109 protein-coding genes and 3 pseudogenes are annotated in these 115,343 nt (G+C 30.0%); 18 read left to right on the forward strand and 94 right to left on the reverse strand.

Features of this window, described 5'->3' with window-relative positions:
- Positions 1-540, forward strand: a pseudogene (locus BR66_RS26905) (Ig-like domain-containing protein); the annotation flags it as partial.
- A 30-nt stretch (positions 541-570) separates the two neighbouring features.
- A pseudogene (locus BR66_RS26910) lies at positions 571-1,353 on the forward strand (Ig-like domain-containing protein); the annotation flags it as partial.
- An 82-nt stretch (positions 1,354-1,435) separates the two neighbouring features.
- On the opposite strand, the gene gabT reads toward BR66_RS26910, so the two are convergent.
- The 9 genes and pseudogenes from gabT to BR66_RS0108375 all read right to left on the reverse strand — a co-directional run bounded on the left by gabT (position 1,436) and on the right by BR66_RS0108375 (position 12,615).
- Positions 1,436-2,791: a 4-aminobutyrate--2-oxoglutarate transaminase gene (gene gabT, locus BR66_RS0108335; protein ID WP_026882511.1), complete on the reverse strand. Its 1,356-nt coding sequence runs from the start codon at positions 2,789-2,791 to the stop codon at positions 1,436-1,438.
- Between the two features lie 31 nt (positions 2,792-2,822).
- The gene (locus BR66_RS0108340; protein ID WP_026882512.1) at positions 2,823-4,205 is read right to left on the reverse strand and encodes an APC family permease; all 1,383 of its coding nucleotides are present in this window, start codon (positions 4,203-4,205) and stop codon (positions 2,823-2,825) included.
- Between the two features lie 353 nt (positions 4,206-4,558).
- On the reverse strand, positions 4,559-5,773 hold the full coding sequence (locus tag BR66_RS0108345; protein WP_051624149.1) for a PucR family transcriptional regulator: 1,215 nt from the start codon (positions 5,771-5,773) through the stop codon (positions 4,559-4,561).
- A complete protein-coding gene (locus BR66_RS0108350) occupies positions 5,770-7,191 on the reverse strand; it encodes a putrescine aminotransferase (protein ID WP_084156415.1) in 1,422 nt (473 codons plus the stop codon). The genes BR66_RS0108345 and BR66_RS0108350 overlap by 4 nt, the downstream gene beginning before the upstream one ends.
- Positions 7,192-7,207: 16 nt before the next feature.
- Positions 7,208-7,996: pseudogene (locus BR66_RS0108355) on the reverse strand (ABC transporter permease); the annotation flags it as partial.
- A gap of 1 nt (position 7,997) precedes the next feature.
- On the reverse strand, positions 7,998-8,873 hold the full coding sequence (locus BR66_RS0108360; RefSeq protein WP_051624150.1) for an ABC transporter permease: 876 nt from the start codon (positions 8,871-8,873) through the stop codon (positions 7,998-8,000).
- Positions 8,873-9,958, reverse strand: a complete 1,086-nt coding sequence (locus tag BR66_RS0108365; RefSeq protein ID WP_026882517.1) for an ABC transporter ATP-binding protein — start codon at positions 9,956-9,958, stop codon at positions 8,873-8,875. The genes BR66_RS0108360 and BR66_RS0108365 overlap by 1 nt, the downstream gene beginning before the upstream one ends.
- A 19-nt stretch (positions 9,959-9,977) precedes the next feature.
- Positions 9,978-11,042 carry a polyamine ABC transporter substrate-binding protein gene (locus tag BR66_RS23440; protein ID WP_051624151.1) on the reverse strand — a complete coding sequence of 355 codons (1,065 nt, stop codon included), beginning with the start codon at positions 11,040-11,042 and terminating at the stop codon, positions 9,978-9,980.
- Positions 11,043-11,139: 97 nt separating this feature from the next.
- Positions 11,140-12,615: an aldehyde dehydrogenase family protein gene (locus tag BR66_RS0108375; protein ID WP_035795822.1), complete on the reverse strand. Its 1,476-nt coding sequence runs from the start codon at positions 12,613-12,615 to the stop codon at positions 11,140-11,142.
- A 579-nt stretch (positions 12,616-13,194) separates the two neighbouring features.
- Between BR66_RS0108375 and BR66_RS0108380 the strand changes: the two genes are divergently transcribed.
- The gene (locus BR66_RS0108380; RefSeq protein WP_026882519.1) at positions 13,195-15,747 is read left to right on the forward strand and encodes an FprA family A-type flavoprotein; all 2,553 of its coding nucleotides are present in this window, start codon (positions 13,195-13,197) and stop codon (positions 15,745-15,747) included.
- Between the two features lie 87 nt (positions 15,748-15,834).
- Here BR66_RS0108380 and BR66_RS0108385 read toward each other — a convergent pair whose 3' ends face one another.
- From BR66_RS0108385 to BR66_RS0108425, 9 genes are all read right to left on the reverse strand, one after another.
- On the reverse strand, positions 15,835-16,443 hold the full coding sequence (locus tag BR66_RS0108385) for a hypothetical protein (RefSeq protein WP_026882520.1): 609 nt from the start codon (positions 16,441-16,443) through the stop codon (positions 15,835-15,837).
- 193 nt (positions 16,444-16,636) lie between these two features.
- The gene (locus BR66_RS0108390; protein ID WP_026882521.1) at positions 16,637-17,917 is read right to left on the reverse strand and encodes a tetratricopeptide repeat protein; all 1,281 of its coding nucleotides are present in this window, start codon (positions 17,915-17,917) and stop codon (positions 16,637-16,639) included.
- 122 nt (positions 17,918-18,039) lie between these two features.
- Complete coding sequence (locus BR66_RS0108395; RefSeq protein ID WP_026882522.1) at positions 18,040-18,858, reverse strand: YihY/virulence factor BrkB family protein; 819 nt, start codon at positions 18,856-18,858, stop codon at positions 18,040-18,042.
- Between the two features lie 88 nt (positions 18,859-18,946).
- Positions 18,947-20,599 carry an ABC transporter ATP-binding protein gene (locus tag BR66_RS0108400; protein ID WP_084156417.1) on the reverse strand — a complete coding sequence of 551 codons (1,653 nt, stop codon included), beginning with the start codon at positions 20,597-20,599 and terminating at the stop codon, positions 18,947-18,949.
- Positions 20,574-21,530 carry a phosphoenolpyruvate carboxykinase (ATP) gene (locus BR66_RS0108405; RefSeq protein ID WP_051624152.1) on the reverse strand — a complete coding sequence of 319 codons (957 nt, stop codon included), beginning with the start codon at positions 21,528-21,530 and terminating at the stop codon, positions 20,574-20,576. The genes BR66_RS0108400 and BR66_RS0108405 overlap by 26 nt, the downstream gene beginning before the upstream one ends.
- A gap of 105 nt (positions 21,531-21,635) precedes the next feature.
- On the reverse strand, positions 21,636-21,770 hold the full coding sequence (locus BR66_RS26615; RefSeq protein ID WP_278246805.1) for a hypothetical protein: 135 nt from the start codon (positions 21,768-21,770) through the stop codon (positions 21,636-21,638).
- Positions 21,771-21,775: 5 nt separating this feature from the next.
- Positions 21,776-23,728, reverse strand: a complete 1,953-nt coding sequence (locus BR66_RS0108415) for an asparagine synthase-related protein (protein ID WP_026882525.1) — start codon at positions 23,726-23,728, stop codon at positions 21,776-21,778.
- A complete protein-coding gene (locus tag BR66_RS0108420; protein WP_026882526.1) occupies positions 23,728-24,201 on the reverse strand; it encodes a lasso peptide biosynthesis B2 protein in 474 nt (157 codons plus the stop codon). The genes BR66_RS0108415 and BR66_RS0108420 overlap by 1 nt, the downstream gene beginning before the upstream one ends.
- Positions 24,179-24,469, reverse strand: coding sequence for a lasso peptide biosynthesis PqqD family chaperone (locus BR66_RS0108425; RefSeq protein ID WP_026882527.1), 291 nt, complete (start codon positions 24,467-24,469; stop codon positions 24,179-24,181). The genes BR66_RS0108420 and BR66_RS0108425 overlap by 23 nt, the downstream gene beginning before the upstream one ends.
- 411 nt (positions 24,470-24,880) lie before the next feature.
- On the opposite strand from BR66_RS0108425, the gene BR66_RS0108430 reads away from it, so the two are divergent.
- A complete protein-coding gene (locus BR66_RS0108430) occupies positions 24,881-26,527 on the forward strand; it encodes a discoidin domain-containing protein (RefSeq protein WP_156946260.1) in 1,647 nt (548 codons plus the stop codon).
- 11 nt (positions 26,528-26,538) lie between these two features.
- On the opposite strand, the gene BR66_RS0108435 is transcribed toward BR66_RS0108430, so the two are convergent.
- The 44 genes from BR66_RS0108435 to BR66_RS0108650 form a co-directional block, all read right to left on the reverse strand.
- A complete protein-coding gene (locus BR66_RS0108435; RefSeq protein WP_026882529.1) occupies positions 26,539-27,879 on the reverse strand; it encodes a phenylacetate--CoA ligase family protein in 1,341 nt (446 codons plus the stop codon).
- Positions 27,880-27,962: 83 nt separating this feature from the next.
- The gene (locus BR66_RS0108440) at positions 27,963-29,015 is read right to left on the reverse strand and encodes a glycosyltransferase family 4 protein (RefSeq protein WP_026882530.1); all 1,053 of its coding nucleotides are present in this window, start codon (positions 29,013-29,015) and stop codon (positions 27,963-27,965) included.
- A 40-nt stretch (positions 29,016-29,055) separates the two neighbouring features.
- A complete protein-coding gene (locus tag BR66_RS0108445; RefSeq protein WP_026882531.1) occupies positions 29,056-30,288 on the reverse strand; it encodes a nucleotidyltransferase domain-containing protein in 1,233 nt (410 codons plus the stop codon).
- On the reverse strand, positions 30,275-31,750 hold the full coding sequence (locus BR66_RS0108450; RefSeq protein WP_026882532.1) for a flippase: 1,476 nt from the start codon (positions 31,748-31,750) through the stop codon (positions 30,275-30,277). The genes BR66_RS0108445 and BR66_RS0108450 overlap by 14 nt, the downstream gene beginning before the upstream one ends.
- 21 nt (positions 31,751-31,771) lie before the next feature.
- Positions 31,772-32,983, reverse strand: a complete 1,212-nt coding sequence (locus BR66_RS0108455; protein WP_026882533.1) for a glycosyltransferase — start codon at positions 32,981-32,983, stop codon at positions 31,772-31,774.
- A gap of 1 nt (position 32,984) precedes the next feature.
- On the reverse strand, positions 32,985-33,617 hold the full coding sequence (locus tag BR66_RS26620) for a CatB-related O-acetyltransferase (RefSeq protein WP_026882534.1): 633 nt from the start codon (positions 33,615-33,617) through the stop codon (positions 32,985-32,987).
- Positions 33,618-33,651: 34 nt separating this feature from the next.
- Complete coding sequence (locus BR66_RS23445; protein WP_035795830.1) at positions 33,652-34,347, reverse strand: CpsD/CapB family tyrosine-protein kinase; 696 nt, start codon at positions 34,345-34,347, stop codon at positions 33,652-33,654.
- 9 nt (positions 34,348-34,356) lie between these two features.
- Complete coding sequence (locus tag BR66_RS0108470) at positions 34,357-36,267, reverse strand: YveK family protein (protein WP_026882535.1); 1,911 nt, start codon at positions 36,265-36,267, stop codon at positions 34,357-34,359.
- A gap of 32 nt (positions 36,268-36,299) precedes the next feature.
- Positions 36,300-37,217 (reverse strand): glycosyltransferase family 2 protein, encoded by a 918-nt coding sequence (locus BR66_RS0108475; protein WP_035795832.1) that lies wholly within the window; start codon positions 37,215-37,217, stop codon positions 36,300-36,302.
- Between the two features lie 15 nt (positions 37,218-37,232).
- Positions 37,233-38,330, reverse strand: coding sequence for a glycosyltransferase (locus tag BR66_RS0108480; RefSeq protein WP_026882537.1), 1,098 nt, complete (start codon positions 38,328-38,330; stop codon positions 37,233-37,235).
- Between the two features lie 41 nt (positions 38,331-38,371).
- Positions 38,372-39,496, reverse strand: coding sequence for a glycosyltransferase (locus tag BR66_RS0108485; RefSeq protein ID WP_026882538.1), 1,125 nt, complete (start codon positions 39,494-39,496; stop codon positions 38,372-38,374).
- 62 nt (positions 39,497-39,558) lie between these two features.
- The gene (locus BR66_RS0108490) at positions 39,559-40,749 is read right to left on the reverse strand and encodes a glycosyltransferase family 4 protein (protein WP_026882539.1); all 1,191 of its coding nucleotides are present in this window, start codon (positions 40,747-40,749) and stop codon (positions 39,559-39,561) included.
- A 4-nt stretch (positions 40,750-40,753) separates the two neighbouring features.
- Entirely contained in the window at positions 40,754-41,224 is a 471-nt protein-coding gene (locus tag BR66_RS23450) for a serine O-acetyltransferase (protein ID WP_156946261.1), read from the reverse strand.
- Positions 41,225-41,236: 12 nt separating this feature from the next.
- Complete coding sequence (locus BR66_RS0108500) at positions 41,237-42,613, reverse strand: nucleotide sugar dehydrogenase (protein ID WP_026882540.1); 1,377 nt, start codon at positions 42,611-42,613, stop codon at positions 41,237-41,239.
- Position 42,614: 1 nt separating this feature from the next.
- Positions 42,615-44,636, reverse strand: a complete 2,022-nt coding sequence (locus BR66_RS0108505; protein WP_156946262.1) for an alginate lyase family protein — start codon at positions 44,634-44,636, stop codon at positions 42,615-42,617.
- A gap of 56 nt (positions 44,637-44,692) precedes the next feature.
- On the reverse strand, positions 44,693-45,334 hold the full coding sequence (locus BR66_RS0108510; RefSeq protein WP_156946268.1) for a sugar transferase: 642 nt from the start codon (positions 45,332-45,334) through the stop codon (positions 44,693-44,695).
- 219 nt (positions 45,335-45,553) lie between these two features.
- Positions 45,554-46,039, reverse strand: a complete 486-nt coding sequence (locus tag BR66_RS0108515; protein WP_026882543.1) for a VanZ family protein — start codon at positions 46,037-46,039, stop codon at positions 45,554-45,556.
- 24 nt (positions 46,040-46,063) lie between these two features.
- Positions 46,064-46,834, reverse strand: coding sequence for a tyrosine-protein phosphatase (locus tag BR66_RS0108520; RefSeq protein WP_026882544.1), 771 nt, complete (start codon positions 46,832-46,834; stop codon positions 46,064-46,066).
- On the reverse strand, positions 46,834-47,526 hold the full coding sequence (locus tag BR66_RS0108525; protein WP_026882545.1) for a CpsD/CapB family tyrosine-protein kinase: 693 nt from the start codon (positions 47,524-47,526) through the stop codon (positions 46,834-46,836). Before BR66_RS0108525 ends, BR66_RS0108520 begins: the two co-directional genes overlap by 1 nt.
- An 11-nt stretch (positions 47,527-47,537) precedes the next feature.
- Entirely contained in the window at positions 47,538-48,224 is a 687-nt protein-coding gene (locus BR66_RS0108530; protein ID WP_026882546.1) for a YveK family protein, read from the reverse strand.
- A gap of 198 nt (positions 48,225-48,422) precedes the next feature.
- Positions 48,423-49,646 carry a glycosyltransferase family 4 protein gene (locus tag BR66_RS0108535; RefSeq protein ID WP_026882547.1) on the reverse strand — a complete coding sequence of 408 codons (1,224 nt, stop codon included), beginning with the start codon at positions 49,644-49,646 and terminating at the stop codon, positions 48,423-48,425.
- 15 nt (positions 49,647-49,661) lie between these two features.
- Complete coding sequence (locus tag BR66_RS0108540) at positions 49,662-50,861, reverse strand: glycosyltransferase (RefSeq protein ID WP_026882548.1); 1,200 nt, start codon at positions 50,859-50,861, stop codon at positions 49,662-49,664.
- Complete coding sequence (locus BR66_RS23455; protein ID WP_051624153.1) at positions 50,858-51,838, reverse strand: glycosyltransferase family 2 protein; 981 nt, start codon at positions 51,836-51,838, stop codon at positions 50,858-50,860. Before BR66_RS23455 ends, BR66_RS0108540 begins: the two co-directional genes overlap by 4 nt.
- A 1-nt stretch (position 51,839) precedes the next feature.
- Positions 51,840-52,598 carry a glycosyltransferase family 2 protein gene (locus BR66_RS0108550; RefSeq protein WP_051624154.1) on the reverse strand — a complete coding sequence of 253 codons (759 nt, stop codon included), beginning with the start codon at positions 52,596-52,598 and terminating at the stop codon, positions 51,840-51,842.
- Positions 52,561-53,811 carry a hypothetical protein gene (locus BR66_RS0108555; protein ID WP_026882550.1) on the reverse strand — a complete coding sequence of 417 codons (1,251 nt, stop codon included), beginning with the start codon at positions 53,809-53,811 and terminating at the stop codon, positions 52,561-52,563. Before BR66_RS0108555 ends, BR66_RS0108550 begins: the two co-directional genes overlap by 38 nt.
- 15 nt (positions 53,812-53,826) lie before the next feature.
- Positions 53,827-54,321: an acyltransferase gene (locus BR66_RS23460; protein ID WP_035795835.1), complete on the reverse strand. Its 495-nt coding sequence runs from the start codon at positions 54,319-54,321 to the stop codon at positions 53,827-53,829.
- A complete protein-coding gene (locus BR66_RS0108565) occupies positions 54,305-55,336 on the reverse strand; it encodes a polysialyltransferase family glycosyltransferase (RefSeq protein WP_026882551.1) in 1,032 nt (343 codons plus the stop codon). Before BR66_RS0108565 ends, BR66_RS23460 begins: the two co-directional genes overlap by 17 nt.
- 2 nt (positions 55,337-55,338) lie before the next feature.
- Entirely contained in the window at positions 55,339-56,790 is a 1,452-nt protein-coding gene (locus BR66_RS0108570; RefSeq protein WP_026882552.1) for a lipopolysaccharide biosynthesis protein, read from the reverse strand.
- A gap of 1 nt (position 56,791) precedes the next feature.
- The gene (locus tag BR66_RS0108575; RefSeq protein ID WP_026882553.1) at positions 56,792-57,886 is read right to left on the reverse strand and encodes a LegC family aminotransferase; all 1,095 of its coding nucleotides are present in this window, start codon (positions 57,884-57,886) and stop codon (positions 56,792-56,794) included.
- A 21-nt stretch (positions 57,887-57,907) separates the two neighbouring features.
- Positions 57,908-58,900 (reverse strand): NAD-dependent 4,6-dehydratase LegB, encoded by a 993-nt coding sequence (locus tag BR66_RS0108580; RefSeq protein ID WP_026882554.1) that lies wholly within the window; start codon positions 58,898-58,900, stop codon positions 57,908-57,910.
- A 33-nt stretch (positions 58,901-58,933) separates the two neighbouring features.
- The gene (locus tag BR66_RS0108585; protein ID WP_026882555.1) at positions 58,934-59,965 is read right to left on the reverse strand and encodes a lipid II:glycine glycyltransferase FemX; all 1,032 of its coding nucleotides are present in this window, start codon (positions 59,963-59,965) and stop codon (positions 58,934-58,936) included.
- Positions 59,966-59,967: 2 nt separating this feature from the next.
- Entirely contained in the window at positions 59,968-60,471 is a 504-nt protein-coding gene (locus BR66_RS0108590; RefSeq protein ID WP_026882556.1) for a GNAT family N-acetyltransferase, read from the reverse strand.
- 15 nt (positions 60,472-60,486) lie between these two features.
- Positions 60,487-61,155: a class I SAM-dependent methyltransferase gene (locus BR66_RS0108595; protein ID WP_026882557.1), complete on the reverse strand. Its 669-nt coding sequence runs from the start codon at positions 61,153-61,155 to the stop codon at positions 60,487-60,489.
- A complete protein-coding gene (locus tag BR66_RS0108600) occupies positions 61,152-62,231 on the reverse strand; it encodes a hypothetical protein (protein ID WP_026882558.1) in 1,080 nt (359 codons plus the stop codon). The genes BR66_RS0108595 and BR66_RS0108600 overlap by 4 nt, the downstream gene beginning before the upstream one ends.
- On the reverse strand, positions 62,216-63,220 hold the full coding sequence (gene neuB, locus BR66_RS0108605) for an N-acetylneuraminate synthase (protein WP_026882559.1): 1,005 nt from the start codon (positions 63,218-63,220) through the stop codon (positions 62,216-62,218). Before neuB ends, BR66_RS0108600 begins: the two co-directional genes overlap by 16 nt.
- Positions 63,221-63,224: 4 nt before the next feature.
- Positions 63,225-64,376 carry a UDP-N-acetylglucosamine 2-epimerase gene (neuC, locus tag BR66_RS0108610; RefSeq protein WP_026882560.1) on the reverse strand — a complete coding sequence of 384 codons (1,152 nt, stop codon included), beginning with the start codon at positions 64,374-64,376 and terminating at the stop codon, positions 63,225-63,227.
- A complete protein-coding gene (locus BR66_RS0108615; protein WP_026882561.1) occupies positions 64,369-65,073 on the reverse strand; it encodes an acylneuraminate cytidylyltransferase family protein in 705 nt (234 codons plus the stop codon). Before BR66_RS0108615 ends, neuC begins: the two co-directional genes overlap by 8 nt.
- Positions 65,074-65,089: 16 nt before the next feature.
- The gene (locus BR66_RS0108620) at positions 65,090-66,145 is read right to left on the reverse strand and encodes a nucleotidyltransferase family protein (RefSeq protein ID WP_026882562.1); all 1,056 of its coding nucleotides are present in this window, start codon (positions 66,143-66,145) and stop codon (positions 65,090-65,092) included.
- A 37-nt stretch (positions 66,146-66,182) separates the two neighbouring features.
- On the reverse strand, positions 66,183-67,112 hold the full coding sequence (locus tag BR66_RS0108625; protein WP_026882563.1) for a GDP-L-fucose synthase family protein: 930 nt from the start codon (positions 67,110-67,112) through the stop codon (positions 66,183-66,185).
- Positions 67,113-67,139: 27 nt separating this feature from the next.
- Positions 67,140-68,216, reverse strand: coding sequence for a GDP-mannose 4,6-dehydratase (gene gmd, locus BR66_RS0108630; RefSeq protein WP_026882564.1), 1,077 nt, complete (start codon positions 68,214-68,216; stop codon positions 67,140-67,142).
- Positions 68,217-68,240: 24 nt separating this feature from the next.
- Positions 68,241-69,290: a mannose-1-phosphate guanylyltransferase gene (locus BR66_RS0108635; protein ID WP_026882565.1), complete on the reverse strand. Its 1,050-nt coding sequence runs from the start codon at positions 69,288-69,290 to the stop codon at positions 68,241-68,243.
- 13 nt (positions 69,291-69,303) lie between these two features.
- Entirely contained in the window at positions 69,304-69,972 is a 669-nt protein-coding gene (locus tag BR66_RS0108640) for a sugar transferase (protein WP_026882566.1), read from the reverse strand.
- Between the two features lie 235 nt (positions 69,973-70,207).
- Positions 70,208-71,452 (reverse strand): glycosyltransferase family 39 protein, encoded by a 1,245-nt coding sequence (locus BR66_RS0108645; RefSeq protein ID WP_026882567.1) that lies wholly within the window; start codon positions 71,450-71,452, stop codon positions 70,208-70,210.
- Positions 71,453-71,664: 212 nt separating this feature from the next.
- Positions 71,665-72,966, reverse strand: coding sequence for a bifunctional diguanylate cyclase/phosphodiesterase (locus tag BR66_RS0108650; protein WP_026882568.1), 1,302 nt, complete (start codon positions 72,964-72,966; stop codon positions 71,665-71,667).
- A 287-nt stretch (positions 72,967-73,253) separates the two neighbouring features.
- Here BR66_RS0108650 and BR66_RS0108655 point away from each other — a divergent pair, with 287 nt between their 5' ends.
- Both BR66_RS0108655 and BR66_RS25655 read left to right on the forward strand, forming a co-directional pair.
- Positions 73,254-73,853: a tyrosine-type recombinase/integrase gene (locus BR66_RS0108655; RefSeq protein ID WP_026882569.1), complete on the forward strand. Its 600-nt coding sequence runs from the start codon at positions 73,254-73,256 to the stop codon at positions 73,851-73,853.
- A 141-nt stretch (positions 73,854-73,994) separates the two neighbouring features.
- The gene (locus BR66_RS25655) at positions 73,995-74,153 is read left to right on the forward strand and encodes a hypothetical protein (RefSeq protein ID WP_156946264.1); all 159 of its coding nucleotides are present in this window, start codon (positions 73,995-73,997) and stop codon (positions 74,151-74,153) included.
- 73 nt (positions 74,154-74,226) lie between these two features.
- Here BR66_RS25655 and lacB read toward each other — a convergent pair whose 3' ends face one another.
- The 11 genes from lacB to BR66_RS0108715 all read right to left on the reverse strand — a co-directional run bounded on the left by lacB (position 74,227) and on the right by BR66_RS0108715 (position 82,811).
- Entirely contained in the window at positions 74,227-74,748 is a 522-nt protein-coding gene (gene lacB / locus BR66_RS0108665; RefSeq protein ID WP_026882570.1) for a galactose-6-phosphate isomerase subunit LacB, read from the reverse strand.
- Between the two features lie 21 nt (positions 74,749-74,769).
- Positions 74,770-75,198, reverse strand: a complete 429-nt coding sequence (lacA, locus tag BR66_RS0108670) for a galactose-6-phosphate isomerase subunit LacA (protein ID WP_026882571.1) — start codon at positions 75,196-75,198, stop codon at positions 74,770-74,772.
- Between the two features lie 28 nt (positions 75,199-75,226).
- Positions 75,227-75,982 (reverse strand): DeoR/GlpR family DNA-binding transcription regulator, encoded by a 756-nt coding sequence (locus tag BR66_RS0108675; protein WP_026882572.1) that lies wholly within the window; start codon positions 75,980-75,982, stop codon positions 75,227-75,229.
- 87 nt (positions 75,983-76,069) lie between these two features.
- Complete coding sequence (locus BR66_RS0108680) at positions 76,070-77,491, reverse strand: PTS galactitol transporter subunit IIC (RefSeq protein WP_026882573.1); 1,422 nt, start codon at positions 77,489-77,491, stop codon at positions 76,070-76,072.
- A gap of 75 nt (positions 77,492-77,566) precedes the next feature.
- Complete coding sequence (locus BR66_RS0108685; RefSeq protein ID WP_035795843.1) at positions 77,567-77,872, reverse strand: PTS sugar transporter subunit IIB; 306 nt, start codon at positions 77,870-77,872, stop codon at positions 77,567-77,569.
- An 86-nt stretch (positions 77,873-77,958) separates the two neighbouring features.
- Positions 77,959-78,465, reverse strand: a complete 507-nt coding sequence (locus tag BR66_RS0108690) for a PTS sugar transporter subunit IIA (protein ID WP_026882575.1) — start codon at positions 78,463-78,465, stop codon at positions 77,959-77,961.
- Between the two features lie 305 nt (positions 78,466-78,770).
- Entirely contained in the window at positions 78,771-79,502 is a 732-nt protein-coding gene (locus BR66_RS0108695; RefSeq protein WP_026882576.1) for an amino acid ABC transporter ATP-binding protein, read from the reverse strand.
- 12 nt (positions 79,503-79,514) lie between these two features.
- Positions 79,515-80,162 (reverse strand): amino acid ABC transporter permease, encoded by a 648-nt coding sequence (locus BR66_RS0108700; protein WP_026882577.1) that lies wholly within the window; start codon positions 80,160-80,162, stop codon positions 79,515-79,517.
- Positions 80,163-80,192: 30 nt separating this feature from the next.
- Positions 80,193-80,981, reverse strand: coding sequence for an ABC transporter substrate-binding protein (locus BR66_RS0108705; RefSeq protein WP_026882578.1), 789 nt, complete (start codon positions 80,979-80,981; stop codon positions 80,193-80,195).
- Positions 80,982-81,105: 124 nt separating this feature from the next.
- Complete coding sequence (locus BR66_RS0108710) at positions 81,106-81,897, reverse strand: ABC transporter substrate-binding protein (protein WP_026882579.1); 792 nt, start codon at positions 81,895-81,897, stop codon at positions 81,106-81,108.
- A 116-nt stretch (positions 81,898-82,013) separates the two neighbouring features.
- On the reverse strand, positions 82,014-82,811 hold the full coding sequence (locus BR66_RS0108715) for an ABC transporter substrate-binding protein (RefSeq protein ID WP_026882580.1): 798 nt from the start codon (positions 82,809-82,811) through the stop codon (positions 82,014-82,016).
- A gap of 236 nt (positions 82,812-83,047) precedes the next feature.
- Between BR66_RS0108715 and BR66_RS0108720 the strand changes: the two genes are divergently transcribed.
- Together BR66_RS0108720 and BR66_RS0108725 are read left to right on the forward strand one after the other, a co-directional pair.
- Positions 83,048-83,326, forward strand: coding sequence for an ArsR/SmtB family transcription factor (locus BR66_RS0108720; RefSeq protein ID WP_026882581.1), 279 nt, complete (start codon positions 83,048-83,050; stop codon positions 83,324-83,326).
- Between the two features lie 11 nt (positions 83,327-83,337).
- Positions 83,338-85,794: a DsrE/DsrF/DrsH-like family protein gene (locus BR66_RS0108725; protein ID WP_026882582.1), complete on the forward strand. Its 2,457-nt coding sequence runs from the start codon at positions 83,338-83,340 to the stop codon at positions 85,792-85,794.
- 113 nt (positions 85,795-85,907) lie between these two features.
- Here BR66_RS0108725 and BR66_RS23465 read toward each other — a convergent pair whose 3' ends face one another.
- The 8 genes from BR66_RS23465 to BR66_RS0108765 all read right to left on the reverse strand — a co-directional run bounded on the left by BR66_RS23465 (position 85,908) and on the right by BR66_RS0108765 (position 91,578).
- Positions 85,908-86,687 (reverse strand): urease accessory protein UreD, encoded by a 780-nt coding sequence (locus BR66_RS23465; protein WP_051624155.1) that lies wholly within the window; start codon positions 86,685-86,687, stop codon positions 85,908-85,910.
- On the reverse strand, positions 86,688-87,296 hold the full coding sequence (gene ureG, locus BR66_RS0108735) for an urease accessory protein UreG (protein WP_026882583.1): 609 nt from the start codon (positions 87,294-87,296) through the stop codon (positions 86,688-86,690).
- Between the two features lie 11 nt (positions 87,297-87,307).
- A complete protein-coding gene (locus BR66_RS0108740) occupies positions 87,308-88,000 on the reverse strand; it encodes an urease accessory protein UreF (protein ID WP_051624156.1) in 693 nt (230 codons plus the stop codon).
- On the reverse strand, positions 87,990-88,433 hold the full coding sequence (gene ureE / locus BR66_RS0108745) for an urease accessory protein UreE (protein ID WP_026882585.1): 444 nt from the start codon (positions 88,431-88,433) through the stop codon (positions 87,990-87,992). Before ureE ends, BR66_RS0108740 begins: the two co-directional genes overlap by 11 nt.
- A 62-nt stretch (positions 88,434-88,495) precedes the next feature.
- Entirely contained in the window at positions 88,496-90,214 is a 1,719-nt protein-coding gene (gene ureC, locus BR66_RS0108750) for an urease subunit alpha (RefSeq protein WP_026882586.1), read from the reverse strand.
- Complete coding sequence (gene ureB / locus BR66_RS25660; RefSeq protein WP_026882587.1) at positions 90,215-90,586, reverse strand: urease subunit beta; 372 nt, start codon at positions 90,584-90,586, stop codon at positions 90,215-90,217.
- Between the two features lie 29 nt (positions 90,587-90,615).
- Positions 90,616-90,918: an urease subunit gamma gene (gene ureA / locus BR66_RS0108760; RefSeq protein WP_026882588.1), complete on the reverse strand. Its 303-nt coding sequence runs from the start codon at positions 90,916-90,918 to the stop codon at positions 90,616-90,618.
- A gap of 237 nt (positions 90,919-91,155) precedes the next feature.
- Positions 91,156-91,578 (reverse strand): CBS domain-containing protein, encoded by a 423-nt coding sequence (locus BR66_RS0108765; protein ID WP_026882589.1) that lies wholly within the window; start codon positions 91,576-91,578, stop codon positions 91,156-91,158.
- A gap of 346 nt (positions 91,579-91,924) precedes the next feature.
- Here BR66_RS0108765 and BR66_RS0108770 point away from each other — a divergent pair, with 346 nt between their 5' ends.
- From BR66_RS0108770 to BR66_RS0108780, 3 genes are all read left to right on the forward strand, one after another.
- A complete protein-coding gene (locus tag BR66_RS0108770; protein ID WP_026882590.1) occupies positions 91,925-92,410 on the forward strand; it encodes a glutathione peroxidase in 486 nt (161 codons plus the stop codon).
- Between the two features lie 45 nt (positions 92,411-92,455).
- The gene (locus BR66_RS0108775) at positions 92,456-93,001 is read left to right on the forward strand and encodes a glutathione peroxidase (RefSeq protein WP_026882591.1); all 546 of its coding nucleotides are present in this window, start codon (positions 92,456-92,458) and stop codon (positions 92,999-93,001) included.
- Between the two features lie 108 nt (positions 93,002-93,109).
- Complete coding sequence (locus BR66_RS0108780) at positions 93,110-93,547, forward strand: MarR family winged helix-turn-helix transcriptional regulator (protein WP_026882592.1); 438 nt, start codon at positions 93,110-93,112, stop codon at positions 93,545-93,547.
- 97 nt (positions 93,548-93,644) lie between these two features.
- Here the strand turns inward: BR66_RS0108780 and BR66_RS0108785 are convergent, their stop codons facing one another.
- Both BR66_RS0108785 and BR66_RS25145 read right to left on the reverse strand, forming a co-directional pair.
- Positions 93,645-94,895 carry an Nramp family divalent metal transporter gene (locus BR66_RS0108785; RefSeq protein ID WP_026882593.1) on the reverse strand — a complete coding sequence of 417 codons (1,251 nt, stop codon included), beginning with the start codon at positions 94,893-94,895 and terminating at the stop codon, positions 93,645-93,647.
- A gap of 211 nt (positions 94,896-95,106) precedes the next feature.
- Entirely contained in the window at positions 95,107-95,265 is a 159-nt protein-coding gene (locus tag BR66_RS25145) for an aspartyl-phosphate phosphatase Spo0E family protein (RefSeq protein WP_084156431.1), read from the reverse strand.
- Positions 95,266-95,550: 285 nt separating this feature from the next.
- Here BR66_RS25145 and hisJ point away from each other — a divergent pair, with 285 nt between their 5' ends.
- Positions 95,551-96,387: a histidinol-phosphatase HisJ gene (hisJ, locus tag BR66_RS0108795; RefSeq protein ID WP_026882594.1), complete on the forward strand. Its 837-nt coding sequence runs from the start codon at positions 95,551-95,553 to the stop codon at positions 96,385-96,387.
- A gap of 52 nt (positions 96,388-96,439) precedes the next feature.
- Here the strand turns inward: hisJ and BR66_RS0108800 are convergent, their stop codons facing one another.
- Positions 96,440-96,748, reverse strand: a complete 309-nt coding sequence (locus tag BR66_RS0108800) for a winged helix-turn-helix transcriptional regulator (RefSeq protein ID WP_026882595.1) — start codon at positions 96,746-96,748, stop codon at positions 96,440-96,442.
- A 139-nt stretch (positions 96,749-96,887) separates the two neighbouring features.
- Here BR66_RS0108800 and BR66_RS0108805 point away from each other — a divergent pair, with 139 nt between their 5' ends.
- The 4 genes from BR66_RS0108805 to BR66_RS0108820 all read left to right on the forward strand — a co-directional run bounded on the left by BR66_RS0108805 (position 96,888) and on the right by BR66_RS0108820 (position 102,747).
- On the forward strand, positions 96,888-98,423 hold the full coding sequence (locus tag BR66_RS0108805; protein ID WP_051624157.1) for a spore germination protein: 1,536 nt from the start codon (positions 96,888-96,890) through the stop codon (positions 98,421-98,423).
- Between the two features lie 21 nt (positions 98,424-98,444).
- Entirely contained in the window at positions 98,445-99,611 is a 1,167-nt protein-coding gene (locus BR66_RS0108810) for a Ger(x)C family spore germination protein (RefSeq protein WP_026882597.1), read from the forward strand.
- Between the two features lie 20 nt (positions 99,612-99,631).
- Positions 99,632-100,741: a GerAB/ArcD/ProY family transporter gene (locus BR66_RS0108815; protein WP_026882598.1), complete on the forward strand. Its 1,110-nt coding sequence runs from the start codon at positions 99,632-99,634 to the stop codon at positions 100,739-100,741.
- A gap of 125 nt (positions 100,742-100,866) precedes the next feature.
- The gene (locus BR66_RS0108820) at positions 100,867-102,747 is read left to right on the forward strand and encodes an ABC-F family ATP-binding cassette domain-containing protein (RefSeq protein ID WP_026882599.1); all 1,881 of its coding nucleotides are present in this window, start codon (positions 100,867-100,869) and stop codon (positions 102,745-102,747) included.
- Between the two features lie 149 nt (positions 102,748-102,896).
- On the opposite strand, the gene BR66_RS0108825 is transcribed toward BR66_RS0108820, so the two are convergent.
- Positions 102,897-103,487 (reverse strand): TetR/AcrR family transcriptional regulator, encoded by a 591-nt coding sequence (locus BR66_RS0108825; RefSeq protein WP_026882600.1) that lies wholly within the window; start codon positions 103,485-103,487, stop codon positions 102,897-102,899.
- Positions 103,488-103,702: 215 nt separating this feature from the next.
- Here BR66_RS0108825 and BR66_RS0108830 point away from each other — a divergent pair, with 215 nt between their 5' ends.
- Positions 103,703-104,887, forward strand: coding sequence for an MFS transporter (locus tag BR66_RS0108830; RefSeq protein ID WP_026882601.1), 1,185 nt, complete (start codon positions 103,703-103,705; stop codon positions 104,885-104,887).
- A 75-nt stretch (positions 104,888-104,962) separates the two neighbouring features.
- On the opposite strand, the gene BR66_RS0108835 is transcribed toward BR66_RS0108830, so the two are convergent.
- From BR66_RS0108835 to BR66_RS0108875, 9 genes are all read right to left on the reverse strand, one after another.
- Entirely contained in the window at positions 104,963-106,363 is a 1,401-nt protein-coding gene (locus tag BR66_RS0108835; RefSeq protein ID WP_026882602.1) for an MFS transporter, read from the reverse strand.
- 173 nt (positions 106,364-106,536) lie between these two features.
- The gene (locus BR66_RS0108840; protein ID WP_026882603.1) at positions 106,537-108,264 is read right to left on the reverse strand and encodes an oleate hydratase; all 1,728 of its coding nucleotides are present in this window, start codon (positions 108,262-108,264) and stop codon (positions 106,537-106,539) included.
- Positions 108,265-108,416: 152 nt separating this feature from the next.
- Positions 108,417-109,835, reverse strand: a complete 1,419-nt coding sequence (locus tag BR66_RS0108845; protein ID WP_035795853.1) for a PH domain-containing protein — start codon at positions 109,833-109,835, stop codon at positions 108,417-108,419.
- Complete coding sequence (locus tag BR66_RS0108850; protein ID WP_026882605.1) at positions 109,828-110,322, reverse strand: PH domain-containing protein; 495 nt, start codon at positions 110,320-110,322, stop codon at positions 109,828-109,830. The genes BR66_RS0108845 and BR66_RS0108850 overlap by 8 nt, the downstream gene beginning before the upstream one ends.
- A 129-nt stretch (positions 110,323-110,451) precedes the next feature.
- A complete protein-coding gene (locus BR66_RS0108855; RefSeq protein ID WP_026882606.1) occupies positions 110,452-111,156 on the reverse strand; it encodes a ferric reductase-like transmembrane domain-containing protein in 705 nt (234 codons plus the stop codon).
- Between the two features lie 104 nt (positions 111,157-111,260).
- A complete protein-coding gene (locus BR66_RS0108860) occupies positions 111,261-111,731 on the reverse strand; it encodes a MarR family transcriptional regulator (protein ID WP_156946265.1) in 471 nt (156 codons plus the stop codon).
- Positions 111,732-112,041: 310 nt separating this feature from the next.
- Positions 112,042-112,581, reverse strand: coding sequence for a PH domain-containing protein (locus BR66_RS0108865; RefSeq protein ID WP_026882608.1), 540 nt, complete (start codon positions 112,579-112,581; stop codon positions 112,042-112,044).
- 85 nt (positions 112,582-112,666) lie between these two features.
- A complete protein-coding gene (locus BR66_RS0108870; protein ID WP_026882609.1) occupies positions 112,667-112,885 on the reverse strand; it encodes a hypothetical protein in 219 nt (72 codons plus the stop codon).
- Complete coding sequence (locus BR66_RS0108875; protein WP_026882610.1) at positions 112,882-113,505, reverse strand: class I SAM-dependent methyltransferase; 624 nt, start codon at positions 113,503-113,505, stop codon at positions 112,882-112,884. The genes BR66_RS0108870 and BR66_RS0108875 overlap by 4 nt, the downstream gene beginning before the upstream one ends.
- Positions 113,506-113,742: 237 nt before the next feature.
- On the opposite strand from BR66_RS0108875, the gene clcA reads away from it, so the two are divergent.
- Positions 113,743-115,326, forward strand: coding sequence for a H(+)/Cl(-) exchange transporter ClcA (clcA, locus tag BR66_RS0108880; RefSeq protein ID WP_035795856.1), 1,584 nt, complete (start codon positions 113,743-113,745; stop codon positions 115,324-115,326).
- Positions 115,327-115,343: the final 17 nt, after the last annotated feature.

Below are 115,343 nucleotides of genomic sequence, written 5' to 3' on the forward strand. Positions count from 1 at the left end.
CAAACACATGTAGAAAATATTGGTTGGCAAACACCTGTTTCTGATAATGCAGAAGCTGGTACAGATGGTAAGTCTTTAAGAGTTGAAGCAATAAAAATAGCTTTAGAAAACCTCCCCGGTTATTCTGTCCAGTATAGATCTCAAGTAGAAAACATTGGATGGCAACCATGGGTCAGTGATGGACAAGAAGCTGGTACAGATGGTAAAGCTCTTAGAGTTGAAGCCATTGAAGTTAGAATAGTAAAAACAGCAGATGGTAGTACCCCAACACCAGTACCATTTATAAATAACATAACAAACGTAGCATCAGTAGCATTAAATAAACCCACAGATACTTTAACAGTAGGAAGCACCGATACATTAACAGCAACAGTATCTCCAAGTAATGCAACAAACAAGGCAGTAACTTGGACAACTTCAGATTCTAAAGTAGTATCAGTAGATACTACTGGGAAAATAACTGCTGTTAGTGCAGGAGCAGCAACAATCACAGCAACTACAGCTGATGGAAATAAGACCGGTACTTGTACAGTAACTGTAAATAATATTGTAGTAGTACCAGTAACATCGGTAGTATTAAATAAAACAACAGATGCATTAATAATAGGAAACTCAGATTTATTAGTTGCAACTGTAGTTCCAAGTAATGCAACTAATCAAGCTGTAGCTTGGTCATCTTCTAATCCTGCAGTGGCAGAAGTAGATGCTACTGGAAAAGTAACAGCAGTGAGTGCAGGCACATCTAATATCACTGCAACTACAGTAGATGGAGCAAAAACATCCACTTGTGCTATTACCGTTGTAAATCCTAGCATTGTCTCAATAGATGATATTACCACTAATTTAGTACAAAATGATACTTATACTTTGCCTCAAACCGTAGTTGCTAATATGGATAACGGCAAAACCAGCACGGTTAATGTTTCATGGCAACCAAGTGTTGCAGATACAAGCAAAATAGGAACCTTTACATTTCAGGGTCTGGTAGATGGATATTCTAAGAATGTTAAGTTAACTTTAAATATACAAGAATATGTGCCAAATCTTAGTATATCTAGTTATTCAGCTCTTACTATAAATGGCATTTGTAAATCACTATCATTAAACTTAGAAAATGATGGCAGCAAACCTGTTACAATAAACAAGATAGAAGTATACCAGAATGGTATTCTTGTAACCACATATACTAGTTCTGATTTAACTGCTGCTGGCATTTCAACCACCGTAGAGTCTAAACAAAATTGGCAATCAGGTATTGATTATGCCTTAGGTATAACACTTAATAATAGTTATGTTATGTATTACACTGAAAGCAATGGAAGTCCATATCAATACAAAAGTGTTATAAATTAGACTCCTCTTCTAATCTGCTAAAGTCAAAGGTAAAGACCATAGATTTGATCCGCTCAAATCTATGGTCTTTATTTTTTTAACTTTACCCTTTAGCATTAGAAGCTACTTCTTCAATTGCTTCTTCAAGAATATCCACTCCATAAGCAAGCTGATCCTTGGTGATAACAAGGGGTGGTAAAAATCTTACTACATTACCAAATAATCCAGCATTAAGAAATATCACTCCATGCTTAAAGCAATAATCAGTAATTTTTTTAACTAGTTCCGGATATGGCTCTTTTGTCTCTCTGTCCTTAACAAACTCAACACCAATCATAGCTCCAAGTCCACGTACGTCACCTATTACATCATACTTTTCTTTGAACTCATTTAATCTTCCTGTTATATAATCACCAACTTTATTTGCAGTGCTACATAAATCTTCTTTTTCGATTTTTTCTATTACTTTAAGTGCTGCTACGCAACCTAGAGGACTTCCACCATAAGTTCCACCAATACCACCTACACAAGCAGCATCCATTATTTCTGCTTTACCTACTACTGCACTTAGAGGAATACCATTAGCGATAGATTTTGACATTGTTATTATGTCTGCTTCCACATCAAAATGTTCATGTGCAAACATCTTTCCAGTTCTTGCAAAGCCTGCTTGTACTTCATCAACAATAAATATAATGTCATTTTCAGTGCATATATCTCTAAGCATCTTGAAATATTCTTTTGGAGGTACAACAAAACCACCTTCGCCCTGTACTGGTTCTGCTATAAGACAGGCAATCATATCTTTAGAAATAACGGTTTTAAGCATAATCTTAAGTTTTTCACCACAAGCAATATTACATTCAGGATATGTGCATCCAACTGGGCATCTGTAACAATACGCTACATCAGTTTTATAAGTTTCTGTAGCAAATGGTCCAAACCCATTTTTATAAGGCTTGTATTTACTTGTTATAGACATAGTCATATTCGTTCTTCCATGAAAAGATCCTTGAAGTGAAATCACACCGTCTTTTTTAGTGTAAGCTCTTGCTATTTTTATAGCATTTTCCACAGCTTCAGCTCCACTGTTAGCAAACATTGCTTTTTTAGGTGAATTCCCTGGTGCAATAGTTGAAAGTTTTTCTGCCAGTTCCACATAGGATTCATACATATTTACATGAAAACTTGGGTGGATAAATTTATCAAGTTGCGCTTTTACAGCTTCCACAACACCATCATCAGTGTGCCCAATATTTTGAACGCCAATGGCCCCTGCAAAATCCACAAATACATTTCCATCAATATCTTTAATAAGTGCTCCTTTAGCTTCCTCAACAAATATTGGTGAAGAAGTGCTAACCCCTTTAGCTACATATTTATTTCTCTTTTCTGTAAGATTCAAAGATTTTGGTCCAGGTATTGCTGTTACAATTTTTGCATTTGATTCTTCTATCATTTTTAACCCCTCCGATATAATTATTAATTATCTAACCTAAATTTTCATTTACAGAATCTTCTTCTGCTTCTTTTCCAGTTCTAAATATATTAATGAGAACAAATCCTATTGCAATCCAGCCTAATACTATATACGGAAATATGTTATTTGGAAATTCAGGAATAGGATATATGTTTGAAATTAGTACATATAGTAATGCTACAATTGATAATACTGGTATTATTAAATGTACAGCATTCCAAACTTTAATTTTAGTGAAATACACCATACCACCAATGCATGTAAATATATATGAAACAAGTATTGCTAATGCCCCTATAGTGCCATAATAACCAAAGACCTCAATACCATTTTTTCCATATAATGCTGCTTGTATTATGGCAGAAATAGCTACTACAAATATAAGTGAGATATATGGTGTTTTATACTTAGAATGAACATTTGACATAATCCTTGGCATAATCCCATCCTTACTCATTGCAAATAACATTCTTGCACCAGCACAGGCTGATCCAAGGGCACAGGAGAAGAAGGACAATGAAGCTGAAAGTAACAAGAGTGTACCAAAACCCTTAGACATATATTTATCTGCTAGATCTGTAAGTGGAAGCGCTGACGTTGAAACAGCTTTAAGTCCCGCTGCATCTAAGCCAAAACCTACAACCTGAGCATAACTACATAGTAGGTAAAACAAACCAGTTACAAATACCGCACTTCCTATTGCTATGGGAATATACTTTTTAGGATTTTTTGTTTCTTCTCCCAAACTTGAAGCACTTTCAAAACCAATAAAGGATAAAAATGCAAAAACTGAAGTACTTGCCAGTGCCGAAGGTTTAACTCCATTTGTCTTAAATGGTTTAAGACTTAAACCCGTAGTAGTTGCTACTTTAAATATAATTACTATTGACAATATAAGTATAAGGAAGATTGATACTCCTTCCATAGCAAGCATTAAAGATGTACTTACTTTAGCATCAGTAGTTCCAACTAATATCATGACTATGGAAAATATTAGTGAAAGAGGAAGCCAAGCAACATGAATTCCAAAAGCTCCTAGGAACTGAGAGAAAAATGCGCCAAAGCCTGCACAAGTACCTGCTCCAAGAGTTATATATGCAAGTAAAAGTGCCCATCCCGAAGTGAATCCCATCTTTTCACCTAATGCAACTTTAGTGAAAGAATAAAGTGACCCTGCTGAAGAAATATAATGATTAAATTTAATAACTGTATATGCCACAAGTCCAACCACTATTGTTGCTACCAAAAATATAAGCGGTGAAGAATATCCAGCAGTTTCTGACATTAATGATATGTTTAGTGCCATAGCAGCTGTTGGCGCTATAATAGCTACGGATAATGCAATTGTTTCAAACATGTTTAAGTTATCTTTTTTCAAACCTGAATTTTTCATATAAGACCCCCTGATTTTATCGAATTTTAATATTTTTTTATGCAAATACTTGTTTTTTTATTATGCACCTATTTAATTAATATATTAATATTGTTTAAGCTTTGTTATTATTAATTGAATAATTATGTTATATATAATTTAACACATTATCAATTGTATTCATATATATTTTTCATACAATAATCAATTTATCTATTTGTCCAAAAAGCACAAGTAGCTTATTAAATTGATTTATTATAATAATTTTCGGTTCATAATAACTAAAAAAAGCCACCTCAAAATGATAAACTCATTTTGAAATAGCTTTTTTCTATAATTATAATAATCATAATAAAAATATAATATTGTTAATTTTATGAAAGAAATTTTCCTATTTTAAAGGCAATACTAAAGTTTAATATTTGCTCTAAGTTTTTAAGATTACAACTTAGAATAGCCTCTATTCTTTTTATTCTATACTTTAAAGTGTTTTTGTGAATAAAAAGTTCTTCTGATGACCTTATCAAATTACAGTCCTCATTAATATAAACTTCGAGGGTATTAACTAAATCCGTAGAATTCTTTTTGTCATACTTTATTAATCTTCCTAAAATTTCTTCATAGAGAGATTTCATTTCATCCACTTTTTCAAGCTCAAACAGTAGCCTGTATATCCCTATATCACTATACTTACATATTTTATTTTTACTTCCATTAATCTTTAAAATCTTCAAAGCCTTTTGCGCCTTATAAACACTCTTTTTAAAATCATTAAGTTCTTTCCAATAGCTCCCTATACCAATGCTAATTTCCAGTTCTTTTAACCTTATGTGAACTTCTTTAATTATATCTTCAATAATTAAATCCACATTATTTTTTTTATCCTTTTCCTGCACAGGTAGCATAATTATAATAGAATTGCTCTGAGTTATATGGATTGTATTTTTATTATACCTACTCATTATCTTTATTATTATCTGCTCCACCTGCTGCTTAATTCTAAGTGCTATTTCCTCATCCCAAATACCATTAAGACTTGCAACGCTAGTAAAGTTATCAATATATACCACAAGAGAACAATATTCTTTACCTGGATCATATCCATAAAACATAGCTCTACTTAATATTTCTTCATTATAAGTTAAATCCCCAAAAATTATGTCCCTCATAAAACTATCCATAGAATCTTTTTCAATTTTGCTTGTAAAAATTGCTTTACATATATTTTGACTAAAGTCTATTAGTTTAACCTCAAAAGGCAATTCAAATATGGGAAAGCCCAAAGAGTCCGAAAGTTCTTTGGCCTCTTTAGGGGTTTCCTGAATATATGGTCCCACATTAATAACAAGCCCAGCTACATTCTTATTGTTCAATTTTGTTATAAGGTCTAAAAGTGCTTCCACATTTTTGCCTAAAAGTATCCCAGTGATTAAAATGAGTTCTCCACCCTTTAACCAATCTATATAACCTGGATTTTCCATGAAATGTACCCATTTGATAATTCTATCGCTTCCACCTTTTCCTGATACAAACTTTAGATTTTCCATGGATGGTAGATTTTTAATATTTCCACAGTTTATAATTATCATCTTGCATCTTTAATGCTTTTTAGAGCATCATCTAATGCAATACAAACAATGTCACATTGTTTTTCTTCAATAGTTAATGGTGGCTCAATTCTTATAGTCTGAGCATTAATTAAAGTACCAGCAACAAGAACTCCCTTGTTAAACAATTCTTTAGATGCGGCGTAACCAATGTTATTATCTGTAAATTCAAGACCAATCATAAGTCCCATTCCACGTACTTCCTTAACAAGACTTGGATACTTAGAAATCACCTTTTTAATATTACCAATAAAATAATCACCTACTCTTGCTGCTCTTTCAGGAATCTTATCTTCAATCAGAGTATTTATTGTAGCAATTGCCGCTGCACATGATAGAGGATTTCCTCCAAATGTGGTGGTGTGTATAAAAGGATTGGGAAAGAAATCTTGAAAAACTTCTTCTGTTGCAATAACTGCCCCTACAGGCATTATTCCACCTCCTAATGCTTTTGCTAGACACATAATATCTGGTTTAACATCATAATAATCAACATTGAACATCTTACCTGTACGTCCCATACCAGTCTGTACTTCATCTACAATCATTATAATATCAAACTCATCGCATAATTCTCTCACTTGTGCTAGGTAATTCTTAGGTGGTATAATAACGCCCCCCTCACCCTGTATAGGTTCAAGCAAAATGGCTGCTATATCTTCTCCAACCATTTTTGATGCTTCTACTGTCTTACGCAGCATATCTATATCTCCATATAAAACATGTTTGAAACCTGAAACTAAAGGCATAAATGGTTTTCTGAAAAGTCCCTTTGAAGTGGCCGATAGCGCTCCAAGACTTTTGCCATGAAAAGCTCCTGTTGCAGCAATGAAATGAAATTTACCTTTCTTTTGTTGATGCAATTTTGCAAGTTTGATTGCTCCCTCCACAGCCTCAGTACCACTGTTACAAAGAAATGAATACTTAAGATCTCCTGGAGTTATTTCTGCTAAAAGTTTAGCCAGAGCTGCTCTTAATGGATCAAGAAGTTCTTGACTGTGAAGTGCTTGATGCTTAAGCTGATCTGTTACTGCTTTGAGTACCTTTGGATTTCTATGTCCGACATTATATATACCATAACCACCTAAACAATCGATATATTCTTTACCATTAACATCTACAAAACTATTGAGCCCTGAATCTTTCCATTCCACTGCGGCAAACTCTCCATTAGATGTTACAGACTTTCTGTATTCGAGAAATCCAGGATTAACATAATCTCTAAAATTATTTACTGTTTCCGTGCTTATCCATTCAACATCATCTTTGGATAAATCTTCTTTAGCTATAAAATTCAAAACCTCTTTACTATACTTTAAAACCTCTCGATAATCCTTCACCTCCTTATTGATACTTACTAAGTTTTCGTCGATTTTCAAACTACTGCTCGTGCTCCTCATTCTACCACACTCCTTATATTTTTTTGGACTTTTTAAGTTGTATTAATTCAGATATTATAGCAATGCTAAGTGTTACTGCTAACATAATTGTTGAAAGTGCATTAATTTCCGGTGTTACTCCTGTCCTCACCATAGAATAAATCCTAAGTGGTAAAGTTTCAAATCCGGCTCCTGACACGAAAAAGCTTATAATTACGTCATCTAATGACAATGTAAATGCCATTAATGCACCAGCAATTATGCCTGGCAGTATAATTGGCAGTGTTACCTTAGTAAAAGTTTGGAGACCATTTGCTCCAAGATCCATAGCAGCTTCCTCCAAGGATTTATCAAAACTTTTCATCCTTGCCCTTACCACTATTACTACATAAGAAATACTAAATGTTACATGGGCAAGTATTAGTGTAAATAAACCAAGAGTAATCTTTGTTTGGGTAAAAAAAACTAATAGAGAGATACCCATAACAATTTCAGGTATTATAATAGGAACATATAACAACCCATCCAAGGCTGTTTTACCTTTAAATTTGTACTTATACATTCCAACTGCTGCAAGTGTTCCTATAAAAGTGGAGATTACCGTGCTAAAAAAAGCAATTGTCAAACTATTTTGAAGTGCTTGCAAAACATCCCCATCATTTGCAAGTACTGAATACCAATTTAATGTGAAACCGGTCCAAACTGCATTTAGCTTGGATTTATTAAAAGAATACACAACAAGAATTATTATTGGTGCATATAAAATAAAATATATCAAAAATGAATATGTTCCTAAAATACCTTTAGTAAGTTTTCTTTTTTTCATCTTATAGCACCTCTATCTCTTGGCCATTACTATGCTTAAAGTAAATAACTATAAATATTACTGTTATTGCAATTAAAAGTATGGACATAGCTGAACCAAATGGCCAGTTTCTTGCTGTTAAAAATTCATTTTGTATAAGATTACCTATAAGCATAGTCTTACTTCCACCAAGTAAATCAGAAATATAAAACAAGCCTAGGGTTGGTATAAATACAAGTATAATTCCGGCAGATATTCCTGGCATGGTAAGTGGCAGTGTCACTCTTAAAAAAGTTTGAACTGGTGATGCTCCTAGATCACTTGCTGCCTCTAAATAAGTCTTATCTAAAGCTTCAATAGATGAATAAAGTGATAAAACCATGAATGGAAACAATGCATAGGTAAGTCCTAAAATTACAGCTCCATTTGTATATAATAGTTGAAGTGGCTGGTGAATGATACCAATTTGCATTAGATATGAATTTAATACCCCTGTAGTTCTAAGAATTACAATCCAGGCATAGGTTCTTACTAAGGAATTTGTCCAGAATGGAATCATTATTAGCATAAACAAAATCACCTTATATTTTGCAGAAACATTTGCCACAAAATATGCAAAGGGATATCCAAGGATAAGACAAAAGAAAGTAGTTAAAAATGCAATTCCAAGTGAATCTAGCAATATTTTTAAGTAAATAGGTTGTGCTAGCATTTTATAATTGTCCAGAGTGAACTTATATTCAACCTGTCCATAAGTCCCCCTGGTCATAAACCCCATACCAGCAACTATTAATAATGGCACTGCAACTAAAATTATCATCCAAAGCATAACTGGAGATATGGTTACGATATGTCCGTATTGCCTTTTCTTTTTATATTTTCCTTTGGAAGTATCCATTATATTATCACCACCCCATCTTGCTGATCCCAATACACATATAAATCATCAATATCTTCATTTATGCCTAAAGTATCCACTGCTGGTTCATTGATTACTACTTCTCTTCCATTACTTAGTAATACCACCGTTTTATTTATGGAGCCAACAAATATTCGCTCCTTAAACTTTCCCTTAAGGGTATTCCTATTAGCCACCTTTTCATAGCTCACTTTCATTCTCTCAGGTCTTACTGCAAAAACAACAACTTCTCCTATCTTTATTTCATCAATTTTTTCCTTGTCATCTACAACATTTATCACTTGCCCATCTTCAATTTCTGTAATAGCTTTTGATCCTTCCTTCTCTTTTAATCTTCCTTCAAATATATTGGTTTCACCTATAAAATCCGCAACAAATTTAGTTCTTGGTCTTTCATAGATTTCATCTGGAACCCCTATTTGTTCAATTCTACCTTTATTCATAACTGCGATTCTATCTGACATTGTAAGAGCCTCTTCTTGATCATGAGTAACATAAATAAATGTAATACCAAGCTTTCTCTGCAGATGTTTAAGTTCAAACTGCATCTGCTTTCTTAGTTTTAAATCTAAAGCTCCAAGAGGCTCATCAAGAAGTAATACCTTAGGACTATTTACTATTGCTCTTGCTATGGCTATTCTCTGTTTTTGCCCACCACTTAGTTGTGATGGGAATCTATCTTCATAACCCTCAAGTTGCACAAGACTTAATGCCCTAGTTACCTTTTCCTGTATTTCTTTTTTATTCATCTTTTTAATTTTTAAACCAAAAGCTATATTATTAAAAATATTCATATGTGGAAACAGCGCATAATTCTGAAAAACTGTATTAACATCTCTTTCATGGGGGCTTTTACTAGATACATCCACCCCATCAAGAAGTATTTCTCCTGAAGTAGGTTCCTCAAAACCTGCTATCATCCTAAGAGTTGTAGTCTTTCCACACCCGCTTGGTCCAAGGAGCGTCAAAAATTCACCTTTTCTAACCTTTGCACTAATATGATCCACAGCAGACTGGTCTTTAAAAGATTTTACTATATCTACAAGTTCAACCATAGACTCCATTGTCGACACCTTCCTTCAATTATTGTTTAAATTTAGTCCAAATATCATCGTAAAGTTTTGAAGCGTCTCCAACGTCTTTTAAATGCTCACCAATTTTTTGATCTTCTTCTGTAGGATAAACCGTTGTATTTCCTAATGTGGCTTGATTTATAAGCTTTTGTGCTGCTACATTTGGATTTGCATATGGATAAGCCTTTGATATCTCAGCACTAACCTTTGGATCCAAAATGAAATTAATAAACAACTGTGCATTCTTCTTATCTTTAGCGTCTTTTGGAATAACAAAATTATCTTGCCATAAATACATGCCCTCTTTTGGGAAAAAAGTTTTTAAATCTTTATTCTGCTGCTCTGCTAAATATGCCTCAGCTCCCCATACATAACCAATGGAAGCTTCGCCATTTATAAGGGAAGTCTTTGGACTATCACTATCAAAGATTTTAATATTTGGTCTTAGTTTTGTAAGCTCATCCTGTGCCTTATTAAGTTTAGCAGGATCTTTTTCATTCATGGAATAACCAAGTTTTTTAAGTGCAATACCAATCAAAGCTCTTTCGTCATTTAGTGCAACAATGGAATTTTTGTATTTACTATCCCAAATGTCGTTATAACTTGTTATATTTGCATCAGGGAATTTTTTAGTATTAACTACGATTACTGCATCTCCCCAAAGATATGGCACAGTATATTTATTACCTGGATCAAAACTAAGGTTTTTAAATTGACTACCTATATTTTTAATATTAGGAATACTACTCATATCTAATGTTTCAAGAAGATTTTGTTTTTTCATAATGTCTACCATATAATCGCTGGCTACAGCTATATCATATTGACCTCCGCCTGCCTGAATTTTAGCAAGCATTTCTTCATTTGAAGAATAAGTAGTGTAATTAACCTTTATGTCATACTTTTTTTCAAATTCTGAAATAACTGTCTTTGGAAGATACTCCGTCCAATTAAACAAATTTAATGTTCCCCCAGTATTTGAAGATGTTGTACTTGAAGATCCGCACCCTGCAAGTATGCTTCCTGTAACTACTAATGATAAAGCCACTGTTAATATTGTTCTTATTTTTTTCACTTTATTCCCCCCATTACTTTTATCTTATACATGTACGCCTAAAACTTAATAAGTTTAACTTGTCACTTGCCACCTAGCACTTGCCTGTCGTGCATCTTTATTTTGCGAACCATCCTGTGGGTTTCACATCAAGATTAATATTAATCTGCTTAACCTCTGTGTATTCTTCGTATCCATAGGTGCCCAGTTCTCTTCCAATACCACTTTGTTTGTATCCGCCCCAAGGTGCCTCATTATAAGTGGGGTGATAAGTATTTATCCAAGTTATTCCTGCTCTTAGTTTTCTAATAACTCTATGTGCCTTAGCTATATCATTAGAAAATACTCCTGCTGCAAGTCCATAACAACTGTCATTAGCAAGTTTAATTGCTTCCTTTTCATCCTTAAACTTTTGTACTACTAGAACTGGTCCAAATATCTCCTCTTGAACTATTCTCATGTCAGGCAAAGTATCAACAAAAATTGTTGGTTCTACAAAATATCCCTTACCAAAAGTTCCTTCTGTTATTCTGTTACCTCCGCAAACAAGTTTTGCTCCTTCTTTTTTGCCAATTTCAATATAGCTTAAAACCTTATTCATATGATTTTGTGAAATTAAAGGTCCCATTTCAGTAGATTCATCAAATCCACTTCCAACTTTAATCTTCTTTGCCCTTTCAACCAGTCTTTCAATAAATTTATCATATATACTTTCCTGCAAAAGTAATCTAGAACCCGCTGAACAAACTTGACCCTGATTACAAAATATAGCAAATAGTGCGTAGTCAACGGCAGTTTCAAAATCAGCATCTTCAAAAACTATATTAGGTGACTTTCCACCAAGTTCTAAAGATATCTTCTTTATATTAGATGTAGCTGCTTTCATAATTGACCTGCCTGTGGAAGTTCCACCAGTAAAAGCTATTTTTTCTACGTCCCTATTTCTTGCAAGTTCATCACCAACATTTGGTCCATCTCCAAGTACAAGATTTATAACTCCTTTAGGAAACCCTATTTCGTCAATAATTTCAAATAATTTAATAGCGGTTAGCGGTGTGATTTCTGATGGTTTAAACACAACAGTATTCCCTGCAGCTATAGCAGGTGCTATTTTCCAAATTGCCATAAGAAGTGGATAATTCCATGGAACTATCATTCCGCAAACTCCAATTGGTTCACGTACAACCAAGGACTGCATATCATCTGGAACATCGTAAGTAACTCCATGAGGTTTTGTAGTAAAACCTGCGTAATATCTTAAACATGCACAAGCATCAGAAACATCAACAGAAGATTCTCTTATAGGTTTACCATTGTTAGTTGTCTCTAATTTATAAAACTCTTCTGCTCTACTCTCTAAGACATCTGCAAGTTTAAATAACAATCTAGCTCTTTCCACAGCCGAAGTGTCCATCCATCCATTTTCATAAAAAGCAGCTTTTGCCCCAGCCACTGCATTAATTACGTCGGCTCTTATGCCTTCAGTTACTTCAGCTATTACCTCACCTGTAGCTGGATTTAATATTTCTCTAGTATTTCCTGATTCAGATAGTTTCCATTCACCATTTATATATTGCTTTAATACATCTCCCATAATGTTCCCCCTAAATAAAATTTATTTATATATGCATTAGTGCAAATATTTTTCTTGTTTGATTATTGTTTTCAATTTTATTACAATATGAATTTGAAATAAGTTTTTACTGTGAAATGCAATGTTTTATTGATAATTTATAATGTATATTTTGTTTTTATTAACGATATGTTAAATATATTATATATAATTTATCATATTCATAACATAAAAGGTATATCCAGAAAGGACAATTATAGAACCTTTTATTTGTATAAAATACACATAAAATATAACTTGTATTGTTGCCATATTATTATAATTATCCCATAATGTCAATGATTATTTTGATAATTCGTTTATGATATTGATAATTATTTATTGATTTATCATTTGAAAACAATATCATCAATAATTTATATAAAATATATTTAGTTAACTAGGATAATTAAAATATGGATACAAATAATTTTATAGCAAAATCTATAAATATATTGCATTCAAGAGGAAAAAACACTATAATATAAGTAATAATTATTATTAATTAATAATTATATTGCAGAATACATAAGCTACATTTAATTAATGAGGAGTGATACTATGAAAGCCATAGAAGTAAAAAAAGATTTATATTGGGTAGGTGCTCTTGACCCAGGCCTTAGAATATTCGATATTATAATGTACACACCTTTCGGTACAACTTACAACTCATATGTAATAAAAGGATCAAAAAAAACCGCTGTATTCGAAACCGTTAAAGAAAGATTTTTTGATGAATATTTGGAAAGATTAGAATCCTTAGATATAGACGTAACAAAAATTGATTACATTGTAGTTAACCATACAGAACCAGACCATGCAGGATCTGTGGCAAAACTTCTTGATGTATCAAAAAATGCAAAAGTAGTGGGATCTGCAGTTGCAATAAGATTTCTTAAAGCCATTGCTAACAGAGAGTTTGAGTATATTGAAGTTAAAGACAAAGACTCCATTGACCTTGGCGGCAAAACTTTAGAATTTATAGCTGCTCCATTTCTCCATTGGCCTGACTCAATGTACACTTACATTCCAGAGGATAAAACATTAATCACTTGTGATTCTTTTGGATGTCATTACTCTACGGAATCCATGTTTGATGATAAAATAGAAAATTATAATGACTACTCCTCAGCTTTAAAATATTATTTTGATGGAATTATGGGTCCCTTCAAACCCTTTGTACTTAGAGCTTATGATAAAATAAAAGATTTAGAAATTGACTTAGTCTGCCCAGGTCACGGACCAATTCTTAGAGATGATCCTTGGAAAGTCATAAATCAATATAAAGAATGGAGTACTCCAATTAAAAATGATGATAAAAATGTAGTTATTTGTTATGTATCTGCCTATGGATACACCAAATCCTTGGCTGAAAAGATAAGTGAAGGCATTAAAAACACTGGTGATTACACTGTGGAACTACTAGATGTTATTTATAACAAACAAGAGGATGTTATGGCTAAGATAGATTCATCTGTAGGCGTACTATTTGGTTCACCAACAATAAATAGTGATGCACTAAAGCCAATACTAGACCTCCTAAATATAATGAACCCAATAGTTCATAATGCAAAACCTTCTGGTGCATTTGGTTCTTATGGTTGGAGTGGTGAGGCTGTTCCAAATATAGAAAGGCGTCTAGCAGAGCTTAGACTTGATGTTATGACTCCGGGTCTAAAGGTAAACTTTAAACCATCTGAAGAAGAATTTGTTTCTGCCTATAAATTCGGTGAAAATTTTGGTAAAAAAATAGCTGAACATTTAAGTAATGTGGTTAAACCAAAAAGGAAAAGCGGAACAAAAAAATGGAAATGCCTTGTATGTGGAGTAGTATTTGAAGGTTCTAAACCTCCAGAGACTTGCCCTGTATGTGGTGCTGGAAAAGAACAATTTATAGAAATAACAGAAGAAGAAATAACCTTTGCCTCAGAAAAAGAAGAAAACTTTGTAATAATCGGAAATGGCGCTGCTGGTTTTTATGCTGCTGATGCTATAAGAAAAAGAAATAAAGTAGCTAAGATAACTATTCTTTCCTCTGAAAAATATAGAACCTACTTTAGACCAGAACTTTCTGACTATATAAGTACAAATCTTCCTGATAAAACACTTTATGTAGCCGATGAAAAATGGTACACCGATAACAATATAAATGTTATTTTAGGCGTAACTGTTAAGAAAATAGAACCAACAACCAAAGAATTGATTCTTGAAGATAAATCAATAATAGGTTATGACAAACTAATAATTGCAACTGGAAGTAGAAATTTTCTTCCTCCAATTAAAGGTGTGCATTTAGATGGCGTTTATACTTTAAAATCTATGGAAGATGCAGAAAACATAAAGAAAAAAATCCCTGAAATTAAAAATGCAGTAGTTATTGGGGGTGGTCTTTTAGGCCTCGAAGCTGCCTGGGAGATGAAAAAAGCTGGAGTTAATGTTACTGTAATTGAATTTTTGCCAAGACTTCTACCAAGACAACTAGATGAAGTTGGTGGAAAAACTTTTGCTTCTTTAGCTGAAAAATCAGGTATAAATATAATTCTTGGAGATTCTGCAGATAAAATTATTGGAACTAGCAAAGTAGAAGGTGTAGCCTTTAAAATTGGAAAGCCAATACCAGCTGACTTAGTTTTATTCTCTGTAGGAATTCGCTCAAACAAAGAGCTTGCTGAAGCTTCTGGAATAGAGGTTCATAATGGAATACTTGTAAACAACAAAATGCAGACAAGTGAAAAAGATATTTTTGCTGCTGGTGATGCAGCTGAATATGATCATATTGTGTTTGGAAACTGGACTGCTGCTGTTGAAATGGCGAAAATCGCAGGTGCTAGTGCTGCTGGTGATGATGTTCATTTTGAAGGCTTCGTATCCTCTGTTATGTTTAATGCATTAAATACTTCCGTGCTATCCCTTGGTGAAATATCACCTGAATGCGGGAAAAAACTTGAGATAGCCGATGAAAGCACAAAAACCTTAAAAACCCTATTCTTTAAAAATGATATTTTAAAGGGTGGCTATCTTATAGGTGATACATCAAGTGGTGGGAAACTTATACTTGCTATGCAGGAAGGTAAGACTTTGAATGAGTCACTTGCAGAGGGAATTATAATATAGCTCCCAGGACAGATAAATAAAAACAAAATCAACAAATATAAATTAGTATAGGGCTTGTTCCTATACTAATTTCTTTTTCATCAATTACTAATTGATTGATTGATTTTTCATGGCATTTGCCAAATAAGTACTATTTGCCATATCAAAGGTACTACTTTGCTTTAAAAGTGCTATTATGGTTTTATTTTGGGCAATAACATTTTTTTGTTCAGTGGCCATTTGATTTATCCATATCATATCAGAGTCCGCAATTTTACTGTAATCATTTAAAAAATACCATTCACCTGATTTTTTTACAAGGGTTACAACTTCTACATCCGGTCTCGGATAAGCTATACCATTAAAAAAAGTATTATAGGTACAAACCATGGTTATATAATCTCCATGTCTTTTTTCATTATATACATTAATAAGTTCCAATTTTTTCACTTTGAAAGATGACAATTGTTTTTTTACAGCTACACTTTGTGACATCTTAGAATTCAAAAAAAACCCACTTAAAAATGTAGAATCTTTTGATACCTCGCTACTATAATATTCTTTAACTGTTGCCTCTGGATTTTGCCTAGTATATATTGAAGCCGCCTTTTTCTCAGCGGCTATATTTGTCTTAGTATTAGAACTTTCACTACATCCGGTAAAAATCAATGTGGTTACTGCTACTGTAAAAATTACTTTTAAAATTATTTTTTTCACTTTTGAGCACTTCCATTCTAAATATATAATTCTACTAACAAGTGAATTTTACATCAAAAATATATGTATGTAAATGGATAATTTATTATGAATATATTAAATTATCAAACTTTGGATATACATAGTGATTTTAGGCTCATATTACTTAATATAAATGCTGCATTATAAAAAATAGCTTGTTTCACCTAAAATATCACTGCTGTTTTAGCAAGTTTTCTGATAACAACAAATATTTTTCACATAAAGCAGTTTTATCTTGTTTTAAATAAATCAAAGCTAATTTATTATAAATTATATTTAAATCTTTTTTGTTTTCATGTTCTATCAATAAATCTGCCATCTCAATATACACATTTACTAATTTATCAATATTTTTTAGACTACCATATATATCAGCTAAAATATAATTACCTTTTATTAAATATTGTATATCATTATATTGTTTAGCATATTTTAAACCTAATTCTACACTTTTAATTGCATCTACAAATATATTCTGCTTTAAAAATACAATTGATTTTTCAATAAGGGTATGACTTAATAGTGATTTATCTATTTTGCTTATTATTTCTTCTGCCATCTCAAAATATTTTATACTCTCCGTAAAATCATTTTTATAACAATAGTTCAAGCCAAGATTGTTATACACATAACTAATAAAAACATTATCCTTATCCAAACTTTTTTCAAGTAATGTCTTATAAATATCTATTGCCTTATCGTAATTTCCTTTAGATTCATAACAGTTTGCCTGAATGTTATAAGCATGATTGTAGTAATAATCATCCACATTAGCAACAACCAAGTATTTTTCAATAGTTTCTAAAGCTAAATCTATTCTATTTAAATATCTATAGCAATTTGCCAAACCGTATAAACACAATTTCTGAGTTTTTACATCATCATATACAAAAGAGTAATATTGGCTAAGATTATAATACACAATCGCAGTATCATACTTAAAATCATTGGTCTTACATAAACCCATTTTCAGATAAATTTCTGCTAATTTTTCATTTCTCTGCATACTTTTATATATTTTTATAGCTTGTTCATAACCTGCACAAGCCTCTTCAAAATTTCTTTTTTTAGAAAAAATTTGCCCGATTTTTATATAAGTCTCAGCTTTAACCCTTAATAGATCAAATTCTTCTGCTAACTTAAAAACCTCTCTAATTGAAGCTTCGGTTATATCATCATTTTTAAGTTTATTTAAGCAGTATAATTCCGCATCTTCATTAGGTGTGCGCATTAAATAGTCTTCATCAATGTTTAAAATTGTATTAAGCTCATCAGCTTTTTGGTTAAATTTTTCAGATAGTTTTGAAGCCATATCATAGGTTATGTCTCGCCTATCAGCTTCTATCATGCTTATAAGACCTTTGGTGATCTTTTCACTTTGCAAATCTTCTTGAGTCAAGCTAAGCTGGTTTCTTAGTGTTCTTATTTTCTCACCAGACGATAAAAATTTCATCACATCACCTTAATTCATTATATTTTATGTCATCAGTATACAATAAATTGCAAATACTAGCAACTTATTTTTACAAATTATTCAATAGAATCTAAAATATATAGAATCTTTAGGCACAATAATTATGACAGGAGTACTGAATTTAGTTCTCCACCAAGTATTATTACAAAAGAACTTACTAATAGCCAAAGCATTAGTATTATTACTGCTCCAAGTCCTCCATATATTTTTGAATAATTAGAAAAATTATTTATGTAAAAAGAAAAAGCTAAAGAAGATACTATCCAACCCAAAGACGAGAGAATAGCTCCTGGAAGAACAGATTTTAGACTATGTTTTTTGCAGGGACCATAAATATAAAGAAATGAAAAAACTACTGTAGTAATCAGCACCATAAAAATATATCTCACCACATACCATAATATTTTAAATTTAGTTCCGATGCCAAGCCAAGTTAATAAAATATGCCCACTAGCTTCTCCAAATACAAGAAAAATCACTACTATAACTATAATTATTGCCAGGGTAATAGTTAAAATTACAGCTGTAATTTGAGAAACTATAAAATTTCTACATTCCTTTTCATTATAAGCCTTATTTAAACCCTTTATAACAGCATTTAAACCAGTGGAAGCTGACCACATGGTGAATAGAATACTAAAAGATAAAATGCCGCTATTTCTAGTAAATTTAACCTCTGAGATAGTTTTGCTTAAAAGCCCATATACTTCTATGGGTACAAAACTCCTAAGATTGTTCATAATATCACTAACTTTAATATTACTATAACCTACTAAAGTAATTATAAATATTAGGAATGGAAAAACTGCCAATAGAAGACTATATGCAAGCTGAGAGGAAATAGCTAAAATATCATCCTCAACCGATTTTTTTATAAGTCTATAAATAATACTTTTTATTTTTATTAAGGAAACCAACATATTGTTCACCCTTTTATTTTTTAGATGCTTTATGGTTATTTTGCTTGAAAATCAACTTAATATACTTAACCCAAACTAGAAAATATATTTATTTTTCTTTAAGTTCGCCCTTATCAATGATAAAAACTCTATGGCAAATATCTAGTGCTGTAGTTCTATGAGTAATAATTATACAGGTAGGTGCTGGTTTTAAATTTTTAATAGTTTCTAAAACCTGTATTTCAGTGTTAGCGTCTAAAGCTGAAGTACACTCGTCCAGTAACAATATTGGTGTTTTATGTAGTAGTGCTCTAGCTATTGCTAATCTCTGTGCTTGTCCCTCTGATAAGCCCATGCCCCTTTCTCCTAATACTGCATTAAAACCAGCAGGATTGCTTTTTATAAAGTCAAAGGCACAAACCGATTTTGTAGCCATTTCCAATTCTTCTTCCGTGGCACTAAGGTTTCCAAATAGAAGATTCTCTCTTATGGTTCCTGAAAACAAAGTGTTCCCTTGTGGAACATAAGAAATAAGTTTTCTTGTTGCTACGCTTACAGGGATATTCTTATTACCATGTTTAATGTATATATTTCCTTTTTCAGCATCTACTAATGCTAATAAAAGATTAATAAATGTAGTTTTTCCTTCTCCTGAAGGTCCTACTAATGCTACGGTTTCTCCTTGCTTAATATTTACTGAAATATTTTTTAAAATCGGCTTATTCTTTTTATATGAAAACCATACATTTTCATATATTATTCCTGCCTCTTGAACTTTATCACATTTAATGTCTGTATCTTCAGCATCTAAATTCTCAAATTGTTGTAATCTTTCAGCAGAACCAATTGCCGCTATAACTTGAGGCAATAGCATTGCCATGCCAGAGATGGGTCCCTGAATATTTCCTATAAGACTAATCATTGCAGTAAGGGAACCAAAGGTTGTAGCTTTATTATAAAGTTTAAATGTTCCCCAACCAAAAACCAAAAAATAATTTATCCAAAACCCTGATATCATAATACTATTAGCAAAAGCAGCAATTTTAGCCCTGGCAATAGTTAAATCTAATCTTTCCTTTTGCAAGTTTTTTACGGCTTTTATATTTGTTTCTTCTAAACAAAAAGTTTTTACTATAATCATGTTTTGTATAGATTCGTTTAAAAAAGATCTGTATCTTGACTCAATTTCTTGGAATTTAAGATACATTTTTTTTAATCTAGATGAAAGGTATTTACTCACTATTATAGTTATTGGTGAAACAATAATTAAAATTACTCCCAGTACTGGTTCTAAAAATAAAAAGGCAATGAATGAACCTATAAGTAACACGACTAAAGATATTAAAGTAGGAATAGTGTTAGTTATAATGTTGGTTATTGCATCAACATCACTAGTCATTCTAGTTAATACATCACCACTATGATATTTAGTAAACTCTAACCATTTTATCCCCATTATTTTTTTATAGAAACTTTGCTGTAAACTATTTGTTAATTGAATATTGAATCTTGCAGTTATTATTGAAACTACTGCTCTCATTAATAATTCTAAAATTATTGTCATTGCAAAAATACCCATAAGCTCAAACATCATCTGTAAATTTCTAGATGTAGCTGAATCAATTAGTTGTTTTGAAAGAAGCGCACGGAGAATATCTATAAGCGAAGTTACTACCCCTAAGACAATAATAATAACTAAATATTTTATAAAAGGCTTTACATTAACAAATATCCACTTAATACTTTTCCATAAATTTTTCACTACAATATCGCCCCTTTACTGTAGTTTCAATAATTTCTATTTGTTCCACTATAGTGTAGCCTTCCTTTGGTCTCATAATTTTATATACGTCAACATTTTTTGCTATTTGAATGCATTTTTTTAAATAGGACGGATCCATTCCAATGTAATTAATAAGACCAAACCTAAATATATTTTTGAATATAATATTCAGCCTTTCCATTCCAGTAATATTTATAACTTTCACTTCTTCTATATCATTAGCACTTAATTCATATATTGCTTTTAATTTGCATGGTTCTTTTCTAAATTTTTTTGTGATTGGTATAGCATACTTATTTCTATCTTCATCAATTTTTCTAATATTATGTTCATCACTATATTGGAATTTTTCAACAGCGTCGGAGCAAAGTTTTTGTTGAGGATACCCTGGCATAATCATCAAATTATTTTGATGATCTTCACCTATAACAGAAACATCATCAGCTAAAAAATCATACCCCTTTTCTCTAAGTGCTGCAGTTAATGTTGATTTACCCGACCCACTGCACCCTGTTAATATTATGCCTTTTTCATTTATTACTACAGAACCTCCATGAATAGCTATACTATTTCTTTTAATTAATAGCATACCTAGCGCACTACCTAATAGAAATGTTTTAACATATTGTTCCTCTGCTCCTTTAAAAAGTTCAACTTGAATTGTATTAACATCTTTAACATAGTAAGTTGCTACTTTTTTTATTGAAAACCAAATTTGCTCTTTTTCAAAACAATGATCTTTTCCCTCTTTAATAGCATTTTTAATATTTGCTCGTAATTTAACACAAGAAATTATTACATCTGGAACTTCTTCTTTATCATAAACCACAAGTTCCGGTAATGAAATTTGCGATTGTACTATAAGTCCATATACTAAATATGTATGTTTTAAAATAAAATTGTTATCCATAATAGTTTCTCCAATAATTTTTATTGTTTTATTAGGCATCATCAATGAAACATGTCCCAAAAATACGTTTATTCTTGGGACATGTTTTTTTGATAAATTATCTAATTATGAGAATGAATAAAACGTAAATTTACCCTGTTGATAAGTTGCGTCTGATTTCGATGTAACTTTTGTACCATATTCAGTATTTTCTACTCCTAATTCATTAATTTTTGGCTCTACCCATTGCTGTTTTTGCATTTAAATCACCTCCTTTCATAGCCTTTTAAAAATCTTGCAAAAACTAATATAATAAACAATCTTCTTAAACTTTCTTCATTTTCCTCTACTAAATCTTCACCTATTTGCTCTAATTCTTTTTTTGCTTTTTCTAAGTCAACATATTTTGTGATTAACCCTTCTGGTTTAAATAGCTTATTCAATTCAATCTTAATATCCTTCCAATAAGGCTTAAGTCTTTCTATCCAATCGGCACTTTGAACACCATGCTTTGATGTATTAAGTCTTATTTTATCTGGCAAAATACCTTTTAAGGCTCGTCTAATTAAAAGTCTCTCTTTTCCATCTTTCACAAACTCCTGACTTGGCACACTTAAACAAAATTCAATTACTCTTTTATCCCTGGAGGGATCTCTTATAGTGACTCTATTTGCTAGTGTAAGTTTTGTTTCTATAGTAGCTATATGAGAAAACGCTAAAGGATCAACCATGTATTTATGGTTTTGCTGCAAATCGTAATATCTTTCTACTGGATCATTATAGCCTTCTTTACTAAATCTCTCTTTAACCTTCCATTTTTCCAAAAGCTCCTTACTAATCATTACGGAAGAAAACTTATCATAATTTGGGTTAGTAATATTACTACTCACTATTTTTCTTATTCTATAAGGGGTTAATACCCTAAGAATAATGTTCCAGATTTTCTTTTTGGGCATCCTTACTTCTTTACTTAATGCATCTACTTCTCTTATTAATGTTATGATTTTTCCTTTTTTAAATAAAGTTTTAGCATGTATAGTAAACTCTCCATAAGAAATGGTGCTGTTACCAGATTGGCCATTGAGCAAAATGTTACATCCTTCTTCATATGCTTTTTTAACAAAATTATTGTACCAAAATATATTTTGAAATATTTTATATGGTTGTTCCAATATATTTACAAAGTCGTCAATACCTAAAAATGAATTATAATTTTCACTTTTACAATACTCTATGCTTATATTGTCATAAGCATCACTAATGGTTTTTATATATTCGCTTTCATTTGTCAAAAAACATTTTTGCAATTTACTCTTGTATTCATCAATGGGAATAGAACTAAATGCTTTTAATTTTTCACCAGTTTTAGCTAATTTTTTTGCTGCAATGCAAGCAATTGAACTTGAATCTAGTCCTCCACTAAGCATTATAGCAACTTTTCCAGCACTTCTAACTCTACAATTTACTGCTTCAAAAAATACTTTTCTAAAAGCTTCATCATATTGCTCCGAAGACGAAAATTTTAATTGTTTAATGTTCTCAAGTGGTTTCCAATAACATTTTTCAGTTAACCCATTCTCAGTAACTGTAATAGTACTTGCAGGCTGAAGTTGAAAAACGTCCTCATATACAGTTTCTTTACTTTCAATTGCATGTAGTATTCCATCTAATGCTAAATAATCTGTAATCCATCTTTCATTTAATTGCAATTTCTTAAAGGCAAAAAGTGGATTTATTATTGTGCTAAAAGCAAAGATGTTATCCTTTTTATAATAATATAAAGTTCTTTTACCCACATGATCTCTAGCACAAAATAATTTGTTTTTATCTTTGTCCCAAATTATAAATGCGAAATCACCAATGAGATGCTTCGGGCTATCCTCCTGCCATTTTTCATAGGCTGAAAGTATAAGTTCACTATCTGTGGTCTTGTCCCAAATTTCCGGCACAATGTTAAATATCTCTAAAAGTTGTTGTCTGTTATCAATAATAGCATCTGCGGTAATTAATAATTTATAATTATTATCATACCTTGGTAATTCCTCTAAATAGGACTCTGGTGTGTTATATTGCGTGCCACAACCAAAATACAAATGACTTAGCTTAATACATTTTAATTTATCAAAGGAATAAATTTTAATATTATCTACCATTTTAGAACTATATTCATTTTCAACTTCTTTTGAATCAATATTATATATTCCAAATATTGCTGCCACTACTTATTCCTCCTAGGGTAGTTTGCAAATCTTGCCACCTCTTTAAATGCCACCATTTCCCTTTCTCCAGTGATTATTTTTTGTCCGCTACGAATCCATGCATGTGCAAGCAATGTTTTGTTTTCATTTTTTGCCAGTCCTAAATATACAGTGCTACTTATTTTGCGTTTTACTAGCATTCTTTGTGCTGTGAGTGCTTTAACTAGGCACTTACTTTCCCATGGAGTTCTAGTGCTTGCTTCTCCAACTGCCCATGCAACTTTAGAAACAACTTGTTTTTCAATATCCGTTATTTCCATTGTTGTTTCTTCTTTATATTTACCACAAATTGAAGCTAATTTTTTAAATGGTACAAATAAAATAGCAAACCTAACCAAACCAGAAATAAAAAATGCTTCAAACAAATATGCTTTATCATTCCAAGATAACTTTACAATTTTTTTTATTTTCCTAGGTAGATGTAATAAGTTCATCCTCTAGCAACCTTTCCAAAAATTTAAATACTGAATTTTCACAACTTTTTTCATCTACATCAAATTGTTTTAAAAGTTCCAATATTATTTCTCCCGCAGAAATTGGATTTTCAGCTAATTTCCATATCTGACTTCCCACAGGATTAAAATTATAATATTTCCCTTTGTCTATATCCATCATAACTACTTCACCATCTAAATCAGTTGTATCTAATCCTTTTTTCTGAACAATAATTGTTGAACAATATATTGAATTTTCTTTTGACATACACATGCTCACATCCTTAAAGATAACTTTTATTTATCATTTATCATTTATTATTTATACATATTATCCCATGTATTGTTTAATTTGTCACTACGGTTATTGAAAAATATTGTTATGTTTTACATTATTTTCATATGAGTATAAAATCGTTTTATCATTTATGGTATTGTAAAATTGTCATTTATAGTTTAAAATGTCATTATATTTCAAATAATAATTATTAAAATAATTTTATAGGTGGTATTCAGCGTGAAAAAAAGCAAAAAAAAATTTCTCATATTCTCAACAATTCTAACTTTATTTTTCTCTACATATTTATGGAAAATTTTCATAAATAATAACAATAACAATTTAATAACCGTGTACCCCTCTGAAAATTTATCCGTTCTTAAAAACCCAGGGAAAGGTTTTATGTTTTACAGTTCAAAAAATATTGAACCAACCTTAGTTAGCTCTAGTGTATGGAAAGCTACATCCGTTGGTTATATTAGATGTAATTGGAGTAATTTAGAACCCAGTGAAGGCAAATACAATTGGGAGCTAATAGATAATAGCATTAGAATATGTGCTGAGAAAGGAAACACAGTAGCTCTAGCCGTTATGCCCGCAAGCATAAATTCAGATACCTCCTACTCACAGGCAACTCCTTTATGGGTATTTGATGCTGGAGCGAAATATACTACTGAGAATGTAAACTCCCAAGCTGTGCAAATAAAAATTCCTGTTTGGAATGATTCAGTATACAAAGCTAAACTTCAAAATCTTATTACAGCAATAAAAAATAGATATGATAATAATAGAAATATAGCTTACTTTGATATTCGTTCTTATGGAAATTGGGGAGAGTGGCATCTTGGTAACTTACCGCACAGCTCTCCCTTATCCTTAACTGATCAAGAAACTTTGATTAATATGTGGAAAGGTTTTTCAAAACCAATAATGCTGCCCACTAATTCAAGTGGAGTTAACCCTACTGACGCAATAAAATATGCAACAGATTCAAATATCTCTGGGATACGCCGTGATGGTTGTTTAAACCCAAAGAACACTACTGCAGCGTTATCACTTTTATATTGTTACAACAAATTTCCTTCTACAGCTGAATGGAGAGATAGTTATTCTTCTATGATAAATAGTGGAACATGGAATCCACTTTTGTTTGAGGAAACTCTAGTGCAAGGTAAACCTTCCTATATGGGTCTAAGTCAGTGGGATGAAAATAAATTCTATAGTCAGCAAAAAACTTTAGTTGATAGATGGCTAAATCGTATTGGTTATTGGTTTAAGCTAACAAAAGTAACCTATCCAAGAAATTTAGGAAATGGCAGCAGCAGTTCCATAAGTTTTACCGTTAAAAATGACGGCACTGCACCATTTTATCCAAATAGGTCTAATAAGGGTTACGTAAAGTTAGCTTTATTAGATAGTTCAAACAATATTCTTTGTACAACTTCATTAAATAGAGTTAACCCTTATAATTGGAAACCAAATCAATACAATAATGAATCAGCAGATTTTTCTTTCCCTTATTACGCTAAAGCTTCTAAAATAGCATTTGGAGTGTTTAGTAGTAACTCATTAGCAAACCCCGATGTTAAACTAGGAAATGGAGCTGGACTATCTAACAATTGGTATATATTAAGCAATATGTCTAGAGACGAACCTAATGCAATATCAAACAATAAAATTTACACCTCTTCAAGTGAATTTGCCGATCCAACCTTTGGTTTTAGAGAAGCAAGAGCTGCTTTTGATGGAAATGCGGCAACTAGGTGGGAGGCAAATTCCAAAGCAGCAGGTGAATGGCTTGAAGTTAATTTGGGAGCAAGTGAATCTTTTTCAAGTGTTTATTTAAAAGAAAATGCTGCATCTATAACGGGCTTTACAATCCAGTATTATAATGGGACTACATGGAAAACAGCTTGCAAAGGAACATCTATTGGCATAGCTGGTAAAACAATTAAATTTGCTACTGAAGCTGGAACAAAGGTTAGAATATATATTACTTCCTGCAATGCCAATCCAAATTTAGATGAGTTTACTGTAAATAAATCTTAATTTAAAACAAATTATGACGATTTGATATTTGATATTATCCATCTGTACTTACCATTTTTAGTTCTTTCAATATCCTTAACAAATTGAATATCAATTTTCATAAGCTTACCAAATATATTTTCTAGGTCAGTAACTAAAGTGTTTTTTTCCATTAGTTTTAATTTGTCATTTACCACTAATTTTACTATAATGTGCTCCGAATCTGTTTGAATGAGCTGTGATTTAAGCACATTATCCTGGGGCTTAAAAGCGAATGTTACTACAGATGGACTAATCCATCTTCCATCAGGAGTATAAAGCATATCCTCATTTTTAGTTTCAATTGGATATATTTTTCTGTGGCATCTGCCACATTTACATTTGTCTTTGTTTAATTTAGCATAATCATTAGTAACATACCTTATTAATGGCATTACCTTATTATTAAGTGTTGTTCCAACAATTATACCTTCTGTTTTATTTAATTTTCCATTATTAACAAACTCAGTTACACCATATTCTTCATTCAAGTGCAATCCATCATGTTCTTCACATTCGCTAGCTGATACAACTCTCTCAGCCATACCGTAAAAATCCCATATACTGCACTGAAAAGCCTTTTGAATTTCACCTTTCTCATGTAAATAGAGAGGCTCTGAAGAAGTAAATATAGCATCTAATTTATAGATTATATTGTTTTTATTCATATATTTTGCAAGAACATATAAAGTTGAAGGGTAGCCTTGAAAAAACTTAGGTTTAAATTTGATAATCTCTTCTATATAGTATGGAAGATTTTCCTCAGACAAATGAAAAGATGATAACAAAAGTTGATTTTGAAAAATATTGTATAGGCTAAATTTATTATTTGTTTTATTATTAAATAAACGCTGTCCTCTTAATGTGCATATTTTATCACCTTTCTTATATCCAGCCCAAATCCAATGGCGACGGATAGTTGCATTTTCAAAATTTATAGAATACAAATCACGATAGAAATGTGCTGGCGTACCTGTGGTTCCGCTTGTATATCCTAAATTGAGTAATTTTTTGTTAGCCTTAACTGATAACAACTTATTAAAGTTTTGTTTTATATCTTCTTTGTATAGCAATGGTATTTTCCATAAATCGTCTATAGATTTAATATCATATGGTTCTAGCTTTATACTTTTAAATTTCTCATTATAATAAGGTATGTAATTATATGCAATATTTATTATTTCTTTTAACTTTTCATTTTGCATTTCTTTTATCTCAGCTAAAGAATATTGCTGACTCTTTTCTAATCCATCTAGAATCTCTTGAAATGACTTACCTTCTCTTAAAATATTGTTTCTTAGCCCAGTTAAATTTGTTTTAATTATATCTATCAAGACTAATTACCTCCTTCCTTAATTTAATCCGTTTGAAAATTTTAGCCATCTCCCTTAACTGAATATTTGTATTATATTAACACCTATCCTAGGATTACTATTTTGTATAGTTCTAACAACCTATTGGTATTTGCCTCTATATCAAATGTTGAGATTGCTTTACTATAAGCACTTTTACTAAAATTTTTTCTCATATCTATATTGTTTAGTAAACTTAGAATATTATTTGATAATTCATATTTATCTCCTGGTTCAATTAAGAATCCGTTGATTTCATTATCAATAATTGTTGGTATTCCCCCTACATCAGAAGCAATAATTGGTATTCCATAACTCATTGCCTCCAATATAGACATTGGCATTCCTTCATTATATGATGGTAAAACATATATTGCCGTTGCTTTCAATACATCATTTACCATTTGCTTGTTAATCCATCCCAATAAAATTACATGTTTATCTAATTGTTTCTTTTTAATCAATTCCTGAACTAAAACTAAATCTCCATCACCTGCTAATACAAATTTTGCTTCTGGATGGATATTGCATATCTCCTTTATAACCTCAAGGACATCAAAAATTCCTTTACGTTTGTCCAGTCTTCCTAGTAATGTTATATTCTTTGAATTTAAATCATAATAATTAATTTCAGGCACTTTTATAGCATTAAATAGCACATAAACAGGTACCTTACAATATTTCCTTATATTTTGTTCCCATTCATCACTCAATGCTATTATATAATTCGCTGAATTTAAAATTTTTGTAATATTAACCTTTTGTTTTTCATTTGATTCCTTATAATAAAAGTTATTGAACTCAGCTCCATGCATATGTAAAATTATCTTTTTTCTAAAAATTTTTGCTATTTTAACTATTATACTTTTTCTATAAAAACTATTTCTAGATGCCATATGAATATGAACTATATCTATTTTTTTTAAACAAAGTATCCTAAATAAATTCAAATATGCAAGTATAGCATAGACAAACTTAATAAGTTTATTGCCATCAATAGTAGTAGCTAAATAATATAATTTAACTTTATTTACTAAATCAGATTCATAATAGTTATTAACAACTGTTGAAATTCCTCCTCGAACTTTTCTATGAGGTCCAACCATTAATATATTCATATTTGCCTCCAATTGTCTTCAATTTAACCATTTTAGACTTTTACTTAAGATTCAACCAATTTAAAAGTTCAAGTTGAGTTTTAGAAATATGACCTATTATTTTTATGATTTTTATTTTTTCTATTAAGCCGTGGTCTCTTCTAAAAGCACCAAATATAGCTCTGTGCATCCATGCTATAGGCAATAGCATAGGATGTTTTTTTGCATAAGTATACTTTTGTGATAATTCTCCCTTGCAAGGTAAGAGGGCTCTTAGGGATCTTTTAAATTTACTTTTTGCATATATTCCACTTTTTGAATTAACATATAATTTTTCTAATCTTTCATATTTCTCATCTGAATTTTTGTATCCAATTACATCATTACATAACATTTTACTTATAAATAAATTTAAGTAGAAAATATCCTGAGTTTGCTGAAATTTACCCATCCATGGCTCATTTATATTAAATAACATTTTGCATGCAGCTAAAATTACAGAAGTAAACTTTAGAATTCCGCATTGCTCAAGTTTATTGTAAACTACATCCCAATTAATATAGGAGCTTCTATTTTTTATTATGAAAAGAACATCTATAAATTGCCTAAGACCAAAACCGGAACTTGTAAAATGAATAGCCATATGTAAAACTGTATATACAAATTCATTTTCATAGGAAAGATCGTACACAGGTGTCCCATAGGAGTTATTTATTATTAGTCCAGTTCTAACATCTTTTTCGAAGGAATCTGAATCTTTCACAAAACCAATTTTCTCCAAAGTCCAATGAATTTCCACGGCAAAATATTTATCATATATAAATTTGTAATGTATAGGACTTTGATTTTCCTCCTCTTCGGTAAAACCCATACTGATCAAAATTTTTCTAGCTTTATTTATATTCTTTGCTTCTAATAAAAGATCCCCATCAGACATTACTCTAAGTTCTGGTTTAGGGTATAGATTTCTAAGGGTTAATCCTTTTAAAACTACTACATTTATATGTTCATCATTAAAATTCTTAAATACTTTTTTAATTTGCTCTATATGGTTAACTTGGAGAAGATTGCTCAAAAACACTTGTTGCTTCCATGTTTTTAATACTTCTTTATTTATACCTAAATGTAATTCTAGCTTCTTTGTAGCATAATATATTAGTGGGCTTAGGTTATGGATACTTGCAAATTCAATTACTTCTGGCCACTTTAAAGTTGGTATTTCAATTTTATTTTCATATTTCATAAATATCTCATCTTTTAATATTTCAATCACAATGTTTTCAATGTAATCCATACTTACCCCTCTTACCATAATATGTTAATATGAATTTATTTTTCATAACTTTTTTCTTCGCAAAATCCATAAAAAGATTTTCTTTAAACAATATTAAGATGAGTATATAGCAAATCATACCAGCAGCTATTTGTATAAAATTTGTTGTTTTACAAGCTCCAAGAATTGACCCAATTATCCTAACTAAAGCAAACATGAATATTGAAGCTATAATATATTTGTATATCTCTTTAACCTGATTTAAAATATTAAATTCATTCCTTATTACCCATAACTGCGCTATTACAACAGACCATTCGGCTGCAACAGACGCTATGGAAGTTCCAAATGCTTGATAACGTGGTATTAAGATTAAATTTAATACAAAATTCACAATAGCTCCTAAAATCACAGTAAGTGTAAATTCTTTATTTTTATTTATTGGTACTAAATATTGAGTGCCAAAAACTGCACTCCAGGATATTGCTAAAATTATTGGACTTATTATAACCATAAGTTTAATTACAATTAAAAATTTCGAACCCATAAACCAAGGTACTAATTCATATGAAATACCTATTAAACCAAATAAAACAGGAAGAGAAACACCAGTTGAAAAGATAAATGATTTGGCCAAATAATCTTTTAACTTTTTATTATCTCCCTTTGCATAAGTGTTTGCCATTCTTGGAAGCATAACAGTTGACATGGATGTAACTATTACTAATACCATCTTTACAAGCTTTTGTGATTGATCATAAAACGCAACTTGTGTTACATTTGTTAAAACTCCAAGCATAGTTTTATCTAATATAGCGTAAATTGATATGGCTATTTGGGGCATAAATAATTTTAGCGCAGGAATTACATGCTTTTTTATCTTAAGTTCACTAATTTTAGGTTTAAATACAATTTTAGGAAGATATAATAGCATTATTGCTTGTCCCAAAAATCCAAAGAAAGAATATATAAATACATATTTCCATAAATCATCTATTGTTTTAACAAAAGCAAAAACACATATTACACCTGCTATTTTAAATATCAAGTTTCTGGTAACTGTCTTTTTAAAATCTTCTAACCCCATAAATAGCCAAGATATATCAATTGCTGTAGAAAGTATTGAGATAGATTGGAAAATATATATTATTTTATATTTATTGTTAATACAGAATAGAAGAAAAAATATAATATATGATACTATGCTCAAACTAAATATGAGAAAAAATATTTCCCAAAATTCTTTGCTCATTTCTTCTTTATCATCTCTTTTATAAGCAATTGTTCTATTACCATATAAACTCAACCCTATAGTTCCAAACAATATGAAATATTGAACGTTATTACCTGTAAAAGCATTAATCCCTACACCCTTTGGACCTAAAACTCTAGAAACATATGGAACTGTTATAAATGGTATAATTAAAGCTATTATTTGATAAGTAACATTATAAAAATAATTTTTTGCAACACTTCTACTCATTTTACTCCTCTAACTTTCTATTCAAATTATTGTTTGGTATATTTCCATTAGTTCTTTTTCATGCTCATCAGGTGTCTTAGTTCTAACAATGTTTTTCTTTAATCTATTTATTTCATTAAAATCCAAATTATTTATATATTCAATTACTTTATTTATTTCCTCTTCATCATATGGGTTAAATAAATATCCATTATCATTATTTACAAAGTCAGGAATACCTCCCATTTTTGTTCCAATAATCGGTTTTCCATTGTTAAGAAGTTCCATAACCACTTGAGGAGCATTATCTTCCCAAATTGGAATAACAAGACCCAGATCAATTTGCTCTAAAATATTCGCCAAATCTTGCTGTTTATATGGACCCCAGTTATTAAGTTTAGTGCCATTAAAAAGTTTTTCATAGACTCCACTACATCTACCATAGAAGTTAAATTTAATATCTTCTCTATTTATTTTGCCTAATATTTTGAATAATAAATCTGCTCCTTTGTGCTTAGACAGTGTACCTATCATACCTATATTTATTTCCTTTTTCCAATTGTCTTGTATTTTAAATGGCCTAAATTCTTCAGCAGAATAATTTCCAATATGTACGACTTTATAATTTCCTTTAATTCCTGCCTCTTTATATATTTCTTCAACTCGATTTGATACAGGCAATAACAATTTTGCATTTTCAAGTAACATTTTGAATTTGTAATATCTTTCATCCGTAATACTTTGCTGAATATTCATCCTATTTATACGCACTTTTTTTAGTATCTTATCTACTAATTTAATTTGCTCTGTTCTTGATATACAGTTTCTACATTTTCTTTTATCATAATCGCTACATAAATTTCCATTGTAATTGAGCAAAATTATTCTAGTACAAATGAAAAAATAATCATGCAAACTAATAATATAATTGTTGTATTCGCTTAATACATCAACTATCTCCCAATCTATATCAAGCATCATATGAATATGGATTAAATCAAATTTTTTTACTTTTATATATTCTTTTAGTTTTTTTAATGCTTTTTTGTCTTTAGCTTTCCCCAAATAAGGCAATTTAACTTTAGTTTCATATTCATAATATTCAAAAGGGTAATGGTCTTTTTTATTATCACCACCTCCAACTACACTAACTTGGTTATTAATTGACTGCTTTTCAGCTAGCATTCTAACATAATTAGTAATACCACCTTGAAAAGACAATGGATATCCAGTACACAAATGTAATATTTTCAAATTATTTTTCACCACCTAATGAATTTTCACATTTACTTACAAATTCATTTATAACTGATTCATCAACTATTTCATATAAAAGTGCAATATTATCACATATAAATTTTTCATTAATAGTATTTAAATCAACTTCTAGTAATTTTTTAATTTTTTGCTGTTCAAAACGATACTTAATAACTTTAGCGGGGTTTCCTCCTACAATAGCATAGGGTGGAACACTCTTTGTTACAACACTACCTGCTGCTATAACAGCTCCTTTTCCAACTGTAACTCCTGATAATATTATTGAATTAAAACCTATCCACACGTCATCTTGTACTATTATAGGACCTTTAGTTTGAGCCTCTTCTCCTCTATTAAGAATTTGATTCTTAAATGGAAACATAAGTAATGTATTATAATTATGATTTCCTCCAAGTAAAAATCTTACATTTGAAGCTATGCAAACAAAATTACCAATAGTAAGAAATTCGTTATCAGCACCCCAACTTGTTACATTCAGGCCTCCATAACTCATCTTTCCAACTTTAACTATTTCATTATTAAAAATATTTAAAGCTTCTGTTTTGTTATGTTTATTTAATTTTCTCCATTTCTTTTTAAATAAATAAGAATCAAACTTTCTTTTAATCAATTTTTTCCCCCCACAATAATACATCACCTTACTTTTATCTTTCTAAAATTTTTTTCTTATTAAAATAATCATAGCCACCAAAATTTTTCCTATACTCTGCTTTGGTTACCCTATTAAACACCACACCTAGAACATTAGCATTAGCTTTATTCAAATATTCTTTAGTTTTTTTCAAATTCACCAAATCGGAACTCCCTGAGCGCACAACTAAAAATGAAGCATTAGCATTTGATGCGATAATATAGCCATCTGTAACACTACTTAGTGCTGGTGTGTCAAATATTAATAAATCATATTTTTCATTAGCTTCACTTATAAATTGTTTGAATTCATTTGAAGATAATAATTCAACTGGTTTTACAACTTTTACTCCAGAAGGTAAATAATTTAAATTTTCAATGTTTGTGTCTACTATTACATCCTTTAAATATAATCCTTCTATTAGATAATCTGACAACCCCTTCTCTGAATCTTCTCCAAGCCTCTTGCCCCTGACTGGCTTTCTCAAATCTGTATCAACTAGTAGAACTTTCATTCCGCTCCTAGCTACATTTATAGCAAAATTTATAGCGACTGTAGTCTTTCCTTCCTTTGGATTAACACTAAGCACTGCTATATTTTTATATTTTTTATCTACGTTACTAAAAGTAAAATTAGCTTTCAAAAATGAATATGCCTCTTCTACAACTTTATTTTTGGGATTATATAATTGAAAATTTTTAGTTTTCATAAGTCCCTCCTATTTTATATTCATTTTCGGAATTATTCCGATTATGCCATAACCGAGTCCAATTTCAATATCCTCAACTGTCTTTGCAGTTTTATCCTTATGTGCAATAACTACAACAATACCGCTAGCAATTAAAAATGATGCAAGGAAAACAATTAGCACAAGCGTAGATGTTCCTCTTGGTACTGGACTGTTAGGTATTTGTGCATTATCAATGCTACTTAATGTGCTTTGACCTGTTAATTTAGCCATTTTATCTATTAAAGCCTGTGAAAATGCATTAGCTAAATCTTTTGCTCTTGTAGCATTGTTATCTATTACTGAAATTTCTACTACATTTGATTGATCTGCTAGTGATAAACTAACCTGTGAACTTAATTCATCAGTTGTAATATTTCTTAAGCCTAATTTATTAATAACGGTTCTAACTACGTCATCACCCTTTATTATTTCACTGTAATCTTTACTGAATTGCTGACCAACTAAAACGTTGCTATAATTTACTGAACCTTGTGCGTTATTTTGAGGTAAACTTCCACTTTTAGCTATAGCATATACTGTTGCTGTTGCTTTATAGCTTTTGATGTTGTTATGCTTTAAATATAGCACCGATCCCCCTGTAGACAATAAAACTATTAATGCAATTAACCAAGCCTTTTTAATTATTTCATTAATAATTCTTCTTTCACTCAATCTCCATTCCTCCAATTTATATGAATCTTTATTTGTTTTTCTAACATAATCTATACTTACAATTGTAAGCAAAATTACAATATTAAATGGTTCATATACTATATCAAAAAGTGTTAAACTAGTTGCAACTAAATAAACAAAATAACAAATAGCAAAATAATTTTTAGTTTTTAAAATAGAATATAGTAATTTACCTACTAGTGCAATAAGCCATAGGATTCCTGCAATGCCATAATAAAATACAAAAGAATATATGCCAATATCATCTAAGTAATATTTGTATTGAGTTCCAATATCATTTAATATGCCAGCAAAGTTATTGTTATAAAAACCTCTTCCAAAAATTGGTGTTTTTATATACTGTGTCATAAAATACTTAACTTCATTTACTCTTACCAAATAATTCCCACTATTACTTCCAACTTCCTTTAGTGACAGTTGTAAATATTTATCGATTGTATTGCTTAAAATTGTTAATGTTAATAAACATAAAAATATAGTTGCATAAAATATTTTGAATTTACTCCATTTGGTTTGAATTAAAGCTATTAGTATTATTGCTATTACTATACCTATCAGCGCCATTCTAGTTTTATTAATAAAAACAAAATAAAATAATTCTATACAAATTATTAAAATATTTAATTTTTTATTTTCCTTAGAATTAAGTATCCAGTCTATACTTAGAAAAAGACTTAAAAGAACAACTGATCCACCAACATTTAGTCTAGTATCTCCAAATCTTTCAGCAACACTTACTACCATAAAGTTAATTTTACCTAACAAAATGTATTGTAGAATAACTAATAAGCTTTGAATAAAACCGTAATATATTAATAGTTTTTTTATTCTAACCAAATTATTATTATTTTTTAATAAATATGTCATTAGAGGAAAATATAATAAATATATAAATAAATACTTTTGTGCTTGAACTCCTTTTATAATAGGTTGTCCATAAATAATATTTGTACTAATACTTGCAATTAATATTAATAACATAAATAGTAATATTTGATTTTTAAATTTTAAATCTTGTAGATTAATTTTCTTTATGTTAATAGTAAAAGGTATTAACATTAGAACTAGTAAAAATATAGTTATATTGCCAGTATTAAATCTATTATTTTCACTCATATATAAAAATGGAGTTATAATACGGAAAAAATTATTATAAAAAAGTAGCAGTAGAAAAAAAACAACTTCAAACTTACTTAATTTAACCATCTTTAGCTCCTCTACGTTTTTTTAGGTATAAGCTAATTTTGCCAATACATTTTTATATATTCCGAGTATTGTTCAAAAGTGCGTTCCTTTTCATAGGTAAATACAAATATTAAAAAATAGAATACTTTGAACAGTAAAAATTTACAAGTTTTCCTAGTTGTTTTAAAGTAAAATAACATTCCATTGTCAAATATTTTCTTTTTATTATCGCTTAGCTTTAGGCTTTTACCTTCTAAGTGAATAATTTTAGGTTCGCTAATAATATATCTGTTTTTATTTAAATTATTTAATCTAAACTGAAGTTCTGTTTCTTCAAAATACATAAAAAATCTACGGTTAAATCCTCCTAATGCTTTAAAAAGTTCCTTTTCCATAAATAGATCAGCGCCAGTAATGTAATCCACCTTTTTTATTCCTAAATTAGTTCTTTGTTTATTTTCATTACAATTTTGTTTCACTGATCTGAATTTTTTTAAATAACTATAAAAAATTAAATTTTTAATTACAACTTTAAACCTTTCTTTTAATATAGCCCTCATGCTAGGAAAAGTACTATAAGAATGAATTACAACTCCTTTTGAATCTCTAAGCCAACTACCTAAAGCTCCAATATTTTTAGCTTGTCCAAAGCTTTCAAAATACTTGTAAAAGTAAGATACTGCGTCATTATCTAAAACTGTATCTGAATTAAGAAATAGAACATACTTTCCCTTGCTACGAGTTGCTCCAATATTATTTGCTCTCCCAAAACCAACATTATCATTATTTTCAATTAATATTACTTTTGGAAATTGTTTTTTTATATAATCACAACTATCATCTGCTGAGTTATTATCTACTACGATTATTTCATAGTTTATTTCTAGGGTATTTTTAATTATTGAGTTTATACAATCTACAATCAATTGTCTAGTATTGTAATTTACAATTATTATGGAAACATATATCATAATTTCACCTACGTCCTACTCTTTACTTATAAATTTTTCAATTTCTTTAGCAAAGGTTATAACAGAAAAGTGTTCTTTAAAATATGCATCAATACTCCCCACCATTCCCTTGTACTTTTTATCATTATTTAAAAGTTCATATACATTATCACCTAGATTTTTAGCAGAAATATTATCTATAACTATTCCGTTAACATAGTTAACTATGTACTCTTTAAAAGCTCCAACACTGCTGGCAATAACTGGTTTGTTATAATAATTTGCAGTTTGTATTGTTTGAGTTCCTGTAGCATCTCTATATGGAAGTACAACAAGCTTTGAAGTTTTAATTAATTTTGCCAATTCATAATCCTCAACATAACTATTGAAAAATTTTATTTGTCCACGATTTTCATTAATTAACCTTTTAATATCTTCCGATTCCGGACCCTTTCCAACAATGGCTAATTTCAGATCGTAATTATATTGTTCCTTGATATATTTTACACTTTCTAATAATGTGTCAATTCCCTTATATATTTCAATTCTACCAAAGAAAATGCAATCATATTCACAAGGAACATTAGCTTTCCTTATTTCTTCAAACTCCATGTTTTTCATTTCTGGTAACCAAATCACTTTAGAAAACTTATTGTATTTTTTCATTACAATATTTCTACCTTCCTCATAGGAAACAATCAATCCTTTAGCTTTTTTAACTATAAAAGCATCTAGAATCCTTCTAATTAACTTAATTTTTAATCTTTCACCTGAATGAACTTTAGGATCATGAATATAAATAAATGCATCTAATTTAAAAATGCTAATAAGCAATTTAAAGTAAATTACATAATTACTTGTACAAAAGAAAAATATCTTGTTAATTTTTTCAGTTTTGCAAACCTTAAATAATTTAAATACTAGCTTAATTAACTCATACCTATACCCAATTTTTCTATGGCAAGTAAATATTTCTTGTATCTTTTGTTTATATTCATCACAAAATTCATTAATATCATATACTGATGGTATAACTACTACACTTTCTTTTTTATTACCTAAGTATTGGATTAATTGCTTGTAACAATCTGATACTGCATGAATTTCATTACTGGCATAGACGTAAAGTACCATTAAATACACCTCAAATATCACACTTATTTTTTGCATTATAGTTAATTTTTATCTAATATACTATCTAAAACAGAGATATATTTTTCTACCATGAATTGTGTAGTAAACTTAGTACTCACTACTTTCTTTGCATTTGTTTTCATTTTTCTTAACTTATTTTTATTGAGATAACATTGCTCTATTATATTCACTAATTTATCGATATCTTTTGAATTATACAAAAATCCGTTATAGCCATCTATTATCATTTCATTTGCTCCACCAATATTAGACATTATCATTGGTACACCCATTGCTAGCTGTTCAAGGGCTGCTAATGAAAAAGTTTCAACAGATTTTGATGATAACACTCCAATATCTGAAATTAAACTATACATTCTTACATCCTTTTGTAAGCCTTCTAAATATATGTATTTCCCCAGCTTGTTTTCTTTGATATATTTTGCTATATTTCCCTTTTCAATGCCATCCCCTACTAATATTAATTTAATATTAGTATAATTTCTGTCTATAAGCTTTTTTATTGCACAAAGAAGCTCTAAATGGTTTTTCTCTGGCCTAAACATTGCGCAAAACAAGATAACAAAATTTTTATCACTAACACAAAATCTTAATCTCAATTGTTCTAAGTTATAATCTTTAAACAGTTCTGGATTAAAAAAACTATTGTCTATTCCATTGTGAATAACAATACTATTTTCATTTGATATTTTATATTTCTTAACCCAATAATTTTTTTGATTAAGTGAGACAAAGATTCTATAATCCATTTTATTTATTATTTTTTTATAATAAATGTTTTTAATCTTATCTTTCATTGTAGGTAAAACAGTTGTATGATTTATCCATATCCTTATTATATTTGTCTTTAATGTAGCAAAATAACCATATAAACATGAATAAGAACTCACGGTAAATAGAATATTTATTTTCTCTTCACTAATAAGTAACTTCAACTTTTTTATACCATTAAAATCCAAATATTTTTTTACTCCAATGTTATAAGTTTTTATTTTGCTTGATAGAGCATCATCTAAGTGGCTTCCATCTTTAAGTATATATAGGGTAATATCAAAATCCCTATTTGCTAAATTATTTATTAATTCCACTGTTTGTTTCTCTGCGCCACCTGTGGTAATCTTATTGATAATAAAACCTAATTTCACTTAATAATCACCTCCCATATTTCAATTTTTATAACAAATCTAGCCTGCTGAATTTTTAATTATTAATTACCCATAGATTCAAAAAATTTGTTATAACCTTCTACTAATGCTTTACTTGTGTGTTCCCAGCTAAGTTCATTAACAATTCTTTTTCTTCCATAACAACCCATTTGCTTTCTTACATCTTCATTTTCTAAAAGATAATCTATTTTTTTAGCCATATCTATAGCATCATTTTGTTTAGCATATAACGATGCCTTCTCAGCAGAGTATTTACCTTCCCTTAAATCGAATTGGACAATAGGCTTTCCTAGTGCCATATACTCCAATATCTTATTCATCGTTGATTTATCGTTCATTTCGTTATATTCATCTGTATTTACGCACACATCTGCAGTATTTAGATAATCAAGCATAGTTTCATCTGAAACTCTTCCTGTAAATTCAACAATATCATCCAATCCCATTTTAGTTGCCTTTTTTTTGATGGTTTCTAAATGAGGTCCACCTCCTACAACTCCATAAAAAATGTCCTCTCTTTTCTTATCTTCTCTTAAATATTTAGCAGCTTCTAATAAATATTCTAACCCCTCTTGCTGACCAATTACCCCAAGATATCCAATCATATATTTTTTTCCTCTTTTAATCTCAGGTTTTGGAAGATTAATTTTTAATCTTTCAAGGTTTGGTCCGCTTCTAAGTATATGCACCTTCTTAGCATCCATTTTTCCTCTTTCCATAGCTATTTTTTTATAAGATCTATTGGTAGCATATGCCATATCACAATTTTTATAGGTCTGTTTTTCAAAATAGCATAATACTTTATAGAAAATTCCCCTTTTATTAAATTTAGCTATATACAATTCAGGGCACAAATCATGATGATCAAATACGTATTTAACTCCATATTTTTTAAATTTTTTTGCTATAAAATAAATATTATCTGGGGGATTACAACCTTGTATAACATCAAAACCTATATCCTTATATACCTTTTTTGCCAGTCTAAGCTGTTCTTTGTAGGATACATAATACTCATTTAGATAACCTATTGCACCATTACCTTCTACTGGCAAACAATATCTATATATATTAACTCCTTGAATTAATTCGTAATCCTTCTCATAGCCTTTACCTTTAGGACAAATCACCGATACAACATAATTATTATTTACAAGGGTTGTTGCTTCTTGCCATACTCTTGTATCAAAGGGAACTGGTAAATTTTCAACTATAATTAATATTTTATTCATGCCTTTAGTACCTCCCTAGCGTAATCTGAGCTATATTACACTTTTTTGTAATATCAACGTTTTCTCTGATTATTTTTGCTGGTATTCCTGCCACAATACAGTTATCAGGTACATCTTTTATTACTACTGCATTTGCACCAATAATTACATCATTACCTATTTTTACATCACCTAATACTTTTGCTCCTGTTCCAACAAATACTCTATCACCTAATACTGGCAGTTTTTCTATATTGGAACGTCCGCCAATTGTTACGCAAGACTCAATTACACAATTTTGGCCTATAGCTGCTTTTTTGTGTATTACAACGCCTATTCCTCCATATGCAATAACAGTGCCTTTACCAATATGGGTTTGATAATGAATATGACAGTTATTAATTAAATATATTAATCTGTAAAAAATTTTAGGTAGTAGTGGTATTTTGTTTCTATATAGATAGTTAGCTATTCTATACATTTTAATAGCTGTCACTTTAAGCTCCCCCTACCAGCACAAGCCATCATATTCTGCAATATTTTTTTCTGCTTCATCCATCCTAACTAAATCAATAATAATCTTATCCTCTAATTCACTATTTCCACATTCTGAATAACTTTCGTGAGAACCTGAAGCATAATTAACAGCCACTAGCTTTTCCTCCATTAAAACATCTTTTATTTCTTTTTCTTTATTAGTAATTACAAGTACATCACTATTTTCTATAACATACTTAATATCATCTGTTATTAAATTTTGAAGATGTGGTATCTTTTTTTCGATATATTCCTTGTTCGTTCCAGTAAGGTTAGAAATGAACACGTTTTTATCAAAAATTTTAATGTCATAACCTTTACCAATTAATCGCTCAACTACATCAACAATGGGACTTTCTCTTAAATCATCTGTACCTTCTTTAAAACTAAATCCAAGTATACCTATTTTCTTTTTATTCTTACTTATTATAATGTCTAGTACTTTTTGTTTTTGAAGCTCATTACTCCTGGCAATTGAACTAATAACAGGAACATCTAAATAGTTATCTCTTGCTAAAGTGTTTAGTGCTCTTAAATCCTTTGGAAGGCAAGAACCACCATATGCAAATCCCGGTTTCATATAATATGATGATAGGTTTAACTTTTTATCCATGCACAATATTTCCATAACTTTATAACTATCAACATTTAATACTTTGCATATATTCCCAACTTCATTTGAAAATGTGACTTTAAGTGCATGAAAGGTATTATTTACATATTTCATAAATTCCGCAACATTTAAATCGGTTTTAATTACTGGAGCCTCAAGACCTTTATACATTTTTTCTACAATATTTAAGGCTGCTTCACTTTCAGAACCTATCAGTGTAAAGGATGGATTCATATAATCCCTTACCGCGGTACCTTCTCTCAAAAACTCTGGATTAGAAACCATTCCAAAAGCAATATTCTTTTGTTTTCCAGATACATCTTCAATAATTTTGGCTACTACATTGTCTGTGCCAGGCAAAATTGTACTTCGTATTACTATTACATGAAATGTGTATTTATTCTTTATTGCTAGTCCTATATCTTTAGCTACTTTATATATATATTCCAAATTTAGATGTCCAGTTTTAGAACTTGGTGTTCCAACGCATATTATGGATACATCAGTGTTTAATACTGCTTTTTTTGAGTCCGTTGTGGCTTCAAGCTTTCCAGATTTTTGAGCACTCTCAATAAGCTCATCAATGTTATTTTCAATTATCGTTGCTCTTCCACTATTAATTAAAGCAACCTTTGTTTCACTTACGTCTACTCCTATAACCTGATGCCCAAGCCTCGCAAGACATCCCGCACTTACACACCCTACATAGCCTAATCCAAAAATACTAATTTTCATTTTAACCCTCCTCAATACCTATTTCAGTACTCCCCATAGAACTTTTAGCAACACATTTTTTATCATTAAAATCAATAGTTCTTTCTACATTATCTAGATTTATCAGCACTAAATATCTAGAATTACTATGAATATTGCAACTATACTCTACACTAGTAGAAGTATGCTTTTCATTTAAATAATAAGACTCCCAGCCGTTAAACTCATTATTTTCACCTTTATACATTTTCCATGGTACTTGTGGATAAATGCTCATATTTAAATTTTCTCCACCATTTGTTATAAGTAATCTAGATTCTTTGCTGGCCACTTTACAATTTTCATTAAAATGAAAATTCCACTTTATATTATTTTCATTTTTATTACTCTGCAAAAAACTATCCTGAATAATTAAAAATTCATCCTTTTTAAAGTATAATTTTCGTCTATGCTCTACCCCATATTTTAAATATCCATTGTGACTAGCAGATATAATTTTCACATCATTTATATATTTATTTTCCAAAAGTTTTCCCTGTGCTTTTTTTAACCAAAGAAAGTTACCTCCATACCTTGATTGATCTTGGTTATTTATTTCAACAGTATTATGTGCTTTTGTACTCTTAAAATAATGCCTCCATTTCGCATCAGTATGGTAACAGTAATTACCTGTATCTACAAAAATAGGCTTATTGTTTTTATACAACAAAATACTTAGGCAATCTGCATGTCCATGAGCTGCAATGGACCCTTGCCCTAGCATGCCAAAATCAAAAATAATTTGGTTTTCCCTGTCAAATAGTGCAGCATAACCACCCTCCGCATAAACTTTGTCTACAAGATGAATTTTTTTATTTTCTAATCTTTGGTATATATTAATGCCTTTCTTAGCAAAAAGTATTGTATTTCTTAAATCAAAATCACTACAAAAACTTCTAAAATAAGAGCTATTAAACATTATTGCCCCACTAATAATTATAGAATTATAAAAATCATAATTTTTATTAAAATCGAATTTAAATAAAATACCTTCGTCTCTATCCCCTATATTTGGTGCAAGACAATTATTATTTTTCATTACAACTAAAAAATCAATCATCTTTTTTAAATGTTCTAAATATCTTTGTTCTATATTTATATTTTCAATTTGTAAAATTCTAAAAAAACCAATATAAAAATCCGTAACTGCTGCATGATACCAAAATGCTTGTTCTTTATTTACACCATCACTATAATTTTGCACGCACATTTGTTTAAATAACTCTTCTTTTGATTTCTTTTGCCACATGTTAATTTTTTTATCATTAATATTAAAAATTAAAGACGCAGAAAAAAGTCCTAGCATTTCACCTAGCAAATGATTATTAGCAGAAGAATATAATGATAGGTTTTCACTTATAAATTGTGCATTTAAAAAAATATATTCTTCCCATTTTTTCAATAATGATTTATCTCTAATATGGCTTTCAACTAAATAATAACTTATTATCCAAGAAAAGTTTCTAAAAGCACATTCCAGAGAGCTTGTCCAGTTAATGCCCATTTTATATGGATTGTGTGCAATCCAACTGGCTATTTCCTCCTGAATTTCATTTAGAATTTCTATTTTACCTGTTGTTTTGTATGCAAGAGCTAGTAAAGGCATGTGCTGAAATCTATTTATTTCCCATATATATTTTATGTCACCTATAATTTTTTCATCTCTATAATTAATTCTGGTCCATAGTTTTTTATTTATCCCTAAATTTTCTTTATGATTTTTTTTATCAGAAGACCAATTTATAATTTCACCATAGTCTAGTACTTCATTAAAAATAATAAATTTATGTTGCATTATGTCCTCTACAAAATGCTGATCTACTTTCACAAATTCCAATACTTCATCAAAGTACCCTTTAAGCTTTTTGTTTAAACAAACTTTAGGTATTTCCATTTTTATTTTATTAGAATCACCTAGTTTTTTTATACCATTTTTAGCTCTGTGAATTACTTCCCCAAAACTCATAACTATAAATCTTCTAAAATACCATTTAATCTTTCCCAATATTATCCCAGCCTTATAATTTTTCTATTTTGAAATAACATTTTTGTAAACTTGCATCAATGTGCATTTTTATCTCCAAATAAGAGGAAAAATGTCTTAAATATAAGCTTAAAATCAATAAATGTATTTCTTTCTTCAATGTACTTTAAATCAAGTTTCATCCATTTCTCGAATCCAATTTTATTTCTTCCCATAACCTGCCAATAACATGTTAGTCCTGGTTTTGCTAAAAGCTTTAACCTTTGATTTTCATCAAATTCATCTACTTCACGTGGTAAATTTGGTCTTGGTCCTACTAAAGACATTTCTCCTTTTAAAATATTAAATAGTTGTGGTAACTCATCAATGCTAGTCCTCCTTATGAATTTTCCTAGCTTTGTTATTCTAGGGTCTTCCCTAATTTTAAACATTGGTCCTGTCATTTCATTGCAATCCCTTAGTTTCTCTTGTAATTCTTCCGCATTAACAATCATTGATCTGAATTTATACATCTTGAACAGCTTTCCGTCTTTGCCTACACGCTGCTGAGAAAATATTACGCCTCCCCTAGAACCTTTTTTTATTAAAATTGAAACTATTATAAAAACAGGAATCATTATTATTATTCCAAAAATCGAAAAAAATATATCTGTGAACCTTTTTATAAAATGATAGAGCAAACTTTTTTTATACTTATCATCAATATATTTTCTTTCCATGGTTTCTTCACTTGGATGTAAATTTTCCAATTAGAACCCCTCCCATATTGTTCATTTGGCATCTTTTGGAATTATATTACAATTATATTACATTATTTGGATATTTACAATAATTTTTGTAAATATCTAACAAAAACAATAGACTGTATGAAAAATGATTGAAATCATTTTTCATACAGCCTATTTGATTTAATACTATATTATTGTCATATTTACACTTTAACTCTTATTTTTTCTCCTATTAAAAAACAAATATCCTGCTAAATAATAAAAACCCATGCCTATAAGTGATCCAAGAAAATCTATAAGTACATCCCTTACACTGGAAGTTCTTCCTGGTACATATAATTGATGAAATTCATCTAATACTGCATATAAAAGGCAGATAAACATAATATAGATAACTGCTCCTCTTCCCTTTAACCCAAATTGGGCTAATATGAGACATACAACAATAGCTAACATGCAGTACTCAAAAGCATGAGCATTTTTTCTTATAATTAAATTTAACTTTTCTTCTCTTGCACTTGCTGGTAATTGGTTATACTCAAGCTTTTCTTCTCCATCAAGCTGCCTGTACTCCGCTCTAATTTTATTTAAAATACTGTAACTTTTTTCATTGGATACATCACCAGGTTTTGTAGAATTATAAAATATAAATCCAAAACATAGTATACATAACACAACTATAATTACTTTTTTCATAAAAACCTCCAAAGCATGTCCTAATTATTTTTTAAATAAAAAAGAGAACATACCTTTTTTTGCTACAAATTTTTTCATAGTAACATGAATTTCATTATTGTTCAATACATTTTCTGCATTTTCCTCAACTGATTTATACACATCAGGATACTGCTTTTTAATTTCCTTCATAGTAGTTCCAAGGTTTGGGCACCTTTTACCTGTAGAGTGTGCATCTGAGGCAATAAAATTGCATATCCCGTTCTCTAAAAGCTTATCTGCTGTTTCTTTAACCTGCCTACCCATAAGTCCTAAAATGCTAGAAGTATTAAGTTGAAACAGACATCCTTCTTCAATAAATCTATTTATTCCTGTTAAATCACTGGATATATAAAGATATCGTTCAGGATGAGCTATTATTGGCTTCACCCCTAATAGCTTTAGTTCATAAATAATGTCAAGTGCATCAGATGGAAGCACATCCATTGGAAACTCTATTAAAAGATACTTAGAATCATTTAAGCCATGAATAGTTCCATCCTTATAAAGATCTAAAGTATACTTGTCCACGAAAATTTCTTGTCCTGGATATAACTTAACATTAATACCATTTGAAGTAGCTTGTGAATTAAGATTTTTTACATGAATTAAAACATCTTTAAAAACATTTTCGTAACGACCTCTATAAAAATGAGGAGTTACAATAATTATATCTGTTTTATCTTTTTCAGCAATTTCAAGCATTTCAAGGCTCATGGTAAGATCCTTTGAACCATCATCAATGCCTGGAAGTACATGACAATGCATATCTATCATTATTTACCCTTCTTTGCAGTTTTACTTTTACCTTCTCCATAATAGTAATGATAATATCCGTAATTTTTTCCATTACCAATTTCTGCTTTGTTTAATACAACTCCAATTATGTTGGCTTTTACGTTTTCTAACAATTCTTTTGCTTTTTGTGCTGCTGCAACCTCTGCTTGTCCTGCTGCAACTACTAAAAGAACTCCTCCAACCATAGTGGATAGTAGCTGTGCATCTGTAACAGCCACAACTGGTGGTGTGTCTAAAATTATAAAATCAAAATTACCTTTTGCTTCCTCTAAAAATATCTTCATCTTTTTTGATGAAAGCATTTCCGAAGGATTGGGCGGTATTGTTCCTGAAGTTAAAAGATATAAATTTTCTGTATACCTTTGAGCCACATCTGCAAATTTAAATTGACCAATCAAAAGATTAGAAATACCTTTATTGTTAGAAATATTAAACTTTTTATGTAAAGATGGTTTTCTAAGGTCAGCATCTATAAGAAGAACTTTTTTGCCGGTTTCCGCCATTGATAAAGCCAGATTAGCAGCTGTAGTAGATTTACCTTCTCCTGGTCCTGAACTTGTAACTAAAATTGTATTTAAATCCTCATCAAAATTAGAAAATTGTATATTTGTTCTAAGTGTTCTATATGCTTCCGATATAGGTGACTTAGGATTATCTTGAACTATTAACATTTGTATCCCCCTTACACTTCATCCTGCATCGGAATTGTTCCAAGCACTGGTAGATCTAAATATTTTTTTATATCTTCTGGTGTTTTAATGGTACTGTCCATAAATTCTAATAGGAATGACAAACCTACTGAAACAAATATGCCTAAAATAAATACTACGGCTATATTAAGCTTTTTATTTGGTTTTATAGGAGCCTTGGGAAGTTCACCAGCATCCATAATTTTTATTTCTCCAGCATTATAAACCTCATTTGCATTTTTAACAAATGAATTCGAAAGAGCTGTAACATCATTTAAAGCTTCATCTGCAGTATTTGCATCTGCTGTTATATCAATAATTTGAGTGCCATCTTCTGGCGTGACTGTAATCATTTTAGATAGTTTTATAGCAGTCATACCATTACCAATTTTTTCTGCGGCTTTGCCTTCAATAAAACTAGAAGTAGCAATTGTAGAATAGGTTTTTGTTAAATTTTGATACATCATAACATCATTGTACTGCTGGCTAGAATTTGTTGTAGCATCACTCTTACTGCCAACAATAACAGTTGCCATAGATTCATATACAGGCGACATAATAAAAAAGTTCACTATCCCTGCAATAATTGTAAACACCAAAGTAATTACAATTATTATTGATTTTCTTTTTGCTAATACATAATACATTTGACTTATATCAATATTAGTTGCTTCATTCATAAATTCATCCTCCGTTTTTAATTCCATATAATAGGTATTATAACCCTTTTTCCTCACATTTCATACTATTTTTATTTTTAAAACAAATTATCATTTATATAAATATATTATATTGTGCATAAAATGAATTGTTTTCTATGAAAATTTCTAATGATTTATAGATAAAATGTAATATTCGTTTTATTGGTACCTTACGCCTTATACTGATAAGCCAAATAATACTTCTTTATACTTACTTATAGATTTTGATTTTGTTAAATTATTCTCTAAATACCTTCTCCCATTTACACCTTTTTCTCTTCTCTCATCACTTTTCATATTTATTATATAGCTTACAGCTTTATAAATTTCTTCATAGTTTTCCGGTTCAACTACTAAACCACAATCACTTCTTTCAATTAAATTTGATGCCTCACTACCACTTTCAACTATACCTAATATGTATTTAGCGACTGCCATTACCCCATATATTTTAGATGGTACCGATACCCCTTTTATGCCTCTTTTATTTGTTACAAGATGCACATCTGCTGCGTTCAGTGAATATACTAAATCCTCTTTATTTTGAAATGGTATGAATATTACATTATCTATTTTGTTATTAATTACATATTTTTCTATTTCTGACTTTTTAACTCCATCTCCAACAAAGGTGAAAACTATATCTTTTCTATATCTAAACTTATCAAAAACTTTTACAATATTTTCCAAATCATAATATAATCCAATATTACCAGAGTACATAAAAACTAATTTATTTTTCAAATTGTACTTCTTTTTAAACTCTAAAACCTTATCACAACTTAAGGGATAAACGCTCTTTTCATCAATCCAATTGTTTACAACTGATATTTTGTTATCAACTATTATTTTACGTTTTTTTATTGTATCTAACATATCACTACCTACTACTATAATATTATCAGCGTTATTACAAGTTCTTATATCAATTTTTCTTAAAAGATAAATAAGTAACTTACTTTTAATGTACCCAACAGCTTGAATTTGTTCTGGATTAAAATCTTGAATATTATATATAAGCTTAGCTTTGTGAAATTTTTTTGCATATAGTCCTAATAAACCACCTAAAATAGGAGGTTGCGATATAGTAAATATAATATTTTGCTTTTCTAATTTTTTTATAGCATTTTTGCATGAAAAATAATATTCTATAACATGTTTTATTCTACTAATTTTATTTTTCTTATCGAAGTATTTAGTTTTAACTCTATACATATTAATGTTTTGGAATTTTTCATAGTTTATATCACTTTGATACTTGTCCTTTTGTAAAGATGGGACTGAAGCTATAACACTTATATTAAAATAATCCTGAAGTTCCAGACATAATTCTGTCAATAATTGACCTGTTGATGCTATATCTGGATAAAAATAATCGCACACTATAAGTAAGTTATCCATTTTATCACTCCCTATTTATATATATTTTTCAAAATTATTATACAAATCAAGATATTTTTTCATGAAAATATCTTCAGTGTAATTATTTAAAAATTTATTGTATCCATTTTCCGATATTACTTTGGCAAATTTGGGATTAATTAATAATTTAAGGATTCCTTCTTTTAACGAATTTTTATCACCTATATTGACTAATATGCCACAATTTTTATCTAATTGCTCCGAAATTCCACCAACATTAAAACCTATAACAGGTATCTTATTCATAAAAGCTTCCAATACAGTCGTTGGAAAATTATCAGCTATTGATGATATGATAAAAACATCTGATAAATTATAAATATCATATAGAGAAAGCTTGTCGCTAATATATCCAAGTTGGATAAAATTATTTTTTTTCGCTTCGATATTTTTACCTACAGAAACAAATACAACTTCTTCTTCAAATTCATTCATTATATCCAATATATATCTTATACCTTTTCTTTTATCCTTTAAACTATCTGCTACAAAAAGAATTATTTTTTTATCCGTTGGAAGTTTGTATTTTATTCTTAAATTATTTTTAGTTTCATTCCTATTAAAATTTTTGATACCATTACTAATACTTATTACATTATATTCTTTCATAAACGAATGTTTAACTTCATTTTTCAACCAGATAGACGGAGTAACTATTATCGTTTTGTCTTTTTTTAACTTATTAAAATGATGATTTTTTTCTATCCACAACCTTTTAGATTTATCAATGTACGATTTAGGATATTCATTCAAATGTTCACATGAATAACATCCTTTTATCCATTTATTACAATCGAATGGAAAGGCACATCTGCCTGTCATTGACCATTGATCATGTAAAGTCCAAATTACTTTTTTATCTTGTTTAACTATTATATTAATTAATGCACCATAATTAATATAATAGCCATGAAGATTATGTATATGAATAATATCAGCTTCAATAATTAGTTTTTCTAATATATACAGATTATTAATAGATTTACTACTTCCTAAAAACCTGTGAGCGGATGCTGAAATATTCACATGAAAATTATTAATAATTTTAAAACAATTTTCATCTTTTTTTATTCCTCTGCCAAAAGCAAATATTGATTTATTAGTTGTATATTTGTTTATATATTTGTGAATATTATATGCAATTGTTGCAGCTCCACCTTTATCACATCTCGTATTTATATGTAAAATTTTCATCGTCTCATCCTCAAACTTTTTTTTACATTTTGTAAAAATTTTAAAGTTGCAAATAAAATTTCATTATTTATACTATTATATAATAAATAGTCTCTAATTTTTCTATCGGATAGCCTTATATCAAACTGTGAAATTTCAATTTTATATTTTTTAAATAAATAAGAATAAGGTTTTTTTCTATTTTTTAAATTTAATATATGTTTAATTATAGCTATTGGTATTCTATATTGATCTATCAGAGTTATAATTTCTTCATGTTTATAGCCACTAACTAACCAATTCATCATCCATGTTTTTAATCTATTGAAAACATGAATTTCCTCAATATGGTTTTCAATATTATTAGAAAGAGATGCATTATGCATATTATAAATAGCTAAATACTCTTTTATACATGAAACTTCTGCAATTGAACAAACTTTTATAAAGAACTCTAGATCTTCCGCAAAACTACAATTTTCTTCAAAAAATATATTGTTGTCTATTAACAATTTTTTTTCTACAATCCAAGTAATTGTTTCAGCATTTACGGTATATTTTATGATATTTTTTAATATTAACCCTTCTTCGAATTTATTTTCTATTTTCATGTCGTTATCTACAAATTTCTTTAATGTTCCGCAATAATTTACTCTTGTATTTGTTTCAATCATCCTTTTTATCTGCTTTTCCAATTTTAGCTTATCCCATTCATCATCACTGTCTAAAAATGCTATATAATCACCATTAGAAACTTTTATCCCATAATTTCTAGATGAAGAAACGCCACCGTTTTCTTTATAATAGTATTTCAAATTTATATTTAAATTCTTTTTCATATCATCAATTAACTGTTTAGTATTATCAGTGCTACCATCATCAACAATAATCAATTCCCAATTTTTATATGATTGATTATTAACTGATAATATACTATTCCTAAGAAATATTTCTCTATTATATGTAGGTATAATAACAGAAACCATATACTTATGCAATTTACATCACCCGCTTTCCACATTCAACAATATAACTATATATATTTTTTAATTTTATTTGAATAAATGCTAATTTACCAAAACTTTTCAATGTAATTTCTTCATACTCTGCCAATAGAGTTCTTAAATTCTCAAAGGAAGAACTTACACCATCATCATCGTATTTACTAATAATAATACTTATGTAATGAAATTTTTTATTATTAATATAACAATTAACCAACCATTCGTAGTCAGCAGCAATTTTATATTTCAAATTGAATTTACCTAATTGATAAAACAACTCCCTTTTACATATTAATGCTTGATGACATATCATTTTTTTACGTATTAAATTTATATTTTCTTCAAATATATTATTGTTTATCACCTTTTTATATGATGTATTTTTATTGTATATAGTTATATTTCCGAAAATAACATCATTAATATTATTACAATAATTACTTATTTCTTCTAAAACGTAATCATCATTTAATAAATCTCCAGCATTCAAAAATATTATGTAATCTCCTGTTGTAATACTTATTCCTTTGTTCATAGCATCATAAATTCCATTATCATTTTCAGATATATAATTTATCCTTTTGTCATTTTCACAAAACTTTTTAATTATTTCCAGTGTTCCATCTTTCGAAATACCATCAACTATTACATACTCAAAATCATTATATGTTTGATTAATAACAGATTGTATAGTTGCTTCTATATTATCTTTACAGTTAAATGTTACAGTTACTATGCTTATTTTTTGATTCATTATCATTTACCTCATATAGAGTTTCAGTAATGTAATATATTGTTAAGAATACAAATAAAACTCTTCCTTCAAAAAAATTTGTAAAAATTCCTCCAGCTATAAAAGCAATTATATATGATTTAATAATTATGTTTTTACTATGTGATATCATTCTAAATAAATATACAACAAATGCCATCAGTCCTACTATTCCAAATGTTATAATAACATATATAAATGTATTATCAACATATACCAAATTGAAATCAATAGTGCTATTACTATAATTTAATGCTGTACCTGTATTGTAAAATCCTTTACCAATGAAAAATTCTTTTAAACTAATATTACTTATTATATTGCTAAAAACCTGTAAAAATCTTATTTTTGTACTTGCTGATGATAAATAATCAGTATTAGTAATTGATAAAAAGTAAAATGGGATTATAAATATTAATATGACTATATATTTATAAATATTTTTTTTATTTTTAAAAAATTCATACATGAACACAATAAAATACATAAGAATAGCTGTTCTGCTAGTGCTATTCAAAATATTTATAATACACATAATATGTAATGAATAATAAGCAAATTTGTTTCTAACAAATTTTTTCCCTATAGTACACATAATAAATGCGAGAAAAAAATTATAGATTCCAAATAAAACATAATTTCCCGTTATAGATGGCGTTCTAAGAAAATTACCTAACTTTGATATTTTAACACCTGTTACCGTATCTATACCAAAAAATATTCTTCCAGTATAAAATTGTGCCGCCCATTCGAATCCTTTTATTTGCTGAAAAATTGCCAAAATAAAACCTGCTATGATTGTAACTATAGTGAATACTATAATTTTTTTTATTAACTTTTGATATTGATCATAATTAAATTTAATTGTAATATTATAAAAAATAAAAATCAAAAATGGTAATATATTATCTCTTACAGCATACAAAAACTGATACTTATTAATATGTTGATTTAAATTTATTAAACCAATCAAAACTCCAATTACAATTATTAATATACTTATACCTTGTATATATACTTTTTTTGACTTATTAAGTATTATAAAAAATATACTTATTAATATAAGTATGATAAAAATTATATCAGGTAACATTTTAGCAGCAACAGTTTTATTGAAATATTTAATTATTAATCCATTATAAAAAATTAATATTAAATAAAATATTACAAGATTACTCCATACTTTTTTTAACATTTTTTTCTCCTCATATTAACTTTTTTCTGTTAATTTGTAAAAAACATTTTTATCTCTATATCCTATAATTTGGGCTGGATTTCCTCCAACTATAGCACACTGAGGAACATTCTTTGTAACTACTGATCCCATACCAACTATAGCACCTTGCCCGATCTTAACCCCTGGGGCTATATTAACATTAATACCAATCCACACATAGTTTTCTATTGTAACACCCTTTTCAATGTATGTTTCATCATAGGGCATAGCTTTATCTGATTTGAAGTTATGATTTGAAGTGTAAATTGAGCATTTAGGAGCTATATGTACATGATCCCCTATTAATAATCCACCGCTACCATCAAAAAAAAAGCCTCCACCAATATGAGTATCATTTCCTATTTGAATCTTTTCTGGAGCATTTATCCATGGGAAAATGCCATCATAAATGATAAATTTACTTTTTGTACCAAATTTACCGATCTTTTTTATTATTTTGTAATGCTTGACTTTAATTAATAATCTCATCACTCTTTTCTGCCCCCTCTGCAATATTATTTATTATTTTATTTAACTCATTTATGCTATTAGGCATCATTATTCTATTATCAGTTTCTTTTATAAGCCAAGATACTATTTTATCTTTTTCTTTATCATCCATAAAATCATATAATTTTATGGTAGAAATAACATTTTTAACTTCATTTTTTATAGCGTATATCAAAGCTATAGACATAACTCCAATAACAGTGTCAATATTACCATCATTTATCATAAATTCGATTGGTATAAAATTCTCAATTATTTTATCTTTTCCATATATTTCATAATAAATATTGTTAAATATTGGATGAGGTTTAATATATATCTGATTGCTCATTACCATAGAAATCTGGTTATATATATTGGTTGAATTCAATACATAATCAAGTTTTCTACAATAGTTACATTTCGATAAATCAGTTTCCAAAATTATAATAGAATTTTCAGGAAAATTACATTTAATTAATTCAACTTTTTCTTTCTTATATTCTATTTTTTTAATTACACTATTTTTAATAATAGATAAATACCCACCTAAAAATTTAATATCATATGGAGTAGTAATATATAGTTTATTATATAATTTATATATTAAACTTTTAAATGAAATACTTTTTTTAGAATTAATTTCAGGATCGAAATTTACATATCTTATTTCATTTTTATTTCTTATTCTATAATACAAATCAAACACTTCTAGGCATTCATTTTTATTAAATATATAAATTATTTCATTTTTGATATTATATATATTTTTTTTATAAAACTTTTTCATAAACAAAAAATTCATTAAAATTTCATATGGATTTCTTGTATATACTAATTGATAATCATAATAAATTATATCAATTTCTTTTATTCCCATATAGTTTAAAAATTTTATAATATTCGTATTATTATATACTACTATCTTAATATTACATCCGTCTATATCCTTATATTTAAAATATAAACCTAATGAATATAATAAACTTGAATAAGATAATATAACTATTTTCATTTTTACACCTTATTTAAAACTTTCAACAAAAATTGTTTAGTTTTAATTCTTTCTTTTTTATTAATTGAAATATAATAAAGCAAACAAATAATTATAATTGTTAAGCATATCTTTATAATAATTGTTAGCCAACTTATATTTAACTTGATCATTGAAAAAACAACTAATGTATTTATCGATAAATATATTATAATAGTAGATATTGGCATATTTATTTTATATATTTTTAAATTAATTATATATACACAAGTAAATAATACAATATAAGTAATTAAATTAACAACAGCCGCTGCATAAATGCCATATATCGGAACAAATATCAAATTTAGCATGACGTTTATTATAGCTGCCAATCCAGTCGATATTGGAAGAAAATAAGTTTTTCTCGAATAAAACAATGAATTTACGATCATAAAATATAATCCATTAAAAAAATAGGATATAAATATGAACGGCATAATATAATATGCATTTAAATATGTTTTTGGAGCCAATAATGTTGCAATTTCTTTGGAAAATAGACTTAAAATCAATGCAAATATACCTACAGCAAAAATATAATACCTATTAATGTTATTAAAAATTTGTTTAGCCACTTCTTTTTTATCATTTGCAGTTTTCATAAATATTGGTGACCATGCTTGATTTATTGCACTCACAATTACTAACATTATAGTTCCAATTTTATAACCAAACGAATAAATCCCCAAACTATTGGTATCAACATAATTATTTATAATGATCCTATCTACAAAAGTTATACACCAACCAGCCATTGCGTGAGGAATAACAGGTATTCCAACTCTCAATAAATTTTTCATTTTGCTAAAATCTATATGTAAACAATATATGTTTTTTGATAATGTAGCAGCAATAATGAAAAACATTATTGATACTACTAACTGGGATATTATTATGCCTTCCGCACCTTTTTTTAGAAATACAACAAAAATTATATTAAGTACTGTTGAAATTAAAAATTGGAAAATACTAAAAAGGCCATATTGTTTGGATTTTTCCTTATATTGTAATATGGACATTGGAAATTGTATAAACACAGTAAATCCACTAGACAAGAAAGATATGTTCAAGTAAAATTTAGGTACATTCTTTATAAAACCATGTGGTGACATGTTATTTGTAGCTACTAATGTTCCTATTATAATCAATGAAAATACCATAATAACATTTATGATTGTACTAAAATATTCTTTTATTTCATCAGTACTCTTTGAACTATAATAATAAACGCTAAATGCGGCATTTAACCCTAAGGCTAAGAACATACTTAACAAATTACTTGTCGTATTCATTAAATCAACAATACCATAATCTGAAGGAGTTAAATAACGAGTATATATAGGTATTAATATAAACGAACCAATACCTGTAATTATCGTTGCAACCCCATAATTCATTATATGTTTCAAAAAGTTTCTTACAAATTTAGTCATATTATAACCTGATTAATGAACAAATTAATTTTATCTCATCTTCAGTTAAATCTACAGAGCTTGGCAAATTAATTCCTTTAATTGAAATTTCGTTTGTTATACTCATATCACCATGCTTACATTCTTTATACGGAGGCATCAAATGCACTGGTTGAAAAAATGGTCTACACTGCACGCCATTTGCTTGGAGTTTTTCCATCATTTCATCACGAGAAATACCATATTCATCCTCTACTAAAATGGAATATAGCCAAAAACAATTTTTTACATATTCTTTCTCTATAGATGTCGTTATTCCTTTAACATTTTTTAAAAGTTCATTATACAATTTAGCATGTGCTCTTTTATCATTAACGTATTCTTTTATGTTTTCAAGCTGTGCAACACCCATCGCTGCAAGCATATTTGGCATCCTAAAATTATACCCCACCTCTTCATGATAAAAAGCACCATTATCAAGGACGGTTTTAGTTTGAGTTGAAAGATATTTGGCTCGATTACCCCATTCATCATTATCAGTTATTAGCATTCCACCTGCACCTGTGGTTATAAGTTTGTTTCCGTTAAAGCTAAAACACCCCATATCTCCAATAGTCCCAACCTTTTTACCTTTATACTCTGAACCAAGTGCTTCTGTGGCATCTTCAATAACATATAAATTATATTTTTTAGCAATATTCATTACTTTATCCATATCAACAGGATGTCCATAAATATGTACTGGTAATATTGCTTTTGTTTTAGGAGTTATCATTTCCTCTATTTTGTTTGTATCCATTACAAAGGTATCTCTACATACATCAACAAATACTGGTTCAGCACCTACATATTTTATGGTATTTACTGGTGATATAAATGTCATTGATGAGATAATTACTTCATCACCTACACCTATATCTAATGTTCTAAGTGCTAATTCAAGTGCAGCTGTTCCGTTCATAGTAACAACTGCACTTTTAGCATCTACATATTCTGCAAACTTTTCTTCAAACAAATCAACATATTTTCCTACAGAAGAAACCCAATTAGTATCAAAACATTCTTTAACATATTTCCATTCATTACCTGACATTTTTGGTATACATAATGGTATCATAAAAAATTCCTCCCCGGTTAATTAGACATTATAAATATCTGTCTTAAAATACTGCATGTTATTTTTTATCCATTCTACAGTTTCTTTTAACCCTTCATCAATACTATACTGCGGTGACCATTCAGTCAATTCTTTAATCTTCATATTATCAGCCCATAATCTGTTTACTTCACTATTTTCTGGTCTTAATCTTTGTTCATCGCAAACTATTTTAACATCTTTTCCTATAATATTAATAATTTTCTTAACAGTATCTTCTATAGAAATTTCATAGTTAGATCCAGAATTTATTACTTCACCAATTGTTCTATCACTTTCGGCTATTTTGATAAAGGCTTCTGATGTGTCCTTTACATAATTAAAATCCCTTGTTGGTGTTAAGCTTCCAAGCTTAATTTCCTTTTTCCCTGATAAAATCTGTGATATTACTGTTGGTATAACTGCCCTTGCAGATTGCCTTGGTCCATATGTATTAAATGGTCTTATAGTTGCTATAGGTGTATTAAAACTTTTGTAGAAACTTTCAGCAATTTTATCTGCACCTATTTTTGAAGCTGAATATGGTGATTGTCCTTGCATAGGATGCTTTTCATCAATTGGTACATAAAGTGCCGTACCATATGTTTCTGATGTTGATGTGTGTACTATTTTTTGAACATCGTATTCTCTACAAGCTTCAAGCACATTTGTTGTTCCTTCAACATTAGTTCTTACATATGCCATAGGTGACAAATATGAATATGGAATGGCTATAAGTGCCGCTAAATGGAAAACTACATCCTGTCCTTTTATAATTCTTTTCATTCCATCATATTCTCTAATATCACCTGTTACAACATGTATACTTTCTTTAACTTGTTTATCAAAAGTATCTATCCATCCCCAATTATTAAATGAATTATATTGAACAAGCGCAGTTACTTCTGCCCCAAGTTCCACAAGTTTTTCTGTAAGATGACTTCCTATAAACCCTTCTGAGCCTGTAACTAAAACTTTTTTACCTTTTAAGTTCATTGTGTCACTTCCTTTTGAAATTTTAATTTTAGACTATCTAATTTTATATTGTAATAACATATTAGCTTTCTTACCATTTTTCTCTTCCCAATTACTTATTAGGTAATTATATATTTCTTTGTTGTGTACTCTTTTACCTATGTAAAAATCAGAATACTGTTTTGAAAAACTACTTTTAAATTTAAAAAGATTGTCATCAATATTATCTGTAAGTCCTCCACCAAAATGCATCTTTTTATACCCTTTTGCTTGTGCATACTTTATTGCTTCCCATAGTAAAAGATTATTTGGTGCAAATTTCAAGTATTCTTTTAAACTTCCAGCTAAATGATAGTGAAAATAATCTCCATATTCTATAAATATAGCTGAAGCAATTACTTCATTTTCTTTTTTAACATTTAATAAAATATAATTATTACTTTTTTCAATTTTATCATAATAATTATCATTAAAATAATAATAATTATTAGCATCTACTTTATCCATAGTAGTACCATATATGTTTTTAAATGTTTCAAAATCATTACTTTCTTCCACCGAAAGTCCATTTTTCTCAGCTTTTCTTATCATATTTCTATTTTTACTTTTTATATCTTCATTCCAAATTTTTTCTATACCTTTTGTTAAATCAAGCCAAACTGTAATTCTATTATGTAACACTTCAATATTTTTACTAAATATATTTTCATTCTTTATTAAAGGATGAAATCTTATAAACTCAGCAACAATATTGCTTTTTTTACAATAATCTTTAAAACATTTTTCAAAATCTTTTATAAAATTTTCTTCAACACAATTTGTAATAGGACCACCATATCCATAAGCCGTTTCAATGTCATAATACCTACCATCTAAATTATATCCTAATACTTCATTTTTCATAAAAGGATATAATGCTAGATTTCCATTGTTATCGTAGTAAACAAACAAACTACCTATTCCATCACCATTTAATTCATACATTTTGTAGTATTCACTTGTGTAATAAATATCTTGAATGAATTCAGGAAGTTTATTTAAATATCTATTCCACTCTTCGTCACCACAATTTAATAATTTATACATCACTAGAACTCCTCTTGTTGTTTTGTTCTATATATATACTTTCTCATAGTAAGACATTTGTCATACCCCTCATAAAATGTTTCTTTTGTTTCTTGTAGTCTTATAAAATTATTGTTTAGAACACATTTTATTGAATGTTCATTAAATTCTGCTATCCACGCAATAATCTCCTCAATATATTGAAACTCTTTTTCTATTAAAAGAATACATTGTCTTACAATTAATGTACCAGTGCCTTTGTTTTCATCTTTTTCACTAACAGCATACCCTATTTCTACGTTTTTTCCTTTAATATCAAGGTGAATATATCCAACGCATATATTGTTATATTCAACTAAATATATTAGTTTTTTATTTTCCTCATTAATATTTTTTGACCATTCTTTTAGGATGGAATATTCTGGTTGCTTAGAGTGTCCCGTATACAATATATTTTTATTTTCACATCTTAATTTATAATAAAAATAAAAATTATTATTATTCATCTTTTGTAGGCTTATTTCCATATCATGTCTCCTTTGTTATTTTTCTGCTTGTACCATGAAAAATCCCACTGTATATTTTCCTCCCATATCTGTTCTTTCAACAGAGTCAATTTTTATATTTTTAAATCCTGTTTCTGACCATATATTTTTTATTTCATCTCTTGTAAAAAAATGCACAGTGCCCCTATGAGCCAGGGTTCCTTCTTTAAGTTCTCTATATGTACCTTCCTCTATTTTGTCTCCAGTATTATACCCAGTAGTTTTAAAATTAAACAATCCAGTAGAAAAAATTTTCCCGCCAACTTTAAGTACTCCATTTATTTCATTTAACATTAACTTTATATCTTTAATTTTATTTGCGTATATCACAGCTGAATCTATAACAGCATCGAAATAATGATTTTTAAAAGGAATTTCCCCTGCATCAGCAACATATAGTTCTGCTTTTACGCCTTCTTCTTGCATCCTAATACCGGCTTTTTCAATCGCTGTTTTGGAACCATCGAATCCATATGCATCAAAGCCTTCTTTTGCTACATACCAAGTTACTGCACCTGTTCCACATCCAAAATCTAATATCTTAATGTTTTTTCTATCCAATTTATAAAAGTTTCTTGCTACGAACCTAATGACTTCTTCTGATGGATATTTACCCCACTCATTTTCTTTATGTATTTCTTCCCAAACTTTATCAAATGTTTTCACAAAACTTCTCCCCCAACTAATTTCATTATTTCACTTAATAATCTTTCCATATCTTCTTCATTATTTCTATTATCGATAGGTAAAGTTAATAAATTATTAGAAACATATAAACTTTTATCAAATTCTTTTATAAAAGCTTCATTGCTAATATCCCAATGTATAGGACAATAAATAGAGTAATTTCTTAGTTCTTTCCTAATAAAATCTCTATTATTTATTAAAATAGGTAGCCCTAATGGTATATTATCTTCTATTAATTCTTTATTAAATAAAATTTTAATTCCACTAACTTCTTTCAGTCTATCATATAAATAAGTATAGTTATCAAATCTTGTTTTTTTTATCAATTCATAATTTGTTTTATTTAATAATTTCTTGGATTCATTATCCATTCCATTTACATTTTTTCTTTTATAATATGCTTCCTCAGCTTCATTGAACAAATTCAAAAATTCCTGTTCTTTACCAATATTAAATTTTATATATTGGGTTTTTTTTAGCCTTGCTTCGTTCATAAGTTTACAATAGTCATCTTCATCAAATTCAAATTCACCGTTATTATTACATAATACTACAGAACCATCTACAGGTAAAAATTTTCTATAACTGTTAAACACGTAATCTCCTATAAATTTTTTCATTCTTTTAAACCAGAACATTTGTACGGCATCTTCAATTAATATTATTCCATTTTCTTTAATTGATTTTAAAAATTGAATTGTGTTATTATCATGGTAAAATCCAAAATAATCAATGAAAAATAGTGCTTTTATTTTATATTGATTGATCTTATTTTCAATATCCATTAGATTAATAGATAAATCTTCGTTAATCTCATAAAACAGTATATTAATCTTTTTTCTTTGAAAATTATACAAAATTGTAGGGCATAAATATGAAGGTATTAGTATATACTCATCTTGTTTGAAATTTATATTTTCAATTATAAATTGTATTGCACTTTGACCTCCGCTTAATAATATCCCATTTGAATTTTTCATATTATTTATTGTATTATCTAAAAATATATCATCAAACCAAAATTCTCCACCTATTGGCTTCATAAGTCCTTCCATGCTATAACCTCGTCTTTTTTTAAATCTCTTTTTAATTCCCTGCCAATTATAATACTTGCTAATTCTGGCTTAATCCCAGTGCCTGGTCTTTTATATGTTAGCATATATTTTTCAATTATAGTTCCTTTTTTTAAATCATATGATGCTAATATACTTCTTCTCACCTGTTCCATGATATTTTTTTCTCTTTCTGTTGGTCGCTTTATTCCATCACCAAGAAGTTTTTCAGTGTTTCTAATATAATTAACATAATTTATAAACTCTTCTGGTGGCATAGATGCCTTATGATCAGGACCTTCCATATCTCTATTTAATGTTATATGTTTTTCTATAAACTCAGCTCCAAGAGTTACTGCAGCTATAGCTGATTCAAATCCTATTGTATGATCTGACAATCCAACAGGTATTTTAAATGCTTCTCTCATAGTAACCATAGCTTTTAAATTAACATCTTCAACTGCTGTTGGATAATCAGTAGTACAATGCATAAGCTTTATATCTTTGTTTCCAGTAGAAAACATTACTTCAAGTGCACTTTCTACTTCTCCAAGAGTACTCATACCCGTAGATAAAATTACAGATTTCCCAGTTTCAGCTATTTGTTTCAAAAATTCATAATTAGTTACTTCTGTAGATCCTACCTTAATAAGTGGAACATTTATACTTACTAAATAATTCAGACTATCTAAACCATCTGGTGTTGATATAAACATAATTCCCTTTTCATTACAATAGTCTTGAATTTCTTTGAATTGTTCAAAAGGCAGTTCAAGTTTTTTTATCATTTCAAGCTGGCTCTCAATTGTCAAGTCATTTTCTTTTTGATATTGTGCCTTCTCAGCAAACGTACCTGTACTTTCTTCTGCAGTAAATGTTTGAAACTTTATAGCATCTGCTCCGCATTCTACTGCCATATCTACAAGCTTTTTAGCTATAATAATATCACCATTGTGGTTCACTCCGGCTTCTGCAATTATAAACACTGGCATATTCTCAACTCCAAACAAGCTTTTTTTTTAATAATCTTTCACCAAGTTCAATATTTTCAAGAACATTAACTATTTCTTCACTGGTTTTTCCTTCTCCATAAAGACTTTTAGTATTCTTAACTTTTTCTTTAAATTCAATACTTAGAGATTTATTTATAGCTTTTACTATATCTTCTGCTTCATTACCGCAGCATATAACATTACCTGCCATTAGTCTTCCTTTTTGTCTGTTACCTATATTAACTGCAGGTACTTTTAAATATGGTGCCTCTACTAATGAACTAGATGAATTACCGATTACCGCACCACAAATTTTCATAACACTCAAATATCTTAAAACACCTAAATTTTTAAATATGGACACATTAGGATTGATTTTTGCAAATCCTTGTAACTTTTTTATTATATACTCTCCGCCATTATCGGCATTAGGATATGTTATTATCATTGTTTTGTTTGTGCTATTCATTGCTTTGATTAAATTTTCAATTTGATCTGGAAGTTTCTCAATTTCAAGAGTAACTGGATGATATGTAATAAGTAGTGTATTTTCATCCACCACCACATTTAATTGTTTTTTTAATTCATCTTTATTTAAAAAATTTGTAACCTTGATATTTTCAATAGCAGGATCACCAACACTAAATATGCGCCAAGGTTCTTCACCCATTTTCTCTATATTTTGGGCATATATATTTGCTCCCGGAAAATGTATATGTGCCATCTTAGTTATTGCATGTCTAATTTGTTCATCAATAGCCCCTTCTGTTATTTCTCCCCCTGATATATGAGCAATTGGTATATTCATAGACATTGCAGTTGACGCTGCAGCAAATATTTCATACCTATCTCCCAATATAAGAAGAATGTCTGGTTTATGTTTTTCAAAAACTTGAGAAAGTTGTATCATTAATAATGCCATTTCCTTTGCCATACAACCTTTATTGTTACTACCCATTAAAACGGGTAATTTTTCATCCACCTTAAATCCATCTTCTAATATTTCATTTATAGTATAACCGAAATCTTCTGATAGATGTGCTCCCGTAACTATTAATTGAAGTTCTAAGTTAATGTTTTCTTTTATTCTATTTAACGTATTTTTAAGTAATCCATATTCTGCTCTTGTTCCAGTCACAACTGCAATTTTACGCATGATTTTCACTTTCCTTCATAAGTAATTCTGCAAGCTTGAAATCTATTTCAGTATCAATATCCACTGAATTTCCGTTATCCATAATATAGCCTGTTATATTTTCAGTTTCAAATGTCCTCTGTTCTAATAAAATATCTGTTTTTATAACATAAACAGCGCCGTTAACTCTATAAATTTTCGGTAAATCCTGTCTTCTTGTTATTTTTTTGCCATCATCTAAAAAATATTTTAGTTTATCTCCGTGAAGAATATTCGTCCAATAAGGATTTACTTCTGATTCACATATAGAAACCGCTCCATCTACATTCAAATCAATAGCTTTTTTAATAGTACCATCAATGTCTTCATAATTTCTAAGGGGTGAAGTACACTGAAGCAAACACACATAATCCGGGGTATATTTTTGTTTTTCTTTTAGCAAATCAATCATATTTATTATACAATCTATGGTTGGCGAATTATCTTGTGCTAATTCATAGGGCCTTAAATATGGAATTTCTGCGCCATATTCCTTACTGACTTTAGCTATTTCACCATCTTCCGTGGAAACAATTATTCTATCAATATATTTACTCTTTTTAGCTTCTTCTATTGTATAAGCAATAAGAGGTTTACCATTCAAATCTTTTATGTTTTTTCTTGGCACACCCTTAGATCCACCTCTTGCTGGTATAATAGCAATTACCTTATTTTTCATTTACAAATCACCTTTTTTATAAATATTTTTCTATGTCTTTATTCGCTTTATAAAAGTCTTCAACCTTACCAATATCCATCCAGTAATCTGTAATTGGGAAACTTCCAACCCTTTCCTTCTTATGTATCAATTTATCAATTAATTGAGTTATGTCAAAATATTCATTATCGGGTATATTATCTATGATATCTGGATTTAAAACATATAATCCACCACTTACTAAATGATTGATTGTTGGTTTTTCTACAAGTGATGTTACACAAGATTCATCTATATTTAATACACCATAAGGTATTTGAGTCTCATATATCCTTGAGCCTATGGTCATTTCATAATTGTTTTCATTATGATAATGAAGGAGATTATAATAATTAACATTAGTTAGAATATCTCCATTTATAACAAAGAAAGGCTTGTTTAAATATTGTTTTGCAAGCTTAATTGAACCTGCGGTTCCAAGCCTTTTGGTTTCTTTAATATATTTGATTGATACATCAAAATCCTTACCATCTCTAAAGTAATTTTCTATAACATCAGCCTTATAATTAATGGATATCAATATGTTCTTAAAACCATAATTTCTAAACTGCTCTATAATAGTTTGAAGAATAGGCTTATTGCCTACTTTTAACATAGGTTTAGGTAAGTCATCTGTAAGAGGGCTAAGCCTTGTACCTAGTCCGCCGGCCATAATAAAAACAGTATTTTCTTTTTCAAGTTTATTATAATCAATTAAGTCATCTATTTCAAAATAATTTACTATTGTTTTATTTGCATCAACCACTGGTAACAATTTTATTTTTTTCTCTATAAAATGTTTTTTAACTTCATTTGCACTTATATCCTTATTACAATAAATGCAATTCCCGTTATAAATTTTTGATATATCCATATTTAATGGTAATCCCGACAAAATGGCCCTTCTTATATCTCCATCTGTAATAGTGCCTACCAATTTGCTATCATCATCTACAACAAATAATATTCCTTTTGAATTCAAATTTATTAACTGCATCGCTCTTAATATGGAATCATTATAATTAATTAATAAATTTTTTAAAGTTTTAACCATTATTTCACATCCTACAATTAATTTTAATTAATTTTAATTACTTATAATTCTCCTTAAACCACTGATAATTACTTATAATTCCATTTTCAAGATTCACTTTGTACTTCCAACCTAATCCTTCTAGCTTGCTCACATCCAATAACTTGCGAGGAGTCCCATCAGGTTTGTCAATATTAAATTTTATTTCACCATCATATCCCACAACATCTTTAATTATCTCAGCCAAACACCTTATTGTTACTTCCTTTCCGGTTCCGATATTCACATGCTCTTCTCCATCATAATTTTCCATCAAAAATACACAGCCATCTGCCATATCATCAACATATAAAAATTCTCTTAATGGCTTACCAGTACCCCAAATTTCCACAAATGGTTCATTGTTAATCTTAGCCTCATGAAATTTCCTAATTAATGCTGGCATTACGTGTGATGTCTTTAAATTGAAATTATCATTAGGTCCATAAAGATTGGTTGGCATACAACTTATGAAGTTATCATCAAATTGTCTTTTGAAAAATTGACACATCTTTAAACCTGCAATTTTAGCAATTGCATACCCTTCATTAGTTTCTTCCAAATATCCTGAAAGTAAATATTCTTCTTTTATAGGTTGAAGGCACATTTTAGGATATATGCATGAACTTCCTAGAAATAGAAGTTTTTTAACCTTAAAATCATGGCACGCTTTTATAACATTATTTTGTATTTCCATATTTTCATATATAAAATCAGCAGGACATGTATTATTGGCACTTATTCCACCCACATGTGCTGCTGCTAAAAAAACATATTCCGGTTCTTCCTCTTCAAAAAATTTTCTTACAGATGCTTGATTTTTTAAATCAAGCTCTAAATGTGTTTTCCCAATAATATTAGTAAACCCTTTTTGCTTCAAATTTCTAACTATAGCTGAACCCACAAGTCCTCTATGACCAGCTACATAAATCTTACTATTCTTGTCCACTTAAATTACCTCACTTAGTTTTATAAATTATTTTGAAGTAGCTGCTTCAAGATATTGTTCTGTTGTCATTCCTGCAATTTCCTTCATATCTCCATCAACCATCATTTTAACAAGTGAAAGAAAATCAACATCTCTAACCCATCCAAGCTCTTTTTCGGCCTTTGTTGAATCTCCCCATAATAGTTCAACTTCTGCTAGTCTAAAGTATTTAGGATTTATATCAACAAGCACTTTTCCAGTAGCTTTGTCGTATCCTTTTTCATCTGCGCCTATTCCTTTCCATTCAATTTCTATTCCAACTTCTTTAAATGAAAGTTCCACGAATTCTCTTACCGTATGAGTTTCATTTGTTGCTATAACAAAATCCTGTGGTTTGTCCTGTTGTAGTATTAGCCACATAGCTTTTATGTAATCTCCTGCAAATCCCCAATCTCTTTTAGAATCCATATTTCCAAGTGATAGTGTTTCTTGCTTTCCTGCAATTATGCTAGCAATAGCTCTAGTGATTTTTCTAGTAACAAATGTTTCTCCTCTTCTTGGAGATTCATGATTAAATAATATTCCATTACAAGCAAATAAATCATATGATTCTCTGTAGTTTACAGTTATCCAATATGAATATAACTTTGCTACTCCATATGGGCTTTTAGGATAGAATGGTGTTTTTTCACTTTGTGGTGCAGTTCCTGGAAGTCCTCCAAAAAGTTCCGAAGTTGATGCTTGATAAAATTTACATTTTAATCCGCTTTCTTTTATAGCATCAAGTATTCTAAGGGTTCCTATTCCATCTGTTTCCGCAGTATATTCAGGAACCTCAAAAGAAACCTGTACGTGACTTTGTGCCGCTAAATTATATATTTCATCTGGCTTAACTTTCTCAATTATTCTATTCAAATTACTTGAATCAGTTAAATCTCCGTGATGAAGAAATAGCCTTTTGTTCCCTATTTCTGGATCTTCAAACAAATAATCTATTCTCTTTGTATTAAAACTACTTGATCTTCTTATTATTCCATGAACCTCATATCCTTTTTCTAATAAAAACTCCGTTAAATATGATCCATCTTGTCCAGTTATTCCAGTTATTAATGCCTTTTTCAAAATTATATCCACCTTTCCATCTTTCAATTATATAAAATTATTTTTTATATTCTTTATATCTTTTATATCTTCTTTTTTACCAATTAAAATAACATCATCACTTTCTACCACAAATATGTCATCAAGACCTGATATTATAACTGGTTTGTTTCTGCCTATAATAATATTATTTTTACTGTTTATATTGATGATATTACCAATACAAACATTATTGTTTTCATCTTTATCTCTGTAGCGTTCTACAGAATACCATGTTCCCACATCATCCCAGCCAAATTCGCTAGGAATAACATAGATATTTTCTGATTTTTCCATTATAGCATAATCAATGGACACACTATCAACTAAATTATAATCTTTTTTTAATTTTTCTTCATATTGCTCTTCAGTTGTGCATGCTATTTCCCTAAGAATTTCATATGTTTTTTTCATATGCTTTTCTGTAAGCCTTAAAATATTTTCAGCTTTCCAAACAAACATTCCACCATTCCAAAGGAAATCCCCATCGTTTAGATATCCCTCTGCTTTCTCTGCATTTGGTTTTTCCACAAACATATCCACATTTTTTATCTTTAATCCATTAACAATGCAGCAACTTTTGTTAGCTTTTATGTAACCGTACCCAGTTTCAGCCCTATCTGGTTTCATGCCTAAAGTTATAATAGCATCTTTATTATCATCAATAAAACAATCAGCAGCAACAATAACCTTCCGGAATTCATCTTCATTTCTTATAAGATGATCTGAAGGTAATACTGCTATGGTTGCATCCTCATAATATTTTTTTATTATAAATGCTGACAAAGCTATGCAAGGTGCTGTATTTTTTCCAACTGGTTCGGCTATTATGTTTCTTAAAGGTAATTTAGGTAATTGCTGCTTAACTAAATCTATGTATCTCTCTCCTGTAACAACAAATATTCTTTCTATGGGCATTAATTCTTTAAGTCTATTAACTGTCATTTGAATCATTGTTTCTTCACCTAAAAGCTTTAAAAATTGCTTTGGCTTTTCGTCTGTTGAAAGCGGCCAAAATCTTTCGCCTTTTCCACCAGCCATTATTAGTGCACATAACATTTATAGTCGCCCCCTACCTTGCATTTTCATCTCCAAATAATACGAAAAAAGTTTTCCATATTAATTTTATGTCGATGAGTGTATTTCTTTCTTCTATGTATTTTACATCTAGCTTCATCCATTCTTCAAAACCAATTTCATTTCTCCCCATAACTTGCCAGTAACATGTAAGCCCTGGTTTTGCTAAAAGCTTTATCCTATGGTAATCATGAAATTGAGCCACTTCTGACGGTAAATTTGGTCTTGGCCCTACCAGAGACATTTGTCCCTTTAGTACATTAAAAAGTTGCGGTAACTCATCAATGCTTGTCTTTCTTATAAATCTACCTATTTTAGTTATTCTAGGGTCCTCCCGCATTTTAAACATCGGACCTGACATTTCATTATTATCCTTTAGTTTATCAAGTAATTCTTCTGCATTAACTATCATGGATCTAAATTTATACATTTTAAAATGTTTTCCACCCTTACCTACACGTTCTTGAGAGAATAATATTGGACCCTTAGAATCTATTCTTATTAAAATACAAACAATTATAAATATTGGACTTAATAAAATTATTCCTATTAACGAGAAAAATATATCCATAGTTCTTTTTATAAAATAATAAGATAAACTTTTTGTATATTTATCTTCTCGTTGTACTTCTGATGTTTCTTCACCCACCTGCACATTTTGCAATATAGATTCCCCCTAAAGCGTATTTCCCCTTAAAACATCATATTTATTTACATTAATCTATCATTTATTTACACATTGATTATACTATGATGAAAGCTTAATTTCAATAAATTGTTACAGCTATTTCAATTTATTCCCTTTTAATATCCATTTTTGTCAAGCATTTTATTAAATAATTATTTTAAGTATTTGTGATTATCCAATTTTTAACCTTTTAACCTTTTAAACATTTACCCTATCCTATCAAGTTTTCATCATTAAAAAAGCCATTTCTATAAAATATAAAGGTAAAGAAGTATATCATTATAAATATAATGGGAAACGAATATCTTCCTTGACCTTCTGTGACAAAATAAGTGCAACAAAACATATAAAAACATATAAGTCCATAGAGCTTAAAGCTTTCTATTTTCCTTTTCTTAATCAAATCCAAAATAACTTTTACACTAAGTATAAGCATTATTATTATAGCTGGAATGGTAATTATATATTTTATCAATGAATAGATGGACAATAAAATATTTTCAGCCCCACTACTGAGCCCTGCCTCATTGTAGGTAAAACTAATATCGTCTGGAACAAGATATGTATTAACTAGTCTTTTAAAACCTAACTTAACAAACTGTGCTGGATGACTGACTATCCATTTTTTTGCAGCGGCGCTTAACATTTTGTTTTTCTGAGTGGAGTTCGATGCTTTATATTCTTGTTTTTTTATTATGGAATTTTCCACATCTGAAGCTGCCATCCATCGTCCAAGTTTATTTTGTGAGTTATTATTTATGTATAATACTATTCCACCATTATTAGAAATAAAAGTAGGTTCACCTATAAGTTTAGTATTTCTATAACACCAAGGTGCCACCACAATTAGGCTCAAAATTAAAATTATTACCGCATTTTTAATTGCATTTCCTAATTTTCGTTTTGACATTAACTCTACTAAAAATATAGCGAAAAATATCACAAGAAAAAACGGTTTTATCATTGCGTTGAATCCGGTTAAAATACCTATTAAAATGTATTTATATTTTAATTCACTAAAATACACCAGTGTTATGAGCAAAAATACAGTAGTAAATATTATTTCTGTGCCCAGTAGACTATTGTAAAATATATTACTTGGGAACAAAACAAACAAGGTATATATTAATTTTTTTCTTCCCTCACTTATTTTTTCTATACCCTTAAGGATTTTGTACAACAACAAATAACTTAAAGTTGTTAATACTACATTAAAGATTTTAGCTACCATAATACTGCTTCCAAATAGCTTATATATAAAACCTAAGACTATTGAGTATCCAACTGAGGTATACGTATCTCCCCATTGTCCACCGCTAGCCACCTGCCTCGCCACAGAATTATAATAGCTAAAATCCGAGTAAGGCTTTGTGTTAACAAAAACAATCCACAGTATTGACAATAAAATCCCCACTACTGTGATTATTTTATAATAATTTGCTCTTAGCTTCTTCATAATTTATCCCCCTTACATTAAACTTTAATTTTCCACTAAACTTTTTTTAAAAAATTTCTTCCTATTATATAGCACTTTTTTTACCTATCTCCTTATTCCAAATTATCCTCTATAATTATATACTATTTTAATTTAAAACAGCAAACGCTTTTTATTTTTGTGTTTAACCTAATGGAAAAAAAATATAAGTTACTTCGCATATGCGAAGTAACTTATATTTTTTCCCCTTGCAATATTTTTATTAATTCTTGTTCATCTAAAACTTTTGATAAAATACATCCTTGAAGCCTTTTGCAACCCATCTTTTGAAAATATTTTATATGAGACTTTCTTTGTATTCCTTTAGCCCTAACTTCTATTCCAAGTTCATTTGCCATGTTCATTATATTTTTGAATACAACTTTACTTCTTTCATCTTTGCCTAATGTATTTATAATTGCTGAATCAATTTTTATTCCGTCTATAGGAATGTTGAACAAATGATTTATGGATGAATATTTAGCTCCAAAATCATCTAAAAATATTTTTATTCCACTACGCCTAAGTGCTGCAATAACCCTAATAGTTCGCTCGTCTATCCTAGTTAACATTTTCTCTGGAAGTTCTATTATTATGCTACTAGGACGAATATCGTTTTCCAGTAATACCTCATTAATAAAGCTGAGAAAATTCTTTTCAATTAACTGTTTTTCTGACATATTTATTGATATTGTCATATTACCATTTCCAGCTTTTTGTATCTCTTTAAGTTGTGTACATACTTTTTTAATTAAAACTCTTCCAATATCCTTTATTGAACCATTTTTCAAAGCTATGTTTATAAAATCTTTACCTGGCATAGTTCCTAAACTTGCAGTATCCCATCTGATTAATGCTTCTGCTCCAACTATTTTCATTGTTTTAGCATCATATTCTGGCTGATAATACGCCATAAACTCATCTTCATACACAGAATTCATAAGATCTAGATGTATTCCCGCCGCTTTTATAACTGATTTATGCATTTTTTCATTAAAAAAGCAGTGACTATAAACGTCCATTCTTTTTGAATAATTTAGTGACATTTCAGCACATTGAAGTATATTTTCTACATTTTCACTGTCACTGGGATATATTGATATGCCTATATTTACTAATATTTTTGTTCCGACGTCTTCAACAAAACAAGTATTTTTTAATGCCATCTCTATATTGGTTACTATTTTTATAACTTCATCTCTGCTAGATACTTTGTCCAAAATAACTAAAAATACATTTCCACCATAACGACATACGTATCCATTTTTATCTGTGTACATTTTTATTTTTCTAAAAACCATATCTAATATTAAATTTCCAAACTCATATCCATAAATATAATTATAATTTTTAAAATTACTAATATCTATAAGACAAACTGCAAAAGGATCTCTTTGCCTATTAGATTCATTTATCAACTTTTTATATAACCTTACGGAATAGTTAATATTGTAAACTTCTCTAATATCAGTTACATTTGTACATGAAAATTCCAAATCATCCACCTCTTAGGTCGTATTTTAGGCCATTTTACTTAATAAAAGCAAAATCAGAACAATATAAATATATTGTTCTGATTTATATCACAATTTTATTTTTATTATAATAATAACGAGATTTCCAGAAGAAATAATCTGTATATGATGATTATATATTAAATTAATACATAATATACTATAATTTTCACGAAATAATATTTAATATTTGGTTTAATATCAATATTATGTTATAATAAACTAAACAAAATATTTATATTGTACAGTTTAATAAAAGGATGGTAGTTATGTCTAATTCAGGTAATAATAAAATAAAATATTTAACTCAAAATGAAACTACTAGATTATTTAATGCAATTATCAATTATGAAAGTTGTCATTCAATAAGAGACTTAGCACTATTTAGAGTTGCCTACAGATGCGGTCTTAGGGCTTCTGAAATTGGTATGTTAAATATTGATGACTACAATACCATACGTGGAGATATGTACTGCAAAAGACTTAAGGGCAGTAATAATAACACAATACGATTAGATGAAAAGACCAAAATAGCTTTGGATACGTATTTATCAGAGAGCGCTTTAGGAATTTCTCAGCGGTATATATTTCAAAGTCAGAAGAATAACCCTATCTCAAGACAAACCTTAGATTATCTAATGAAAAAATATTGTTCTCTTGCTAAAATTGAAGATAGGAGTAAGCACCATTTTCATGCACTTAAGCATACTACTGCTGTTCATCTAGCAGAGTCTGATATGGACATAAAAGAACTTCAGTGGTGGCTTGGCCATAAATCCGTTTCAAATACCGAAGTTTATTTTCAATTCACAACAAAACAGCAGGAAACTATGTATGCAAAGCTTGCATGTAGTAGCGAATTAGTATAATTTTTCTTCAAGTATAACTAAAATAAGATAATATACAAAAAGTAGGTAACTGTTTATTTACTTTTTTGTATCATTATGTTATTATATAAATATGATAATTTAGTTATATCTGTTACACTTATTTTTTGGGAGGAATATTTTATGGATAATGATATTAACAATTATGAACATAACTTAAAATACCTTTGCCTAGAAATGATTGGTCTATTAACTAAACTTAAGAAAAATGGATTATTAGATGAAAAAGAATATAAACAACAGGTGGCGTCAAAAATAGATTTTTTAAAAAATATAAAATGATCCTGTAAACGTTTAATATTTTTTAGTATAAGTAAAATAGAGAAGCAAAAACTTCTCTATTTCTATACTTATCTTATTCTTTTGGATATCCACCCTTGTCCCATTTTTCTATAAATTCATCAAAGAAGTGTTCATTTCCAAATTGATCTTTATCATTTACAATTAATGAATCAATTTTTTTAATTATTTTTTCATTTTCAGGTGTCTTTATATATTTTGCATCTAAAAAAGCATCTATTATATTTTCAATAAGACCAATTCCAGTTATTCTGCCACCTACCGCAATAACATTGGCATTTAAATATTCTTTTGCATATTTTGCCGTTGAAACATCTCGTACAAGTGCCGCTCTTATGCCTTTAACCTTATTCGCACTAGAACTAATTCCAACTCCCGTTCCGCAAAGTAATACTCCAAGATCCGCTTCTTTGCTTGCAACTTTCTCAGCAGCCTTTTTACCAAAGATAGGATAATGAGTACGTACAAAATCATAGGTTCCGTTATCAATAACTGTGTGCCCCTTTGACTTTAAATACGCTGAAATCCTCATTTTTATATCTGGAACAATATGGTCACAACCAATTGATATTATCATTTTTACTACCTCCCTTAAAATTTAAAGCATTTTGTTTAACATATCTACTCTTATCTGATGTCTTCCACCTGCATATTCTTCATTTATATAAGCATCTACAATGCCTTCTGCAAGTTTCCTGCCAACAATTCCTGAACCTATTGCTATTATATTTGCATTGTTATGACTTCTTGTCATTTTAGATGAATGTTCATCTGAAACTTCTGCGCAGGTTATGCCTTTATGTTTACTTGCTACCATAAATGAGCCAGCACCATATTCATCTATAACTATTCCTCTGTCCGCTTCTTTATTTAAAATTCCACTAGCAACTAAATGTGTGGAATCCACGAAATCTAATCCTCTGCTTGGAGTTTTATCTATAACTTCATGCCCCTGTCTTTCTATGTGTTTTTTTAAATACTCCTTTAATTCAAAGCCATTGTCATCTGATCCTATTAGTATTTTCATGTTTTATTCTCCCTTCTGCATTTTTTAACTAGTTATTAATTACTTTAACTATCTTTTCATATTCCCTTTTTATTTGGCTGTCCATTTTATTGTCTGTAATCACAGCTGTGACATTTCTAAGATCATAGAAGCAGAAGAAGTCTTCTTTGTCTATTTTACTGCTGTCTAGAAGGATATATCTTTTAGCTGCATTATCTAGTATTATCTTTTGGCACACGCCCTCTTCTTCGCTTGAAGTTGTTACATTATTCTTATATATACCATTTGTACCTACAAAGGCCATCTTTACCCTGAGTTTTTCCAGGAGTATATTTGTGAAATTGCCTACAAATACGTCAGTTCTTGACCTATACTGGCCTCCAATTAATATGACTTCATATCGACTATCATCTTTAAATTTTAGAAATACTGGCATGGAGTTAGTTATTATCTTGGCATAGGATACGTTAAGGTAATCATATATAAGCTCATTTGTTGTTCCTGGACCAATATAAATTATGTCATTATCCTTAACAAGTTTTGCCGCAATCTCTGCAATATATTTTTTTTCTTCAATATGAATACCCCTTTTTTCATTACTGGATAATTCATTAAGTGTTACAGTTTTATTTCTTTTTGCTCCTCCATAAATCCTAGTTAGTAGACCCTTTTCTTCTAAAACCTTTAAATCTCGTCTTACAGTCATTTCTGTTACTGCTAAAGCGTCTTTTATATCCGATATTTTTATAATATCATTTGTATTGAACATGCTTACTATTTTTTCCATTCTCTCTTCTTTTAGCATAATCGTTACCTCCTGTGTTTATGCATTGTGCTATGCATGTATTATACAAATGATATCATAGATTATTGTTAGTTTAATGATTTTTTACTATTTATCAGCTAGTTTTGCGATTCTTGCATATTCTGCATTACGTTTTTGCATTTGTTTAGCATACCAGAAGAATAATAGTAAATATGCTACTAGTGCTAAAACTACAATTGCGCCACTTTGTAAACTTGGATTTCCACCAAACTTACCTATTAATATGGATAAATACTTTTCAACAGGACCTTCACAAGTTGAATGTGAAATTAATGTACCTGTTGCAACTCCTTTTGGAAATGCTCCAATGGTTTTTGCAAGAGCTGTAACACAAGGTGCAATCGCTGTACCTGCCCATAAGAATATTGGGATTTCAAATACTCCTATTATAATCATTCTTATCATTTTTCCTCTAGTTACTACAAGTAGCGCTGGAGTAATACCCATTGCTATTATTCCTCCAAGTGGTAAAATGCCGTTTCCTGGTAAAATCAATGCTACAACTATAAGTACAGGTGCCATTATGTTAGCAACAGCCCATATTTCTGCTCTACCTGCAATAAATGGCCAGTCAATACCTATGTTGAACTTTCTACCTTTAAGTCTTTTACTTAAAAAATTTGTAATACCTTGTGATAATGGTTCAACTGCTGATATAAACCAAGACCCAATAAACGAGAACAGCTCAAGACATGTAGCACCTATAAATGCTAATGTAAATATCTGAACAACTGTCTGACGTCCAAGTACTCCTATAAACACTCCTAAATAAGCACCAATAGCAAACTTACTGCCCCAAAATCCAATTCTGTTATTTAAAGTTGCTGCATCAAAATCATATTTATCAAGAAAAGAAAAACATTTGTCAAAGATCCTATCAAATACCATTATTATTGGATTCATCATATAATTTAAATGCGTAGTTGTTGTAGGGTTTGAATCAGGCATGTCTAGTAAATCATTAAAGGTTGGTTTCATTAAATCTGAGTTCATTAGCTTTAATGTTCCAAGTATGATTACAAAACAAGTTGCTAATAACAAATTGTTATGTGAATAATATAATATTAGTATTCCGCAAAATGCTGGATGCCAAACATCAAATATATCTACATCCAATGTATCTGTTTTGTTAATGGCAAGCATTATTACATTTAGAATTACAAGTATAAGTAAGAAGAACAGGGTATACATTGAACCCCAAGTTATGGTTGCTACTGGCGCCCATCCAAGATCTGTTATAGAAAGATGAATGCCCGTGGATTTTACGAAGGCCTGAAGCGCAACAGAAAAGTTGCTTGTTAGCAAATTAATTATCTGTCCAATTGCGGTAAGTGCAATAGCCAGTTTTAATCCACCTTCAATGGCCTTTGATACCTTTACCCTCATGGCAATGGCAAGCAATGTTAATACAATAAACATCATTGCTGGTGCACCTAACTTTATAAGTGGCTGGAATATGTCATTGGCTAAATTTACAATTTCACTCATTTTTATCCCCCTCTTAATTCTCTAGAATTTTAATCTAAAGTTTGCTGCAATGATTTACTGCTATGGTTTTAAATATTACTTCAGGTTGAATTTTTTAATTACTTTTTCAACCTCATCATAAACAGGTTCTGCCATGCTAGGTATTCTGTATAATATAGGTCCTGCTTCAACTATTGGTATTTTAACTTCAAATGAAAGTTTTGGTTTTGAAATTGGTGTGAAAATGTCATATTGTCCTACCATATCTTCATTTATGTCTTTTATCATTACTGCATCAGCTTTAACTGTATAACCTCTTTTTTTCATTTCTGTCTCAATGGCATCTTTTATTTGATGACTTGAATTTACACCTGCGCCGCATGCTGCTAAAATTTTAATCATAATAAACCCTCCATTTTTATTTTTTTATATTTAAAATAATATAATTTAATTTTAGAAATCCTTTTCATTTAAGCTATATTATTTTTTTAACTACATTGTTTTTCACAAGATTTTATATTTTTATTAGCTAGCCGGTGATAGATATCATCTTCACCATTACATTTAACTAGATTTTCTAAATTTTCCTTGATAGTCACATAATCCATTATGTCTGCTAGAATGCCTGTCTGATTTTCTTTATCATTGTTTAATATTATAAAGAGCATATTTACGATCAAATTTTCTTCAGGTGATATCATATTTTTAAATTCCACACCATTCTTTAGTTTAACAATAACAACATTCTTGCATTTGCAATATTCAGTTTCAGTATGTGGTATAGCTATACTAGGAAGTTTTTCATCCACAACAGTCATATCTATTCCTGTTGGATATTCCCTTTCTCTTTTTATTATTTCATCTACAAAATTTTCTGTAACTAACCCTAGTTTCAATAATTTTTTTCCTACTGAATTAAATACTTCTGTACTCGTTTTACCCTGTTCAATAAAAATTAGTTCTTTTTTAATAAGTTTAAAAACACCACCAGCCATATACTATCATCCCCCAAACCCTTACTTACTATAATATAAATTTTGTTTTTCTTTGTTCTTGTTTGTTTCTATTTGTTCTATAATGTTATAATATCATCATGTTTAAACGTTGTCAATAGTGTATTGTGTTATTTGAATATAATATTTTGTTTCATTTTGTTTGATTCTATTAACAATAAAAAAAGCAGTTATCCTTAAGTTGCCATTTAACTTCAATGGCTCTTAGTGATAACTGCTTTTTTATTAAAACTTTTAATATATGTTTAAGTATTCCAAAGAATCTTTGACTTGTTTTTTTGAGATACCTAAAGTACTTTTTCTAAAAATGCCTTAGTTCGTTCCTCTTTTGGTGCGGTAAAAATATCTTCTGGTTTTCCATCTTCCACTATTTTACCACCATCCATAAATATAACTTTATCTGCTACTTCTTTTGCAAATCCCATTTCATGTGTTACAACTATCATTGTCATTCCATCTTTTGCAAGATCTTTCATAACACTTAAAACTTCTCCCACAAGTTCTGGATCAAGTGCTGAAGTTGGTTCATCAAAGAGCATTATATCTGGTTCCATACATAATGCTCTTGCAATAGCTACTCTCTGTTTTTGACCACCAGAAAGCTTCGAAGGGTAAGCATCATACTTTTCGCCAAGACCAACCTTTTCAATTAGCTTTTTAGCCTTCTTTTCAACTTCAGCTCTATTTTGTTTTTTTACTATTAGTGGAGCTTCCATAACGTTTTGCAGAACTGTCATATGTGGAAATAGGTTAAAATTCTGAAATACCATTCCCATTTTCTCTATTGCATCTCTTACATGTTTTTTATCTTTAAAGTCTAGTACTTCGCCCTCTATAATAACAGTTCCACCGGTTGGAACTTCTAGATTGTTTAGACATCTTAAGAAAGTACTTTTACCCGAACCTGAAGGGCCAATTATTACAAGTACTTCTCCTTTTTTTACTTCTACATCTAAGTTTTCAAACACTAATAAATCTCCAAAACTTTTAGATAATCCTTTTACCTCAATCATATTCATAAATAAATCTCCTTAATATACTGATAATTTCTTTTCAACAACACCGAAAATAGAAGTAAATACAGTGGTCATCAATAGATATAGTATTGCTGCTACAATATACGGAGGCCAAGGATTGCCTGATGATGATCCCAAATCTGTTGCGTTACGAAGAAGTTCTGCTAAAGTTAAGGAAGAAACAAGTGATGTATCCTTTATCATGCTTATGAATTGATTTCCAACTGGTGGGATTACAACTCTAAAAGCTTGAGGAAGTATTATCTGCTTCATAGTTTGACCATAAGTGAAACCCAAAGCTTTTGAAGCTTCAAATTGTCCATTATCTACAGCTAAAATACCTCCTCTTATTATTTCAGCCATATAAGCACCTGCATTTACACTAAGTCCAATAACTGCCGCACTAAAAGCTGTAAGTTCTACGCCAATTGCAGGAAATCCATAATAAAATATGAATAATTGAAGCAAAAGAGGTGTTCCTCTAAATACCCATGTATAAAAATTACCTATAGATGATGTTATCTTATTATCTGAAAGTTTCATCATAGCTATAATAATACCTATGATAGTTCCAAAAACTATGGATAAAACCGTAAGTTGTAGTGTTAAAACACAACCTTGCAATAACATAGGTAGTATGCTCTTTAAATTACTTAAATCCATTATTACAAAAACCCCTTTCCAGCCCATACGTTATTTGTAAATGTCATGTCCAAACCATTTTATTGATAGTTTAGAAAGTGTTCCATCTTTTTTTAGTTCATCAATTGCTTTTTGATAAGCATCTCTTAATGCTACATCAGTTTTTCTGAAACCAATGCCAACGGGTTCTTGGTTTAGCATTGATTTAACTCTCTTAAAGTCACTTTTTTTATCTGCAATATAGTAGTCTCCAACTTGTGGATCTGATACAACAGCTTCTATTCTTCCAGCTTTAAGATCTAGAAAAGCCTCTGTCATACTATTGTATTTTTTAACTTCTTTAATTCCAGTAAGCTTACTCAAAACGCCTTGTGCAGTTGTTCCCATCTGAATACCTACAGTTTTTCCATCCAAATCTTTGTCACTATTTATTGCACTATAGTTAGTTCTTACAAATATAGCATTTCCACCATAAATGTATGGTTTTGTGAAAATCATTGTTTGTTTTCTTTCATCTGTAATACTTACAGTTGACTGAATTACATCAAATTTATTAGCTTTAAGTGCTAAAAATATACCATCCCAGGCAGTGGGAACAATTTTAACTTTAAGTCCCATCTTTTTACCTATATCATTTATCATGTCTATATCGAAACCTTTGATTATATTTGTACTATCCTTAAATTCCATTGGAGGATACGAATCATCAAGACCTACTGTAATAGTTCCTGCTTTTTTCACTTTAGTTAAAGAATCATCTGCTGTGCTTGTTTTAGTGCATCCAACAAACAAACTTACACTTACTGCTAGTATAGTTATTATCGTTAATATCTTTTTCACTTAAGTCGCCCCTTTATTTGTCAACATATAAAATTTCATGTATAAATATTTATTATTTTCATGATTAACATTATAATTATACATAAATTTCACGAAAATAACAAGAGGGCGATAAAAAGTGACACTATTTTTTGTATATGTCATTTCCAAACCATTTTATGGATATTTTTGAAAGTGTTCCATCTTTTTTAAGTTCATCCATTGCTTTTTGATACTCATCTCTTAACGCAACATCGGATTTTCTAAAAGCAGCCCCAATTGGCTCCTGATTTAACATTGACTTAACTTGCTTAAAGTCACTTTTTTTATCTGAGATATAGTAATCTCCAACTTGTGGATCAGATACAACTGCATCTATTCTTCCAGTTTTAAGATCCATAAACGCTTCTGTCATAGCATTATATTTTTTTACTTCCTTAATTCCAGTTATTTTAGCTAACACATCCTGTGCAGTTGTTCCCATTTCAATACCTAAAGTTTTACCATTCAAATCTTTTTCACCATTTATATCGTTATTAGAAGTTTTTACAAATATAGCATTTCCACCGTATATATATGGTGTTGTGAATATCATCGTTTCTTTTCTTTTGTCTGTAATGCTCACACTAGACTGTATAAGATCGAACTTTTTGGCTTTAAGTGCTAAAAATATACCATCCCAAGAAGTTGGTACATATTTAACTTTCACACCCATTTTTTTACCTATATCATTTGCCATATCTATATCGAAGCCTTTGATCTTGTTTGCGCTATCCTTAAACTCCATTGGCGGATAGGTATCATCAATTCCTATGGTAATAGTTCCTGCATCTTTAACCTTTGTTAAAGATCCATCAGTAGTACTGCTTTTACCGCACCCAACAAATACAAATACCCCTATTGTTAATATAGTTACTAAACTTATTATTTTTTTCATATAGACACCCCTTTTTATTAATCAACATATTAATCCTATTATATATAGATATTGTCAATAAATCAACTGTTTAATTATCAATTCAATAAATATTTTTCTCATAACATATTATTTCATTAATTATAAAGGTCTTGTGCAAACCATTTGATAGATAATTTTGAAAGTGTGCCATCTGCTTTAAGTTGGTCAATTGCTTTTTGGTATGCATCACGCAAAGCTATATCAGATTTTCTAAAACAAGCTCCAATAGGCTCTTGATTTAACATTGTTTTTGATCTCTTAAAATCACTCTTCTTATCAGAAATATAATAATCTCCAACTTGAGGATCTGATACAACACCATCTACTCTACCAGTTTTAAGATCCATAAACGCTTCTGTAGTTGAATTATATTTTTTAATTTCCTTAATTCCACTTATTTTATTTAGGACTTCCTGTGAAGTTGAGCCTATCTCTATTCCTAAAATTTTTCCATTCAAATCTTTTTCGCTACTTATTGCATTATCTTTTGTCCTTACAAATACTGCATTTCCCCCATATATATATGGTTTTGTGAAAATCATAGTCTTTTTTCTTTCACCCGTAATACTTATACTAGATTGTACTGCATCAAATTTTTTAGAGTTAAGAGCTAAAAATATACCATCTAAAGTTGTTGGCACATATTTAACTTTAACACCCATTTTTTTACCTACAGCATTTGCCATATCTATATCAAAACCCTTTATTGTGTTTGTACTATCCTTAAATTCCATTGGAGGATACGTATCATCTATGCCTATGGAAATGATTCCTGCACTTTTCACCTTTGTCAGTGAGGTATCAACACCTGCTTCTGATCCACTTCCCACGCATCCAACAAACATGAATACACTTACTGTTAATATAACTGCCATTGTTAATATTTTTTTCATTTTGACGCTCCTTCTTCTATAATGTATAAATATATAAACACTTTATCTTGTTAACGCATTAAAGCGTAGCATTGTTATTGTACATAATTTTCTTATAAATAGCAAGCGATTAAAAACAGTGACAAGATTCAAGTTAATGTTTTAACTATAGATAATTGACAAATGCAGAACTATATCGTATTATTTGAATATAGTAATATTATGATTTAAATAAAAGGATTGTGATCTACATGGATATGGATACAAATTATTCAAAATACACTGAAACTGCTGAACTACTAAAAGTACTGGCTCATCCAGTGCGGCTTTGCATAGTAAATGGATTAATTGAAAACGGTGGCTGTAATGTTAGCCATATGCAGGAATGCCTTAACATTCCACAATCAACAGTTTCTCAGCATCTGCAAAAACTTAAATCTGCTGGTGTTATTGAAGGAAAACGTAATGGTCTTGAAATGAACTATAAAGTCTGTGACGAGCGGGTTATAGCTTTTATTAAAAATATGTTAGATTAGGAGTGATTTTTATGGCAAAAAAAATAATTATTGTAGGTGGCGTGGCTGGTGGTGCTTCTACTGCTGCAAGGCTAAGAAGACTTGATGATAATGCAGAAATAATAATGCTTGAAAAAGGTGATTATATATCTTTCGCTAACTGTGGTTTACCTTATTATATTGGTAATAAAATTAAACAAAGAGAAAAATTAATTGTTCAAACTCCTGAAAGTATGATGGAAAGATTTAATTTAGATGTAAGAATAAACAATGAAGTTTTAGAAGTTGATGCAAAAAACTGTGTTGTAAATATAAAAAATAAAAATGGAGATACATACAAGGAAACTTATGATTATCTTGTACTATCCCCTGGAGCAAAACCAATGAAACCACCCATTGAAGGTATTGAAAGTAAACGCATTATGACACTAAAAAATATTCCTGATACAGATAGGATAAAAAAAGCAGTAGATTCAGAGGATATAAAAACTGCTGTAATTATTGGTGGCGGCTTTATCGGAATAGAGATGGCAGAAAATTTAAAGGAAAAAGGAATTGATGTTACTCTTGTTGAAGCAGCCAATCACATTTTAGCCCCTTTTGATTCTGATATGTCAGTAATTGCTGAAAAAGAGATGGAGACTAACGGCGTAAATCTAATTTTAGGCGATGGAGTTAAATCCTTTAAGGATAATGCAAAGGATAATGCAAAAGATACTGAAATAACTCTTTCCAGCGGCTTAAAATTAAACGCTGATCTTATTATATTATCCATAGGTGTTACTCCCGATACCGCCTTTATAAAAAATAGCGGTATAGACTTTGGAAAACGTGGACACATACTAGTAAATAAAAATATGAAGACAAATATTGATAATATATATGCAGTGGGCGATGCTGTGGAAGTAATTGATTTTGTAAACGGTCAAAATACTTCTGTAGCTCTAGCTGGTCCTGCTAATAAACAGGGAAGAATTGTAGCTGACAATATTAGTGGTAAAGCTAGCCAGTTTAATGGTGCTCAAGGTACATCTATACTTAAAGTTTTTGATTTAACCGCTGCAAGTACTGGTAACAATGAGCGAACTTTAGATAAATTAGATATTCCGCATAAAGTGATTTACGTTCACCCTGCATCTCATGCATCCTACTACCCTGCGTCTCTTAATCTTTCCATAAAACTTATTTTTAATGACAATGGAAACATTTTAGGTGCCCAGGCTATAGGTTATGATGGCGTTGATAAAAGAATTGATGTTATAGCTTCAGTTATGCGTTTAAAAGGAACTATTTATGATTTAACTGAACTTGAGCTTAGTTATGCTCCACCTTTTTCCTCTGCAAAAGATCCTGTTAACATGGCTGGTTTTGCAGCAGAAAATGTACTTAGCGGATTAAGTCAAGTTATAACTCCAAATGAGCTTTTAAATTATGATCTTAGTGGCAGTGTTCTTGTGGACGTTCGTTCCACCATTGAATTTGAAAATGGCCACCTAGATGGCGCTATAAACATGCCTGTAGATAATTTGCGTAGATCTTTTTATAATCTTCCTAAAGAAAAAGAGATTATAGTTTATTGTCAGGTTGGAATTCGTGGATATATAGCTGAGAGAATACTTAGACAAAATGGCTTTAATGTAAAAAACTTAACTGGTGGATACAAAACCATGTCAACTCTAGGTTACAAGCCTAATAATAATGTTATTAAAAAAGAGGTTGCTTTTGACCTTGCAAGTCCCGTAACCACAGAAAAGAAAGACAATTTTGATAAGACTTTGGATGCTTGTGGTTTATGTTGCCCTGGACCTTTAATGCAGGTTAAAGCTTCTATAGACGAACTTCAAGGTGGACACATACTTAAAGTCATGGCTACAGACCCAGGATTTTATGAAGATATAAAAGCTTGGTGCTCTAAAACAGGAAATACCTTGGTAAACATTGAAAGACAAGGTCCTAATACAAGCGCGTTTATAAAAAAAGCACAAGATGAGGCAGATAATTTATACTCAGCTACTGTGAAGGACAATAAAACAATGGTAGTTTTCAGTGGGGATTTAGATAAGGCTATTGCCTCATTTATAATTGCAAATGGTGCTGCTTCGATGGGTAAAAAGGTTACTATGTTCTTTACTTTCTGGGGACTTAATGTACTAAGAAAGCCTGAAAAAGTTGAAGTTAAAAAGAATTTTATTGGTAAGATGTTTGGACTTATGATGCCTAGAGGCAGTAAAAAATTACAGCTTTCAAAGATGAATATGATGGGCATGGGTTCCAAAATGATCCGAATGGTTATGAAAAACAATAACATTTCCTCTTTAGAAGATTTAATAACTTCCGCAGTAGACAGCGGCATAGAAATAGTTGCCTGCCAAATGTCCATGGATGTTATGGGAATTAAAAAAGAAGAACTTATTGATGGGGTTAAAATTGCAGGGGTTGGATATTACCTTGGAGAAGCAGAAGACGCTAACGTGAACTTGTTTATTTAATTTATGATAGCATTTAATGAACTATGAGAAGAAGCAAGGCTAACCACGCGAAAGAGTCTACCGAGAAGCATCCGAACGTGTTTAGCCTTGCTGTCCTCATTTTATAAAGTGGGTCATAATCCATTGCTGATTGTTTCTACCTTATCCGTGATTTTTCTCAGCTGCTCAGAACTTGTTCCTAGAATTCTTATTATCATTCCACTAGTGAAACTTTCACTTATACCAAATTCAATATTTTCATGTTCACCTAAAAACTTTAATAAATCTGCTTTTAAGTTTTTCGAAATATTTTCACTAAATATAATCATGTTTGCCTGGTGATTATATTTTTCATAAAAACCTATACCCGTAAGTTCTTGCTCCTTTGGTCTTAGCAGTGTGTTATCCATAAAGATGAGCTTATCCTCTAGGTACACTTTAGTCTTTGAACTAAAACTTAAAAATTCAAATACTTCATTATTTTTGTATCGGCCGCAAGATATTATTTCTCTTAGAATCAATTTGCAGTGTTTTTTTAGTCTAATATCAATGCCTGAAATAAAATTCGAATCAACAAATGGAATAGTTGGCATTGGCATATATGAAAAATTGCTACCTTCCTCCATATTAACACTTAGTTTTTGAGTGGCCACCCCACCCCTCATTTTGAAAATCTTTGTGTAAGCTTGAGAATAACTGTGGATATTCGAATCTTTTGCTAGATTTATTTTTATGTGGTATTGGTCACCTTCTAAAATTCCTGCAGATACGTTTAAAATGCATAATTTCATTTTAGTGTAATCTTCATTATAAAATGGCTTTAAAATTTTTAATGGTGATGTAAAATAAGAGTCACCGATTATAGTCTTGCCGTTTTTAACCTTTAATTCTAAATTTAAAGTACCCTTACCCATTTAGAGGCCTTCTAATAAAGCATTTGTTTTAATCCACTGAATAACTTCATTTAGTCCTATTTTTTCATTTAGATCCGTAAATATAAAGGGTCTTTCCCCTCTCATCTTTTTTGAGTCCCGTTCCATTACTTCAAGATTTGCACCAACATAAGGTGCTAAGTCTATTTTATTTATTACAAGTAAATCTGAACGTACAACACCAGGTCCACCTTTTCTAGGGATTTTGTCCCCCTCCGCCACATCAATTACATAGATTGTTGAATCTGCGAGTTCTGGGCTAAAGGTTGCAGAAAGGTTATCTCCGCCGCTTTCTATAAACACAATTTCTATATCTTTAAATTTATTTGTAAGTTCCTCCACTGCCTCAAGGTTCATAGAAGCGTCTTCTCTTATTGCTGTGTGAGGACATCCACCTGTTTCAACACCAATTATTTTTTCCTTTGGCAAAACACTATTGGCTACAAGGAATTCCGCATCTTCTTTTGTGTATATATCATTAGTAATTACACCAATATTATAGTCCTTACTCATAACTCTTGTTAGTCTTTCGATTAAAGCTGTTTTTCCAGAACCAACGGGCCCTGCGATACCAATTTTTACATAACTCATAGTTTTCTCCTTTAAGACATATACAGTCTTGAATAAAGTTCTTCATGTTCCATAGCTCTTATGTCAAAACTAATGCAACATCTTCCTATATCATCAATACTAAGTTTTTCTATTTCAATAGTCATTTTCTGAAGCAGTTCTTGAACCCCAAATAAAATCTCTTGTCCATCAACTTGACCTAAAGGTATAAGTTTTGCACAATTATTCACTACGGAAGAAGCTGCATTATACAAGTATGATCTTAGTGCATTTTCCTTAGGAATTTTCGCTAGTGCGGAAAAACTACCATATACAATGCTATGTTGTCCCATGCACTCACCACTTTTTATTGTGTCCCCATATTCTATAATAAATTTTTCCTTATAAAATTTTTCAATAAGTTTAATGAATCTTATACATAATTTCGAGCTTCCCTCTTTCATTTCCCTTGAAGCTTTGACTGCCCATAAAATTTCATCAAGCTCTATAATTTTTTTCATATCATTATTGTTGGTATATTCATAGGCAAGCTTTACAGCTAAAAAATCACCATACATATAACTATTCCAGAGTACACTTTTCAAGTATTCCTCTGCACTTTTTTTGTCTTTTATAATTCCTTTTTGAACATAAGTTTCTAGCCCATTAGACTGAGTATAAGACCCAATTGGAAATACAGAATCACTTATCTGAAGCATGGTGAAAAACTGATCTTTAGTGCTCATGATGATGATGCTCCAAAGCATTGGTTAATTTTTGCATAGTCTTATTAGGTTTAAAACCTTTCTTTTCAAGAAGCTTAAATAGGGGTTCATCATAATTAACTATTATTTCATCTCCATTTAAAAATAAGGGAATATGTTTATTACCAATTTCATAACATATTTTACCCATTTCCTCCATAGTTTTTGGCCTTATTGAAATGGCTTCACATTGGGGTATTGTAATAATCACAATCTCTTTTGAATCAGAGTATATTATATCGCCATCATTTAATTTTGATGGCTTTGTAAGTTTTATTCCTATATCTTTTCCATTCTTAGAAGTCTTTTTTAGAATTTTTTTATCCACATCAAACCAGTCCACAAAAATTTCATCTATATCTTTTGTTGCATTATTCGTATCTTTTATATTGCCTAAAATTTTATCAATCAGCATATTTTTCTCCATTTCACTTTTTATAAATGTAAAATACAAAGTCAACCGTACTAGACCATTTTTTAGAACAAGAAATATCTCTGAGCCATAGCTACTTCTTCAATTGGTTCACAGGTTAACACTTCCCCATCAACCTTAACTTCATAAGTTTCCGGATCAACTTCGATTTTAGGGGTTTTATCATTTAATATCATATCTTTTTTCCCTATATTCCTGCAATTTTTTACTGGCAACAATATCTTTTCTAAATTTAACCTTTTAATGTTACCGTTTTTAAGGGCTTCTTGTGATACAAATGTTATGCAAGTGCTATATTTTGCTTTTCCAAAGGCTCCAAACATATTTTTATATATTACAGGTTGTGGTGTTGGAATTGAAGCATTGGCATCACCCATTTTAGACGCTACGATAACTCCACCTTTAATAATCATTTCAGGTTTAACTCCAAATAAACAGGGTTTAAATATTACTAGATCAGCATATTTACCTTTTTCAATGGAACCTACATATTTTGATATGCCATGAGTTATGGCAGGATTAATTGTATACTTTGATATATATCTTTTAACTCTAAAATTATCATTGTCTCCAGTTTCCTCTTTTAATGCTCCACGCTGCTTCTTCATTTTATCAGCTGTCTGCCAAGTTCTTATAACAACCTCTCCAACTCTTCCCATTGCCTGAGAATCTGAGCTTAGCATGCTAAAAATGCCTAGATCATGCATAATGTCTTCGGCAGCTATAGTTTCTGGTCTTATTCTTGAATCCGCAAAGGCTACATCTTCCGGAACTTTGCTGTCTAAATGATGGCAAACCATAAGCATATCCAAATGTTCATCTATAGTATTCACAGTATATGGTCTTGTGGGATTAGTTGACGATGGCAAAACATTTGGGAATGCTGCTATTCTCATAAGATCAGGCGCATGACCACCACCTGCCCCTTCTGTGTGGTACGTATGAATTGTTCTACCTGCAATAGCCTTAATGGTATCCTCAACAAAACCCGCTTCATTTAAAGTGTCTGTGTGGATTGCAACCTGTACATCGTATTTATCAGCCACTTTAAGACAAGTATCAATTGCTTTTGGTGTACTTCCCCAGTCTTCATGAAGTTTAAGCCCTATAGCGCCTGCCTCTACTTGTTCAATAAGTGCAGCTTCCGAAGAGCAGTTTCCTTTGCCAAGAAATCCCAGGTTCATTGGAAACCCCTCTGCTGATTCAAGCATTCTCTCAATATACCAAGATCCCGTAGTGCAAGTTGTTGCATTAGTACCATCCGCTGGCCCTGTTCCCCCACCTATCATGGTTGTTATTCCACTATAAAGCGCAGTTTCTATTTGCTGCGGTGATATAAAATGTATATGAGTGTCAACTCCACCTGCAGTTACAATCAATCCTTCTCCTGCTATGGCTTCAGTTGATGCCCCAACTACCATGTTTTCGTCCACATTGTCCATGATATCTGGATTTCCTGCTTTTCCTATTCCAACTATCTTTCCATCTTTAATTCCAATATCACCTTTTACAATTCCCCAGTGGTCTATTATTACAGCATTGGTTATTACTAAATCTAACACCCCTTGGCTTCTATGTGCTTTTGCAGATTGACCCATTCCATCTCTAAGCGTCTTACCTCCACCAAATTTACACTCATCGCCGTAGGTAGCATAGTCCTTTTCAATTTCAATTATTAAATCTGTATCTGCTAATCTTATTTTATCACCTACTGTAGGACCATACATATTTGCATAATCCCTTCCTGACATTTTAAGACTCATCTATTTCACTCCTTTAAATCCAAGTTCTCTTGCTTTTTTAAGGCTTTTTTCTTTAATATCTGGGTCCAGTGTTGACCCTTGAGTTAAACCATTTAATCCATATACTTCTTTTTTTCCGCCTAGCTCAACTAGTTCAACACTTTTTTCTTCCCCAGGCTCAAATCTTACTGCTGTTCCTGAAGCTATGTTTAACCTCATCCCAAAGGCTGCTTCCCTATCAAAGTTCAACATTTTATTTACCTCAAAAAAATGGAAGTGAGATCCTACCTGAATAGGTCTGTCTGCATTGCTTGTAACGGTTATTTGTTTTGTAACCTTGCCTTTATTACACTCTATCTCACTGCTACTTATTATTATTTCACCAGGTATCATATAATCATTTCCTTTCACTCTACATTAGATTATCTAATTGGATTATGAACCGTGACAAGCTTTGTTCCATCTTTAAAGGTTGCCTCAATTTGTATATCAGGTATCATGCTGGAAACTCCACTCATTACATCCTCTTCCTTTAATATTTTAGCACCAAACTGCATTAATTCACTTACACTTTTTCCATCTCTAGCAGCTTCCATTAGTTCTGAACTTATAAGAGATATTGCCTCAGGGTAATTTAGCTTTAACCCTCTTTCCATTCTTTTTCTCGCTAAGCTTCCTGCATAATGAAGCATAAGCTTATCTATTTCTTTTGGCATTAAATGCATTATAAAAACCACCTTTCTTAATACAAATTTTAAAATGATACATTCTAATAGTCTATGAAAATCCTTTTTAAAACTTTACAATTTTATTATTTATTTTAATATTTTACCACTGATTTAATATAAATCAACTTTTTTCTATAAAAAAGTTACCAACATTTGAAATTGTTGGTAACTAGAATTTAGGCATTTGATACAAAATAAACTAGCATACTCGCTTGTTATTTTTTTGAAGACGCCCTAAGCTTGAATTTTAATTTTTTTGTATGACTTTTCATAGTAGTAGTTTATTATGTCGCTTCTTTTTATCATACCTATAAAAACATTATCATCATCTACTACCGGTATAAAGTTTTGATTCACTGCCTTGGAAAGCAAATCTTCAATATCAGAATCTATATGCACGGGTTTATTTATTACACGCCTTGGCACCTCACAAAGCTGTACCTTTGTAGTATTATTAAAATTTAAATCAGGTGTATTTTTTAATTTCCATAACAAATCGCCTTCTGTTAATGTTCCAATATACTTTCCGTCTCCATCTAATATAGGTATTGCTGCATATCTATGATATTCCATCCTTTCAAGTGCCTGTCTCATTGTAGAGGTAAGTTCTTCACATACCACTTCACTTTTAGGTGTTATAAAAAATGCTATATTCATATTTGTATCCTCACTTTCATTTATAAAAAAATAACTATGTAGCATTAACTTATTGTCATAATTAATTTTTGTTGCAAACTAATTATAGCAATAGTTTCTTTAAATACAATTAATTATTTTTTAATTTTATGTGAATTCATGATTTTTTATCACTTTAACATGATACTCCCAATTTTATAGAAAATAAAGTGTTATTTCAAACGTTTACATATATATTAATTAATGCTTATATTATAAATCTTGATTTTCCTATTGACACTTATATTTTTCTATGTTAAATTATAGATACAAACAAATTGCGTACAATTTAATTGTAATTAATATAATTTTATATGGAGATGATTTTATGAATATTTATGATTTTAATGCTAAAACTGCTTCTGAGAAAGAAATTTCCCTTTCAAGCTTTAAAGGTAAGGTTTTAATAATTGCAAACACTGCTAGTAATTGTGGTTTTACACCTCAGTATAAAGATCTAGAAGATTTATATAAAAAATTTGGTAATGATAAGTTTGAAATACTTGCTTTCCCATGTAATCAATTTTTAGGTCAAGAACCTGGAACTAACGATGAAATTCAAAACTTTTGTGAAATTAACTATGGAGTAACCTTCCCTGTTTTTGCTAAGATAGATGTTAACGGTGATAATGCTGATCCAATATTTAAATTTTTAAGAAAAAACAGTTCTGGAATTCTTGGAGACAGTATCAAATGGAATTTCACAAAATTTATAATAGATTCACAAGGTAATGTTGTAGATAGGTTTGCACCTACTACATCCCCAAAAAAGCTTGAAAGCACTATAGAAAACTTAATCAAAAATGCTAAATAAAAGTACTAGGTACAAAAGGAAATAAAATTTTAGGAGGTAATATAAATGTCAATTTATGATTTTAACGCTAAAACAATTAATGGAGAAGAGGTTTCACTAGAAAAATACAAAGGTGAAGTATTAATAATAGCAAATACAGCTAGTAAGTGCGGTTTTACTCCTCAATACAAAGATTTAGAATTGCTATATAAAAAATATAAAGATAGAGGTTTTAATGTTTTAGGTTTCCCTTCAAATCAATTTGCAGAACAAGAACCAGGAAATAGTAGTGATATTCAAAAGTTTTGTGAAATCAATTATGGAGTAACCTTTGATTTATTTGAAAAAGGTGATGTACGAGGAAAAGATGCTCAACCACTATTTAAATATCTATCAGAAGAAAAAGAATTTAAAGGTCTTGACCTAAATCACCCAAGTGGTAAAATTCTTAATGCTATGTTAAAAGAAAAATTCCCTGAGACTTTAGTAGGTAACGGTATAAAATGGAACTTTACAAAATTCTTAATAAATAGAGATGGAGAAGTTGTAGGTAGATTTGAACCAACTACTGAACCACTTGACATGGAAGAAGAAATTTTAAAATTATTATAATATTACCTCTTTCACTACACACCGTTTTTTGATAGACTATTAAATATATAAAAGGCATCTGAAAGAAAATAACAAGTGAAAGATGCCTGAATTAGGAAGTGGTGCATTATGAATTACGATATGCTAAAATTAGACAATCAATTATGCTTTGCATTGTATGCTTGTTCTCGTGAAATTACAAAACATTACAAACCGGAACTTGATAAACTTGGAATTACCTATACACAATATGTCACTTTGATGGTGTTATGGGAAAAAGATAATATTACAGTAAAGGAACTTGGAAGCAAATTACACCTTGATTCCGGCACATTAACCCCCCTACTAAAAAAATTAGAAGCAAAGGGAATAGTAACAAGAGCTAGAGATAGTCAAGATGAACGTAATGTTTATGTTTCTCTTACTGAAAGTGGCGTTATATTAAAGGATAAGGCTATAGAAATTCCGAAAAAAATGGCATGTATTCCAGATCATTCCCCGGAGCAACTTATAGCTTTAAGAGCAGAAATAAATAACTTACTGGGAAGCTTTGAAAAACTACAATAAATATCCAATAAGAAAAAAGGAAGCAAGGAAATCTGTTAAAACAAATTTCCTTGCTTCCTTTTAACTTGTCACTTGAAACTTACCTTGTGTTTTTACTTTATAAGTAACTAACAAGCAGTGCTATGTTCAGCACTGTAACAACAATACCGATTACCCAAAGTGCTATTTTATCAAGCATGGAATTAACGTATTTTCCCATTACTTTTTTTGAAGATGTAAGATATATTTGAATGAACACTGTTATTGGAAGCTGTATGCTTAAAAACATCTGTGAATATATTAATCCTTTAAAAGGGTCACTAATAAAAAATATAATAATAAGTGCTACAAATAAAGTTATACATACTCCTGCTCTTGAATGGCCATCACTCATGTCATATGGTTCTCCAAACATACCAGCAAAAATACTTCCCCCTGCCATACCTGCAGTAACAGTTGATGCAAGTCCCGCGAATAAAAGCGCCAGTGCAAAAACTATTGAGGCTCCATTGCCTAAAAGTGGCTTTAGCATTTGCTGAGCTTGATCAAGAGCCGACACCGGAATTCTACTAACAAAAAAAGTACTTGCAGCTAATATAATCATTGCACTGTTTATTAACCATCCGATTATCATTGAAAAAAGTGTATCCACAAATTCATATTTAAGTTGCTTTTTGATAGTGTTATCACCTTTTAAATTCCATTGTCTACTCTGTATAATTTCAGAGTGCAAAAACAAATTATGTGGCATAACTACCGCACCAAGCACACTCATTATTATTGGCAGTGAACCCAGTGGAAAAGTCGGCGTAACAAAACCCACTGCTACACTTTTCCATTGAACATGTACAAGTGTCAATTCAAATATAAAAGATATTCCTATTATAGAAACAAATCCTATTATCCATTTTTCTAGAGTTTTATAAGAATTACCAAATAGCATCCAAAGTACAACTAAAAGCATAATAATTGAACCTATTTTTATTGGTATTTTGAACAGCATATTTAATGCTATTGCTCCGCCTAAAAGTTCTGCCATAGCAGTGAGTATACAAGCAATTACCGCTGTGGAAAGTACCACATTTTTTACAGCAGGCTTAGTATGTTTAGTCGTTGCTTCTGAAAGACAGTCTCCTGTTACAATTCCAAGATGAGCTGCATTATGTTGAAGTATTATAAGCATTATAGTAGACAATGATACTATCCATAATAGCGTATATCCATAACTTGAACCAGCTGCTACATTTGATGCCCAATTTCCTGGATCTATAAAACCTACAGTTACAATAAGACCTGGCCCAATATATTTTATAATATCCAATGCTGATCTTTTGGGTTTGTTACCACCACTAAGGATGTTAAATTTCATAAATTTACCTCCGGTGAAAATATAAATAATTCTGATTTTATCTGAATTACCTATTTATAAGTATGTTAACATTATACATCAATAACTATTAGTTATACATCAAAAAAATAACTAGTCAGTATGCTAGTCTATTTTGCGTCAGATGCCTTAATAAAAAAGATAACGTTAGTATTATAAAAAATATAACGCTAACGTTAACATAAATTGTCAATTAAAATATTATTTTCATTTGCTTTGCGTAATATTTTTCTATAAGCTTGTCCAACTTTTGACTGAGTTTTACAACATTAAACTTAGTTAGTTGTTCTTCACTTTTTAACACATCATTAAGCAAATCTCTAAGCATTTCTATTTCTTCTTCTAAACTCACATAAATCAACTTCCTTCTACAACTCCAGCACACAATAGTGCGAGTATTTCTCAAATCAAGTGGCTGTATAATTTAAGACGACATACATTATTATACATTTATAATGCCATTATGACAATACATTATTAAAATAATTATATAATTTCATATAATTTCTACAATCAATCCACACATTAAATCAACATTTTTTTTATTTAAAATAAATTCATTATAATAAATTCATTATTCTTAACATTATGCTATAATTTATTAATAAATGATTTTGCACAACAGGAGGTTACACCTATGATTTTTTCCAACTTTCACACCCACAGCTATTTTTGTGATGGCATAGGAAATCCAGAAGAATACGTACTAAAAGCAATACAATCTAATTTTAATTCTTTAGGTTTTTCTAGTCATGCACCTCTTCCCTTTAGTAATTCTTGGACTATGAAGGAAGAAGATGTTAATAGATACTTGAACACTATAATAAATTTAAAGAAAAAATATACAGATACAATTCAAATTTACCTTGGTATGGAAGTAGATTATATTCAAAATTTAATAAGTCCTACTGATGAAAAATTTAAAAAATTAGACTATACTATTGGTTCAGTCCATATGCTTAAAAACGAAGCTACCGGTGAATATCTGGCTGTTGACGGAGATGAAGATGAATATATAGAACTTATAACTTCCGCATTTAACAATGATGTTAAAGCTTTTGTACATAAATATTATGAGCAAATCCAAACAATGGTGCTAAAAAATACACCATCCATAGTTGGCCACCTTGACCTAATTAAAAAGCATAACAAGAATAATAAATATTTTGATGAAAATGAAGACTGGTACAAACTAGAAATTATGAAAACTTTAAATGTTATATCTAAGGCTAATACCATTTTAGAAATGAACACTGGTGGAAAGGTGCGTGGTTACACTAATGATTTTTATCCAAGCAATTGGATAGTTGATGAATGCAGAAAACTTAACATTCCCTTGATTTTAAGTTCAGATGCCCATAATCCAAGCTATGTAAATGCATATTTTGAAGAAGCTTCAGCCATTTTAAAAGGTGCAGGATATACAAATCAACATGTCCTTCTTGATAATATTTGGCAAACGGCACCTCTTTAATTTATACTTAAAAAGCAGTCCCTATGCTGTTTTTTCAGCATAGGGACTGTGATTAGCTCCATTTTTCTGCCCACTTTTGAATTTCATCCATAGCCTTTCCTAATGCCTCACCTTTTTCTGTCAGTGAATATTCTATACGTACAGGCATTTCAGGAAAGACTTTTCTAGTTAATATGCCCTTCTCCTCTAATTCCTTAAATCTCTCAGTAAGCATTCTGGCACTTAAATTAGGTATAATCACCTGCATATCGGAAAACCTTTTTTTCCCATCCAATAATGATTTTATAATAAGCCCAGTCCATTTTTTACCTAAAAGCTCAAAGGCAGCTTCAAACCTAGGACACATTTCATATTTATCCATGTTAATCAACTCCTTAACCTATTTTAACATATTAACTTGATAAAAGTAAGTAGCTTATTAAATAATACACAATAATACTATAGTACTTTATATTTATTAACATATAATTTATGATTTTGTAGATACTAGATAATAAAAGGTGGTGATTACCATTAAGAGTATTCTTAGGTCTATATTTTCATTAAATGATAGTAAATCAGATATAACTAAAGATCACAATCACACTGATAATATTCCGCAAAATGTATCAAATATATTAGAAGAAAACGAAAAATATTTAAGGGAAATTTTCTCAAATTGTTTTGACATAACTATTAGAAAAATAAGTCTTTTTGATTTGAAACTCGGAAGATGCCTTTTAGTATATATAAATGAAATGGTTGACGAAAAACATTTAGAAAATAATCTTATTTCAAAATTAACTACAAATTCAAATTTAGTTCTTGATGAGGCTAGCATTGAGGAAACAATTAAATATTATTTAGGCATACGTGAAAACAATATTTTTTCTAATTTTCCAGAATGTATAGATTCTATTTTAAACGGTAAAGTGGTCTTATTTATTGATAACTTTAATAAAGCTTTTTCCATAAATTTAAAAAGCAAACTTGGTAGGGAGATATCTGAACCAAAGGTTGAATCGGTTCTAAGAGGTCCAAGGGATGGTTTTACAGAGTCGCTAGCACAAAATATAGCTCTAATTAGAACTAGAGTTAGAAATTCAAAACTAAAAACAGAACTTTTTAATATTGGAAGAGAAACGAAAACAGATTTGGCTATTATGTATTTATCTGGAACTGCAGATGAAAAAGTTCTTACAGAACTGCGAGAGAGACTAAATAAAATAAATTTAGAAGCTGTCATAGACTCCAATTATATTATTGAAAATATTGAAGATGATTACTTAACTCTTTTTCCATTAGTATTTAGAACTGAAAGACCAGATGTAGCCTCTATGAAATTATTTGAAGGTAAAGTAGTTATTATTTTAAATAATAGTCCTGTGGTTCTAAGTATTCCATCACTTTTTATAGAGTATATGCAATCCCCGGAAGATTATTATATGAAATACTTTTTTTCGACTTTAAACAGATTTATAAGGTACTTGTCATTTTTTGTATCATCTATGCTTCCTGGTCTTTATGTTGGAATAATAAGTTTTCATCAAGAGCTTATACCCACCTCACTTGCAATAACAATAATAACTGCACGTTCCCATATACCACTTCCTGCCTTTTTTGAGTGTCTGGTTTTGCTTATAGCCTATGAAACATTAAGAGAGGCTGGTGCACGAATGCCACGACAACTTGGTCAGACCTTGAGTATTGTTGGAACCTTAATTATAGGAGATGCCGCTATTAATGCAGGGCTAGTCAGTGCTTTGATGATAGTTGTAGTCGCTTTTTCTGGAACCGCACTTTTTGCAATATCATCTCAAGAAATGTACACTGCTATCTCTATTGTTAGATTTATTTTTCTTATTCTGGGAGGTTTTACTGGAATGGTTGGACTTATATGTGGAATGTTAATACTTGATATTTATCTTGTTTCTCGGCGTTCCTTTGGCATTCCGTACATGTATCCTCTATGCCCATTTAATCTTTCAAAGAACAGAGATGTATTACTAAGAATACCTTTGTGGAAATTGGATAAAAAAAATAGACCATTAAGATAAGGCATGTGAAAAGAGGGTTTTATGAATACTTTTATAAATGCTATAAAAAAGCAAGTAATAATATTAATAATTATTATATTGTCCTCTACTGGACTCACTGGTTGCGCTGATAGTTCTCAAATTGAACAAACTGCCATTGTGCTAGCCCTTGGTTTTGACGCATCTAAAAATGGAGTAACTGTAACAATGCAAATTTTAAGAAATCAGGGTAGTCCACAACTGCCCAAAGTTGATATTTATACTGGTAATGCTACGGATGCAGATTCTGCTATATACAAGATAAGAAGTGAAGTTGGTAAAAAGTTCCTTTACTCACATCTTAAATGTTTTATAATTGGTGAAACTATAGCCCTAAAAAGTATTGCTCCGCTGCTAGATGTAACCCTTAGGTTTAGTGAAATAAGACCTACTGTTCCACTGCTAGTAACAAAAGGCAATGCTTCGGATATAATTAAAACTAACTCAAAAGATAATACAATTTCATCCCTTTCCATTGAAAATGCTATAGATGTTCAAAAAAAATTAGGTTATAGTGCTTCCTCTACAAATTTAAATTTTGCAACAAGTATAAACACTCCCCCAAACATAACCTCATGTAGTGTTATTGATATTGATAAAAATTATTTCGAGCAAGGCACTGATGGTAATGCTACCTGCTATACTTTTCCAGGTAATGCTGTGTTTAGAAAAGATAAGCTTATTGGATATATGGATTCTAACGAAGTAAGGGGGCTAAATTGGACTCGTGGGAAAATTCGTTGGGGGAACCTTAAAATAGAAACTTTAGATAAAAAACCTTTAAATCTTGATATTAGGAGAAGTAGCTGTAAAAGAACTGTATCAATTAAAAATGGTAAAATTATTTTTAGACTTAACATTAAAGTTGATTCTGCAATTCGAGATATGGCAGGGAATACAGATCCTAATAAAAACCCTAATTTGCTGCTAGTGCTAGAAGCAAGAGAGAATGAAGCTATACGTTCTGAAGTTAAACTTGCTATAGATGATGCTCAAAATGTGCTACGAGCAGATGTTTTTGATTTTGGTGATTTGCTGTACAAAACCCACCCAAAAGAGTGGTCTAAATTAAAAGAGAATTGGACTAAAATATTTCCAAATGTTCCTATTGAAGTGACGGTTGACTCTAACATTACCCAAACAGGAACCATTGCAAAACCACAATCCTAGATAGAAATGGGAGTGAAACTATGAGAGAAAAAATCACGGCACATCAGTTACTTTCAATTATGATATTGTTACCTTATGGAAGCGCTGTGTTGTTTTTTTTAACACCTGAAACCAAACAAAATATATGGTTTGCTTTAATGTTTTATGCTATTGTGGCTTTGCTTTTTCAATTTATTTATACAAATATATATAAAAACTATCCGGGTGAAAGCATAGTCACATATATGCCTAAAATATATGGTAAAATATTAGGATCAATTATAAGCATGATGTACATTGTATATTTCGTATATCTAGCAGGTCGGGTTCTTAGAGATTTTCTAGAACTTATAAGGACTTTTACTATGCCCCGCACTCCTATACTTTTTACTGGCGCCTTGATAACAGTAACAATAATATATGGTGTTTTTAAAGGTTTAGAAAATATTGCGAGTATTGCAGAAATTTTTCTCATTATTGTGCTGATTTCCTCACTGGCTTTATTACTATTAATAGCTGTAACTGGAGATGTTATACATCCAAGCAATCTTCTACCTGTTTTAGAAGACGGTATTCTACCTGTTATATCTAAAGGTTGGAAACTAGCATCTTTTCCCTATGGTGAATTCATAGTTTTAACTATGTTTTATCCCTATGTTATTGAGCAAAATAAAATAAGAAAAGCTCTTTTTTTTGGGTGTATTTCAGAAGGACTAATACTAACTATTAATAACATACTGTTTATTGTTACTTTGGGTGTAAGTTTCGCCACTACAAACAATTTTCCTTTATTTGAAACCTTAAGACTCGTACACATAGGTGAGTTTTTAAGTCGTCTAGACATATTATATGTGATACTGTTATTAGAAGGTGCCTTTTTTAAAATAAGTCTTTGCCTGTATGCTGCTATATTAGGTACCACTCAGTTGTTTAAAATAAATAATAAAGATTGGGGCGCATTATGCATATTATTTGGAATAATAATGCTTACAATTTCCCTGTCAATTGCTAAAAACTACCCTGAACATATAAAAATAGGTCTGGCTTTAATAATTAATACAATAAATTTACCTATCCAAATATACATCCCTACAATAACATTCTTATTTATAAATATTAAAAACTTTCTGTGCTCAAGATCTCACAATTAAATTATATTTCTATGCTCTGCATCTATTTACATTAAACTCACACAACCTGCTCGTCTGTTTTGCGAGAGATGTCTAATTGTGTTATCATTAGTAAGTAAAATATATTAACGTTGGAAGGACTAAATATGAATTTATTAAGCATAGAGAACATATCAAAGAGCTACAGTGAAAAAATCTTATTTGATAACTTAAACCTTGGAATAGACGAGGGTGATAAAATAGGTGTAATTGGCGTAAACGGAACCGGAAAGTCAACATTACTAAAAATAATAGCAGGCCTTGAAACTCCTGATAAAGGAAATATTACAAAGATAAAATCTCTAATTATAGAATATTTACCTCAAATACCAAAGTTCTCTCCAGATGCTTCTGTACTTAACCAAGTTTTCAGAGGTGATTCAAAGTCCATTAAGCTACTTCGGGAATACGAAGCTGCTATGGCTGACATGAATACCCCTAGTGAAAAGTTAATGGAACTATCTGGGGAAATGGACTCACAAGGTCTTTGGAACCTTGAAAGTGAAGCAAAATCCATACTAACTCAACTTGGTGTAAATAATTTTACAGAAAAGATAGGAAACTTGTCTGGTGGTCAGAAAAAAAGGGTTGCCCTAGTTTCTGCACTATTAAATCCTTCTGATTTATTGATTTTAGATGAGCCTACTAATCATCTTGATAATGATACTATAGACTGGCTGGAACAATATCTAAATAAGAGAAAAGGCGCCTTACTCATGATAACCCATGACAGATATTTTTTAGATAGGGTTGCACATGAGATCGTTGAACTTGATAACGGTACACTTTACACTTATTCAGGAAATTACAGTAGCTTTTTAGAACAAAAATTGGAGAGAGAAGCTATACAAGAAGGTACTCAACAAAAGCAGAAGAGCCTTTTAAGAAATGAATTAGCTTGGATAAGACGTGGTGCCCAGGCCAGAAGTACGAAACAAAAAGCAAGAATTGACCGTTTTGATAAATTAAAAGAAGATGTAAATTCCGTTTCAAACGAAAAGGTTGAAATATCTCTTGCTGGAAGCCGTCTTGGAAAAAAAGTTATTGAAATTGAACATATTAGCAAAAGCTTTGGTCCTAGAACTCTAATTAAAGACTTTAGTTATATATTATCCAGGAAAGATAGAATTGGAATCGTAGGTCCAAACGGAAGCGGAAAATCTACACTTATAAATATCTTATGCAGAAAGCTTACGCCTGATAGCGGTGAAATTATTACAGGAGAAACCGTAAAAATCGGGCTATTTTCTCAAGATGTCAGGGGCATGAATGAAGATTTAAGAGTTATAGAATATATAAAAGAAGGGGCAGAAATACTAACTACTGCTGATGGTACTAAGGTTACTGCTTCACAAATGTTAGAAAAATTTTTATTTCCAAAAGATTTGCAATGGGATCCAATTTCTAAGCTTTCCGGAGGAGAAAAAAGGAGACTATTTTTGCTAAGAGTTCTAATGGAAGCTCCTAACGTTCTGCTACTAGATGAACCTACAAATGATTTAGACATTGCAACTCTCGCTATCTTAGAGGATTATATAGACCATTTTGCTGGTGCTGTAGTTTCAGTATCCCATGATAGATATTTTCTTGATAGAACTGTTGGAAAGATATTTTTATTTGAAGGAAACGGAAAAGTATCCTTCCACACTGGAAATTATTCAGATTTAAACTATGAACTTATGCACAAAGGGGATAAAGTAGCTAACAAACCTGTGGATAAAAATAAAGAAACTGATAATAAACCTAAAGAAAAAGCACTTAAATTTACCTTCAAAGAAAAAACGGAATATGATCAAATAGATTCAATAATTGCAAACCTTGAAGAAAAAATAGAAAAATTTCAAAAGCAAATAGATGGTGAAACCACTGATTATGTGGCGATTGAAAAGTATATGGATGAAAAATCAAAGGCTGAAAAAAAGCTTGAAAAAAAGATGGAACGTTGGGTTTATCTAAATGAACTTTCAGACAGAATTAAGAATCAGTAACAATCCTCAAAAGCAGTGAAAAGTTAAAACTGTCATAGTTGTTTAAAAAAGTTTATAAGCAAGTGGATTTGTTTTTTGCAAATCGGCTTGCCTTTTTAAGTGCATTTATAAACCACTATGTTAGACCAAATTATTATCTATATAAACTTTTAACTCATTTGCGCATTTAGTTTGATTCCTTCTAATACATAGTTTATTAGCTTTGTTACAAAAGTGTCATCAAGTTTTTCCCCAGTTATCAATAATCTATAGAATACCGGTCCCCAAATTAAATCTATAGTTAACTCTATATCCAGATCTTCTCTTAATTCTCTTCTTGAAATTCCACGTTCTAAAATTTGTTTTGAAATGCTTCGACGAGGCTTAAAATATGCTTTACGATATACATCCGCTAGTTTTGGATCAAACTGTCCTTCAGCTATTATTTCAGTGATTACATTTCCCTCTCTGCTCATTAGAAATTTTACAAAATTATTGACTTGAATGAACATATCATCAATAGTTGATCCTGTATTAGGTATTGGAAGTTTAACCTTAGTAGCGTTTAAGAAACCATCCATAACAACATCAGCTTTATTTGTCCACCATTTATAAATAGTAGCCTTGCTAACCTCAGCTCTTTCAGCAATCTTTTCAACAGTTACCGCTCCAAATCCATTTTCAATTAATAAGTCATATGAAGCAGTTAAAATATCTGTTTTTGTCTTTTCAGAACGAGGACGCCCTAATTTTTTATCCATTACGAATAACCTCCTTATATTATTGTAAATTTGAATACTATACGTACATTATACCTTAAAAGTTCACACTTTACTTATAGAACCTAAATAATATTAATTATAAAAAAATTAATATTATGCTTTACAATACTAAACGTTTAGTATATTATATAAATATAAACTAAACGTTTAGTATTTGTATTTAATAAATGAGGATTATAAAAGGAGTGGAAATTATGGAAAACTTAAATAATGATTTTGTAGAAAACAAACCTGTATTAAATAATTTATTAATTATGGTTATGGCCATAGCTTGTGGGCTCACTGTAGCAAATTTATATTATATACAACCCTTGCTAGGAGATATAGCTAAGACCTTTAATGTTAGTGAAATTAGTGTGGGCTATGCTGCAATGCTTACACAACTAGGATATGCGGTTGGAATGATATTTATATTACCTCTTGGAGACATAAAAGAAAGAAGAAATTTAATAACTGTGATGTTAGGATTTTCAATAGTCGCTCTTACAAGTATGTTTTTTTCGCATAATATATTTATGCTGATAATTTCTTCTTTTGCAGTTGGATTTACCTCAATCGTTCCTCAGCTTATTATCCCTTTGGCTGCTCAGTTATCAAACCCAAATGAGAGAGGTCGAATAATAGGAACAGTAATGAGTGGTTTATTAATCGGTATATTAGTATCACGTACATTTAGTGGTATTTTGGGTGGATACCTTGGATGGAGAATAGTATATATTATTGCAGCAATTATGATGATAATTCTTATGGTAGCTTTAAGAAAATTAATACCAATATGTAAACCCGTTTCTAGCATTAAATATATTGAGTTATTAAAATCAATGATTCAATTAATTAAAACCCAATCGGTTTTAAGAGAAGCGTCCATTAATGGAGCTATGATGTTTGCATCTTTCAGTGCATTTTGGACATCACTTATATTTTTACTTGAAAGCTCTCATTATAACATGGGCTCTCAGGCGGCTGGTTTATTCGGATTAGTTGGAATCAGCGGTGCTTTAGCTGCTCCATTGGTTGGAAAAATAGCTGATAAGAAGGGTCCTAGATTTATCACCAAAATAAGTATAATTTTAGTGATAATATCTTATATATTCTTCCTGTTATTTGGATTTAAAATATGGGGACTTATTTTAGGAGTTATATTACTTGATTTAGGAGTTCAATCCGGTAATGTTTCCAATCAAACCAGAGTACATTCTCTAAATGAAGAAATGCGTAACAGAATTAATACTGTATATATGGTAAGTTTTTTTCTAGGAGGAGCATTGGGGTCTTTTCTAGGGTCTTATAGTTACGCACACTTTGGATGGTATGGAGTTTGCATTTTTGGAATAACAACTCAAATTATAGCGGTAATTGTTCATAGAGCTGCAAAATAGTTTTCATAGAATATAAAAAACTACTCTAATTTTTGCACATTATTAGAGTAGTTTTTCGATTTTATCACTAGCTTGTCACTTGCTTGCTAGGTTGGAGCGTTTTGTTAGGGTTTCTTTCACTTTATTTATGTCATGAGCATTTGTGTTAGCCATTTTAAAATAGCATAGTGCTGATGGAACTAAAAATACTTGGAATATTATCAGCGTTATAATGTAATTATTAGGTTCAACTTTAAATATTGAAACAAGTGCTAATATATAGCCTACACCAACATTTCCAATTGTTCTTCCTAAACTATTTGCAAGATTTGCTATACTAAACGCCGCACCTCTGTGCTCAGGAAGATTTACATCTGTTATGAGCGCAAGCCAGTTTGGAGTATTAGAAGATTGGGCTGCACTAGCTAAAAGTGCTAATATAAATATTGCTATCATCCATGGATTTATAAATATTTGTTTTATAATGCTTAAAAGTATAGCGTAAGTACTGCTATTATCCAGTGAAAGTTTATTCATGGGTATAGCAAACATTGCAATGTACAAAGGCATAGTTATAAATACAAAAAATGAAGTTATTAACGCTCTCCCCTTGTAGCTTTTTCTTTGAACTAAGTCTCCTAGATATCCAAAAAAAGCTGAACTTAACCCTCCTAGTTGCAAGACAGCATAGAGGTATCCCGCTGCTATGATTGCAGTTTTATTGTCATATCCCTGACTTTGAATTTTTGAAATATATAGAGTTGGAAGCCAAATAAGACTTCCAGTTGTAATATTCATAAAAAAGCCTTGAAGTAAAAGCAGCATATTGCTCCTCTTTGCTATTATCCCCTTAACCTCACTGAGGTGTATATTATAACTGTATTCACTGCCTTGTTTTATAAGATTTTGAAGTTCTGGATCTGATGCACCTAATGTTGGTTCTTTTATGAATATATATAAAAATATTAATAACAGACCTATGATACTTACAATTTCAAAGGGTTTTCTCCAACTAACTGTAGCACCAATAAGTGAAGCCATTAATGCTCCTAATATCCCACCAAGACCTTGGGACATTCCCCAAAGACTTAGAATCATCCCACGATATTTATAGGGTATAAAGTCCGTAAGTACACTAAATCCAATGGAAGCTATGCACCCTAGTCCGATCCCTGTACAAATTTGGGATATTAAAAGTTCTAAATAATTATTACTTCTTGAGGTGAAAAATACTGATACTGACCAGATAATTGTACCAAACATAATAAGTCTTTTTCTGTTGTATTTTCCTGCTGCATACCCCCATAAAATGGAGGAAACTGCTGTAACCAAGATATTTATTGCAGATACAATACCCAGCGCTGCTATTGGTACTTTTAAATCCTTTGCAATAGACGAAAATAATGGAGGAAATAATCCAATTATAATATTATCAAAGGCTGCTAATGCCACAAAAACAAATATAGTATATATACTTCTCATATTGTTTTTTTTCATAGATAAAAAAATCACTCCTCAACTGCTTTCATGCATCTTAAAAAGAATAGCCACTATACTTATTCTCTCTTTATAATGCCTTTCCTCTATTTAAGAAATTATGTTGTTAGTCTATTTTATTATCTCCAAAAAACATTAAATTTAGATTAAATTTAATTTAACATTTAAAATATTTATCTATACGAAGTTTTTAAAGCTTCCTTTAAAATTTTCAGATTTTTTTTGTAGGGAGTTACAGGACAAATCTTTTTATTTTTTACATCAAATAGGTTATATACTGCAATTCTTGCTGCACGTACGGAATATTCTTCTGTGAATACCATATCTTCTGGAATTTCAACAAACTGACTAATCATAGCAAAGTTTGTTGATCCATTTGGTACAACCTTTGGACGATTCGAGATTTTTCTAGGCTGAAATTGTGCATCTATATAAGGCATCATGCACGGAATAACATTAATTACTGTATCCATAATATCTTCTAACTGCTGCTCAAGGTGCAAGTGATGTATAAGTTCCGTTAGTAGTTCCTTTCCAGTACAATTTAACATTGGTTTTTTTACATAATCACCAATTTTACCTGTATATAATCCATAACCCCAGAAAATAGTTGTATCAATTGGCTGGTTTTTAAAATGAGGTTGAGCTGAAACAACTATGCTCATTAACCAATTTGAATCCTTAAATGTTACTAATGCTCCACTTCCCGGGATATTAGTAGAGAACTTTTCAATAAGTTTAAGGAATTTATTGCCCTTGCAAGTAACAGTAAAACTCTCCCAATTAGTTTCATCTGGATGTGAAAAAAATGGTTCTGGATTTCCAAGACCGGATTTTTTTTTGCTTATTTTAGACCATAACTCACCAGATATTGGATTTTCCGGTTTGTATTCTGCTGGGGTATTCATATCCCCCACTGTTGCACAATCGGTCATACATCCATTTGTCATAATACAAACGTCCCCAGGATTTAATTTGATCACACTTTTACCTTGTTCATCTTCTATGTTTATTCCATTTACAGTAATTCCATCACCATCATTAAAATCTAAATCGGTTACAGTAGCATTTATACTGAAATCAACTCCAAAACCATCTAAGTAAGCCTTTATTGGAAGGATAACAGATTCATATTGATTGTAAGGAGTACGAGAAACCCCTTCTAGAGTTTCAATTCTAGAAAATTCAAAAATCATACGTTCCATGTAGCGCTTAAACTCAAAAACACTAGACCATTTTTGAAAAGCAAAGGTTGTTTGCCACATATACCAAAAATTGGTTTCAAATAGATGTGGCGTATTCCTGAACCATTGTTCAATAGTTATTCCATCTAATTTTTCCTCTGGTGTAATTATTAATTTACCAAAAGCCATACGATCAGCATTATTAAAACCCATACTGGTTACATCTTGAATTACTCCATCTCTATCAACTAAGCGAGCTTGTGCATGGGTTGGATGTAGATGATCAAAATTAAGAATTTCCTCTGTAACACTTTTGCCTGGCATATCTAAAGAGGGTATACTGGAGAATAGCTCCCAAAAGTTCTCATAGGTTTCTTCATTTAGCATTCTACCACCACGGCAGATAAAACCGTTTACTTCATCTCCAGCACCATCATTGCTACCTCCAATAATTTTCATCCCTTCTATGATGTGAATGTTTTCTCCTTTAAAACTACAATCACGTACAAGATAAGCTGCTCCAGCTAAAGAGGCTAGACCTCCACCAACAAAATATACTTGTTTGTTATCGTTATCCGTATCTTCTGGTAATTTTAATTGAGCTTTGAATTTATTTTTAAGCTTATTTTCAGTAATAGCTTTTATTGCAGCCGCACCAGCTATTGAACCTATAGTTATTAATATTTTGGTTTTACTTGAGTTCCATTTTTTACTCATATTTCTTTCCCCCTTTTTCCTTTTAATATTCTTTATTATGTTGCTTATTATACTCCAATACGGCTAAATTGTATTTATACAATACCCCAGTTTTGTATAGTTTTAAGAAAAGTGATAATAGCAGTTTCAACTTGTAGTTTAAGTAGTAGATTTCACCTATAACTCCTGCAGGCCTTGTCACTTATATTTCTTGCACTTAACTCTTTCCCGAAATTAGCACTATATAACATAATATTATAATTACATATGCTTTTTTTATGTTGGAAATAACTAGATGACATTTTTACAGATTGCACTGTTTTCATCTTCATTATGGATTCAACTCTGCTAAAGCTACCACCACAAATATAAAGGAGATTTTCATCCATACCTAAAAATGTATTTTTAAATTCTAAACATCCCATAATAAATAATAAAACAAACATGATAATACAAAATACCAATAATATTTTTATCTTTATGAAAAAACATATTGTAGTAACTACAAGGCCAAATATAACTTTTTTATAAAAAAAGCCAAAATGTGAGTTCTTATGTGGCTGATTTTTCTCTCCATTATACTGAAACTCTTTAAATAATTTCGCCACAATTTCATCTTTAGTATTTTTATTGCAAATGGGATATAATATGGATTTCTCTCCTTTTTCATTTCCATAACCTATACTTTCAACTTCCAAGGTGAAAAATCCAAAACACTGCATTAACAATGTTTGCTTTATATAGATGCCTTTAATCTTCTTTCTAGTAAAGCTATAATTTTTTGTACTTAAAGCACCATAACTTAGATCAATTTTTGTTTGCTCTGCTAGCATTTTAAAATCATAATATTTTAAAACATTATATCCTAGAGACAAACAAATGCTTATAAATAATACTACTAAAAATATTATTCCCACAAAATATATTTTATAATATTCATTTCCACTCTCAAAACTTTTAGTATAACTAGAAGCATCTATGTTTATAACTTTTTTTAAATATTGATTAAAAAAATTATACGCTACAAACAACAATGCCAAACCTTTTAATGCTGAATCCGAAATTATTGAGTATATAAAAAGATCTTTTTTACCAATAGTGTAGTTATCATCTTCTTTAAAATATTCTTTTTTTTCTAGGACTTCCAAGGATTCAGTGTTTATATTGTTTAGCAATTTATTTTTAATTTCCAATGCTCTCTCTTTATTTAGCATAATCTTTAATTCACTTTTTTCTCTTGCATATCCTGTATCGATTTTAACTGTGGTTACTCTAAAAATCCGCTGCAAAACATCCTGAGAAATATCCACAGTATTAATTCTTTCAAAAGGAATATCTGTCTTTTTAATATTTAAAACACCTTCTTGGTGATAAATTGAATTTTCTTTCATTATGAAAATATTCTTCCACCAAGTGATGATTTCAACCGCAACAAGTGCTACCAATAGTACTATAACTAATATTATTGATAATATTACACCTATTTTTTTTACCAATACCACAGATAAAACAAGTAGACCTGCGAATTCTTTTATTAATTTCCCCAGACTATAAACCATCTTTAAGCAATGGTTTCTTTCCACCTTATTCATCTTTTTCACCTGTTTCTACTATATTTTTCAGGTTATCTGTAATCCGGTCTGCTTCAATGCTAGTTATGGCTGGTATTTCATGATGCCCACCTGCCGTTACGATTTTTATTGTTACTATGCCAAATATTCTTTGTATAGGACCTTGCTCAATTTTTATATTCTGCACTCTAGATATAGGAATGATTAGTTTCTTTTTAATTATTACTCCCTGAATCGTTTCAACCTTATCTTCAAATATCCCGTATCGCCAAAACTTATACTCCCAAAATGGAAATATAAATGTTTTTATAACTGCATTAGCAATTATTATTACGGTTAATAATGTTGTTATGTATTTTAATCCTGTTAAGTGTGGAAACTTGGGTAATAAAAACAAATAAACCCCAACACAATATATAGATACCACTATGCCCCACATTATAAATCTTCCTATAAGCCATGCTTTTACGGCATTTTTATTTATTCTGTTATAATTATTATCTTTCATAATACCCCCAATTAGAACCAGTTTCTAGTTACATTTTAACATAAAATAGAAAACATACTAACAAAAGAATCATATTCTCATGTTAGTATGTTAAAGTGGAAATTTCTATTTAATTTATTATTTCAAGATTTACGCCGCTTTATTAAGCTTATGTGATTTAATTTTTTTTGCTTTTATTACCCGTAAAAGCGTGTATGAGCCAAATACAGCCGTATAAATAATTAATTTCATCCAGTCCAATTCCTTTTTATTTAACAACATAAGTATAATATGTATGTAAGCTAAAAAATAGAAACCATATGCCCACCTTTGTAGCTGTTTCCACTTTAACCCACTCATTTTACTTCTAAATTTGTTTAATGATGTTAGAAATAATGGAATTAATATGATAAACGCTATTATTCCCACCACTAAATAACCTAAGTAAAGTATTGGTATTTCTCTCTGCCTAATTATATTGGGTAGCTTCAATAAAATAAACCGTGCCAAATATATAATCCCGTGTGGCAATATAAAAATGGAACCTAAAATTGCAAGTTGTGCTCTAATACTTAATAATTTTTTTGTTATACCCCACTTGCTACCTAATGCACCTGCAAACATTACTAGGATAAAAAATGATATAGAAATATTTCCTTGAATTGATGCTTTTTCTAGATTAGAGATAAAACCATGAAGCTCTACATTAGAAATGATCCTTAGTATTTCGTAAAAACTTGTTAATATTGCTAAAAGTGCGGCTAAGGAATAATAAACTCTATATTGTTTCTTAATACTAGACGTTAAACTAAAAGCTAAAACAGTTACTATGATCAATGAATAAATTAAAATTATATTCGCCTCCTCTATTAACGGGTGTTGGTAATGAATATCATTATCATTATATATTGAACATAACTGTAATGTCAACAAATACATTGGAATTTATTTGTTGACTCTTAACTTATAGAACTACCGTCCTCCTGAAAATTATTAACAATTTTCCTTAGTAATTTAAACAATTCTTGTTTTTCTTCGTCAGTATCCAGTGCATTTAACATCCGTCCATAAATGGTTTTTTCGAAATCCAAATGCTCTTTTTGAGCAAGCTGCCCCTCTTCTGTAAGCTGAAGACCGTAAGATCTTCTATCCCTTTTACTTATTACCCTATTAATATAATTACGCTTTTCAAGCCTATCAACAGCGTTGGTTAAAGTACTTTTAGGTATATCTATAAATGCACAAATTTCTCTTAGAATAACATCTGGCTTCTCAGATACAATACTGATTATACTAATTTCAATAGTTGTTAATCCATTAATTCTTGAATATTTTTTTTCTACTTTTCTAAAATTAGATTTTTTTATCATAACGTGCCACAGGTCACTAAATTCTTGAATTTGTTCATTCTTTTTTTTATCCACTGTCATGGTGGCACCTCCATATTTTGTTGCCTTTTAAGATTATTTTAACATATTATTTGTTCATAACCATATCGTTTTTTTATTTTGCCTATATTTTGCTTAAATTTCGTAGCGATATTAGTACAAGTTTACAGATCTTTCGTTTTCACTAATTCCACATATTTTATTTTACTTAAATTATTAGGTTTTCGTATTTTATCAAATCATAAGCAAATATTTTATAAATGTAGTGAATTAGTTCTTTAAAATGTAATTAATTGTAATATAATTAAACTTATAGAAAAAGGAGTAGCTGTTAAGCCACTCCTTTCAGTTATCACATTTTCGCTAACAGTTCAGTCTTCTTTGCATTGAATTCATCTTCTGTTAAAATTCCATTTTGTTTTAGTTCTGCAAGTTTTTTTATTTGTTGTGGTATATCTGTAGCATCATTAGATGTATTATTAAGATTTGTAGAGTCTTTTATCTTCAAATTTTCTTTAGCTGCATTTACTGCATCAACAAAAGGCTTTATAGTTTTCTTTGTAATATTGTCAATTTTCATCTTAGAAGCTCCATCCCATATTTCTACACTCCCTAATATTAAACCTTGTTTTTGCCCTATGGAATTTATTTTTTCTAAAGGTATCTCCTGTTGTTTGAGCCCATATAATAAACCTTTATCTAAAAATATTATTCTTTTATTTGTACATACTATTAACCATGTAGTTCCATCTAAAAGGCCAGAAGTCATATATTTTATTTTTTCATCTTCATGTAAAACCTGTGGCAAGAATTTAATTTCTTTTTTAGTACCAAATGTATCTGTGACATTAGTATCCTTCATTTGATTCTTAATTTCCTCTATTGTTGGCATTGTTTTTACCCCCTATCATTTTATAGCTATATTGTAACAGAATGTTTATATACTGGCAATATATGAACATATGTATGATTATTTGTCAAAGGTACAGATATGAGGTAATACTATGAAAATTTTTATTGTCAATAAAGCTCATTTTGCCTTGAATATTATTTCTTCTAGAATCAGTATAGCTATTAAATACAGCTCCAGTTTTTTCTATTTTCTTTTTAAATTGATCTTTGCAAAAATAGACTACATTTTCTCCTTCTTTAATTAGCGCATACACAAGCCCTAATGTTGGATTACATTCAATCATTTATTAACCTGAGCTGTGGTTATAAATGAACTATAATTCACCCTATTAAATGAAATCACACTAAATCCACATTTAATAAATAATTTATTGATTTCTGATTGTGAATATATTCTAAAGTCCCCTTTTTTGCTATATCTAAGTAACAAATTCATTAATTGCCTAATTGGTGACATAGCCCAGGGATCTCCTATAATTAAGTGTCCCTTAGGCAATAGAACTCTTGCCATTTCAATTAATACTTTTTCAGGATTTGGATAATGATGAAATGAGTCCGTACAAATAACAGCATCGAAAGTATTGTCCTCCCATGGTAACTTTTCTGAATCACCAATTTTTAATTCTACCTTGTCATTTAATGTTTTTTTTGCTATATTTATCATATTTTCTGACAAGTCTACACCAGCAAGATTAATTTTATCGTTATTAGAAAGCTCAGAAAGTATTGTACCTGTTCCACAACCTACATCTAAAACTTTTAAGCAATTAAGCATTTTCACATTTTCTATTACGCTAGAGTATAATTTTTTAGCATGCTTACCATTACTACTTGTTTCATAAACTTTTGCCTCATTATCAAATGTCTGTTTGGATTTTTCTTTGTATACTTCATTACTACTCATATTTTTCTCCCTCCCTATTATCATACTGATTTTATATTGTCCCTTAATGGAACAATACTACTATGGTATTAATTTGTCAACCATTATTTGTATGCTTTACCATTGTCTTTTTGTATTTTAAAGTTGTATGTACTATAATCATGGAAGCAGTTGTCAGATTTCATTAACCTTTAAGGAATAAAGATCAAAAATGAAATTACTAATAATATAGGAAATTACTAATAAGGAGTGAATGTTTTGGATAAAAATAATACTCGTAATAAGAATAGTACAAATAATATTTTAATTAATTGGCATGATTTTAAGTTAAAGATAATAATTGAAGGAATGATTGTTGGATTTTTTACCGGACTATTAATAGTTTTTTATAGATATTTATTGAATATAGCACTAACTTTTACAAAACATATGTATTCACTTCAATTAAAAAATCATTGGCTTATACCTGTATGGTTTGTTGTTTTAATTGCCGGTGGCTGGATTGTAGGAACGATTTCGAAAAAAAATCCTATGGTGTCAGGTAGTGGAATACCTCAAGTTGAAGGAGTATTATCAAGAAAGCTCAGCATGAGTTGGTGGCGAGTTGTATTGTTTAAGTTTGTGGGTGGGGTTATATCTATTGGCGCTGGCTTGTCTTTAGGCCGCGAAGGTCCATCAGTACAGATGGGTGCAGCTGTAGGTCAAGGTTTTAGCCGGATTTTTAAAAGGCTTAAAATAGAAGAAAATTTTTTAATAACTTCGGGAGCAAGTGCTGGGCTTTCTGCGGCATTTAATGCTCCATTTGCAGGGGTTATTTTTGCGCTTGAAGAAATGCATAAAAATTTTTCACCTACCATTATGACCTCAGCACTGGCAGCTTCATTAACTGCGGATTTTGTATCCAAAGAATTTTTTAGTATGAAACCCATGTTTGATTTTAAACAAATAATTGCCATTCCTCTTAATAATTATGCTTATATAATTGTACTTGGAATTATATTAGGACTGCTTGGAGTAGTTTTTAATAAGGCAATATTTAAATCTCAGGATATTTATGGAAAACTAAAAAATATTCCTGCTGAGTTCAAACCTATAATTGCATTTTTAGTAGCAGGAGTACTAGGCATCTTTATGCCTGAAGTATTAGGAGGTGGCGAGAATATAATAAGTTTTCTTGTAACCACCCCTTTATCTTTAAAGGTATTATTACTGATTTTGATTGTAAAATTTTTATTTACAATGATAAGTTACGGTAGTTCAGCACCAGGAGGGATATTCTTGCCTCTTTTAGTTGTTGGCGCATTGATCGGTGTAATATATGGTAATGTTATGCATGATATATTTGGCTTTAACCTAATTTATATTCCTAATCTTGTTATCCTTGGTATGGCAGGATATTTTGCAGCTATAGTTAAAGCACCTATTACCGGTTGTATACTTATAACTGAAATGACAGGCTCATTTTCACATTTGCTTTCAGTTGGACTAGTTTGCTTGATCGCTTATATGGTAGTAGATGTTTTAAATTCAAAACCTATTTATGAAGTATTACTAGAACGATTTTTACTTAAAGGCACTAATAAATTCAAAGGTAAAAAAGATACAAAAGTAATCATGGAAACTTCAATTTTTATGGGTTCAAAGCTTGATGGTAAAATGGTTAAGGAAATGAAATGGCCCACTGGTTGTTTGGTAGTTGCTATAAAAAGAGGAGAAATGGAAATTATTCCTACAGGCACTACAAAAATAATGGCTGGAGATTACCTTGTGGTTTTATCTAATGAAGATAATGCTTCATTGATAAAAGAAAGTCTATCGCGAGCGGGAGAGTTTGTTCAGTGACAAGTTACAAGTCAAGG

The sequence above is a fragment of the Clostridium akagii DSM 12554 genome (assembly GCF_000686725.1).
In the GTDB taxonomy this organism is placed as follows: domain Bacteria; phylum Bacillota; class Clostridia; order Clostridiales; family Clostridiaceae; genus Clostridium_I; species Clostridium_I akagii.

What these genes read in the sequence shown, in the direction of transcription:
- BR66_RS0108740 (WP_051624156.1), bottom strand. Translation starts at nt 88,000, where the DNA reads ATGAGCACTAAAGATCAGTTTTTCACCATGCTTCAGATAAGTGATTCT.
- BR66_RS0108390 (WP_026882521.1), bottom strand. Translation starts at nt 17,917, where the DNA reads ATGAAATTTTTATCGTCTGGTGAGAAAATAAGAACACTAAGAAACCAG.
- neuC (WP_026882560.1), bottom strand. Translation starts at nt 64,376, where the DNA reads ATGCGTAAAATTGCAGTTGTGACTGGAACAAGAGCAGAATATGGATTA.
- BR66_RS0108690 (WP_026882575.1), bottom strand. Translation starts at nt 78,465, where the DNA reads ATGGCTGGTGGTGTTTTTAAACTTATTAAAAAAGAACTAATTTTTATT.
- BR66_RS0108725 (WP_026882582.1), top strand. Translation starts at nt 83,338, where the DNA reads ATGGCAAAAAAAATAATTATTGTAGGTGGCGTGGCTGGTGGTGCTTCT.
- BR66_RS0108430 (WP_156946260.1), top strand. Translation starts at nt 24,881, where the DNA reads ATGTTTTACAGTTCAAAAAATATTGAACCAACCTTAGTTAGCTCTAGT.
- neuB (WP_026882559.1), bottom strand. Translation starts at nt 63,220, where the DNA reads ATGCCAGTGTTTATAATTGCAGAAGCCGGAGTGAACCACAATGGTGAT.
- BR66_RS25655 (WP_156946264.1), top strand. Translation starts at nt 73,995, where the DNA reads ATGGATAATGATATTAACAATTATGAACATAACTTAAAATACCTTTGC.
- BR66_RS0108875 (WP_026882610.1), bottom strand. Translation starts at nt 113,505, where the DNA reads ATGAGTAGTAATGAAGTATACAAAGAAAAATCCAAACAGACATTTGAT.
- BR66_RS0108825 (WP_026882600.1), bottom strand. Translation starts at nt 103,487, where the DNA reads ATGGATAAAAAATTAGGGCGTCCTCGTTCTGAAAAGACAAAAACAGAT.
- lacB (WP_026882570.1), bottom strand. Translation starts at nt 74,748, where the DNA reads ATGATAATATCAATTGGTTGTGACCATATTGTTCCAGATATAAAAATG.
- BR66_RS0108800 (WP_026882595.1), bottom strand. Translation starts at nt 96,748, where the DNA reads ATGGATAAATATGAAATGTGTCCTAGGTTTGAAGCTGCCTTTGAGCTT.
- BR66_RS0108570 (WP_026882552.1), bottom strand. Translation starts at nt 56,790, where the DNA reads ATGACTAAATTTGTAAGAAACTTTTTGAAACATATAATGAATTATGGG.
- BR66_RS0108555 (WP_026882550.1), bottom strand. Translation starts at nt 53,811, where the DNA reads ATGTTAAAAAAAGTATGGAGTAATCTTGTAATATTTTATTTAATATTA.
- BR66_RS0108490 (WP_026882539.1), bottom strand. Translation starts at nt 40,749, where the DNA reads ATGAATAAAATATTAATTATAGTTGAAAATTTACCAGTTCCCTTTGAT.
- BR66_RS23465 (WP_051624155.1), bottom strand. Translation starts at nt 86,687, where the DNA reads ATGGGTAAGGGTACTTTAAATTTAGAATTAAAGGTTAAAAACGGCAAG.
- BR66_RS0108420 (WP_026882526.1), bottom strand. Translation starts at nt 24,201, where the DNA reads ATGAACTTATTACATCTACCTAGGAAAATAAAAAAAATTGTAAAGTTA.
- BR66_RS0108830 (WP_026882601.1), top strand. Translation starts at nt 103,703, where the DNA reads ATGGAAAACTTAAATAATGATTTTGTAGAAAACAAACCTGTATTAAAT.
- BR66_RS0108525 (WP_026882545.1), bottom strand. Translation starts at nt 47,526, where the DNA reads ATGTTAATAGTTCAAGATAATCCTAAGTCACCTATATCGGAAGCATAT.
- BR66_RS0108480 (WP_026882537.1), bottom strand. Translation starts at nt 38,330, where the DNA reads ATGGTACTTTACGTCTATGCCAGTAATGAAATTCATGCAGTATCAGAT.
- BR66_RS0108695 (WP_026882576.1), bottom strand. Translation starts at nt 79,502, where the DNA reads ATGAATATGATTGAGGTAAAAGGATTATCTAAAAGTTTTGGAGATTTA.
- BR66_RS0108675 (WP_026882572.1), bottom strand. Translation starts at nt 75,982, where the DNA reads ATGCTAAAAGAAGAGAGAATGGAAAAAATAGTAAGCATGTTCAATACA.
- BR66_RS0108360 (WP_051624150.1), bottom strand. Translation starts at nt 8,873, where the DNA reads ATGGATACTTCCAAAGGAAAATATAAAAAGAAAAGGCAATACGGACAT.
- BR66_RS0108865 (WP_026882608.1), bottom strand. Translation starts at nt 112,581, where the DNA reads ATGCCAACAATAGAGGAAATTAAGAATCAAATGAAGGATACTAATGTC.
- BR66_RS0108810 (WP_026882597.1), top strand. Translation starts at nt 98,445, where the DNA reads ATGAATACTTTTATAAATGCTATAAAAAAGCAAGTAATAATATTAATA.
- BR66_RS0108520 (WP_026882544.1), bottom strand. Translation starts at nt 46,834, where the DNA reads ATGATAGATATGCATTGTCATGTACTTCCAGGCATTGATGATGGTTCA.
- BR66_RS0108645 (WP_026882567.1), bottom strand. Translation starts at nt 71,452, where the DNA reads ATGAAGAAGCTAAGAGCAAATTATTATAAAATAATCACAGTAGTGGGG.
- BR66_RS0108440 (WP_026882530.1), bottom strand. Translation starts at nt 29,015, where the DNA reads ATGAATATATTAATGGTTGGACCTCATAGAAAAGTTCGAGGAGGAATT.
- BR66_RS0108345 (WP_051624149.1), bottom strand. Translation starts at nt 5,773, where the DNA reads ATGATAATTATAAACTGTGGAAATATTAAAAATCTACCATCCATGGAA.
- ureA (WP_026882588.1), bottom strand. Translation starts at nt 90,918, where the DNA reads ATGCATTTAATGCCAAAAGAAATAGATAAGCTTATGCTTCATTATGCA.
- BR66_RS0108350 (WP_084156415.1), bottom strand. Translation starts at nt 7,191, where the DNA reads ATGAGGAGCACGAGCAGTAGTTTGAAAATCGACGAAAACTTAGTAAGT.
- BR66_RS0108820 (WP_026882599.1), top strand. Translation starts at nt 100,867, where the DNA reads ATGAATTTATTAAGCATAGAGAACATATCAAAGAGCTACAGTGAAAAA.
- BR66_RS0108425 (WP_026882527.1), bottom strand. Translation starts at nt 24,469, where the DNA reads ATGTCAAAAGAAAATTCAATATATTGTTCAACAATTATTGTTCAGAAA.
- BR66_RS0108600 (WP_026882558.1), bottom strand. Translation starts at nt 62,231, where the DNA reads ATGGAAGGACTTATGAAGCCAATAGGTGGAGAATTTTGGTTTGATGAT.
- BR66_RS23445 (WP_035795830.1), bottom strand. Translation starts at nt 34,347, where the DNA reads ATGAAAACTAAAAATTTTCAATTATATAATCCCAAAAATAAAGTTGTA.
- ureE (WP_026882585.1), bottom strand. Translation starts at nt 88,433, where the DNA reads ATGCTGATTGATAAAATTTTAGGCAATATAAAAGATACGAATAATGCA.
- BR66_RS0108700 (WP_026882577.1), bottom strand. Translation starts at nt 80,162, where the DNA reads ATGGATTTAAGTAATTTAAAGAGCATACTACCTATGTTATTGCAAGGT.
- BR66_RS0108530 (WP_026882546.1), bottom strand. Translation starts at nt 48,224, where the DNA reads ATGAATGAAGCAACTAATATTGATATAAGTCAAATGTATTATGTATTA.
- ureG (WP_026882583.1), bottom strand. Translation starts at nt 87,296, where the DNA reads ATGAGTTATGTAAAAATTGGTATCGCAGGGCCCGTTGGTTCTGGAAAA.
- BR66_RS0108590 (WP_026882556.1), bottom strand. Translation starts at nt 60,471, where the DNA reads ATGGAAATAAGCCTACAAAAGATGAATAATAATAATTTTTATTTTTAT.
- BR66_RS0108635 (WP_026882565.1), bottom strand. Translation starts at nt 69,290, where the DNA reads ATGTTATGTGCACTAATAATGGCTGGTGGAAAAGGCGAAAGATTTTGG.
- BR66_RS0108765 (WP_026882589.1), bottom strand. Translation starts at nt 91,578, where the DNA reads ATGAATATAGCATTTTTTATAACACCTAAAAGTGAAGTGGTATGTGAA.
- BR66_RS0108450 (WP_026882532.1), bottom strand. Translation starts at nt 31,750, where the DNA reads ATGAGTAGAAGTGTTGCAAAAAATTATTTTTATAATGTTACTTATCAA.
- BR66_RS0108585 (WP_026882555.1), bottom strand. Translation starts at nt 59,965, where the DNA reads ATGTATAAATTATTAAATTGTGGTGACGAAGAGTGGAATAGATATTTA.
- BR66_RS0108860 (WP_156946265.1), bottom strand. Translation starts at nt 111,731, where the DNA reads ATGACAGTGGATAAAAAAAAGAATGAACAAATTCAAGAATTTAGTGAC.
- BR66_RS0108580 (WP_026882554.1), bottom strand. Translation starts at nt 58,900, where the DNA reads ATGAACTTAAAAGGTAAAAAAGTTTTAGTTACAGGCTCAGAAGGGTTT.
- BR66_RS0108775 (WP_026882591.1), top strand. Translation starts at nt 92,456, where the DNA reads ATGTCAATTTATGATTTTAACGCTAAAACAATTAATGGAGAAGAGGTT.
- BR66_RS0108845 (WP_035795853.1), bottom strand. Translation starts at nt 109,835, where the DNA reads ATGAATAAGGTGGAAAGAAACCATTGCTTAAAGATGGTTTATAGTCTG.
- BR66_RS0108655 (WP_026882569.1), top strand. Translation starts at nt 73,254, where the DNA reads ATGTCTAATTCAGGTAATAATAAAATAAAATATTTAACTCAAAATGAA.
- ureC (WP_026882586.1), bottom strand. Translation starts at nt 90,214, where the DNA reads ATGAGTCTTAAAATGTCAGGAAGGGATTATGCAAATATGTATGGTCCT.
- BR66_RS0108405 (WP_051624152.1), bottom strand. Translation starts at nt 21,530, where the DNA reads ATGGATAACAATTTTATTTTAAAACATACATATTTAGTATATGGACTT.
- BR66_RS0108715 (WP_026882580.1), bottom strand. Translation starts at nt 82,811, where the DNA reads ATGAAAAAAATATTAACAATGGCAGTTATATTAACAGTAAGTGTATTC.
- BR66_RS0108870 (WP_026882609.1), bottom strand. Translation starts at nt 112,885, where the DNA reads ATGATTGAATGTAATCCAACATTAGGGCTTGTGTATGCGCTAATTAAA.
- BR66_RS0108685 (WP_035795843.1), bottom strand. Translation starts at nt 77,872, where the DNA reads ATGATTAAAATTTTAGCAGCATGCGGCGCAGGTGTAAATTCAAGTCAT.
- BR66_RS0108540 (WP_026882548.1), bottom strand. Translation starts at nt 50,861, where the DNA reads ATGAAAATTTTACATATAAATACGAGATGTGATAAAGGTGGAGCTGCA.
- BR66_RS23460 (WP_035795835.1), bottom strand. Translation starts at nt 54,321, where the DNA reads ATGAGATTATTAATTAAAGTCAAGCATTACAAAATAATAAAAAAGATC.
- BR66_RS0108565 (WP_026882551.1), bottom strand. Translation starts at nt 55,336, where the DNA reads ATGAAAATAGTTATATTATCTTATTCAAGTTTATTATATTCATTAGGT.
- BR66_RS0108395 (WP_026882522.1), bottom strand. Translation starts at nt 18,858, where the DNA reads ATGTTGGTTTCCTTAATAAAAATAAAAAGTATTATTTATAGACTTATA.
- BR66_RS26615 (WP_278246805.1), bottom strand. Translation starts at nt 21,770, where the DNA reads ATGCAAAAACAGCAATGGGTAGAGCCAAAAATTAATGAATTAGGAGTA.
- BR66_RS0108785 (WP_026882593.1), bottom strand. Translation starts at nt 94,895, where the DNA reads ATGAAATTTAACATCCTTAGTGGTGGTAACAAACCCAAAAGATCAGCA.
- gabT (WP_026882511.1), bottom strand. Translation starts at nt 2,791, where the DNA reads ATGATAGAAGAATCAAATGCAAAAATTGTAACAGCAATACCTGGACCA.
- BR66_RS0108340 (WP_026882512.1), bottom strand. Translation starts at nt 4,205, where the DNA reads ATGAAAAATTCAGGTTTGAAAAAAGATAACTTAAACATGTTTGAAACA.
- BR66_RS0108500 (WP_026882540.1), bottom strand. Translation starts at nt 42,613, where the DNA reads ATGAAAATTAGTATTTTTGGATTAGGCTATGTAGGGTGTGTAAGTGCG.
- BR66_RS0108720 (WP_026882581.1), top strand. Translation starts at nt 83,048, where the DNA reads ATGGATACAAATTATTCAAAATACACTGAAACTGCTGAACTACTAAAA.
- BR66_RS0108840 (WP_026882603.1), bottom strand. Translation starts at nt 108,264, where the DNA reads ATGAGTAAAAAATGGAACTCAAGTAAAACCAAAATATTAATAACTATA.
- BR66_RS0108475 (WP_035795832.1), bottom strand. Translation starts at nt 37,217, where the DNA reads ATGATATATGTTTCCATAATAATTGTAAATTACAATACTAGACAATTG.
- hisJ (WP_026882594.1), top strand. Translation starts at nt 95,551, where the DNA reads ATGATTTTTTCCAACTTTCACACCCACAGCTATTTTTGTGATGGCATA.
- BR66_RS0108850 (WP_026882605.1), bottom strand. Translation starts at nt 110,322, where the DNA reads ATGAAAGATAATAATTATAACAGAATAAATAAAAATGCCGTAAAAGCA.
- BR66_RS0108710 (WP_026882579.1), bottom strand. Translation starts at nt 81,897, where the DNA reads ATGAAAAAAATAATAAGTTTAGTAACTATATTAACAATAGGGGTATTT.
- BR66_RS0108550 (WP_051624154.1), bottom strand. Translation starts at nt 52,598, where the DNA reads ATGAATCAAAAAATAAGCATAGTAACTGTAACATTTAACTGTAAAGAT.
- BR66_RS0108615 (WP_026882561.1), bottom strand. Translation starts at nt 65,073, where the DNA reads ATGAAAAATAAGGTAATTGCTATTATACCAGCAAGAGGTGGATCTAAG.
- BR66_RS0108445 (WP_026882531.1), bottom strand. Translation starts at nt 30,288, where the DNA reads ATGGATTACATTGAAAACATTGTGATTGAAATATTAAAAGATGAGATA.
- BR66_RS0108515 (WP_026882543.1), bottom strand. Translation starts at nt 46,039, where the DNA reads ATGAAAAAAGTAATTATAGTTGTGTTATGTATACTATGTTTTGGATTT.
- BR66_RS0108510 (WP_156946268.1), bottom strand. Translation starts at nt 45,334, where the DNA reads ATGGAAAGAAAATATATTGATGATAAGTATAAAAAAAGTTTGCTCTAT.
- BR66_RS0108575 (WP_026882553.1), bottom strand. Translation starts at nt 57,886, where the DNA reads ATGATACCATTATGTATACCAAAAATGTCAGGTAATGAATGGAAATAT.
- BR66_RS0108535 (WP_026882547.1), bottom strand. Translation starts at nt 49,646, where the DNA reads ATGGATAACTTACTTATAGTGTGCGATTATTTTTATCCAGATATAGCA.
- BR66_RS0108375 (WP_035795822.1), bottom strand. Translation starts at nt 12,615, where the DNA reads ATGGGAGATGTATTAAAGCAATATATAAATGGTGAATGGAAACTATCT.
- BR66_RS0108780 (WP_026882592.1), top strand. Translation starts at nt 93,110, where the DNA reads ATGAATTACGATATGCTAAAATTAGACAATCAATTATGCTTTGCATTG.
- lacA (WP_026882571.1), bottom strand. Translation starts at nt 75,198, where the DNA reads ATGAAAATACTAATAGGATCAGATGACAATGGCTTTGAATTAAAGGAG.
- ureB (WP_026882587.1), bottom strand. Translation starts at nt 90,586, where the DNA reads ATGATACCTGGTGAAATAATAATAAGTAGCAGTGAGATAGAGTGTAAT.
- BR66_RS0108380 (WP_026882519.1), top strand. Translation starts at nt 13,195, where the DNA reads ATGAAAGCCATAGAAGTAAAAAAAGATTTATATTGGGTAGGTGCTCTT.
- BR66_RS0108470 (WP_026882535.1), bottom strand. Translation starts at nt 36,267, where the DNA reads ATGGTTAAATTAAGTAAGTTTGAAGTTGTTTTTTTTCTACTGCTACTT.
- BR66_RS0108770 (WP_026882590.1), top strand. Translation starts at nt 91,925, where the DNA reads ATGAATATTTATGATTTTAATGCTAAAACTGCTTCTGAGAAAGAAATT.
- BR66_RS0108815 (WP_026882598.1), top strand. Translation starts at nt 99,632, where the DNA reads ATGAGAGAAAAAATCACGGCACATCAGTTACTTTCAATTATGATATTG.
- BR66_RS0108835 (WP_026882602.1), bottom strand. Translation starts at nt 106,363, where the DNA reads ATGAAAAAAAACAATATGAGAAGTATATATACTATATTTGTTTTTGTG.
- BR66_RS0108620 (WP_026882562.1), bottom strand. Translation starts at nt 66,145, where the DNA reads ATGGTTAAAACTTTAAAAAATTTATTAATTAATTATAATGATTCCATA.
- BR66_RS0108365 (WP_026882517.1), bottom strand. Translation starts at nt 9,958, where the DNA reads ATGGAGTCTATGGTTGAACTTGTAGATATAGTAAAATCTTTTAAAGAC.
- BR66_RS0108680 (WP_026882573.1), bottom strand. Translation starts at nt 77,491, where the DNA reads ATGAGTGAAATTGTAAATTTAGCCAATGACATATTCCAGCCACTTATA.